This window comes from Demequina sp. NBRC 110055, assembly GCF_002090135.1.
Taxonomy (GTDB): domain Bacteria; phylum Actinomycetota; class Actinomycetes; order Actinomycetales; family Demequinaceae; genus Demequina.
The window spans coordinates 395,686-511,028 of sequence record NZ_BBRL01000004.1 but is presented as its reverse complement, the minus strand read 5'-3'; the positions used below and the strand labels follow the sequence as shown (position 1 = coordinate 511,028).

Annotated in this window: 92 protein-coding genes and 2 tRNA genes (1 of these 94 running past the window's edge); 50 read left to right on the top strand and 44 right to left on the bottom strand. The window is 68.0% G+C overall.

The genetic code is table 11. The annotated features are described in order from the left end of the window. The 5 genes in view from B7K24_RS02415 to B7K24_RS02395 are tightly spaced (each overlapping or abutting the next) and all read left to right on the top strand, a layout consistent with a single transcriptional unit that may run on beyond the window. On the top strand, positions 1 to 830 hold the 3' portion of the coding sequence (locus B7K24_RS02415; RefSeq protein WP_234986521.1) for a squalene/phytoene synthase family protein. The gene continues 79 nt to the left of window position 1, outside the view; 830 of the gene's 909 nt are visible here — the last part of the coding sequence; the start codon falls outside the window, past its left edge; the stop codon is at positions 828 to 830. Continuing rightward, positions 827 to 2,458 carry a phytoene desaturase family protein gene (gene crtI, locus B7K24_RS02410; RefSeq protein ID WP_084128456.1) on the top strand — a complete coding sequence of 544 codons (1,632 nt, stop codon included), beginning with the start codon at positions 827 to 829 and terminating at the stop codon, positions 2,456 to 2,458. Before B7K24_RS02415 ends, crtI begins: the two co-directional genes overlap by 4 nt. Continuing rightward, the gene (locus B7K24_RS02405) at positions 2,455 to 2,772 is read left to right on the top strand and encodes a lycopene cyclase domain-containing protein (protein ID WP_234986520.1); all 318 of its coding nucleotides are present in this window, start codon (positions 2,455 to 2,457) and stop codon (positions 2,770 to 2,772) included. The genes crtI and B7K24_RS02405 overlap by 4 nt, the downstream gene beginning before the upstream one ends. Continuing rightward, positions 2,769 to 3,065, top strand: a complete 297-nt coding sequence (locus B7K24_RS02400) for a lycopene cyclase domain-containing protein (protein WP_084128454.1) — start codon at positions 2,769 to 2,771, stop codon at positions 3,063 to 3,065. The genes B7K24_RS02405 and B7K24_RS02400 overlap by 4 nt, the downstream gene beginning before the upstream one ends. After that, positions 3,065 to 3,940, top strand: coding sequence for a prenyltransferase (locus tag B7K24_RS02395; protein ID WP_084129218.1), 876 nt, complete (start codon positions 3,065 to 3,067; stop codon positions 3,938 to 3,940). Before B7K24_RS02400 ends, B7K24_RS02395 begins: the two co-directional genes overlap by 1 nt. 8 nt (positions 3,941 to 3,948) lie before the next feature. Here B7K24_RS02395 and B7K24_RS02390 read toward each other — a convergent pair whose 3' ends face one another. Genes B7K24_RS02390 through B7K24_RS02385 form a run of 3 tightly spaced genes read right to left on the bottom strand, consistent with a single transcriptional unit; the run spans position 3,949 to position 5,554 of the window. After that, positions 3,949 to 4,575 carry an aminodeoxychorismate/anthranilate synthase component II gene (locus B7K24_RS02390; RefSeq protein ID WP_084128453.1) on the bottom strand — a complete coding sequence of 209 codons (627 nt, stop codon included), beginning with the start codon at positions 4,573 to 4,575 and terminating at the stop codon, positions 3,949 to 3,951. Next, on the bottom strand, positions 4,572 to 4,742 hold the full coding sequence (locus B7K24_RS13375) for a hypothetical protein (RefSeq protein ID WP_159449116.1): 171 nt from the start codon (positions 4,740 to 4,742) through the stop codon (positions 4,572 to 4,574). Before B7K24_RS13375 ends, B7K24_RS02390 begins: the two co-directional genes overlap by 4 nt. Continuing rightward, positions 4,739 to 5,554: a class E sortase gene (locus B7K24_RS02385; protein ID WP_084128451.1), complete on the bottom strand. Its 816-nt coding sequence runs from the start codon at positions 5,552 to 5,554 to the stop codon at positions 4,739 to 4,741. Before B7K24_RS02385 ends, B7K24_RS13375 begins: the two co-directional genes overlap by 4 nt. Positions 5,555 to 5,674: 120 nt before the next feature. Here B7K24_RS02385 and B7K24_RS02380 point away from each other — a divergent pair, with 120 nt between their 5' ends. Continuing rightward, positions 5,675 to 5,920 carry a cell division protein CrgA gene (locus B7K24_RS02380; protein ID WP_084128449.1) on the top strand — a complete coding sequence of 82 codons (246 nt, stop codon included), beginning with the start codon at positions 5,675 to 5,677 and terminating at the stop codon, positions 5,918 to 5,920. Positions 5,921 to 6,200: 280 nt separating this feature from the next. On the opposite strand, the gene B7K24_RS02375 is transcribed toward B7K24_RS02380, so the two are convergent. Both B7K24_RS02375 and B7K24_RS02370 read right to left on the bottom strand, forming a co-directional pair. Then, entirely contained in the window at positions 6,201 to 6,791 is a 591-nt protein-coding gene (locus tag B7K24_RS02375; RefSeq protein ID WP_234986519.1) for a rhomboid family intramembrane serine protease, read from the bottom strand. Between the two features lie 178 nt (positions 6,792 to 6,969). Further along, a complete protein-coding gene (locus tag B7K24_RS02370; protein ID WP_084129217.1) occupies positions 6,970 to 7,509 on the bottom strand; it encodes a peptidylprolyl isomerase in 540 nt (179 codons plus the stop codon). Positions 7,510 to 7,595: 86 nt separating this feature from the next. On the opposite strand from B7K24_RS02370, the gene B7K24_RS02365 reads away from it, so the two are divergent. Continuing rightward, positions 7,596 to 8,489 carry a hypothetical protein gene (locus B7K24_RS02365; RefSeq protein WP_084128446.1) on the top strand — a complete coding sequence of 298 codons (894 nt, stop codon included), beginning with the start codon at positions 7,596 to 7,598 and terminating at the stop codon, positions 8,487 to 8,489. Positions 8,490 to 8,552: 63 nt separating this feature from the next. Here B7K24_RS02365 and B7K24_RS02360 read toward each other — a convergent pair whose 3' ends face one another. The 3 genes from B7K24_RS02360 to B7K24_RS02350 all read right to left on the bottom strand — a co-directional run bounded on the left by B7K24_RS02360 (position 8,553) and on the right by B7K24_RS02350 (position 15,187). Beyond that, positions 8,553 to 9,140 carry a DUF5317 domain-containing protein gene (locus B7K24_RS02360; protein ID WP_084128445.1) on the bottom strand — a complete coding sequence of 196 codons (588 nt, stop codon included), beginning with the start codon at positions 9,138 to 9,140 and terminating at the stop codon, positions 8,553 to 8,555. A 2-nt stretch (positions 9,141 to 9,142) separates the two neighbouring features. After that, on the bottom strand, positions 9,143 to 11,023 hold the full coding sequence (locus tag B7K24_RS02355) for a bifunctional diguanylate cyclase/phosphodiesterase (RefSeq protein WP_159449115.1): 1,881 nt from the start codon (positions 11,021 to 11,023) through the stop codon (positions 9,143 to 9,145). 474 nt (positions 11,024 to 11,497) lie between these two features. Then, positions 11,498 to 15,187, bottom strand: a complete 3,690-nt coding sequence (locus tag B7K24_RS02350) for a metallophosphoesterase (RefSeq protein WP_084128442.1) — start codon at positions 15,185 to 15,187, stop codon at positions 11,498 to 11,500. Positions 15,188 to 15,389: 202 nt separating this feature from the next. On the opposite strand from B7K24_RS02350, the gene B7K24_RS02345 reads away from it, so the two are divergent. After that, a complete protein-coding gene (locus B7K24_RS02345; protein WP_084128440.1) occupies positions 15,390 to 16,064 on the top strand; it encodes a hypothetical protein in 675 nt (224 codons plus the stop codon). On the opposite strand, the gene B7K24_RS02340 is transcribed toward B7K24_RS02345, so the two are convergent. Next, a complete protein-coding gene (locus B7K24_RS02340) occupies positions 16,061 to 16,612 on the bottom strand; it encodes a helix-turn-helix domain-containing protein (RefSeq protein WP_200808262.1) in 552 nt (183 codons plus the stop codon). The two genes, B7K24_RS02345 and B7K24_RS02340, sit on opposite strands and share 4 nt — an antisense overlap. Positions 16,613 to 16,669: 57 nt before the next feature. On the opposite strand from B7K24_RS02340, the gene B7K24_RS02335 reads away from it, so the two are divergent. Continuing rightward, the gene (locus B7K24_RS02335) at positions 16,670 to 17,896 is read left to right on the top strand and encodes a benzoate/H(+) symporter BenE family transporter (RefSeq protein WP_084128439.1); all 1,227 of its coding nucleotides are present in this window, start codon (positions 16,670 to 16,672) and stop codon (positions 17,894 to 17,896) included. Here the strand turns inward: B7K24_RS02335 and B7K24_RS02330 are convergent. From B7K24_RS02330 to B7K24_RS02310, 5 genes are all read right to left on the bottom strand, one after another. After that, a tRNA-Ala gene (locus B7K24_RS02330) sits at positions 17,884 to 17,959 on the bottom strand. The two genes, B7K24_RS02335 and B7K24_RS02330, sit on opposite strands and share 13 nt — an antisense overlap. A gap of 146 nt (positions 17,960 to 18,105) precedes the next feature. Then, positions 18,106 to 18,179: transfer RNA gene (locus B7K24_RS02325), tRNA-Ile, on the bottom strand. 86 nt (positions 18,180 to 18,265) lie between these two features. Beyond that, entirely contained in the window at positions 18,266 to 19,171 is a 906-nt protein-coding gene (locus B7K24_RS13610; RefSeq protein WP_084128437.1) for a DUF3566 domain-containing protein, read from the bottom strand. A 165-nt stretch (positions 19,172 to 19,336) separates the two neighbouring features. Further along, the gene (locus B7K24_RS02315; RefSeq protein ID WP_084128436.1) at positions 19,337 to 20,851 is read right to left on the bottom strand and encodes a catalase; all 1,515 of its coding nucleotides are present in this window, start codon (positions 20,849 to 20,851) and stop codon (positions 19,337 to 19,339) included. Positions 20,852 to 20,874: 23 nt separating this feature from the next. Continuing rightward, positions 20,875 to 21,330 (bottom strand): Fur family transcriptional regulator, encoded by a 456-nt coding sequence (locus B7K24_RS02310; RefSeq protein ID WP_373994157.1) that lies wholly within the window; start codon positions 21,328 to 21,330, stop codon positions 20,875 to 20,877. A 174-nt stretch (positions 21,331 to 21,504) separates the two neighbouring features. On the opposite strand from B7K24_RS02310, the gene B7K24_RS02305 reads away from it, so the two are divergent. Further along, the gene (locus B7K24_RS02305; RefSeq protein WP_084128433.1) at positions 21,505 to 24,000 is read left to right on the top strand and encodes an FAD-dependent oxidoreductase; all 2,496 of its coding nucleotides are present in this window, start codon (positions 21,505 to 21,507) and stop codon (positions 23,998 to 24,000) included. Positions 24,001 to 24,036: 36 nt separating this feature from the next. Here the strand turns inward: B7K24_RS02305 and B7K24_RS02300 are convergent, their stop codons facing one another. Next, positions 24,037 to 24,801 carry a glycerophosphodiester phosphodiesterase family protein gene (locus B7K24_RS02300; RefSeq protein WP_084128431.1) on the bottom strand — a complete coding sequence of 255 codons (765 nt, stop codon included), beginning with the start codon at positions 24,799 to 24,801 and terminating at the stop codon, positions 24,037 to 24,039. After that, the gene (locus B7K24_RS02295; protein ID WP_084128430.1) at positions 24,798 to 25,766 is read right to left on the bottom strand and encodes an alpha/beta hydrolase; all 969 of its coding nucleotides are present in this window, start codon (positions 25,764 to 25,766) and stop codon (positions 24,798 to 24,800) included. The genes B7K24_RS02300 and B7K24_RS02295 overlap by 4 nt, the downstream gene beginning before the upstream one ends. A gap of 74 nt (positions 25,767 to 25,840) precedes the next feature. On the opposite strand from B7K24_RS02295, the gene B7K24_RS02290 reads away from it, so the two are divergent. Beyond that, complete coding sequence (locus tag B7K24_RS02290; RefSeq protein ID WP_084128428.1) at positions 25,841 to 27,217, top strand: MFS transporter; 1,377 nt, start codon at positions 25,841 to 25,843, stop codon at positions 27,215 to 27,217. Positions 27,218 to 27,387: 170 nt separating this feature from the next. Here B7K24_RS02290 and gyrA read toward each other — a convergent pair whose 3' ends face one another. The 6 genes from gyrA to dnaA form a co-directional block, all read right to left on the bottom strand. Continuing rightward, a complete protein-coding gene (gene gyrA, locus B7K24_RS02285; protein WP_084129215.1) occupies positions 27,388 to 29,955 on the bottom strand; it encodes a DNA gyrase subunit A in 2,568 nt (855 codons plus the stop codon). A gap of 46 nt (positions 29,956 to 30,001) precedes the next feature. After that, a complete protein-coding gene (gyrB, locus tag B7K24_RS02280; RefSeq protein ID WP_084128426.1) occupies positions 30,002 to 32,014 on the bottom strand; it encodes a DNA topoisomerase (ATP-hydrolyzing) subunit B in 2,013 nt (670 codons plus the stop codon). 138 nt (positions 32,015 to 32,152) lie between these two features. After that, a complete protein-coding gene (locus B7K24_RS02275) occupies positions 32,153 to 32,701 on the bottom strand; it encodes a DUF721 domain-containing protein (protein ID WP_084128425.1) in 549 nt (182 codons plus the stop codon). Next, positions 32,694 to 33,833, bottom strand: coding sequence for a DNA replication/repair protein RecF (recF, locus tag B7K24_RS02270; RefSeq protein WP_084128423.1), 1,140 nt, complete (start codon positions 33,831 to 33,833; stop codon positions 32,694 to 32,696). Before recF ends, B7K24_RS02275 begins: the two co-directional genes overlap by 8 nt. A gap of 7 nt (positions 33,834 to 33,840) precedes the next feature. Then, positions 33,841 to 34,968 (bottom strand): DNA polymerase III subunit beta, encoded by a 1,128-nt coding sequence (gene dnaN / locus B7K24_RS02265; RefSeq protein WP_084128422.1) that lies wholly within the window; start codon positions 34,966 to 34,968, stop codon positions 33,841 to 33,843. 529 nt (positions 34,969 to 35,497) lie between these two features. Continuing rightward, positions 35,498 to 36,907: a chromosomal replication initiator protein DnaA gene (gene dnaA / locus B7K24_RS02260; RefSeq protein ID WP_084128421.1), complete on the bottom strand. Its 1,410-nt coding sequence runs from the start codon at positions 36,905 to 36,907 to the stop codon at positions 35,498 to 35,500. Between the two features lie 236 nt (positions 36,908 to 37,143). Here dnaA and rpmH point away from each other — a divergent pair, with 236 nt between their 5' ends. The 8 genes from rpmH to B7K24_RS02220 all read left to right on the top strand — a co-directional run bounded on the left by rpmH (position 37,144) and on the right by B7K24_RS02220 (position 42,705). Next, entirely contained in the window at positions 37,144 to 37,281 is a 138-nt protein-coding gene (gene rpmH / locus B7K24_RS02255; RefSeq protein WP_084079500.1) for a 50S ribosomal protein L34, read from the top strand. A 3-nt stretch (positions 37,282 to 37,284) separates the two neighbouring features. Next, positions 37,285 to 37,632 (top strand): ribonuclease P protein component, encoded by a 348-nt coding sequence (gene rnpA, locus B7K24_RS02250; RefSeq protein WP_084128420.1) that lies wholly within the window; start codon positions 37,285 to 37,287, stop codon positions 37,630 to 37,632. A 26-nt stretch (positions 37,633 to 37,658) separates the two neighbouring features. After that, on the top strand, positions 37,659 to 37,949 hold the full coding sequence (gene yidD / locus B7K24_RS02245) for a membrane protein insertion efficiency factor YidD (RefSeq protein WP_084129214.1): 291 nt from the start codon (positions 37,659 to 37,661) through the stop codon (positions 37,947 to 37,949). A gap of 11 nt (positions 37,950 to 37,960) precedes the next feature. After that, positions 37,961 to 39,016: a membrane protein insertase YidC gene (gene yidC, locus B7K24_RS02240; RefSeq protein ID WP_084128419.1), complete on the top strand. Its 1,056-nt coding sequence runs from the start codon at positions 37,961 to 37,963 to the stop codon at positions 39,014 to 39,016. Next, positions 39,009 to 39,497 (top strand): R3H domain-containing nucleic acid-binding protein, encoded by a 489-nt coding sequence (locus B7K24_RS02235; RefSeq protein ID WP_084099913.1) that lies wholly within the window; start codon positions 39,009 to 39,011, stop codon positions 39,495 to 39,497. Before yidC ends, B7K24_RS02235 begins: the two co-directional genes overlap by 8 nt. Positions 39,498 to 39,532: 35 nt before the next feature. After that, a complete protein-coding gene (gene rsmG / locus B7K24_RS02230; RefSeq protein WP_084128417.1) occupies positions 39,533 to 40,207 on the top strand; it encodes a 16S rRNA (guanine(527)-N(7))-methyltransferase RsmG in 675 nt (224 codons plus the stop codon). Between the two features lie 483 nt (positions 40,208 to 40,690). Next, positions 40,691 to 41,689 carry a ParA family protein gene (locus B7K24_RS02225; protein WP_234986517.1) on the top strand — a complete coding sequence of 333 codons (999 nt, stop codon included), beginning with the start codon at positions 40,691 to 40,693 and terminating at the stop codon, positions 41,687 to 41,689. Then, complete coding sequence (locus B7K24_RS02220) at positions 41,686 to 42,705, top strand: ParB/RepB/Spo0J family partition protein (RefSeq protein ID WP_084128416.1); 1,020 nt, start codon at positions 41,686 to 41,688, stop codon at positions 42,703 to 42,705. Before B7K24_RS02225 ends, B7K24_RS02220 begins: the two co-directional genes overlap by 4 nt. Before the next feature lie 33 nt (positions 42,706 to 42,738). On the opposite strand, the gene B7K24_RS02215 is transcribed toward B7K24_RS02220, so the two are convergent. The 7 genes from B7K24_RS02215 to B7K24_RS02180 form a co-directional block, all read right to left on the bottom strand. Further along, complete coding sequence (locus B7K24_RS02215) at positions 42,739 to 43,674, bottom strand: D-alanine--D-alanine ligase (protein ID WP_084128414.1); 936 nt, start codon at positions 43,672 to 43,674, stop codon at positions 42,739 to 42,741. Between the two features lie 37 nt (positions 43,675 to 43,711). After that, positions 43,712 to 45,022 (bottom strand): PLP-dependent aminotransferase family protein, encoded by a 1,311-nt coding sequence (locus B7K24_RS02210; RefSeq protein ID WP_084128412.1) that lies wholly within the window; start codon positions 45,020 to 45,022, stop codon positions 43,712 to 43,714. Positions 45,023 to 45,102: 80 nt separating this feature from the next. Beyond that, entirely contained in the window at positions 45,103 to 46,422 is a 1,320-nt protein-coding gene (gene trxB / locus B7K24_RS02205; RefSeq protein ID WP_084128410.1) for a thioredoxin-disulfide reductase, read from the bottom strand. A gap of 106 nt (positions 46,423 to 46,528) precedes the next feature. Then, the gene (locus tag B7K24_RS02200; protein ID WP_084128409.1) at positions 46,529 to 47,827 is read right to left on the bottom strand and encodes a hypothetical protein; all 1,299 of its coding nucleotides are present in this window, start codon (positions 47,825 to 47,827) and stop codon (positions 46,529 to 46,531) included. Positions 47,828 to 47,908: 81 nt separating this feature from the next. Continuing rightward, on the bottom strand, positions 47,909 to 49,630 hold the full coding sequence (murJ, locus tag B7K24_RS02195) for a murein biosynthesis integral membrane protein MurJ (protein ID WP_159449114.1): 1,722 nt from the start codon (positions 49,628 to 49,630) through the stop codon (positions 47,909 to 47,911). Beyond that, on the bottom strand, positions 49,623 to 51,707 hold the full coding sequence (locus tag B7K24_RS13195; protein WP_144268071.1) for a DUF6049 family protein: 2,085 nt from the start codon (positions 51,705 to 51,707) through the stop codon (positions 49,623 to 49,625). The genes murJ and B7K24_RS13195 overlap by 8 nt, the downstream gene beginning before the upstream one ends. Next, complete coding sequence (locus B7K24_RS02180) at positions 51,704 to 52,249, bottom strand: NUDIX hydrolase (RefSeq protein WP_084128401.1); 546 nt, start codon at positions 52,247 to 52,249, stop codon at positions 51,704 to 51,706. The genes B7K24_RS13195 and B7K24_RS02180 overlap by 4 nt, the downstream gene beginning before the upstream one ends. 89 nt (positions 52,250 to 52,338) lie before the next feature. Between B7K24_RS02180 and B7K24_RS02175 the strand changes: the two genes are divergently transcribed. Together B7K24_RS02175 and B7K24_RS02170 are read left to right on the top strand one after the other, a co-directional pair. Then, a complete protein-coding gene (locus tag B7K24_RS02175) occupies positions 52,339 to 53,787 on the top strand; it encodes a CCA tRNA nucleotidyltransferase (protein ID WP_234986516.1) in 1,449 nt (482 codons plus the stop codon). A 107-nt stretch (positions 53,788 to 53,894) separates the two neighbouring features. Next, positions 53,895 to 54,413 (top strand): hypothetical protein, encoded by a 519-nt coding sequence (locus B7K24_RS02170; protein WP_084128399.1) that lies wholly within the window; start codon positions 53,895 to 53,897, stop codon positions 54,411 to 54,413. Here the strand turns inward: B7K24_RS02170 and B7K24_RS02165 are convergent. Then, positions 54,389 to 55,684, bottom strand: a complete 1,296-nt coding sequence (locus B7K24_RS02165; protein ID WP_084128398.1) for an MFS transporter — start codon at positions 55,682 to 55,684, stop codon at positions 54,389 to 54,391. The genes B7K24_RS02170 and B7K24_RS02165 overlap by 25 nt on opposite strands. A gap of 100 nt (positions 55,685 to 55,784) precedes the next feature. Here B7K24_RS02165 and B7K24_RS02160 point away from each other — a divergent pair, with 100 nt between their 5' ends. Continuing rightward, a complete protein-coding gene (locus tag B7K24_RS02160) occupies positions 55,785 to 56,267 on the top strand; it encodes a DUF805 domain-containing protein (protein WP_159449113.1) in 483 nt (160 codons plus the stop codon). A 90-nt stretch (positions 56,268 to 56,357) separates the two neighbouring features. Beyond that, entirely contained in the window at positions 56,358 to 57,029 is a 672-nt protein-coding gene (locus B7K24_RS02155) for an SDR family oxidoreductase (protein WP_084128394.1), read from the top strand. Positions 57,030 to 57,147: 118 nt separating this feature from the next. On the opposite strand, the gene B7K24_RS02150 is transcribed toward B7K24_RS02155, so the two are convergent. Together B7K24_RS02150 and B7K24_RS02145 are read right to left on the bottom strand one after the other, a co-directional pair. Next, on the bottom strand, positions 57,148 to 58,239 hold the full coding sequence (locus B7K24_RS02150) for an inositol-3-phosphate synthase (RefSeq protein ID WP_084128392.1): 1,092 nt from the start codon (positions 58,237 to 58,239) through the stop codon (positions 57,148 to 57,150). Between the two features lie 13 nt (positions 58,240 to 58,252). Next, positions 58,253 to 58,834: a PadR family transcriptional regulator gene (locus B7K24_RS02145; RefSeq protein ID WP_084128390.1), complete on the bottom strand. Its 582-nt coding sequence runs from the start codon at positions 58,832 to 58,834 to the stop codon at positions 58,253 to 58,255. Between the two features lie 240 nt (positions 58,835 to 59,074). Between B7K24_RS02145 and B7K24_RS02140 the strand changes: the two genes are divergently transcribed. Next, a complete protein-coding gene (locus B7K24_RS02140) occupies positions 59,075 to 61,519 on the top strand; it encodes a transglycosylase domain-containing protein (protein WP_159449112.1) in 2,445 nt (814 codons plus the stop codon). On the opposite strand, the gene B7K24_RS02135 is transcribed toward B7K24_RS02140, so the two are convergent. Further along, a complete protein-coding gene (locus B7K24_RS02135) occupies positions 61,516 to 62,814 on the bottom strand; it encodes a carboxylate--amine ligase (protein ID WP_234986515.1) in 1,299 nt (432 codons plus the stop codon). The two genes, B7K24_RS02140 and B7K24_RS02135, sit on opposite strands and share 4 nt — an antisense overlap. Before the next feature lie 2 nt (positions 62,815 to 62,816). Next, positions 62,817 to 64,109 (bottom strand): hypothetical protein, encoded by a 1,293-nt coding sequence (locus B7K24_RS02130; protein WP_084128387.1) that lies wholly within the window; start codon positions 64,107 to 64,109, stop codon positions 62,817 to 62,819. Between the two features lie 329 nt (positions 64,110 to 64,438). On the opposite strand from B7K24_RS02130, the gene rpsF reads away from it, so the two are divergent. The 5 genes from rpsF to dnaB all read left to right on the top strand — a co-directional run bounded on the left by rpsF (position 64,439) and on the right by dnaB (position 67,826). Continuing rightward, the gene (gene rpsF, locus B7K24_RS02125) at positions 64,439 to 64,729 is read left to right on the top strand and encodes a 30S ribosomal protein S6 (RefSeq protein WP_084079592.1); all 291 of its coding nucleotides are present in this window, start codon (positions 64,439 to 64,441) and stop codon (positions 64,727 to 64,729) included. A 51-nt stretch (positions 64,730 to 64,780) separates the two neighbouring features. Beyond that, a complete protein-coding gene (locus tag B7K24_RS02120; protein WP_084128385.1) occupies positions 64,781 to 65,290 on the top strand; it encodes a single-stranded DNA-binding protein in 510 nt (169 codons plus the stop codon). 32 nt (positions 65,291 to 65,322) lie between these two features. Next, positions 65,323 to 65,559, top strand: coding sequence for a 30S ribosomal protein S18 (gene rpsR, locus B7K24_RS02115; protein ID WP_084079523.1), 237 nt, complete (start codon positions 65,323 to 65,325; stop codon positions 65,557 to 65,559). Positions 65,560 to 65,573: 14 nt separating this feature from the next. Then, a complete protein-coding gene (gene rplI / locus B7K24_RS02110; RefSeq protein ID WP_084099945.1) occupies positions 65,574 to 66,020 on the top strand; it encodes a 50S ribosomal protein L9 in 447 nt (148 codons plus the stop codon). A gap of 438 nt (positions 66,021 to 66,458) precedes the next feature. After that, positions 66,459 to 67,826 (top strand): replicative DNA helicase, encoded by a 1,368-nt coding sequence (gene dnaB, locus B7K24_RS02105; protein WP_084128383.1) that lies wholly within the window; start codon positions 66,459 to 66,461, stop codon positions 67,824 to 67,826. 89 nt (positions 67,827 to 67,915) lie between these two features. On the opposite strand, the gene B7K24_RS02100 is transcribed toward dnaB, so the two are convergent. Next, a complete protein-coding gene (locus B7K24_RS02100; RefSeq protein WP_084128381.1) occupies positions 67,916 to 68,947 on the bottom strand; it encodes a LacI family DNA-binding transcriptional regulator in 1,032 nt (343 codons plus the stop codon). Positions 68,948 to 69,247: 300 nt separating this feature from the next. On the opposite strand from B7K24_RS02100, the gene B7K24_RS02095 reads away from it, so the two are divergent. From B7K24_RS02095 to B7K24_RS02060, 8 genes are all read left to right on the top strand, one after another. Continuing rightward, positions 69,248 to 70,576, top strand: a complete 1,329-nt coding sequence (locus B7K24_RS02095) for an ABC transporter substrate-binding protein (RefSeq protein ID WP_084129210.1) — start codon at positions 69,248 to 69,250, stop codon at positions 70,574 to 70,576. Positions 70,577 to 70,647: 71 nt separating this feature from the next. Beyond that, the gene (locus B7K24_RS02090; RefSeq protein WP_234986575.1) at positions 70,648 to 71,604 is read left to right on the top strand and encodes a carbohydrate ABC transporter permease; all 957 of its coding nucleotides are present in this window, start codon (positions 70,648 to 70,650) and stop codon (positions 71,602 to 71,604) included. Next, the gene (locus B7K24_RS02085) at positions 71,597 to 72,448 is read left to right on the top strand and encodes a carbohydrate ABC transporter permease (protein ID WP_234985676.1); all 852 of its coding nucleotides are present in this window, start codon (positions 71,597 to 71,599) and stop codon (positions 72,446 to 72,448) included. Before B7K24_RS02090 ends, B7K24_RS02085 begins: the two co-directional genes overlap by 8 nt. Next, a complete protein-coding gene (locus tag B7K24_RS02080; RefSeq protein WP_084128379.1) occupies positions 72,445 to 75,453 on the top strand; it encodes a glycoside hydrolase family 2 TIM barrel-domain containing protein in 3,009 nt (1,002 codons plus the stop codon). Before B7K24_RS02085 ends, B7K24_RS02080 begins: the two co-directional genes overlap by 4 nt. Positions 75,454 to 75,494: 41 nt before the next feature. Further along, positions 75,495 to 77,597 (top strand): alpha-galactosidase, encoded by a 2,103-nt coding sequence (locus tag B7K24_RS02075; protein ID WP_234986514.1) that lies wholly within the window; start codon positions 75,495 to 75,497, stop codon positions 77,595 to 77,597. 12 nt (positions 77,598 to 77,609) lie between these two features. Next, entirely contained in the window at positions 77,610 to 78,596 is a 987-nt protein-coding gene (locus tag B7K24_RS02070; RefSeq protein WP_084128377.1) for a phosphotransferase family protein, read from the top strand. Between the two features lie 5 nt (positions 78,597 to 78,601). After that, positions 78,602 to 79,951 carry an MATE family efflux transporter gene (locus tag B7K24_RS02065; protein ID WP_084128375.1) on the top strand — a complete coding sequence of 450 codons (1,350 nt, stop codon included), beginning with the start codon at positions 78,602 to 78,604 and terminating at the stop codon, positions 79,949 to 79,951. A gap of 105 nt (positions 79,952 to 80,056) precedes the next feature. After that, entirely contained in the window at positions 80,057 to 81,397 is a 1,341-nt protein-coding gene (locus B7K24_RS02060; protein ID WP_084128373.1) for a hypothetical protein, read from the top strand. A 74-nt stretch (positions 81,398 to 81,471) separates the two neighbouring features. Here B7K24_RS02060 and B7K24_RS02055 read toward each other — a convergent pair whose 3' ends face one another. From B7K24_RS02055 to B7K24_RS02045, 3 genes are read right to left on the bottom strand one after another with little or no spacing between them, the layout of a single operon-like run. Next, positions 81,472 to 82,422 carry a galactose mutarotase gene (locus B7K24_RS02055; RefSeq protein WP_159449111.1) on the bottom strand — a complete coding sequence of 317 codons (951 nt, stop codon included), beginning with the start codon at positions 82,420 to 82,422 and terminating at the stop codon, positions 81,472 to 81,474. Position 82,423: 1 nt separating this feature from the next. Continuing rightward, complete coding sequence (locus tag B7K24_RS02050) at positions 82,424 to 85,333, bottom strand: DUF5107 domain-containing protein (protein WP_159449110.1); 2,910 nt, start codon at positions 85,331 to 85,333, stop codon at positions 82,424 to 82,426. Next, the gene (locus tag B7K24_RS02045) at positions 85,330 to 87,681 is read right to left on the bottom strand and encodes a beta-galactosidase (protein WP_084128367.1); all 2,352 of its coding nucleotides are present in this window, start codon (positions 87,679 to 87,681) and stop codon (positions 85,330 to 85,332) included. Before B7K24_RS02045 ends, B7K24_RS02050 begins: the two co-directional genes overlap by 4 nt. Before the next feature lie 90 nt (positions 87,682 to 87,771). Between B7K24_RS02045 and B7K24_RS02040 the strand changes: the two genes are divergently transcribed. Genes B7K24_RS02040 through B7K24_RS02030 form a run of 3 tightly spaced genes read left to right on the top strand, consistent with a single transcriptional unit; the run spans position 87,772 to position 90,413 of the window. Beyond that, the gene (locus B7K24_RS02040; protein WP_144268070.1) at positions 87,772 to 88,635 is read left to right on the top strand and encodes an AraC family transcriptional regulator; all 864 of its coding nucleotides are present in this window, start codon (positions 87,772 to 87,774) and stop codon (positions 88,633 to 88,635) included. Positions 88,636 to 88,688: 53 nt separating this feature from the next. Continuing rightward, entirely contained in the window at positions 88,689 to 89,588 is a 900-nt protein-coding gene (locus B7K24_RS02035; RefSeq protein ID WP_084128364.1) for an aldose 1-epimerase family protein, read from the top strand. A gap of 3 nt (positions 89,589 to 89,591) precedes the next feature. Beyond that, on the top strand, positions 89,592 to 90,413 hold the full coding sequence (locus B7K24_RS02030; protein WP_234986513.1) for a hypothetical protein: 822 nt from the start codon (positions 89,592 to 89,594) through the stop codon (positions 90,411 to 90,413). 42 nt (positions 90,414 to 90,455) lie between these two features. Here the strand turns inward: B7K24_RS02030 and uxaC are convergent, their stop codons facing one another. From uxaC to B7K24_RS02015, 3 genes are read right to left on the bottom strand one after another with little or no spacing between them, the layout of a single operon-like run. Then, on the bottom strand, positions 90,456 to 91,874 hold the full coding sequence (uxaC, locus tag B7K24_RS02025; RefSeq protein ID WP_084128362.1) for a glucuronate isomerase: 1,419 nt from the start codon (positions 91,872 to 91,874) through the stop codon (positions 90,456 to 90,458). Then, positions 91,871 to 95,479 carry a glycosyl hydrolase 115 family protein gene (locus tag B7K24_RS02020; protein ID WP_159449109.1) on the bottom strand — a complete coding sequence of 1,203 codons (3,609 nt, stop codon included), beginning with the start codon at positions 95,477 to 95,479 and terminating at the stop codon, positions 91,871 to 91,873. Before B7K24_RS02020 ends, uxaC begins: the two co-directional genes overlap by 4 nt. Before the next feature lie 28 nt (positions 95,480 to 95,507). After that, positions 95,508 to 96,548, bottom strand: a complete 1,041-nt coding sequence (locus B7K24_RS02015) for a LacI family DNA-binding transcriptional regulator (RefSeq protein ID WP_144268069.1) — start codon at positions 96,546 to 96,548, stop codon at positions 95,508 to 95,510. 325 nt (positions 96,549 to 96,873) lie between these two features. Here B7K24_RS02015 and B7K24_RS02010 point away from each other — a divergent pair, with 325 nt between their 5' ends. The 9 genes from B7K24_RS02010 (at position 96,874) to B7K24_RS01970 (ending at position 110,875) form a co-directional block, all read left to right on the top strand. Further along, on the top strand, positions 96,874 to 97,818 hold the full coding sequence (locus B7K24_RS02010; protein WP_084128356.1) for a carbohydrate ABC transporter permease: 945 nt from the start codon (positions 96,874 to 96,876) through the stop codon (positions 97,816 to 97,818). Beyond that, on the top strand, positions 97,811 to 98,722 hold the full coding sequence (locus tag B7K24_RS02005) for a carbohydrate ABC transporter permease (protein WP_084128355.1): 912 nt from the start codon (positions 97,811 to 97,813) through the stop codon (positions 98,720 to 98,722). Before B7K24_RS02010 ends, B7K24_RS02005 begins: the two co-directional genes overlap by 8 nt. Positions 98,723 to 98,798: 76 nt before the next feature. Beyond that, entirely contained in the window at positions 98,799 to 100,127 is a 1,329-nt protein-coding gene (locus B7K24_RS02000; RefSeq protein ID WP_084128353.1) for an ABC transporter substrate-binding protein, read from the top strand. 71 nt (positions 100,128 to 100,198) lie between these two features. Next, positions 100,199 to 101,425: a mannonate dehydratase gene (uxuA, locus tag B7K24_RS01995; protein ID WP_084128351.1), complete on the top strand. Its 1,227-nt coding sequence runs from the start codon at positions 100,199 to 100,201 to the stop codon at positions 101,423 to 101,425. Further along, a complete protein-coding gene (manD, locus tag B7K24_RS01990; protein ID WP_084128349.1) occupies positions 101,422 to 102,630 on the top strand; it encodes a D-mannonate dehydratase ManD in 1,209 nt (402 codons plus the stop codon). Before uxuA ends, manD begins: the two co-directional genes overlap by 4 nt. Positions 102,631 to 102,659: 29 nt before the next feature. Then, positions 102,660 to 104,000 (top strand): mannitol dehydrogenase family protein, encoded by a 1,341-nt coding sequence (locus tag B7K24_RS01985; RefSeq protein ID WP_084129206.1) that lies wholly within the window; start codon positions 102,660 to 102,662, stop codon positions 103,998 to 104,000. Further along, positions 103,997 to 104,626 carry a bifunctional 4-hydroxy-2-oxoglutarate aldolase/2-dehydro-3-deoxy-phosphogluconate aldolase gene (gene eda, locus B7K24_RS01980; protein ID WP_084128347.1) on the top strand — a complete coding sequence of 210 codons (630 nt, stop codon included), beginning with the start codon at positions 103,997 to 103,999 and terminating at the stop codon, positions 104,624 to 104,626. Before B7K24_RS01985 ends, eda begins: the two co-directional genes overlap by 4 nt. Further along, the gene (locus B7K24_RS01975) at positions 104,627 to 105,730 is read left to right on the top strand and encodes a sugar kinase (protein WP_084128345.1); all 1,104 of its coding nucleotides are present in this window, start codon (positions 104,627 to 104,629) and stop codon (positions 105,728 to 105,730) included. It begins immediately after the preceding gene. Between the two features lie 123 nt (positions 105,731 to 105,853). Next, positions 105,854 to 110,875: a cadherin-like beta sandwich domain-containing protein gene (locus B7K24_RS01970; RefSeq protein ID WP_084128343.1), complete on the top strand. Its 5,022-nt coding sequence runs from the start codon at positions 105,854 to 105,856 to the stop codon at positions 110,873 to 110,875. A gap of 65 nt (positions 110,876 to 110,940) precedes the next feature. On the opposite strand, the gene B7K24_RS01965 is transcribed toward B7K24_RS01970, so the two are convergent. Next, a complete protein-coding gene (locus B7K24_RS01965) occupies positions 110,941 to 111,504 on the bottom strand; it encodes a GNAT family N-acetyltransferase (RefSeq protein ID WP_234986512.1) in 564 nt (187 codons plus the stop codon). A gap of 106 nt (positions 111,505 to 111,610) precedes the next feature. On the opposite strand from B7K24_RS01965, the gene B7K24_RS01960 reads away from it, so the two are divergent. After that, positions 111,611 to 111,862: a hypothetical protein gene (locus tag B7K24_RS01960; RefSeq protein ID WP_144268068.1), complete on the top strand. Its 252-nt coding sequence runs from the start codon at positions 111,611 to 111,613 to the stop codon at positions 111,860 to 111,862. Positions 111,863 to 112,003: 141 nt separating this feature from the next. On the opposite strand, the gene B7K24_RS01955 is transcribed toward B7K24_RS01960, so the two are convergent. Together B7K24_RS01955 and B7K24_RS01950 are read right to left on the bottom strand one after the other, a co-directional pair. Beyond that, positions 112,004 to 114,484, bottom strand: a complete 2,481-nt coding sequence (locus tag B7K24_RS01955; RefSeq protein ID WP_084128339.1) for a lysylphosphatidylglycerol synthase transmembrane domain-containing protein — start codon at positions 114,482 to 114,484, stop codon at positions 112,004 to 112,006. Between the two features lie 30 nt (positions 114,485 to 114,514). Further along, positions 114,515 to 115,336 carry a CPBP family intramembrane glutamic endopeptidase gene (locus B7K24_RS01950; RefSeq protein ID WP_084128338.1) on the bottom strand — a complete coding sequence of 274 codons (822 nt, stop codon included), beginning with the start codon at positions 115,334 to 115,336 and terminating at the stop codon, positions 114,515 to 114,517. Positions 115,337 to 115,343: the final 7 nt, after the last annotated feature.

The window sequence follows — 115,343 nt, the reverse complement described above, 5'->3', positions numbered from 1 at the left end:
CGGCCCAGGTCATCTCGCGCTACTCCACGAGCTTCGGGCTCGGTGCCCGGCTGCTGCCGCGCGCCATGCGCTCCGCCATCGCGTCGATCTACGCGATGGTCCGGATTGCGGACGAGATCGTCGACACGTACCGGGGCGACGACGCGGGCGTGGTCCTCGATGACTTCGAACGCCAGGTCCACCGCGCCATGGCGGGTCGGTTCTCCGCCGATGTCGTCGCGCACGCGTTCGGCGTGACCGCCCGTGCGGTGGGAATCGGCCGCGACCTCACCGACCCGTTCTTCGCGTCGATGCGCATGGACCTCACGCGCACGGAGCACGATGACGCCTCGTTTGCGACCTATGTCCATGGCTCGGCCGAGGTCGTCGGCGAGATGTGCCTGGCCGTCTTCATGAACATCACCACGGGGCCCGCTCCTGTGGACGACGTTCTGCGCGCCGGCGCGCGCCGCCTGGGGGCGGCGTACCAGAAGGTCAACTTCCTGCGCGATCTGGCCTCCGACGCCGACGAGCGCGGACGCATCTACTTTCCCGGCCTCACGCTCGACACCCTGACCGACGCGCAGGTCGCCGCCCTCGTCGCTGACTGCCGCGCCGACCTCGCAGCGGCGCGGGTGACCATGCCCCGGCTCCCCCGCGGAGCGAGGCGAGCCGTCGAGACCACCGCTGACATCTACGACGACCTGCTGACGCGCATCGAACAGACGCCGGCGACCCGCCTGACCACCACCCGGGTACGGGTTCCCGGCCCACGGAAGGCACAGATCGCGCTGCGTCGCCTGACAGGACATGCCGGCTCGGCGACACCCGCCGCCGAGGAGACCCCATGAGCGGCCACGTCGTCGTCATCGGCGGCGGTGTCGCCGGCCTCGCGACCGCGGCGCTGCTCGCCCGCGGCGGCGCGGAGGTCACGCTTCTCGAGCGCCACGACCAGGTCGGAGGGCGCGCCGGTCGTCTCGAGATCGACGGCTTCACCTTCGACACGGGCCCGTCGTGGTACCTGATGCAGGAGGCCTTCGAGCACTACTTCGCGCTCCTGGGGCGAAATGTCGACGAGGAGCTCGATCTCATCGACCTCGACCCTCGCTATCGCGTCTACTTCGACAACGGCGCCGGGCCCGCCCGCCGCCTGGACGTCACCGCGGACCCCGAGGCGAACTGGGCTGCGTTCAACGCCATGAGCGCCGGTGACGGCGACGCGATCCGCGACTACGCCGCCACGGCAGGGGACCGCTACCGCCTGGCGCTCGACCGCTTCCTCTACACGACCTATGAGCGCCCCGACCGCGCCATCGACGCCGCGACCCTGAAGCGTCTGCCTGAGCTCGCTGGCCTGCTGACGAGGTCGCTGGGATCCGCGATCGGATCCAAGGTGGCAGACCAACGCCTACGCCAGCTGCTGGGGTTCCATGCGGTATTTCTCGGCTCGGCCCCCGACCGGCTGCCGTCACTGTTTTCCCTGATGAGCCACCTGGACCTCGTGGAGGGCGTGCGCTACCCCCGGGGCGGCCTCTACGCCGTCATCCAGGCCCTCGCGGGCGCCGCGGAGGCCGAGGGTGTGCGCATCCGTACCCACACCGACGTCACCCGCATCATGGTGGAGCGCGGCCGCGCCACCGGGGTAGTGCTCGCGACGGGGGAGACGATCCTGGCCGATGCCGTCGTCTCCGGCGCGGACATGCACCACACCGAGACACGCCTCCTCGAGCGGCCGTTCCAGAGTCGCCCGGAGTCCTCCTGGAAGCGCATGCGGCCGGGGGTCAGCGCGTTGTTGGTGTTGGCCGGCGTCGAGGGCGACCTGCCGGAGCTCGAGCATCACACGCTGTTGTTCACGCGAGACTGGGACGCCAACTTCCGGGCCATCATGGATGACCTCACGGTGCCGCATCCCGCATCCATCTACGTCTCGCGCACGTCGGCCACCGACCCCTCGACCGCCCCCGACGGTCACGAGAACCTCGTCATGCTCGTGCCGTTCCCCGCAGATCCTGCGCTTGGCGCGTCCGCGGCCTCCCGCGCGGCTCTCGACGGCCATGTCGACCGCTACCTCGACCAGGTCGGGACGTGGGCCTCGATCCCTGACCTGCGCCAACGCACCTCTGTCAAGAAGGTCCTCACCCCGCACCACTTCGCGACCGAGCTGCACGCGTGGCGCGGCGGTGCGCTGGGCCTCGAGCACTCGCTGACCCAATCCGCGATGTTCCGCCCCTCCAACATCTCCGGCAAGGTCGAGAACCTGTTGTATGCGGGCGCCTCGACCGCGCCGGGCATCGGCGTGCCCATCTGCCTCATCTCTGCCGAGCTGGTCGCCAAGCGGCTGCTGGGCGACACCGGCGTCGCCCCGCTGCCCGCGCCACTGCCCGCGGGCTACCTGTCACGCTCGCGCAGGGCCGATGCGCTGGGGCGCCTCTCCCGATCCCTCGCCTCCGCCCCCGCGCACCAGGAGCGCGCGCGGTGACCTCTTGGCTGTACCTCACGGCGCTGCTCATCAGTATCGGGGGGCTCGCGACGCTGGACTGGCGCTACCGTCTGGCGCTGTTTGTCGAGACCCGACGCACCGTCCTCACGCTCGCCATCGCGGTCGCCTTCTTCCTCGTATGGGACCTCATCGGCACCGGCCTGGGGATCTTCTTCATCGGCGACGGGCCGTACCAGTCCGGCCTCGTCATCGCGCCCGAGGTGCCGCTTGAGGAGGTCTTCTTCCTGATCCTCCTCGCCTATCAGACGTTGCTGTTGTGGCGCGCCTTCTCGCGGCGTAGGGCGGTCGCATGACCTACGTGATCCTGTCCGTCGCCGTGCTCGCGGTCCTCGCGGTCGCGTGCCTGCCCGTGCTCAGGCGACTGCCGCATCGGCCGTTGTTTCTCACGGCCGTCGTCCTGATGGCGCTCACGGTGGTCTTCGACAACGTCATCGTGGGGCTGGAGATTGTCGGCTACGACGAGGATCTCATCTCCGGCGTGCGGATGCCCATCGCTCCCGTTGAGGACCTCGCCTACGCCATCGGCGCCGTCCTGCTGGTCCCCACGCTGTGGGAACTGTTGGGACGCAGGGGAGGCGCCTCGTGATCGGCGCCATCGTGCGGGCCTCGCGCCCCATCAGCTGGATCAACACCGCGTACCCCTTCGCGGCGGGCTATCTCATGGCCACGCGCGAGATCGATGCCGTCCTCATCGTCGGCACCCTGTTCTTCCTGGTCCCCTACAACCTGCTGATGTATGGGATCAACGACGTCTTCGACTACGAGTCCGACCTCGCCAACCCTCGCAAGGGAGGCGTGGAGGGAGACGTGGTGCGCGACCGCGCGCAGGCCGCGCGAGTTCACCGTGCCATCCTGTGGGCCTGCGTCATCACGGTCGTCCCGTTCATGGCATTGCTGCTCTGGGTGGGCGACGGCTGGGCGGCCCTCACCCTCATCCTGGTCGTCTTCGGCGTGATTGCGTACTCCGCTCCGGGACTGCGCTTCAAGGAGCGGCCGTTCCTGGATTCGCTCACGTCGGCGCTGCACTTCGCCGGGCCGCTGCTCTATGCGCTCGTCCTCGCCGATGTCCCGCTCACCGGTGCGACGGTGTGGCCCGTCTGGCTCGCGTTCGTGCTGTGGGGTATGGCGAGCCACGCGTTCGGAGCGGTGCAGGACGTGCGCGCCGACCGCGAGGGCGGCATCGGCTCCGTCGCCACCGTCATCGGCGCACGGGCAACGGTGCGCCTCGCGGTCGCCCTGTACGCCGCCGCCGCCGTGCTGCTGCTGTTCCTGCCCTGGCCCTCGCTGCTCGCCGCCGCTTTGCCGTTGGCCTACGTGGCCTCGACCGCACGCTTCTGGAACGTCACCGATGCCGCGTGCGAGGACGCCAACCGCGGGTGGCGCACGTTCCTGTGGCTCAATCAGCCCGTGGGATTCTTCGTGACCGTGCTGCTGATCGTCGCCTGGAACGGCTGGTCATAGTCATTCCGCTACTTATTAACGAGCGGTGACAGGCCCGCCGAGCGTGCCTCGGCGTCGGGTAGCCCGCAGACCTCGAGCCAGTTCGCGAGCAGGCGGTGGCCGCCCTCGGTCAGCACCGACTCGGGGTGAAACTGCACGCCGTGCAGCGGCAGGTCACGGTGCTTAAGGCCCATGATGATGCCGTTGTCGGTGCGGGCGGTGACCTCGAGCTCGCCGGGCACCGTGTCCACCTCGACCGCCAACGAGTGATAGCGCGTCGCCGTGAAGGGCGACGGCAGTCCCACCAAGACGGACTCACCCGCGTGAGTCACCGCGGAGGTCTTGCCGTGCATCAGTTCCGGCGCGTGGCTCACCACGCCCCCGTAAACCTCAGCGAGCGCCTGATGGCCCAGGCAGATGCCGAGCATCGGCGTGCCCGTGCGCGCGCAGTCGCGGATCACGTCATTCGAGGCGCCGGCCTCGGCCGGGGTGCCAGGACCGGGGGAGACGAGGACGCCGTCGTACTCCTCCAAGGGACCGGCATCGGCCACCGCATCGTTGCGCACCACGACGGTCTCGGCGCCCATCTGACGCAGGTAACCCACGATCGTGTACACAAACGAGTCGTAGTTGTCGACCACCAAAATACGAGTCATGAGCCACCGTCCCCTACGGTCGGATCCTGGACCGGAATCATCGTCGACACCCACGGGAAGACCCACTCGAACAGGACGAGGACAACGGCGACAAGGACCAGCGCGACCAGGATGGCTTTCAGGAAGGCGGGTCCAGGGATGCGATCCCATACCCATGTCGAGATCATGCGGGCACCTCCGTCAACTCGCTGGGAATGCCGTGTCCCGTCGGCGCCCAGTACTTGAGCTCGCTGTAGACGATCCACCGCTCAGCCGCCGAATACAGCGGGTGACATGTAGTCAGCGTCATGAACCGCCCCGTGGCGCCCGCCCCCGGCTGGTTCGGCGTCGGAGCCACCACCTCGACGGCGCTGGGGTCGACGATCTCCCAACCCGTCACCTCATAGACCGCCCAGATGCCCTCGGTCTGGACGACGAGCGCGTCGCCCTCCTGCAACTCGTCCACCCTCTTGAAGGGCTTCCCGTATGTGGTGCGGTGACCCGAGATGGCGAAGTTGCCCAGCTCGCCCGGGAGCGCCGTGTCCGGGTAGTGGCCGATACCCAAGGGATCGAGCACGTCCCGGCGGCTATCGCCCTCGGAGATCGGTCGCACGTAATCATCGCCCCACCGAGGGACCATCATTGTCGCGAAGGTCTCGGTGTACGACGGATACGCCATCTCGGGCGGATCCTCGTCGGTGACCTTGAGGTCGTCGGGAATGGTCTCGATGTCCGTCGTGACGACGTCCCCCTCGACGACATCTGGCTCCGCCCACGCGAGTTCCTCGACGATCTCCCGCTGCGCACGGTCCCCCTGGACGTCGGTGTAGAACAACTCCCACACGACATAGAGGCCCAGCAACGCCCCGGCAAGGATCAGCAACTCCCCCAGAACCCCGACAACGGAAAGGCCACGGCGCGGCGCGGCATGCGCGGGCGAGGGCCCAGGCTGGCCCGAGGGCGTTGACTCGTCGGATGCGACTCCGGGTGGTGCGCTCATGATGAGCCCAGACTACGGGACGTGCCCGTGGGCCCAGAAGGGGTAAGAGCCAGGCGCTGGGTACCCTAGTGGTCAGCACCGCCCGGGTAGCCGGGCTCACACGACTAACGGAGAACCAGCGTGGCCGTCTCGAAGAAGCGCGACAAGAACGTCTATAAGGCTCCCAGGAACCTGGGCAAGGCCGAGGGCGAGAACCCCAAGTGGCTCATCCCCACCGCGGTCACCCTGCTGGTCCTCGGCCCCGCCTGGATCGTTGTCTACTACATCACGCGTGCGAACTACCCGTTGCCCATCGGCGACTGGAACCTGGTGGTGGGCTTCGCCTTCATGGCCGCCGCAATGGCGCTGTTCACACGCTGGAAGTGACGCCTGCCAGGAGAACTACACCGGTGTAGTTCTCCCCAGATGGGGACAACGGTGGGGATAACTACACGGTTGTTATTCACATCTCCACAGAGTTATCCACACCTCGCGGTGCACACTGTCCCCAGTTGTCCACCGCTTCTCTCCACAGGCGGTGCGCATGTGACGGAAGTGACAGATGTGAAAGGACTCAGGGTGACAACTGTCCACAGAGTTCACATCTGTGGGCTCAACCGTCGTCCTGGGGACAGGCGCAACCGCCGGGGATAACCCGGGGCGAGCGCTACGAGCGGGCGCCGCGCGCCGCAGCCTCCCGGCGATCAACGCCGCGGAACATGGCGAGCATGGTGAGTGCGCCCACGATGGCGCCACCCAGGTGCCCCTGCCACGAGACGCCGGGCAGCAGGCCGATGAAGGGGCCTCCGATGAAGATGGCGGCGATCACCACCACCTGCGTGTACGGCAGGTTCAGTCGCTTGAGCACGATTCCGTACGCGGCGATGAGGCCGAAAATTGCCCCGGAGGCGCCGATTGCGGCCGAGCCTAGGATCACCACGGACAGTGACCCGCCCAGAAGCGACAATCCGTAAAGCGCGAGGAATCGGTACCGTCCCAGCGCGGGCTCGAGGACCGAGCCGAGCTGGAACAACGCGAGCATGTTGAAGCCGATATGCCACAGGCTGCCGTGCGCGAATCCCGAGAGGATCCAATCCTCCCAGCCGCTACCCGGGTAGACCGCCCAGGCGTTGCGCCATGCTCCAGCACTGCCGTAGAGCACGGGGCCGAGTACATAGGCGACCACATTAAGCCCGATCAGCACATAGGTCGCGAGTGGCGGTCCCGCCGTCATGGTGAATCCCAGGCGAGACCTCACGGGCCGCGCCTGGGCGCGGGCCTCGTTGAGGCAGTCGACACAGAGCACGCCCACGGGCGCCGGGCGCTGACATTCCGGGCATGCCGGCCTGTCGCACCGTTGGCATCGCACGTAGGCGACGCGGTCGGGGTGGCGAGGGCAGGTCGGCGCACCGGCGCCCGCGGGTGTGCTCAACGAGTTACTCGGAGATCGTCACCGAGGTGATCGTGACGTCGTCGAGCGGACGGTCACGACCGTCGGTGGGCGTCGTGGCGATGGCGTCGACCACAGCCTTCGACTCGTCGTCTGCCACCTTGCCGAAGATCGTGTGGCCCTGGTTCAGGTGAGGCGTGGCGCCGACCGTGATGAAGAACTGCGAGCCGTTGGTGCCGGCCGGCTGGCCGGTGATGGGGTTGAGGCGCTTGCCGGCGTTGGCCATGGCGAGCATGTACGGCTCGGAGAACTGGTTGTTGGGGTGGATCTCGTCGTCGAACGTGAAGCCCGGGCCGCCGGTGCCGGTGCCGAGCGGGCAGCCGCCCTGGATCATGAAGCCCTCGATGACGCGGTGGAAGACGATGCCGTTGTAGAAGGGCTCGTTGCTCTTCTCGCCCGTCTTGGGGTTGGTCCACTCCTTCTCGCCGGTGGCGAGGCCGACGAAGTTCTTCACGGTGGCCGGGGCGTCATTCGGCATCAATTCGATGCGGATAGCGCCGGCCGTGGTCTCGATAGTTGCGATCATGCGGAACATTCTTCCACGGCTCTCGCGTTGGCACTGGGTAGATGCAAAGATGAGAGATCAGGACAGCCTGCACACGGACGAAAGGCATGACAGTGGGACGCAAGAAGCACACGGCCAAGGACGTCGAGAAGTACCGCGCACAGGCCGAGAAGGCCGCCGCTAAGGCGAAGGACGCTGCTGACCAGGCCACCGCATCGGCCAAGGACGCTGCCAAGCGGGCCCAGGACTGGGCCGCTCCGCAGGTGAAGAAGGCTCAGGAATGGGCCGGCCCTCAGGTGGGCAAGGCCGTCGCCTGGGGTGCCCCCAAGGCCGAGCACGCCTATCACTCGGGCGCTCGCAAGGCCTCTCCCTACGTCCGCCGTGCCGGCGATAAGGCGACCGAGTGGACCGACATCGCTCACGCCGCCATCGTCGGCGCCGCGATCCCGGCCGTCATCAGTGCCGTCGAGGCGGCCGCCGTGGAGCCGAAGGCGAAGAAGAGCGGCGGCCTGGGCAAGGTCGTCATCGCGGGCGCGCTGGTCGCCGCAGGCACCGCTGCCCTCGTCGTGTGGGCGCGTCGCGACCCCGGCCGCGACGAGTGGGCCGGCGACGACGAGTGGCAGTTCGACACCGACGGCGACCTCAAGCAGCAGCTGCGCGACAATGTGAACAAGGCCGTCGACCAGGTGGCCGCAGCCGCGAAGAAGGGCGCCGACGCCGCGACCGCCGCCGGCAAGGACGCCTATGACAAGGCGGGCCCGACCATCGACAAGGTGACCGGGCAGGCACAGGACGCCTACGACAAGGCCAAGTCCCAGGCGGAAGAGACGCTCGAAAAGGTGAAGTCGACCGCGACGTCGGAGGCCGAGAAGGTCAAGTCCGAGTTTGACGAAGCTCGTTCCCGTGCGACGTCCGCTGCTGTCGACGCCATCGACGACGCCGAAGATGTGTGGGAGGACGAGGGCGCCACCGGCGAGACCCCCACGACGTCCGACAAGTAACGCGCTGTCACGACGAGGGCCGCGACCACCAGGTCGCGGCCCTCGTCGTCTGCGTGGACGGAATTAACGGCCCTCGGGCGAGTCCGATACTTCACGGGCCTGGTCAGTCGGCTCGCCGGCCGCTTCGGTCACCGGGGCGCCGATGCGTCGCGATCCGCTCCACGCCGCGATGGCGACACCCGCGACGATGAGGATGTCTCCCACCGAGAACGTGTTCGCCAGGGGCAGCGGCTCGGGCCACGCGAACACGTCACCCAGCCACGGCAGCACCGCGTCGTCGACGACCGCGGAATTGGCAAAGTCGTCGCCAGCATCAATGCCGGCCGCCTCGACAGCGGCGGCGCGGGCCGGGAGGGTGCCGCCGTTCAGCGCGATCGCGACGCCGTTCATCAGCGCACCCGCACCCACGACGAGCGCGCCGCGCACCTCACGGTTGAGCCACAGGAACAGCAGGGCGGCGACGTAGGTGAGGATGTGTAGCACGGGAGCGAGGTCGTGGAGCGCATCGAACTCGATGATCACGATCTGGGCCGCGAGCGCGCCCCAGATCAGCAGCGGCCAACGAAAGCGGTGCAGCAGCAGTCCTGCGGGCCAGCGCCCAGCGACGAGGGGGGACGCGACAGCGATGATGCCGAGCGCAAGAATCAACATTTTCAGTCGCCTCGTGCAGTGTGATGGGCAAAGGTGAGAAGGGCGTCAATCTGCTCTGCGGGCACCGGGTGGCCCAGGTGGTAGCCCTGGCCGATCACTGCACCGAACGTTGCCAGCGCCTGCGCGGTGCGCTCGTCCTCGACGCCCTCGGCCACCACTCTGAGTCCGAGCGCCAGGGCCAACTCGATCGTCGAGCGCACAATGATCAGGTCGTGGTTGTCGGCATTGATGTTGGACACGAACGTGCGGTCCACCTTGAGCTCGTCAATCTCGAGTCGACGCAGATAGGTCAGGGACGCGTTGCCTGTGCCGTAGTCGTCGATCGCGACCGCGACTCCTAGTTCGCGCAGCGCCTTGATGACCAGGTCGGCGCGCACCGCATCGGCCATAATCCCCGTCTCCGTGACCTCCAAGACGAGGGCCTCGGGGGGTACGCCGTGGCGCTCCAGAACCTCGGACACCTGGTGGGGGAGGCCGAGGTCCGAGAGGTGGCGTGCGGAGAGATTCACCGCGACGCGCACGTCATGGCCGCCGTCACGCCAGCGCGCCACGTGCGAGATCGCCGAGTCAAGCACAAAGGACGTCACGGTGAAGATGAGGCCGGAATTCTCTGCCACCGGGATGAACTCCTCGGGCGATACGTTCCCGCGGCGCGGGTGGTTCCACCGCACCAGTGCCTCGAGCGCCACCACGCGGCCAGACTGCAGGTCGACCTGAGGCTGGTAGACCACGTGCAGGTCGCCAGCGCCGAGGGCGCTACGCAGGTCGGCGAGCAGCTGAAGCCGCTCCACCGTGTTGACATCGAACTCGGGGGAGTAGACGCTCACCCGGTCGCGCTCGACCTTGGCGTGATACAGCGCGATGTCGGCATGCTTCATGAGCGATTCCGAATCGGAGCCGTGGAACGGTGCGACGGCGATGCCGATGCTCGCGCGCACCAAGAGTTCAAGGCCGTCAACCTTGACCGGGTCCTCGAGCGCTTCGAGCAGCGCGGCGGCGGCCGCGCGCGAGCGCGAGTGGTCACCCTCGACGATGATCGCGAACTCGTCGCCGCCGAGGCGGTGCACGGAAGCGTCCTCGGGGGCGGCCTTCACGATGCGCGCGCCCACCTCGCGCAAGATGATGTCGCCCACCGGGTGGCCCAGCGTGTCGTTGACGTCCTTGAAGTGGTCGAGGTCGATCAGCACCAGACCGGGACCATCCGCTCCTCGGTTGCGGGCGTCGGCAAGTGTCTGCGCCAGCCGGTGGTTCGCTGAGCCGCGGTTGCCCAGTCCGGTCAACATGTCGTGCGAGGCTTCGTGCGCGTGGCGCGCGCCGCTGGCCGCAAACAGATGCGCCGCGATCACGGGTCCGGCCAGGAGAGCGATAACCCAGACACCGTCTGACGCGACATCGGCCGCGATCGCACCCACGCTCAGAAGCACGAGATGGGTGATGATGAGAAACTGCGCGTCCGTGCGCAGGACCCACAAGAACTTCTCGCGCGACGCTAGCGTCACAACGATGGCAACCAGGATCCAGTTGACGACCACCATGGTGATGCCGGCGAGGAGTAGCGGGCCGAGGGCCGCATCATGAGAGTCCGTAGGTGCACTCAGCAGGGGCGTGCTCGTCAGGCTGGTATAGACCAACCCGCCCGCGAGGACACTGACCGAATACTGTGCGACGTTGAACAGCGACTTCGTCACTTGCCGACGTTGAAGCACGTCGTCTGTCAAGCTCGCGAGAACCTGAACCAGGACTGCGACGCCCACCCCCGCAACGGGAATCAACGCGAGCACGAACGGTGATGATGTCGAGAGCGTGCGTGACTCGGAGTCGCCAAGCACCAGCTGGATCGGCTTGGCCTCTCCGATAATGGCGGCGATCGCCAGAAAGATCACCGGACCAACCATGAGGTCCGACATCACGTCTGGCCAAGGCGAGAAGCCGAGGACAAACAGAACTGCAAGTGCGCCGACAGCGGTCACAGCCGTCACATAGGCGCGGAGCGCGAAAGACGGCACCGACGGCTGAGAGGTGCCGGTGCCGCCTTCCGCTTCGTTGGGACTTAGCTCCACTTGAAGCCGGCGCCGACGATGACGGCAACGGCGACGATGGTGCTCGCGCTAGCAGTCGCGCGAACGACCGTGGAGTTGTTGAGAACGTTCCACTTCTTCATAACTGTCTCCCCTGCTTGGCCACGGACGATGCGCGTAGCTTGCGCCACTCGTGCGGTGCCGCAGGGGCCGGACGTGCCCGGCTCCCGTGACGGTGCCATCGCCCACGGAAGTGGTGACCGCCGGTCGACGGCCGCGTTCATCTTCTCGCATCTTTGCGATTCTGGGAAGGTGGCCGCGCCACCCTCACCAGGCATTTCAGGAAGCAAACCCCGATAAACGCGGCGCGATCGTCGGCGCCACTGCCCCCAGTGCCGTGAGGTAGGCGGCAGGAGCGCGCGACTCCAGCACGTCGGTCACCACCGTCCCGCCGTACGGGTCCGTCGCCGTCACGAACCAGCCCACGCCCGGGCTGGTGGGTTCCCACGAGGCGCTCACGGCCTCACCTGCAGGCACGTCCGTGTAGGAAGCAATGGTGTCTCCCATGAGGGCGTCCACCCGCACGGCGTCGGTGCGTAGGCACGCCTGCTCGGCGACGATGCCCGCCTGGGCGTAGGGGATCGTGAATTCCTGGTGCTCGTCGTCCAGCGCCTTGTGGACGGCGTCGTAGTCGTACTGGTAGTCCGAATATGTCCTTACCTGGATCTGCTGTGACTCGTTGTCGAAGTGCAGCAGGCGCAGGTACCCGTCGCCTCCGTGGGGGAGGTCCTGGTAGTCGAACAGCATGGACGTCACGGTGCGGTCGTCGCTGCCGTCACCGTCGTCGTCGAAGGAGTCGAGGCGCGTATAGGCGTCGTGATAGTGGCCCGACAGGACGAAGCGGACGTTGGGGTTAATCGCCACCACCTCATCGTGGATGCGTTGGGGGAGCGGACCCAGGCCACCGGTCGTGAGCATGTACTCGTGGAGGTTCACGAAGGCGAGGCGTTCCGGATACGCGGCGAGCACCTCGTTCATCCAGTCGATCTGCTCATTCTCGGCGCCCCAGCCCATGTACACGAACAGGAAGTCGATGCCCCCGGCGCTGAGCAGGTCGTAGTGTCCACGATTGTCGAGGTGGTCCCCTCCCCACCAGGGGTTCTGCTCGTAGCGCTCGGCGCCGAACCACTGGGAGAACTGTGTGTAGTCGTTCGTCGTCTGGTTGACGTCGTGGTTGCCCGCGAGCAGCCCATACGGCAATCCGGCCTCGTCGAGCTCGGCGTAGGCGGGGTCGGCTCGCAGCCACTGCTCGGGCTGGCCGGACCAGTCGACCACGTCGCCTGTGTGAATCAGGTACTTCAGGTTGAGCTCGTCGCGCCGCGCGAGAAGATAGTCGTGGATGGACGTCTGCCGGTCGTAGATCTCTGGCTGGGCGTTGTAGTACTGCGTGTCGGACTCCCACGCGAGCGTGAAGTCGTAGTCGGCACGCTCGGTGTCGTCAGGGTGGTGCTGGTCGACGGCCGATGCCCGGGTGGTCAGGTCCGGTCCCGCCCAGCCGATGCCGTGCTGCACCACCGCGGTTAGCGTCCCGTCGGCGTCGGCCAGCCCAGCGTCGACCACTGCCTCGAGCTCGACCGTTCCGTCGTCCTCGCGTGTCACCAGTGAGTCGACCTCGACCCAGCGGTCCTCGCGTGGGTCGTGGGCGCTGAGCGTCAGTCGCGCGTCTGCCTCGGCGCCGCCCGACCACACCACCCGTACCTGCTCGGCTCCCGGGGGAACGTCGGCCTCGAGCACCACATATGGAAGACCGCTGTCGGCTGTGGTGACCACCGCGTCGCCATCGGCCGCCGCGAGTAGCCTCAGGTCGCCGGGCGAGACGGGGGTGGCGTCGGCGCGGTCGGTCGTCGCGGCATCGGCCACCGTTCCGCTCGCCACGGTCACGTCTGTGCCGAGGTCGAGTCGGCGTCCCTCGGCGAAGGCGACGTCGAGAAGGTCGCCGGAGGCGTCATCGAGTGTCGCGGTGAGGACAGTGGCCTGGCCCGCCGAAGCGCCGGACGCGCTCGCTGAGGTGAGCACCGGCCGCTCGCGTGGAATCGTGAACGGTACGGTCGTTGTCGCGGTGTTGCCCTCACGATCCGTGGCCACCATCTGCGCGACGTGATCCCCCGGATCATCGGTGAGAGACGAGAGGGCGTGAGGAAGGCGAACGCTCCGGCCGTCCAGCGTCGCGGTCACCTCCGCGACACCGGAGCCCGCGTCCTGGGCATCCACGTCCAGCGTGACGTCGCCGCGCACCTCCGCACCGGCTCCGATACTCGGCACCAGCGCGGGTGCCGTGTTGTCCGCCCTCAGTTCGAGGGAGGCGGTCTGGGACCCGTCGCGCGCCTCGAAGGTGTGCCGTCCGTCCGTCGCCGTGGTGGTGTCCCACGTGTAGCCGAGGGCCGTGAAGGCGTCGTCGGGGACGTCGAACGTCACCTCGAGGTAGTCGATCGAACCCGCGTTGTCACCGATGTCGATCCACCGCTCGGGATCTGTGATCTCCCGCGGGCGCAGCATCCGGCCATCGGGCAGCCCCAGGCGAACGTTGCGGGCGACGAAGTCATCGTTCACCTCATTGGGGTCGATGGCGGGAGCGGCCTTGGTGCCAGAGTAGATGCGGGCGACGACGGGCTCACCCGGGTTGACCTCGTCGAGCGGCAGCGCCACCTCGACCGTCTCCGTATCGCCGAGGAAGCCCTCGTCGAAGACGGTGAGGACGTCGCCGTCGACGATGACGCCGTTGCGGAAGTAGGGGTCGGTCAGGGTGGCCTCGAACGCGAGCAGTGGCTCATGTTCAAGCTCCGGCTCACCGGGCACCTCCACGCCATCCATCAGCAAGGTGTGGGTGGGCGGGTAGGCGTCGCCACCCACCACGAGGCGCTGCTCGCCGGACACGTACGCCCCGGTACCCCGGGTCAGGGGCACCTGAACCGTCGGGACCACCAGGTCCGCGCCGAGCGGCTCGCCCCGGTGGCCCCCACCGATGCGCAGCGCGGCCGGTTCACCCGCGGCGGTGACGGTGGTCTGCGGGCCCTCGAGCACGTGGTCGCCGGCCTTCACGACGAAGCGATACCTCACCCATGCGCGCCCGACGGTGTCCGCGCCACCCAGATGCATCACGAACTTTCCGATCGCGTCGCGCGTCAGAGCGACGGTGCGCGGCTCGTCCAGGTCCGTCTCGACCTCGACGTTCACCGAGTGAAGCAGACCGTCGTCGTTGGCCCACGCCTCGATATTTAAGGGCATTCCGGGAGAGAACTGGGAGCGGGTTTCGTCGCGAAGGCGGGGCTCACGTCCCGGCGGCGCGGTGGCGATGGCGCTCCAGTCGCCCTGGGCGGACGTGTCGCCAGGCGAGGCGGCAGCGACCGTGAGCCGGGGTTGGATCTCGTCGGCATCGGCCACCACCCCGTAGTGGACGCCACCCTTGACTTCGGCATCGGCGTCACCGGGGCGGTTGTAGTAGGCGCGTGAGAGTTGAATGCCCGCGTCGGTCAGCACCTCGATGCCGCGCAGGACGGAGTTCGAGAGCCCACCGCCATCCACCATGGCGAGCGTCTCACCCTCGACGAGGTCGCTCCCGTAGGCGCTGTTGAAGTCGGCGGCGGTGAGCCCAGCCGTCGCCTCCGATCGGATCCACAGCACGAGGGTCTCGCCGGGCTGGACGATGGCCCCCGTCGTGGTGGTGGGCCATTCCACCGTCGAGACGGGGTTGAGGTCCGCGATCGGATAGATGTAGCGGATGCGGAAGTCGTCCCATGCCAGCGGCCCGTCGGACACGTTGAGCACCTCGACGTACTCGAACGCATCCGTACCGTCGTGATTGGGCGAGTTTGCGACGATCTCGGTGATCTGGAACACGGGGTCGTAGCGTTCGGGCTCCGGGGGCGGCCACACGACGCCCGGAAGGCGGGCGGCCGATGCCGGGGTTGCGACGGCGACCAGGGTGGCGGCCGCGAGGGTGGCGGCCAGGAGGCGGGGAAGAGCGCTCACGTGCGGCAGTCAACCGACCCGACACCTCGGGGGCAACGCGATGGGGCACCGGTCGTCGAATCTTTACCGGTGCGTCAGTCAATGGTCATAACCGTCACCACTTGGCCACCCGCGAGGTCCGCGAAGAGCCGTGGACGCCGGTGCCGTGTTGCTGAGCGCGCTCGCTGTCGGGGTAATGTCGTCGCGATCCCAAGGAGGTGTGATGCGCACGGCTCACCTGCTGGTGACCGCTACCCTCGCCGGTGCGGTCCTCACCGGCTGCACCACGCCTGGAGCGGCGACGCCACCCACCCCAGCGATCACCGTGACCCGGACCGCGACGCCCGCACCGTCGACGTCCCAGGCTCCCGTAGCCGCACCGTTCACGGCGCCCGGCACCGAGCTCGGCAGCGACGAGACGCTGGTGGTCCCCGTCGTCGCGCGCGACGACAGCGGAGCCACCATCGAAGTGGCCGTGGAGCTCGGCATCGTTGATGCCACCGTGGGCACCATTGAGGACATGGCGGACGTCCTCACCCCAGCCGAGGTCGACGAGCTGTGGTACCAGTACCCCGTCTTCGTGCATTACCGCGCTACCGTCAGCGGCCCACCCGTGCCCACGGGCTTCACCATCTCCGAGCCCGTGAGTGTCACCGGCGTCACATCGACGGGTGGTCAGGCGGCACCGACGACTGCCGACGAGTCACCCGCCCTTTGTCCTCCCCTGGATGTGGCCGCACTCGCCCAGGAGGGCCAGGCCGACGGTTGCTGGACGCTGGTCGCGCGCTACGACTCCGAGCTGACCAGCGTCGAGTACCGGGGTGGCTTCGTCGGCACGGCAGCGGACTACACCTCACAGCCCGTGCGGTGGGACCTGCCGGAGTCCTCGACGCCCTAGCGCGGCGTCCGAATCACGTTGATCGCGTGGGCCGCCCCGCCCACCGCCTCATAGGCGTGGGGGCCATCCGCGGCGAAAGTCGCGACATCGCCCGGCCCGACCTCCTGCGCTGCCCCGACGGCCCCGACCCGCAGGCGGCCGCCCGTCACGAGAACCTGCTCGCTCACGCCAGCGCCGTGCGCGGCCGAGCGGTGCTCGGCCCCGGGCGCGAGCGAGAGGTGGAAGACCTCAACCGTGAATCCGGGCTCCTCCCGCACGTCGAGGAGGCGGGCCACGATGCCAGGCGAGGCGACCTCGGCCCCGGTCGTCTCGGCCAGCAGCGTGGACAGCGGCGTCGCAAGCGCATGCGCGAGGGCATAGAGCGTGGACAGGGTGGGGTTGCGCGTCCCGTGCTCGATCTCGGACAGCGATCCCTTGCCGATGCCCGCCGCGGCGGCGACGGCGCTAAGACTCAGCCCACGCGCCTCGCGCGCCGCTCGCACGCGCGCGGCGACCATCGGCGGCAGGCCTGCCGCGCCGTGGGCGCCGGAGGTCGGTGCGGTGTCCATCCCGTCAATCTAGCAACACCGTTCCATGAACAGAACACATGCGCTACCGTTCTGTTCATGGAACGTCATCTCGCGCAGGCGGCTGCCACCGGCGTCGTCACCGCCCTCGTGGGATTCGGTAGCTCCTTCGCCGTGGTCCTGGCCGGACTGAGCGCGGTCGGCGCGACGTCCACCGAGGCGGCATCCGGCCTCATGGCGCTGTGCGTCACCCAGGCCCTCGCCATGCTCTACCTGTCGTGGCGCCACCGCATACCGCTCACCATCGCGTGGTCGACCCCCGGTGCGGCGCTTCTCGCCACCCAGGGCTACGTGGATGGCGGCTGGCCCGCGGCCGTCGGCGCATTTCTCGTCACCGGGACCCTCATCATGGCCATCGGCGTCATCGCACCGCTCGCGCGCCTGGTCGCCGCCATTCCCGCCGCGCTTGCCCAGGCGATGCTCGCCGGGATCTTGCTACCTCTGTGCCTCGCACCCTTCCTCGCCCTGGGGGACTCCCCGTGGCTCATGGGGTGCCTCATCGTCACCTGGGTCCTGCTCGAGCGCTTCGCCAGGCGCTGGGCCACCCCGGCGACGTTCGCACTCGCCCTCGGGGCGATGGTCGTGATCGCCGGTGGCGTCGATCTGGTCCCCGTCACTTTCGCTTTGACCGCGCCCACTCTCACCTGGCAGGCCGTCATCGGCCTAGCGGTGCCGCTGACCATCGTCACCATGGCATCACAGAACGTGCCGGGAGTCGCCGTCCTCAGCGCCCACGGCTACACCGTGCCCTGGCGCAGCGCGATGCTCGCGACGGGCCTCGGCACCCTCATCGGCGCGCCCGCGGGTGGACACGCGATCAACCTCGCGGCGATCACGGCCGCCCTTCCCGCATCGGAGCAGGCCCACCCCGACCCGCGCCGGCGCTGGGTCGCCACCGTCTTCGCGGGCGTCGCCTACCTCGTGCTCGCCACCAGCGTCGGCACGCTCACCGCGCTCATCGACGCGGGTCCCGACGGACTCATCGGGGCCGTCGCGGGCCTCGCGCTGCTCGGCACCCTCGCCAACGCGGTCGCCGGCGCCATGGCGGCAACCGAGGACCGCATCCCCGCGGCTCTCACGCTCCTGATCGCGGCCTCAGGCATAGCGATCGTGGGGATCGGCTCGGCCTTCTGGGCGCTGCTCGTGGGCCTCACGGTGCGCTGGCTCTGGCGCACCGGGGGTGAGGCGGCTACGCGGCCCCGCCGCGGCATCGGCCCCACACAAGAAAAAGCCCCTCCGCGAGGAGGGGCTGGTGGTGGAGCCTAGGGGACTCGAACCCCTAACCCCCTGCTTGCAAAGCAGGTGCGCTACCAATTGCGCCAAGGCCCCGAGCGACCGCGAGCGATCACCAGGCGTGGTGGACATCATCCCAGATGTCGCGGCGTGAGTCACGCGCGAGGGCTGCGTAAGCGATAGCCGCGCCGACTGTGGCGGCGGCCGCCAGGATGATGATTGATCTCATTCGTCCACCTCGGTGGGCCCAGGAGGACTTGAACCTCCGACCTCTTCGTTATCAGCGAAGCGCTCTAACCGCCTGAGCTATGGGCCCTTTCGCGGCGACTGCCGCGGCGACCAACCATACCCTAAGCGATGCCGCTTCTCCAAAACGGCGGGGAGGGTGGCCGATGCGGTGGCTTAGTCGTCCGTGAGGGTCACGTAGACGCCGCCCACCACGGACGACACCGCGTTGTACAGGAACGCGGCGATCGCGCTGAGGGCGGTCAGCAGCACGACGTTGACGACCGCCAGCAGGATCGCGGCGCTCATCCACTTGTTGAGCTCGAAGAACTGCATGAGGTTGATGTCCTGCGGCTCCGTGAACAGCTGCAGGATCCAGTCATTGGCGAGAATGAACAGGCCCTGGCCGTCCAGGACGTGCCAGATCACGTAGGTGGCCACCACCGTCATGATGCCGATCGCGATGGACAGCAGGAAGCCGATCTTCAGCACCGACCACGGGTCGACGCGCGACACCAAGACGCGCGCGCGGCGCGGGGCACCCTTGCCAGGGTGGGCGGGCATGTCGTTGCCCTCGGTGATGGAACGCTTGGCCTTGTCGCCGTACTCCTTGAGCTTGCCCATGCCGCCACCGAGGACGGCGGCGAATGAGTGCTCGGCGCCCTGCGACGCGTCGGTGGAATCCGTGGCCGAGGTTGCGGCGGGCGCGGACGCCGACGAGGCGGCCGATGCCGACCCGGCGGTCGCGGGAACCGCGGGCGTGGCCGCGGGAGTGGCGGTGCGTGCCTCGGCGCGGGTCTGCAGGGGCTGCGTGGTCGACACCGGCGCGAACGGGCGCTGCGGGGCCGTGGGCTGCTGTCCCGATGCGGGCTGCGCAGCGGACCCCGACTGCGGCGCGGGCGTCACGGGGCTCTGACCACTGACCGGCTGCTGGCCGGTGGTGGGGCGCAGCGACGAGCGCGTGGGCTGCTGTCCCGTGGTCGGTGCCGAGGCGCTTCCCACCGGAACCTCGTCCGTCGTCGGCTCGAGAGCCGGCGGGGTAAAGGTCTGCCCGGAGCGGGGGGCGCGGTCGTCCGCGGTCATGAATTCTCCTCGTCGTGCCGCGCGCGGCGCGCGGCATCAGTCTCCCAGGGTACTTCAGGGCGCTCTCAGGCTGAAGCAGGGCGCCGGCGTGGGCGGCCACCGGCAGCCGGAGAGCACGAAGGCCGGGTCCCCTTGGAGACCCGGCCTTCGTCGGGAGATCACCGTTTAGACGGTGGCAGGCTCCCAGCCGGTGCCGGGCTCGCCGCCCTCGGCAGGGACCTCGCCCGCGAGGTTCGCGCGCAGCTTGGCACCCAGGTCGGCGTCCACGTTGGTCCAGTACTGGATGGCACGCTCGCGAATGTCGTCCGAGACGACGGCGCCCACGTGGCCCGTGATCTGCTCGAGGATGTGCGCCTTCTGCTGGTCGTTGAACACGTCGCGGTAGAGCGTTCCGGCCTGCCCGAAGTCGTCGTCCTCGGCGTGGAGGGTCGCGGCGGCGCGCACCATCTCGCCGTCCGACTCCCAGTTGCCCGCGTCGCCCGCACGCTCGGCGTCGGCGTGAGCCCCGCCCTTGCTGTTGGGGGCGTACACGGGCGTCGAGGCCGAGGAGAACGAGTAGCGCATGGCGCCGTCCTTCGAATACGAGTGACCACCCTCCTGCGCGGCGTGCGGGGCGTTGACCGGAAGGTCGGCGTGGTTGGTGCCGACGCGGTAGCGGTGAGCGTCCGCGTAGGAGAAGATGCGGGCCATCAGCATCTTGTCGGGGCTCGCACCGATGCCGGGCACGAAGTTCGACGGCGCGAAGGCCGCCTGCTCGATCTGCGCGAAGTAGTTCTCGGGGTTCTTGTTGAGCTCCATCACACCCACGGGGATCAGCGGGTAATCGCCGTGCGGCCACACCTTGGTGAGGTCGAACGGGTTGAAGCGGTAGTCCTTGGCGTCCTCGTACGGCATGACCTGGACGTACAGGTCCCACTTCGGGAAGTCGCCGGCCTCGATGTGCTCGTAGAGGTCGCGAATGTGGTGGTCGGCGTCCGAACCCGCGAGCTGGGCGGCCTCGTCGATGGTGAGGCCGTGCACGCCCTGCTGGCTCTTGAAGTGGTACTTCACCCAGAAGCGCTCACCCTCAGCGTTGATCCACTGGTAGGTGTGCGAGCCGTAGCCCTGCATCTCGCGCCACGAACGGGGCAGGCCGCGCTCGCCCATGAGCCACGTGACCTGGTGGGCGGACTCGGGCTGCAGGGTCCAGAAGTCCCACTGCATGTCGTTGTCGCGCAGGTGCGAGCCGGGAAGGCGCTTCTGCGAGCGGATGAAGTCGGGGAACTTGATGCCGTCGCGGATGAAGAAGACGGGGGTGTTGTTGCCGACCAGGTCGTAGTTGCCCTCGGTCGTGTAGAACTTCAGCGCGAAGCCGCGGGGGTCGCGCCACGTGTCGGGCGAACCCGACTCGCCGGCAACCGAGGAGAAGCGCGCGAGCATCTCGGTCTGCACGCCATCCTGGAACAGAGCCGCACGCGTGTACTTCGCGATGTCCGGGTTGGTCGTGGTGAAGGTACCGAAGGCGCCGCCACCCTTGGCGTGCACCACGCGCTCCGGCACGCGCTCACGGTTGAACTGGGCGAGCTTCTCGACCAGGTAGTGGTCGGTCAGCGTCGTCACACCGTCGTTGCCGACGGTCTGCGAGTGCTGGTCCGACGCGACGGGGGCACCGGCGTTGGTGGTGGTGAACTTCTCGCTCACGGCATTCTCCTTCGTAGGTGGGTTCACGGGGCCGATGCTCCGGCCGGCTCGGCCTGGGCGGCCTTGCAGGTGGAGCACACGCCCCAAAAGGTGACCTCGGCCTCGGTGAGGTCGAAGCCGCTGGTCGTGCTCGGCGTCAGGCAGGGCGCGTGCCCCGTGACGCAGTCGACGTCGGCGACCGCACCACAGTGCTGACACACGATGTGGTGGTGGTTGTCGCCCACGCGAAGCTCGTACAGCCCGGGCTGGCCCGCGGGCTCAATACGCCGGGCGATGCCGGCATGGGTGAGGTCGGTCAGGACGTTGTGGATCGCCTGGCGCGACGTCTGCGGAAGGGTGCGGGAGACCGCACTCATGACGGCGTCCACACCAGAGTGGGGAAGGTCGCCGAGGGCCGAGATGACCGCGACCCTGGTGTCCGTGACGCGCAGGCCCGCCTCGCGCAGAAGCGCGATGGGGTCGTTGGCGCGGCTCGTCATCATGGCGACGAGTATGACACCTTCTTTTGACTTGGTCAAAAGAAACGGTCGGATGTCGAGTGGCACACCCGGACAACGATCGGCCGTCGCGTCCACGCCGTGACCTTGGACCCACGCGGGGCCGCTCATCGATGCCTACGGTGGAGAAAGACCATATACCCCGGGAGGTATCTGATGAAGCTCGTTGTCGTCGGCGGAGTCGCCGCCGGAGCATCCACCGCCGCACGCGCCCGTCGCCTCGACGAGAGCGCCGAGATCGTGGTCCTCGAGCGCGGGCACCACGTGTCCTTCGCCAACTGCGGACTGCCGTATCACGTGGGGGAGGTGATCTCCGAGCGCTCGCGCCTGATCCTCCAGACTCCCGAGAGCCTGCAGGAGTCGCTGGGCCTCGACGTGCGCCTGGGCAAGGAGGTCGTCAGCATCGACCGCGAGGCGCGCACCGTCGCGATCCGCGACGTCGACACCGGCAAGGAGACCACCGAGTCCTACGACAGCCTCGCACTGTGCATGGGCGCCGAGCCCGTCCGCCCGCCACTTCCCGGCATCGAGCACCCCGCCGTCCAGGTGCTGCGCCGCATCGGCGACATGGACCTCATCAAGGCCAGGCTCGACGAGGCGCTGGCCGCCCAGAAGGCCGGGCGCCGCGGCACGGTGACTGCCGTCGTCGTGGGAGCCGGGTACATCGGCCTCGAGATGGCCGAGAACCTCCACCACCGCGGCGTCAAGGTCGACGTGGTCGAGATGGCCGACCAGATCCTGCCGCCCGTCGACAAGGAGATCGCGGCGCCGGTGCAACAGCACCTCACCGCGCGGGGGATCGGCCTGCACCTGAAGACCGCGGCTGCCGCCTTCCGCCCCCTTGCCGACGGTGACGGTGACGACCGCGTGAGCGTCGAACTCAACGACGGCACCGTCGTGGCGGCGGACCTCGTCATCCTCAGTGCCGGCGTGCGCCCCGCGACCGCGCTCGCCGAAGCTGCTGGGCTCGCCCTCGGTCCGCGCGGCGGCATTGCCGTGGATACCCATATGCGCACCTCCGACCCGCACATCTGGGCCGCAGGCGACGCCGTCGAGACGGCCCACCCGGTCCTCCCCGGCACGTACCTCAACCCGCTCGCGGGGCCCGCCAACCGTCAGGCCCGCGTGGCCGCGGAGAACATCTGCGGGCGCGACACCGAGTACCGCTCGACCCAGGGCACCAGCATCGTCAAGGTCTTCGACATGGTCGCCGGCGGCACGGGCGCCACCGCCCGTCAGCTCGACGCCGCCGAGGTCCCCTACCGGGTGGTCCACCTGCACCCCTCGGGCCACGCCGGCTACTACCCCGGCACCGCGACCATGCACCTCAAGGTGCTGTTCTCGCCCACCGACGGCGCCGTGCTCGGCGCGCAGGCCTGCGGCTTCGACGGCGTCGACAAGCGCCTCGACCTGTTCGCTATGGCGATCCGCGCCGGGCTCACGGTGTACGACCTCGAGGAGCAAGAGCTGGCCTACGCGCCGCCCTTCGGCTCCGCGAAGGACCCCATCAACATGGCCGGATTCGTCGCCTCCAACGTGCTGCGCGGCGACCTCACCCTCTGGTACTCCGAGGAATACCCCCAGCAGACCGCTGGCACCCGCATCGTCGACGTGCGCACGCCCGAGGAGTACGACCTGTGGCACATCCCCGGCGCCGAGTCGGTGCCGCTGGCCACCTTCCGCTCCGCGATCGCCGGCTGGGATCGCGCGCAGCCCGTGCGCCTCTACTGCGCCGTGGGCTTCCGCTCATACCTGGCCCACCGCATCCTGGTGCAGTCCGGCTTCGAGGACGTCCGCACCCTGTCGGGCGGCTCCACCACCTTCAAGCACGTGCACGGCACCGAGGCCGAGCCTCAGCCCCTCCCCCCGGTGGAGAACTACGCCGAGAAGGTGAGCGTCGCATCGGCCGTCGCCGCCGCGACAGGCAAACACACCGACCTCGACTGCACGGGCCTCGCGTGCCCCGGCCCCATCATGCGGCTTGCCACCGCGATGAAGGCGGCCGATGCCGGCGACGAGATTCGCGTCACCGTCTCCGACCCCGGATTCGCCTTAGACGGGCCGGCCTGGGCGTCGAAGAACGGCCACACCGTGGTGTCGATAGACCCGCAAGGCGCCGGCTACGTCGCCGTGTTCCGCAAGGGCGGGGTGGCGCCGGTGGTCGGCTCAAGCGTGCCGGCCGCCCCGAAGACGTCGATCGTGGTGTTCTCTGGCGACCTCGACAAGGTGCTCGCGGCGTTCATCATCGCCAACGGGGCGCTAGCCATGGGCCAAGAGGTATCGATGTTCTTCACGTTCTGGGGCCTCAACTCGCTGCGCCGCCTGGACCCGCCCGCTCGCGACCGCTCCACGATGGAGAAGATGTTGGGCGCGATGATGCCCGGCGGCGCCGACGACCTCAAGCTGTCCCAGATGCACATGGGTGGCGCGGGTACCGCCATGATCAAGAAGGTCATGAAAGACCACGACGTGCAGTCGCTGCCCGAGCTCATCGCGGCCGCGCAGGCCGGCGGCGCGAGGCTCATTGGCTGCACCATGACGATGGACCTCCTGGGCATCGCTCAGTCCGACCTTCTGGACGGCGTCGAGCTGGGCGGCGTCGCGACCTTCCTGGGCGAGGCTCAGGAGTCCGGCACGAGCCTGTTCATCTGACGCCCCCGCGCGGGCGGTGGGCCCGCGGTCGTCCCGCTAGGCCCACTGCCCGCGCGCGAGCAGCACCTCCTTGAGGAGGTCGGCACGGTCGGAGACGATGCCGTCGACGCCCATTTCAAGCAGGCGATTCATGTGGTCGACCCGGTTCACCGTCCAGATGTAGACCTGCTTGCCGGCCGCATGTGCCTTGGCGATGTGGCCGGGAAAGATGATGGGCACATTCTTTTGACGCCAGGGGATCTGTAGCGCGTCGACGTCGCCCAGGGTCTTCTGGGTGTCCGCACCTACGAAGCTGCCGATCCACCACGCGACCGCCTCGCGCTGCGCGGCCGGCGTCGCGACGGGGCGACTCAGGAGCTTGAGAGTCTCTCGGCGACGCTCCGCCGAGAACGAGCCGAGGCAGACGCGGTCGTGAGATTTGGTGCGCTCGATGGCCTTTGCCACGGGGGCGATGCCCGAGTTTCCCTTGACGTCGATGTTCACCTTCACGTCCGGCCAGGTTGCGAGGACGTCCTCGAGCATAGGCACGGGTTCGATGCCGCCGATGCGCGCCGCCTTCACGGACGACCACTGACGTTCGTCCACGCGGCCGGTGGCGTCGGTGGTGCGGTCCAGCGTCTCGTCGTGGAGGGCGACGGCGACGCCATCGGCCGTGCCGTGGGCGTCCGTTTCCAGATAGCGGTAGCCGAGGTCCACCGCGGCCTGGAACGCCTTCATCGAATTCTCGAGGCCGTCCAGCGAGAAGCCACGGTGGGCGAGGGCGGCCGGGCGACCGCCGTTGTCGAAGTACGGGTGGCTCATTCCACGACTCTATCCACGAAGGCCCTCACCGCGTCGAGGTAGCGCACCCTCGGTTCGTCGCCGCTGAGCGCCAGGTCGTGGATGGCGCCGTCGACGACGAGGCGCTCCACGTCCGTGCCCAGACCCGCGGCAACTCGGTCGATTGCTCCCACGTCGACGACCGTGTCCTGGCTCCCGTGGCGGGGGTTGTCGAGGCGGTCGGGTCCGGTTGAGTCGGCCGAGGCAACCAGCACCGGCACCTCGATGTGCAGTCCTGCGGCGACACGGGTGCGCGCCGCGAGGGTGGCCGCGAGCCAGCCCGCCGTCGCCCCCACGCCCTGGGGGCGCTTCCAGTCGGTGTCGAAGTCCCATCCGCGTTGCTGTAGCCCGGTGGTGTAGGGCGATGGCGCCGGCACCACGATGCGGCGCGGCTGGTAACGGGCCAGGGCGGGGACGATGCGCATGGCGGCGCTCTGCCACGCCGTGAGCGGCAACCCGAACAGGGGGCCGTCGAGGATCAGGCCGGCGAGCGCAGGGTCGGGTCGATCGTTCGCCCAGATGGTCGCGGCGAGTGCCCCCGTCGAGTGCGCGTGCACCACGAGGGGCAGGTCGCCGAGGCCCCTAGCCGCGGCATCGGCCACCGCAGCATCGGCGGCGTCCGCGATGTCCTCACCCAACTCGTCGATGTGGCCGATGTGGTGGGCCTGGTTCTGCGGCCTCAGCGACCGTCCGGCGCGGCGCATGTCGACGGCATAGACGGCGCAGCCTGCCCCTGCCAGGGCATCGGCCAGATGCGTCGCGAAGAAGTAGTCGTTGTAGCCGTGCACGATGAGAGCCGCGGCGCGCGGGTGGTGCGGCGTCGCGACGCGGCGGATGAGCGTGCGGGTGAGGGGCCCGTCGTCCTGGCCGGGGGCGGGCGCGGGGGCGCCGAGATCGGCGGCCTCGTAGCCGTGCAGGATGTCGTCTGTCCACTCCAGCGTGCTCATGCCTCCGAGCCTATCCGCGCCGTGCGCCGCGTGGCCGTCACCCGCGATTCACCTGGCACGGGCACACTGACCCCATGAGCGACCACGACGATGTGCTGCCCTCGATGGCCGATGCCCCCGGCCTCCCGGACGCGGACCGCGTGCCCCGGCGCCAGGTGTGGGCGTGGGCCCTGTGGGACTGGGCGACGCAGCCGTTCAACTCGGTCATCATCACCTTCGTCTTCACCGCGTTGTACCTGACCTCGGACAGCTTCATCGATCCCGACATCGTCGCGCTCGGTGAAGACGCGGCCGAGTACAAGGCAGCCTCCGCCGCGCTCGACGCGAATTTGGGCTGGGGCATCACGGCCGCGGGCATCCTCGTGGCACTCCTGGCCCCGGTGCTCGGACAGCGCGCCGATGCCACGGGGAGGCGCAAGTCGTGGCTGGGGTGGATGACCCTCCTGCTCGTGGCCTGTATCGGCGGCCTGTACTTCGTCGAGGCGACACCCGATGCATTCTGGCTGGGTGCAGGGCTCATCGCGCTCGGGTCGATCGTCGCGGAGATCGCGAACGTGAACTACTACGCGATGATGACGCAGGTCTCGACGCCGTCCACCATGGGGCGTGTCTCCGGCCTCGGCTGGGGACTGGGATACATGGGCGGCATCGTCGCACTCGTCGTCGTGGTGCTGCTCGATACGTTCTCGTGGTTCGGCATGGATACCTCGAATGGGATGGCATACCGACTGATCGCTGTGGGCTGTGCCGTGTGGACCCTGGCGTTTGCGTGGCCGCTGTTCGTTTACGTCCCCGAGACGAAGGTGCATCGCCGTCCCACCGTGAACTTCCTGCGCGGCTACGCGGTGCTCGTTGCGGACCTCAGGCGCCTGTGGCGGGAGGCACGTTCCACCCTGTGGTTCCTGCTGGCCGCCGCGGTTTACCGTGACGGCTTGGCCGGAGTCTTCACCTTCGGCGCCATCATCGCCGCGAAGGCTTTCGGGTTCTCCGACCAGCAGGTGATCATCTTCGGCATCGCTGCCAACCTCGTCGCGGGTGTCTCCACCATGATCTTTGGCCGCTACGACGACCGCTGGGGACCGCGTCGGGTGATCGTGCTCGCGCTGTCCGTGATCGTGGGGGCGGGCCTGGTCATCGTGGCTCTCCACGCGGTGGGTGCGATCGTGTTCTGGATCTGCGGCCTGCTGCTGTCCGGCATGGTGGGCCCGGCACAGGCGGCATCGAGGTCGCTGCTGTCGCGGGTCTCGCCCCCTGGACGTGAGGCCGAGATGTTCGGGCTCTATGCGACCACCGGTCGCGCAGCATCGTTCATGGCACCCGCGATGTGGTCGCTGTCAATCACCATCTTCGGCGCGACCATCTGGGGAACGCTCGGCGTCATCGCCGTCGTGGCGCTGGGCCTCGCGCTGCTGTTGCTCATGAAGACGCCGCAGCCGGGCACCGCGCAGTAGCGTTCACCGGCTGCCAGTCTCCTGTGGGACCACCGCCGTCGCTCTCCGCACATTCGTGAGCCGTGTGGGACGCTCACCGTTCAGTTGATCGGTGAGCGTCCCACAGGAGACGAAGATTCGCGCTGAGCGACGGTCACTGTCCCATGGGGAACGTGGTCGCGGCCGCGCCGCTACTCGGCGGCCGGCGTTTCCGGCGTCTGCGCTGACGGGGCGTCGGCCTCCTCGGCGTCGACCTCGTCCTCGACCTTGCGCTCGACGTTGCGGGCGATGCCGATGACCTTGTCGCCCTTGCCGGGCTTGGCGAAGATGACGCCCATCGTGTTGCGGCCCTTGGCGGGGACCTCGACCACGTTGGAGCGCACCACCTTGCCGGACTCCATGATGACCAGCACCTCGTCGGTCTCGTCCACGAGCAGGGCGCCCACCAGGTCGCCGCGCTCGTCGGTGAGTTTGCCCACCTTCACGCCGAGGCCACCGCGGTGCTTGGCGTCCCACGCGGAGGCTGCCGTGCGCTTGGCGTAGCCCAACTCGGTCACCACGAACGAGTACGGGCCGTCAGAGACCTCGACCTCGTCACCCTCGGCATCGGTCACGGTGCCGTCGTCAGCGGTGCCCTCGGGGACATCTGCCCCGATGACGTCCAGGGCGAGCAGCTCGTCGTCGTCGCGGAAGCTCATGCCCTTGACGCCGGACGTCGCGCGGCCGGTCGCACGAATCTCCTCGTCCGTGGCGTGGAAACGCACCGACTGACCCTTGCGGGAGACGAGCATGAGGTCGTCCTCGGGACCGGCCAAGCGTGCAGAGACGAGCTCGTCGGGACGCAACTCGCCGTCCTCGCCCTCGACGTCGCGCAGGTTGATCGCGATGAGGCCACCGGAGCGGTTCGAGTCGTATGCCGTGAGGTCGGTCTTCTTGACCAGTCCGCGCTTGGTGGCGAGCACCAGGTACGGCTTGTCCTCGTACGAGGCGATGTCTAGGACCTGAGCGATCTCCTCACCCGGCTGGAAGGCCAGCAGGTTCGCGACGTGCTGGCCCTTCGAGTCGCGGCCGCCCTCGGGAAGCTCGTAACCCTTGGCGCGGTACACGCGGCCAAAGTTCGTGAAGAACAGCAGCCAGCGGTGAGTGGTCGTGACGAAGAAGTGCTCGACCATGTCGTCGCTGCGCAGGGTCGCGCCACGCACGCCCTTGCCGCCACGCTTCTGCGCCCGGTACTGATCCGAGCGGGTGCGCTTGGCGTAGCCGCCGCGGGTGATCGTGACGACGACCTCCTCCTCGGCGATGAGGTCCTCGATGTCCACGGAGCCGTCGAAGGGGGAGATCTCGGTGCGGCGCTCGTCGCCGTACTTGCGCACGATCTCCGCGAGCTCCTCGGACACGATGGTGCGCTGACGCTCCTCGGACGCGAGGATTGCCTTGAGGTCCTCGATCTCCGCCATCAGCCTGGCGTAGTCCTCTTCGATCTTCTGGCGCTCGAGGGCCGCGAGGCGGCGCAGCTGGAGGTTGAGGATCGCGTTGGCCTGAACCTCGTCGACGTCCAGCAGCTCCATCAGGCCGCTGCGGGCCTCGTCGGCCGAGGGCGAGCGACGGATGAGCGCGATGACCTCGTCGAGCTGGTCGAGGGCCTTCACGTAGCCGCGCAGAATGTGAGCTTCGCGCTCGGCCTCACGCAAGCGGTAGGCGGTGCGACGCTGGATGACCTCGATCTGGTGAGTGATCCAGTGGCGCACAAAGGAGTCGAGCGGAAGCGTGCGCGGCACGCCGTCCACGAGCGCAACCATGTTCGCGCCGAAGGTCTCCTGCAGCTGCGTGTGCTTGTACAGGTTGTTGAGGACCACCTTGGCCACGGCGTCGCGCTTGAGCACGATGACCAGGCGCTGGCCGGTGCGGCCCGAGGTCTCGTCGCGGATGTCCGCGATGCCGGCGAGCTTGCCGTCCTTGACCAGCTCGGCGATCTTCAGCGCGAGGTTGTCGGGGTTGACCTGGTACGGCAGCGCCGTGACCACCAGGCACTGGCGCCCCTGGAGTTCCTCGACGTTGACGACGGCGCGCATCGTGATGGAGCCGCGTCCCGTGCGGTACGCCTCGTCGATGCCCCGCTTGCCGAGGATGAGCGCTCCGGTGGGGAAGTCCGGACCCTGGATGCGCTGGATCAGCGCCTCGAGCAGTTCCTCGCGCGACGCCTGCGGGTGGTCGAGCGCCCACTGGACGCCATCGGCCACCTCGCGCAGGTTGTGCGGCGGGATGTTGGTGGCCATACCGACGGCGATACCGGCGGAGCCGTTGACCAGGAGGTTCGGGAAGCGCGCGGGGAGCACCTTGGGCTCCTGCGTCTTGCCGTCGTAGTTGTCCTGGAAATCGACGGTTTCCTTGTCGATGTCCCTGACCATCTCCATGGCGATGGGCGCCATGCGAGCCTCGGTGTAACGGTGCGCGGCGGCCGGGTCGTTACCGGGCGAGCCGAAGTTACCCTGGCCCGCGGCCAGCGGGTAGCGCAGCGACCAGTCCTGCACCATGCGCACCAAGGTGTCGTACACCGCGGAGTCACCGTGCGGGTGATAGTTACCCATCACCTCGCCGATGATGCGGGTGCACTTCGAGAACGAGCGGTCGGGACGGTAGCCGCCGTCGTACATCGCGTAGACGACGCGACGGTGGACGGGCTTCAGGCCGTCGCGCACATCGGGCAGGGCACGCCCGACGATGACCGACATGGCGTAGTCGAGGTACGACTGCTGCATCTCGACATTGAGATCGACCTGGTCGATCCGGCCGTGGTTGTGAACCTCAGATGTCAAGGAACCTCACGTCCTTCGCGTTGCGCTGGATGAAGTTACGGCGCGACTCGACGTCGTCGCCCATCAGGATCGAGAAGGTTTCGTCGGCCAGCGCCGCGTCCTCCATGGTCACCTGAAGAAGGGTGCGGGTCTCGGGGTCCATGGTGGTCTCCCACAGCTCCGAGTAGTCCATCTCACCGAGACCCTTGTAGCGCTGGATGCCGCTCTCCTTGGGGATCTTCTTGCCGTTGGCGAGGCCGTCCTTCAAGACGGCGTCACGCTCACGGTCGGTGAAGACGTAGTCGTGGTCGGCGTTGGACCACTTGATCTTGTACAGCGGCGGCTGGGCCAGGTACACGTAGCCAGCCTCGATGAGCGGACGCATGTACCGGAACAGGACCGTCAGCAGCAGGGTACGGATGTGCTGGCCGTCCACATCGGCATCGGCCATCAGCACGATCTTGTGATAGCGGGCCTTGTCCAGGTCGAACTCGTCGCCGATGCCCGATCCGAACGCGGTGAACAGCGCCTGGATCTCGGCGTTGCCGAGCGCACGGTCAAGGCGGGCACGCTCGACGTTGAGGACCTTTCCGCGCAGCGGCAGGATCGCCTGGGTCGCGGGGTTGCGCCCGCGCACGGCGGAGCCACCGGCGGAGTCACCCTCCACGAGGAAGATCTCCGAGATGCTCGGGTCCTTGGATGAGCAGTCACGCAGCTTGCCGGGCATGCCACCCGACTCAAGTAGGCCCTTGCGGCGGGTCGCCTCGCGCGCCTTGCGTGCGGCCAGTCGCGCCTGCGAGGCCTGCAGCGCCTTGCGGATGATCTCCTTGGCCTCGTTGGGGTGGGCGTCGAACCAGTCACCCATCCGCTCGCCGACCATCTTCTGCACGAACGTCTTGGCCTCGGTGTTGCCCAGCTTGGTCTTGGTCTGGCCCTCGAACTGCGGCTCGCCCAGCTTGACCGAGATGACGCAGGTGAGGCCCTCGCGGACGTCGTCACCGGTGAGGTTGTCGTCCTTGTCCTTGAGCAGACCCTTCTCGCGCGCGTAACGGTTGACGAGCGTCGTCAGCGCTGCGCGGAAGCCCTCCTCGTGCGTGCCACCTTCGGTGGTCGCAATCGTGTTCGCGTACGTGAACACCGACTCCGAGTACGAGGTAGTCCACTGCATCGCCATCTCGAGCGAGATCGCCTTGTCGGTGTCCTCGGCCTCGATGTCGATGACGTCGGCGTGCACCAGCTCGGACTTCTTCAACTCGTTGAGGTGCGTGACGTAGTCGATCAGGCCGCCGTCGTACTTGTAGATCACGGTGCGCGACGTGGGGGCGTCGTCGTCACCCTCGGCCTCGACGTCGTCCGATGCGGTGACGTGCTCGGGGCGCTCATCCGTCAGCTGGATGGACAGGCCCTTGTTCAGGAACGCCATCTGCTGGAAGCGGGCGCGCAACGTCTCGAAGTCGTACTCGGTGGTCTCGAAGATCTCCGGATCGGCCCAGAACGTCTGCTGCGTTCCGGTCGCATCGGTGTCCTCGCCCTTGACGAGCGTGCCCTGCGGCTTGCCGCCGTCCGCGAAGGACTGGCGCCACACCGAGCCCTGGCGACGCACCTCGGTCTCAACCTTGTAGCTCAGCGCGTTCACGACGGAGATACCCACGCCGTGGAGACCGCCCGATACCGCGTAGCCGCCGCCGCCGAACTTTCCGCCCGCGTGCAGGATGGTCATGACGACCTCGACGGTGGGCTTGCCCTCCGTGGGGTGCATGTCGACGGGGATGCCGCGACCGTTGTCCGTGACTCGTACTCCTCCATCTGCCAGGAGCGTCACGGTGATAGTGTCGCAATAGCCCGCGAGGGCCTCGTCGACGGAGTTGTCGACCACCTCATAAACCAGGTGGTGCAAACCTCGCTCACCGGTGGAGCCGATGTACATACCCGGTCGCTTGCGGACGGCCTCGAGGCCCTCCAGAACGGTGATGTTCTCGGCGCCGTAGGCAGGCTGAGCGGGCGACGCGTCGTTCTCGGCCACAGATTTTCGCCTTTCACGGGACTGACGCGGGCTGAGACAGCACGCGATGTACTCCGTGTCATTCTAGCCCGTTCTAGGGCCAATCAACGCGCGTACGTGGCCGTTTGTGGACAATGGGACGGTGAGGTGAAGAATGGCCTACCCGTAGGTGTCCCTTGGACCCCGCCCGGGGACGCGCCGCTGGCCCCGCGACCACGTCCTCGCTGTAGGTCCCAGTACCTTGAGTTCGCGCACGATGTCGCGCCCAAACTCCTCGTTGATGCGGTGGCGAATCTGGCCGGACATGATGTGGAGCTGGGTTGCCCACGCCGTCGACGACGCCTTCACCGTCAGCACTCCCTCATCGAAGGCCAGCGGCTCGCAGTGATCCGCAATCTGGTCGCCCACGATCTCGCGCCAGCGGGCCATCACCCCCGAGACCTCGATCTGCTCGGTCCAGCCCATCCGCCGCAGTAGCGCCTCGACCGCCTCCGACATGGGTTGGGGGTCGCGTCCGGGGGAGTAGGGCTGCGAGTCGCGTCGCTTCTCCTGCTTGCGTCGCTTCGCGGCCGCAGGTGACGTGCGGTACGCGCCGCGTTGACGCGCCGACTCGCGCGCGCGTTCCATCGCCTCTCGTGCGAGGTCGGCGGCGCTCGCTCGGGGTGGCTCGGGTTCGGGTGTGGCCGATGCGTCTTGCTCGTCAGTCATCCGCCGTCACCTTCCCTGTGGTGACGGTGAGGACCTCGCCGCGTAGCGCCTCGGGGACATCCTCGGCGACGGCTGCGGTGATGAGCACCTGGGACGCCTCGGACAGACGCTCGGCCAAGGCAGTACGCCGGCCCGAGTCGAGCTCGGCGAAGACGTCGTCGAGGATCAGCACCGGTTCGCCATCCTCGTCAGCGTCGGGACCGTCGTCGGCAGTGAGCAGGTCATACGATCCCAGCCTGAGCGCGAGCGCGCACGACCAGCTTTCGCCGTGACTCGCATAGCCCTTGGCCGGGAGGTCACCGAGCGCGATGTCGAGATCGTCACGGTGTGGACCGGCGAGGGTGACGCCGCGCTCGATCTCCTTGGGACGAAGCTCACCCAGCCGCTCGAGAAGGCGAGCCGCGATGGTGGCCGCACTCGCATCGGCGGCCAAAGCCTCCGGAGTATCGAGCGACGTCGCATACGACACTCGGCAATCCCCGCCGTCAGGCGCCACCGCCGCATACGCCGACTTGACATAAGGCGCAAGCGCGCCGATCGCGGCACGGCGCGCCGCCACGATGCGACCACCGATTTCCGCGAGTTTTTCGTCCCAGATGTCGAGCATGGTGAGGTCACCGCGGGCGTTCTTGGCGGTCTTGAGCATGCTCGAGCGTTGGCGCAGCACTCGCTCGTAGTCGGACAGGTCTCCCGCGAGTCTCGGGTGCAGCGCAACGATGAGTTCGTCCATGAACTGGCGCCGCCCGGCCGGATCCCCCTTGACGAGCGCGAGGTCCTCGGGAGCAAACACGACCGTGCGCAGCGTCCCCAGCAGGTCGCGAGGTTTGGCGGCCGCGCGTCCAATGCGCACCGTGTTGGCCTTGCCGGGGTTCAGCGTGACCTCGAGCGCGAGCGATCGACCGGCCTTTTCCACCCGGGCCCTCACCACCGCGCGAGCCGCGCCGGCCCGGATCAGCGGGGCATCGGCCGCGACCCGGTGAGACGACAGCGTCGAGAGGTAGCGCACCGCCTCCACGACGTTGGTCTTGCCTTGACCGTTGCGGCCCACCAGCGTCGTGACTCGCGGGCCAAACTCGATGTCCACCGACTCGTACGAGCGGAACTCGGTCAGGCTCAGATGCGTGACACGCATCGCCGGCTCATGACTGGATGCGGATGGGCACCAGGAGGTAGCGGAACTCGGAGGCGAGGTCGCCGCCGGGCTCGGCAAGTCCGACGAACTCGACGGGCTTGGTCTCCTGCGTGAAGCCCAGCTGCACGTACTCCGTGCCGAGCGCGCCCAGGCCATCGAGCAGGTACTGGGGGTTGAACGCGACCGTGATGGCGTCTCCCTCGAGCGTGCACTCGAGCGCCTCCGACGCCTGGGCGTCGTCGGTCTGACCCGCGTCCAGCGTGACCTCGCCCTCGGCGAAGGCCAGGCGTACCGCGGAGTTGCGCTCCGCCACCAGCGACACGCGACGCGTCGCCTCGATCAGTTCAGTCGTCTTCACGACCGCCTTGATCGGGGTGTCATCGGGGAACAAGCGACGCACCTGGGGATAGTCACCGTCCATGAGCAGCGACGTGGTGACGAGGCCGCCTGCCTCGAAGCCGATGAGGTCCACGCCCTGGCCTGAGCTGAGCGCGACCGTGACGTCGCCAGCACCCAGCGCCTTGGCGGTGTCGGTCAGGGTTTTCGCACGCACCAGCGCGACGGACGAGATGTCCGACTTCGATGGCTTCCAGGTGAGCTCGCGCAGCGCGAGGCGGTAGCGGTCGGTCGCAAGCAGCGAAATGTGCGAGCCCTCGATCTCCATCCGCACGCCGGTGAGGATGGGCAGGGTCTCATCGCGCGACGCGGCGGAGGACACCTGGCTCACGGCCTGCTGCAACTGCGAACCGTCGATGGTGCCCGAGTGCTCGGGGAGCTCGGGCAGCGCGGGGTACTGGTCCACCGGCATGGTCGCGAGCGTGAAACGCGACGCGCCACACGTCACGGAAACCTTCGAGCCCTCGAGGGTGAAGTCCACGGGCTTGTGCGGAAGAGCGTTCGCGATCTCGCGCAACAGGCGACCGGAGACGAGCACCTCGCCGGACTGCTCGACGTCCGCGGCGAACTCGCCACGTGCGGAGACCTCGTAGTCGAAGCTCGCCAGGCGGACGGTGCCCGCGGCATCGGCATCAATGCGCACACCCGCAAGCACGGGAACGGGCGGTCGGGCCGGCACGGCGCGCGAGGTCCAGGCGACGGCGTCGGCCAACACGTCACGGTCGACGGTGAACTTCATGGGATCTCCTTCAGTCTGGCGCACAGACTACGCCACAGCGGTGACGTGACAAGTGACATCTCGCGCGGCGGCGGGCATTGGGGCGCGGGGCCAATGAAGGCCTGGTTGTGCATAGTGGAAGAACAAAAGGTGAGTCGTAGTCATAGGGTCCGTGGAATCTGGGGAGAACCACAAAAATCCCTGGCATCTGGCGTGATTCGGTTGTGAACGATCCGTGGACGGATCGCCGAACGAGTTCTTGTCATCCGTGGATGACGTTCCCAGAATCACAGAAGTTGTCATTCCGTCCACATGGAGTACACATCGTGTCAGACGGCCTATCCACGGGATTCCACAGATTTATCCACATGTGTGAAATTCGGGCCCGAGAGCCCTTGACGCGGCATGGAGACGCCCGATAACGGGCCTAGGAGGGCATGGCGAAGCCGCGACGGGTGGGATCGCCTCCCGGGGAGTCCGTCGCCCACGTGACATTCGTGCGAAGGCGCGCCACGGCATCGGCCGCAGACACGGCCACATCAGGGGCGAGTTAGCCGCGTGCCTGCTGCTTGATCCGCGCGTGGATCTCGTTGACCTGGTTGTACATCTGGCGGCGCTGCGCGATCTGGTCCTCGACCTTCTTGACCGCGTACATCACCGTGGTGTGGTCCTTGCCGCCAAAACTCTCGCCGATCTTGGGCAGGGACAGGTCAGTGAGTTGCCGGCATAGGTACATGGCGATCTGGCGAGCCGTGACGTAGACGCGCGAGCGCGAGGTACCCGTGAGCTCGTCCATCGAGATGCCGAAGTAATCGGCGGTGGTGCCGATGATCGAGGACGCGGTGATCTCCGAGTCGTCGTCGGAGATGAGGTCTTTCAGCACCACCTGCGCCAGCGACAGGTCGACGGGCTGCTTGTTGAGCGCCGCGAAGGCCGTGACGCGGATGAGCGCGCCCTCGAGCTCGCGAATGTTGCTGGTGATGTTCGAGCCGATGTACTCGAGCACGTCTCCCGGCGCCGCGACGTCGTCGGCCGCTGCCTTCTTGCGGAGGATCGCGATGCGGGTCTCGAGGTCAGGGGGCTGAACATCGGTCATGAGGCCCCACTCGAAGCGGGTACGCATGCGCTCCTCGATACCCGACAGATTGCGCGGGCTCACATCCGAGGTGATGACCACGTGCTTGCCGGCGTTGTGCAGGGCATTGAACGTGTGGAAGAACTCCTCGAGCGTCTGTTCCTTGCCCTGCAGGAACTGGATGTCGTCGATGAGGAGCACGTCGACCTCGCGGTACGTGCGCTTGAACGTGAGCGAGCGGTCGTCGCGAATCGAGTTGATGAAGTCATTGGTGAACTCCTCCGAGTTCACATAGCGCACGCGGGTTTGCGGCTTGAGGTGGCGCGTGTAGTGACCGATCGCGTGCAGCAGGTGTGTCTTGCCCAGCCCCGAGTCGCCATAGATGAACAGCGGGTTGTACGTCTTGCCCGGGCTTTCGGCCACGGCGAGCGCCGCGGCGTGCGCAAAACGGTTCGACGATCCGATGACGAACGTGTCGAACGTGTAGCGCGGGTTGAGGTGCGGGTCCTCGAACGACGGCGCCGCCGGTTGTTCTCGGACGGCCGATGCCGGGGCGGGGTGGGCGACCGGCTCATCGTCTTCGACCGGCGGGGGCGGGGGCTCGACCGACGAGTCGACGGTCACAGCGATGCGCACCTCGCGCCCCAGCAGGTCGGACAGCGCACGAGTGATGGGTTCGCGCAGCGTCCCCTCGACATAGTTCTTGGTGAAGTCCTGGGCGACCGCGAGGAAGACGTTGTCCTCGACCACGGCGAGCGGCTTGATGAGCCTGAGGAACGACCGGTTCTGCGCGGACAGCGCGTCGTCATCGGCCAGGTGCTGCCAGGTGCGGCTCCACAGGGAGTCGATGGACTCCACGTTGCCGGCGTCCTGATCCGCGGCCATCGGCCCTCCTTGCAGCGTGTGTCCACATAGTTGTACACAGGGGTTGAGGGGTTGTCACGCAACCGTTACCCCCGGCACGGCGTGTCGCTCCCCAGCGTGCGGGAGCGTGTGGTGGAGCCTATCTTGTTCACGGCTCGCGACCAATGTGGGAGCTGTGATTTGACCTGCCTCACGCGGGCGCGTAACGTTAGTGCGCTGATTTGACCATCACCACAACAACCGTCATGGAGTGACCCGTGAGCAAGCGGACCTACCAGCCGAACAACCGCAAGCGCGCCAAGACGCACGGCTTCCGCCTGCGCATGCGCACCCGCGCCGGACGCTCGATTCTCGCGTCGCGTCGCCGTAAGGGCCGCGGCAAGCTGTCGGCGTAAGAGGTGTTGCCGGCTCGCTCGCGCATGTCGGCGTCGGCGGACTTCCAGTCCGTCATGCGTCGAGGTGCCAAGAGCGGCCGCGCCACCGTCATCGTCTACCTCAGGCAAACCGGCTATGCGGAGAGCATCGCCGGTTTCGCTGTATCCAGAGCCGTGGGAGGTGCCGTGATGCGTAACCGCGTGAAGCGGCGCCTGCGCGCGATCATGGCCGACGCCTTGCCGACCCTTCCCCCCGGTTCTGGGGTAGTGATCCGTGCCTTGCCGCGCTCGGCCGACGTTGATTATGTCAAGTTGAGGCGGGATGTGCTCGACGCGCTCTCGACGGCGCAGCGCAAGGCGGCACTGGCATGAGCGCCGCTACTGGCGCTCGCGCCGCCATGCGTGTGCCCGCGCTGGCGCTCGCAGGACTCATTCGGCTCTACCAGCTGGTGATCTCCCCACTGACGGGACCCACCTGCAAGTACTATCCGAGTTGTTCCCACTATGGGTTGACTGCGGTGCGGCGCCACGGTGCCGTGCGGGGTGGGGCACTCGCTGTATGGCGGGTGTTGCGCTGCAATCCCTGGAGCAACGGAGGAGTGGACGACGTACCCGCCAAGGGTGAGCCACTCTTCAGACGCACGACCATGACCAGGCCGGAGGCAACCGCCTCCGCGACCGCAAACTAAGGACTGCACAGTTGGGCTTCCTCGACACGATCCTCTGGCCGCTCGAATGGGCCGTGGCCAACATCATGGTGCTGTGGCACTGGCTGTTCACCACCCTCGGCATGGACTCGGCGGGCGGCTGGGCGTGGTCGCTGTCGATCGTGGGCCTCGTGGTCACGATCCGCGTGATGCTGATCCCCCTGTTCGTGAAGCAGATCAAGGCATCCCGGGCGATGCAGATGATCGCTCCTGAGCTGCGCGCCATCCAGAACAAGTACAAGAACAAGAAGGACCAGGCATCTCGCGAGGCCATGAGCCGCGAGACCATGGAGCTGTACTCCAAGCACAAGACGAACCCGTTCTCGTCGTGCTTGCCGATGCTGATCCAGGCACCCATCTTCTTTGCGCTGTTCCGCGTGCTCAACTACCGCATTGAGGGCGTGGATGAGGCGCGCCCCATCGGCATGCTCACCACGGAACTGGCCGCCCAGGCGCACGATGCGACCATTTTCGGTGCTCAGCTGTCGGACACGTTCATCGGCTCCACTGACATCTCGACCAAGATCGTGTCCGCGGTGCTCATCGTCATGATGGTCGCGACGACGTTCACGACGCAGCGTCAGTTGACCCAGAAGAACATGCCGGCCTCGGCCCTCGAGGGCCCCATGGCGCAGCAGCAGAAGATCCTCATGTACGCGCTGCCCTTCATCTTCGTCATCACCGGCCCCAACTTCCCCGTTGGTGTCCTCATCTACTGGACCACGACCAACCTGTGGACCATGGGCCAGCAGTTCTACGTGATCCGCAACAACCCGACTCCAGGCTCCGAGGCCGAGCGCCAGCTCAAGGCTCGCAAGGAGGCGAAGGCCCGCAAGAAGGGCATCGTGATCGAGGGCACGTCCGAGGACACGACCACCAAGACCATCGAGGCGCAGCCGGTGAACCGCCAGCGTCAGCAGCCCAAGAAGGGCGGCTCGCGCGCCCAGCGCAAGAAGCAGGTGCCGGGTCAGAGCGCTAGCTCCCCGGCCTCCGATGATTCCGCCGACACCGACGGTGCCGGCTCCGACAAGAAGGACTCCGATGACTGACGACAGCAAGACCAGCCGCCTCGAGTCCGAGGGCGACATCGCCGCGGACTTCCTCGAGGAGCTGCTTGACATCCTCGACATGGACGGCGACATCGACATCTCCGTCGAGGCTGGCCGTGCGAAGGTGGCGATCGTCGCCGACGGTCCCAGCCAGGACCTCAAGCGACTGGTCGGTCCCGAGGGAGAGGTACTGGACGCTCTCCAGGACCTTGCACGGCTCGCTGTGCAGTCGGAGACCGGCGACCTGTCTCGCCTCATGCTCGACATTGCCGACTTCCGCGCGGGACGCCGTGAGCGTCTGGCGGAGCAGGCCCGCGAGGCGATCGCGCGTGTGCGCGAGAGCGGCCAGCGCGAAAGCCTTCCCGCGATGAACGCGTTCGAGCGCAAGGTCGTGCACGACGTGGTCCTCGAGGCGGGGCTGGCTTCGGAGTCCGAGGGTGAGGACCCGCAGCGTTACGTCGTGGTGCTGCCGGCGTCCTAACGCCTGTTTCACGTGAAACATGGGACGGAGGCGGCATGACTGAGGCAGACGGCACAGACGTCCCGGCCGAACTGCGCACTCTTGCGAACGATCCGCTCAACGGCGATGCGCGGCTAGCGGAGTACCTGGGGGACTCGTTCCCTCGAGTGCAAGCCTTCGCCGAGTTGCTCGCCGACCAAGGCGTTTTGCGCGGACTCATTGGGCCGCGGGAACTCACCCGGGTCTGGGAGCGCCACATCCTGAACTCAGCGGCGGTCGTGCCGTTCCTCGGAGAGGGAACGATCGTCGATGTTGGCTCGGGGGCCGGGCTGCCCGGAATGGTGATCGCTGCCATGTTGCCCGAGCGCCAGGTGGTCCTCGTGGAGCCGATGGAACGGCGCACGGCATGGCTCTTCGAGGCCGCCGAGCGATGTGGGATCGACAACGCGATTGTCGTGCGTGGCCGCGCGGAGGAAGTGCGGGAGAGCGTCGAGGCCGATGTGGTGACGGCGCGCGCGGTCGCCTCCATCGACAAGTTGGTGAAGTGGTGCGCTCCCCTACTCAGTGACACGGGATCGATGGCATTGCTCAAGGGGCGCACGGCCCCGGACGAACTCGAGCGCGCCAAGTACGTCTTGCGTAAGGCGAAGCTTGCGGGTCAGGTACACCAGGCCGCCACCATCGACGGAGTGGAACCGACTACTGTCGTGGCGCTGACCCGCTCCGCGTAATCCTCCCGTCGACTCCGCGCCGTTTCACGTGAAACCGTGACTGGTCGCTCCCACGGTCGCCTCCCGAACTTGCCGATCGCCCGCCATTGTTTCACGTGAAACAGAAGAGAAGGCGCGTCGCGACACCGGCTGATCCTGGGACAGGACGGCCAATGTTTCACGTGAAACTCCCCAGGCCGGTGCGGATTGGGCGCGACTCGCCGACCTCGCTTCGCACCCAGCGCACGGCGTTCATGTCGCGTTTCCCCACCTTTGTCCACACGTCATTTGTGCGGGAAATTGCAGTTCCCCACATTGTTATCCACAGTCGCAAATGATCTGCCACCGGGCCCCCGGCACATGCTCTGAGGGCTCTGGAGGCACCGCCAAGGCCGTCACATTCTGCGATGAGTCTCAGCCAAATAGGGGTAGAGTCATGACCCTACCGACACCCCGCGCGGGTGTTGTTTCACGTGAAACCCCACGAGCTCTGAAGGAGAGTGTGTGAGCCACGAGGTGAACGCGGCGACGCAGCCGGGAGCGGCAGCGACAGCCGAGGAGACCGAGGTTTCACGTGAAACAGGGGACGCCTTCAGCGCCTTCGACGAGGGGGACGACAGTCCTCTTGCGCGCGAGATGATCGCGACCGAGCGTCAGCGGCAGGCACTCCACGATGCCGAGTTCCCGCGCCCGTCACAGACGAGGGTGGTGGTGGTGTCCAATCAGAAGGGCGGGGTGGGGAAGACCACTACCTCCGTGAACGTTGCTGCCGCGCTGGCCCAGAAGGGCGCCAACGTGCTCGTGATCGATGCCGATCCACAAGGCAACGCGTCAACGGCGTTGGGCGTCGACCACCACGCAGGTACCCCAAGCATCTACGATGTGTTGCTCGACGACGTACCGATCCACAAGGTCGCTCAACGATGCCCCGATATCGACACCCTGTGGTGCGTGCCGGCAACGATCGATCTGGCGGGCGCGGACATCGAACTCGTCTCGGTGGTGAGCCGCGAGTACCGACTGCAACGCGCGGTCGCTGATCTTCTCGACGGCCCCGGCAAGAATCTCGACTACATCTTCATCGACTGCCCGCCCAGCCTGGGACTGCTCACGCTGAACGCGATGGTCGTGGCACAAGAGGTGCTCATCCCGATCCAGTGCGAGTACTACGCGCTCGAGGGGCTGACGCAGCTCATCAACACGGTGGAAATGGTGCGCAAGCACCTCAACAAGGACCTCCACCTGTCGACCATCGTCCTCACGATGTTCGACGGGCGTACCAACCTCGCCAGGGAAGTGGCGCACGAGGTGCGCACGCACTTCCCACGTCAAACACTCGAGCAGACCGTACCGCGATCGGTACGGGTCTCCGAGGCACCGAGTTTCGCCCGCACGGTGATCACCCACGATCCGCATTCGAGCGGTGCGGTGGCGTACATGAGCGTGGCGAAGGAGATTGCCGAGCGCGGCCGGCAACGTGACAACGAAAGGGGACAGGCATGAGCGGCACCAGGAGGGGTCTGGGACGAGGCCTCGGAGCCCTGATTCCCGAGCAGCCCGCACCGGGTTCGGCGCCCGCTAAGGAGCGCCCTCACGATGTCTTCTTTGCCTCGAGTGCCGCGGCACCCGAAGCGACCACCGCCGACACCCAAGACGACGGCCTCCTGCCCGTACCAGGAGCCACCTTTGCGCACCTCGACCCGCGTGAGGTAACGCCGAACCCGCGTCAGCCCCGCGCGGTCTTCGATGAGGACGCGCTGGCTGAGTTGGTGGGGTCGATCAAAGAGATCGGCGTCCTGCAGCCCATCGTGGTCCGACGTAAGCCCGAAGGCGGCTATGAGCTCATTATGGGTGAGCGTCGCCTGCGCGCCTCGAAGGAGGCGGGCATCGACGCGATCCCCGCCATCGTGCGCGACACGGAAGACGTCGACATGCTGCGCGACGCCCTGGTCGAGAACCTCCACCGCTCACAGCTCAACCCGCTCGAGGAGGCAGCCGCCTACCAGCAGCTCCTCGAGGACTTCGGTATTACCCACGAGCAACTCGCGAGCAAGATCTCACGGTCGCGCCCGCAGATCTCCAACACCCTGCGCCTGCTGCGCCTCCCCCCGGTGGTGCAGCGCCGTGTGGCCGCGGGAGTCCTGTCCGCTGGCCACGCGCGTGCGCTGCTCGCCTTGGAGGATCCGGCTGCGATGGAGGCACTCGCTCAGCGCATCGTGGCCGAGGGGCTGTCCGTCCGTGCCACCGAAGAAGCCGTGACGCTTGGCGTCGACAAGCCCCGTGCGAAGCGCGGCACCGTGCGCTCCGGAGGACGCACGGAGGCGCTGGACGACCTCGCCTCGCGCCTCGGGGACCGCTTCGACACCAGGGTCAAGGTGGCTTTGGGCAAGTCGAAGGGACGCATCACCATCGAGTTTGCGACGGTGGACGACCTCAATCGCATCATTCACGAACTCTCGCCGGAGGACCCCGGAGTGCTCGCCTCTGCCGCCGCCACCGGGCCGGACGCTACAGCGTAGGCGCAATCTCAGGTATCAACCCTGGTAAATAGCCTACTCGCGGTCGTAGGCCGCTGCTGCGATCGACCGATAGACCTCCGTCAACGACCGACCCGACGCCTCGACCGACTGAGGCAGGAGCGACGTCTCGGTCAGCCCCGGCGTGACGTTGACATCGATGACCTGTGCAATGCCCTGGTCGTCGAGGATGATGTCGACGCGGGAGAGGTCCCTGAGGCTCAGGTTGCGGTGCACGGCCAGCGCCGTCCGGGCGACCGTGGCTGCATCGTCAGGGGTGAGCCGCGCGGGCACGAAGTACTCCACGCGGCCAGGGTTGTACCGGGCATCGTAGTCGTAGGCACCCTCGGCCTGGATTTCGACGGCGGGGAGCGCCTCGGCGTCATCGCCCGTGCCGAGAATCGAGACAGCCACCTCCGTGCCCGTCACCGCGGCCTCGATGAGTGCTGTGTCGCCGTAGGCAAAGCAGTGCACTAGGGCCCGTGAGAGCTGGTCCCGCTCCGTGACGAGCGAGACGCCCAGGGCGGAGCCGCCGCGTGCGGGCTTCACCACGACTGGGAGTCCCATGCGGTCCACGATCGCGTCGATGACGTGCTCGGCGCCCACCTCGCGGAAGAGCGACTGCGGCAGGGTCACGTACTCGGGGGTGGCGATGCCGTCGCGGGCGAAGATGGCCTTCGCGACGGATTTCACCCACGCCACGCGGGCCTCGCGCGCGCGAGTGCCCACGTACGGGACCCCGAGTAGTTCAAGCAGTCCCTGCAGGGAGCCATCCTCGCCCGAAGCCCCGTGGAGCATCGGCCAGACGACTACGTCCTCGCGGCCTCGCAGCAAGGGAATCAAGGACGAGTCAACATCGTGCAAAGAAACCTTGACGCCCGCGTCACGGAGTTCCTCCTGAACGCGCCGCCCTGACCTCATCGAGACGTCGCGTTCGTGCGACAGTCCACCGGCCAGCACCATCACGTCCATGTCAACACTCCTTCGTAGCGGTCGCAAAGCGGTCAATTCAGGCGAGATCGGGGGAGGGGAAGTCCACGGAGTCGCTCGGCGGTTCCCCGCCCGTCCCGAAGATCCGCACGGTCTCCATCTCGGCGTCGATCACGGTGGCGAGCCGGCGCACGCCCTCGCGGATGCGCTCCGGGGTGGGGTAGCAGAACGACAGCCGCATGTAATCGCGGCCTTGGCCGTCGGCATAGAAGGCGGTACCGGCGACGTACGCCACCCGTGCGGTGACCGCGCGCGGCAGCATGGACTTCGCGTCGAGTCCCTCGGGCAGCTTGACCCACACGTAGAAGCCGCCGTCGGGGACGTTCCATGAGGCCTCGGGGATGTGTTCCTCGAGCGCGGAGATCATCGCGTCTCGGCGATCCCGGTACTGCTCGCGGAACTTCTTGATCTGGCCTTGCCAGTCGAAGTGCTCCAGATAGGCCCTGATGGCGAGCTGAGAGGCGTTGGACGGAGACAAAATCGCGGCCTCGGAGGCGAGCACCAACTTCTCGCGCACCGCGTGCGGCGCCACGGCCCACCCCACCCGATAGCCGGGCGCAAAGGTCTTCGAGAAAGACCCCAGGTAGATCACGCCGTCCTCGCTTAGCGACCGCATGGCGGGTAGCGGCTCCGAGTCGAAACCGAGCAGTCCGTACGGGTTGTCTTCAAGGATCAGCACGCCGTGGCGCTGGCAGATCTCGACCACCTGGGGGCGGCGCTCCATGGTGAGGGTGACACCGCCGGGGTTGTGGAAGTTCGGCACCGTGTAGAGGAACTTCACGCGCCGTCCCGCGGAGGCCAGCTCGCCCAGGGTGCGATCCAAGGCCTCCGGGATGAGACCATCGGCGTCCATCGGCACGTGCACCACGTCGGCCTCGTGCGCGCGGAAGACGCCGAGCGCGCCCACGTACGAGGGCGCCTCCGCCACCACCACGTCGCCGGGGTCGAGGAAGATCGTCGACACCAGGTCGAGTGCCTGCTGTGAGCCGGTGGTGACCACGACATCGTCCGGGTGCGCCGAGATGCCCTCGAGCGCCATCACCTGCGTGATCTGCTCGCGCAGGCCCTCGTCGCCCTGGCCCGAGCCGTACTGCAATGCCACCTCGCCCTGCTCCACGATGAGGCGCTGCGCCATGGCACCCAGTTCCTCGAGCGGAAGGCCGCCGATGTAGGGCATACCGCCGGCGAGCGAGACCACCTCGGGTCGGCTCGCGACGGAGAAGAGAGCTCGGATCTCGGACGCGCGCATTCGGTGTGCGCGCGCGGCGTAGGAATCGAACCAGGGGTCGAGTCGCGTGCCGGGAGTGTCCGAGGTGCTCATGGGGGTCATCTTTCCATGCCCGGCAGGGGCCGGAATGCGTGAAGCCGGGGCCAACTGGCCCCGGCTTCACGGTCCGGATGGCCGATGCGTTACGCGAGGGCCTCGTCGAACAGTTCCGTGAGCGCGGGCTTGGGCCGGGCACCCACGACGGACTTCACGACCTCGCCGTTCTTGAAGAACGCCATGGTCGGAATGGACGTCACGCCGTACGCCATGGCGAGCGACGGGTTCGCGTCGGTGTCCACCTTGACCACCTTGAGGCGTCCGGCGTACTCCTCGGCCAACTCGTCCAGCAGGGGCGCGACGGCGCGGCACGGGCCGCACCAGGCGGCCCAGAAGTCCACGACCACCGGAACCGACGACTCCAGCACCTCGGCCTTGAACGAGTCCTCGGTGGCCGCGACGGGCTCGGCGGGCAGCGCGGCGGCGGGTGCCTCCTTGGGCGCCGCGACCTCGGCGACCTCCGTGGCCTCGGCATCGGCCAACGAGTCGAGGTAGTGCTGCGCGTCGAGCGCGGCGGAGCAGCCCGATCCTGCGGCCGTGATGGCCTGGCGGTAGCGGTTGTCGACCAGGTCGCCGCAGGCGAAGACGCCCTCGACGTTGGTCGCGGTGGTGCGGCCAACGACCTGCACGTAACCCTCGGCGTCGGTGTCGACGACGCCGGTGACGAGCTCGGAGCGCGGGATGTGGCCGATCGCGACGAACATGCCGGTGGCGGGGATGGTCGACTCGACGCCCGTAACGTTATCGCGCACGTGAACGCCGGAAAGCTTCGCGTCGCCCTCGAGGCCGATCACGTCCGCGTTCCACACGAACTCGATCTTGGGGTCGTTCTTGGCGCGGTCGGCCATGATCTTCGAGGCGCGCAGCTCGTCGCGACGGTGCACGATCGTGACCTTCGAGGCGAAGCGGGTCAGGAACGTCGCCTCCTCCATCGCGGAGTCGCCGCCGCCAATGACGACGACCTCCTGGTCACGGAAGAAGAAACCGTCGCATGTGGCGCACCAGGAGACGCCCTGGCCCGAGAGGCGCTTCTCGTCCTCGAGCCCCAGCTCGCGGTAGGCGGAACCGGTGGCGAGGATGACGGCCTTGCCGGAGAAGGTCTGACCCAGGCCGGTCGTGACGGTCTTGACGGGCCCCTCGAGGCTCATCTCCGTGACGTCGTCGAAGAGAATCTCGGCGCCGAAGCGCTCGGCCTGGCCCTGCAGCGTCTCCATCAGCTCGGGGCCCTGGATACCCTCCACGAAGCCGGGGAAGTTCTCGACCTCGGTGGTGTTCATGAGCGCACCGCCGGCGGTCACGGAGCCGGCAACCACGAGGGGGTTCAGGCCCGCGCGGGCGGCGTAGATGGCGGCGGTGTAACCGGCGGGGCCGGATCCAACAATGATCACGTTGCGAGTGTCGCTCACGGGGGTTCCTTCAGAAGGGTTTCAGATGCGGGTGAGTACCCGGGTGCGTAACAGATCGTAGGGGCCGGTTGTTCCGCGCTTCAACACGCGACCGCGGCCCCCGGCATCACCCCTCGTCCGAAGCCGACGGCGAGGGCTCGGGCGAGAAGGTGAACTCGGGGTAGGCCGGAGATGGCGAGGACGGCACGTAGCCCTCGGGCGCGGTGATGGTGGTGAGCGTGCTGAAGGCGACGATCGCGATGACGATGATCGCGACGACGGCGAGGCCCAGGATGAGAGGGCCTGCGTTGAACGGTGCAGGTTGGTTGGCCCGTTCGCGAGCCCGTTCGAGCGCTGAGGTCACCGACTGCGAGCGCGGGAACCACCCGTGCAGCCGGGACAGCAGGATCTGCCACACGCCGCCCGCCCGGCGGGCGTGCTGATCCGCGACGATCTCGTCGAGCATCTCGAGCGGCGCATCCTTGGGATGGGGCTCGATGCGCTCCTCGGCCGGTGCGTGGCCGGGAGCCGATGCCGTGGCCGGCTCGGGGGACGCCGTCGCCGGGGCTGCGGCTTCGGTCGAGGGCGCCGTGGCAGGTGCGGAGGGAGAAGCGGCGCTCGGCGGGGTCGGTGCCGACACGGGAGTGGGAACGGATGGTGGCGTCGCGGGCGACGGTGTGGTGGGCGACGGCGCCGAGGCGCGCTGACCCGAGGCTGCGGCACGCAGCGCGCGGGCATCGGCCGTTCCCATCGTGCGAGAGATCTCCGCCAGGGTGGTCGGAGGATCGCCCGCAATGACAGCCAGCACGAGCGAGGTGCCCGCGGAACCGAGACCCTCGGGGACATCCGCGGCCGTCAACGTCGCGGCATCGGCCCCCGTGACAGCGCGCGCGTAGATCGCCGCGAGGGCCGCCGCGTCGCCGGCCTCGGTGGGCGCCGCGGACGTGTCACGCCCGATGACGCCATCGACGCCGAGCCCCGTGACGAGCACGCGGCCGCTGGGCGTGACCATCAAGGCGGCGGGACGGAGGTGACCGTGGTGCACGCCCTCCAGTGCGGCGACCTCCAGTGCTCGGGCGGCCTCACCCACGAGGGTCGCGGCGGCAGCAGGGGTCAAAGGATCGGCGCCTACGAGGGTCGATGCCTGCGTACCGCGCGGCCGCTCCGTCACGATATAGGTGGCGTTGCCGTCGTCGTCGCGGTGGATGCCTGAGGACAACACACGGGGGAAGCGGGCGTCGCGCACCTTCGCGATCGACGCGGCCGCATTGCGGGCGGCATCGGCCCGCGCACTCGTCAGGATGTCGAGATTCACGCGCTGCGCCAGCCGAGTGTCGTCCGCCACCCAGCGCTCGATCCCTGCCAGGTCGTGGCGAACCGGGTGGAGCAACGTGAAACGGCGACCGATCGTCGTCCCGGCAAGCACCGTGCTAACCCCCTGAGTGTCGCGAGTGAAGAAACCTCATCCTACGTGGGGCCCGCGACATTGACGGCCTGCTATTCGGCGTCAGCGGCGCGAACCGCCCGGCAGGCGCCGCAGCGCGGGCGCGAGCACGGCGTCGAGTTCGCTCACGCGCAGGACGCGCATCACGCCGATGTAGACCGCGAGCATGGCCACGCCCGCCAGCACGACCCACACCGCCGCGGTGAAGAACCCGCCCCATCCCGAGAGGTCGGCGACATCGGGCGCGAGGCGCATGACAAGCCAGCCGATCGCTCCCGCGACGAGAGCGCCCAGCAGTGCCTTCGCATGCAAGGTCAGGACGCGGCGCCCGTCCAGACCGCCCAGTCGGCGGCGCAGGCCACCCGCCCGCAGGATCATCCCGGTGTAGTTCGAGACTGCGAGGCCGAGCCCCACGCCCACCGTCCACCAGCGCGGATCGGCAAACGCCTGGACCAGGTAGGCGGTGCCGATCCAGGCGATCGTCATCGGGATCTGCATGACGAAGATTGCGCGGGCGTCCTCGAGGGCGAAGTACAGGCGCTTGAACAGGACCGTGGCACCCAAGGGGACGAGCCCCAGGGTCATCGCGATCATGATTGCCGAGATCGACTGCACCTCGGCGACGGTCGCAGTGGGGAGCGCCATCCGCACCAGGTACTGCGACACTACGATCATCGCGACGGTCGCGAACACGGTGAACGCACCGGCCGACCGCAGGCCCTGCGAGAGGTCACGACGAAGCCCATCGATGTCGCGCACCGCGGCGTGACGCGCCATCGCGGTGTACATGGCGGTCACCAGCGAAATCGTCACCAAGGAGTGGGGCACGATGTACAGGGACAAAGCCTGGAAGTAGGCCATGTTTCCCGCGATGGTCGGGTCGATGCCGCCGTCGGGAAGGACCTGCGCCGCCGCCGACACCTGGGTCACCAGCGCGACGCCTACCTGCTCGAGCACGACGGCGCCGAGCGACCAGGCGGCGATGGTGCCGATGCCGGAGAGCTCGCCCCGGGGGCCGCGCCACTGCCACCGCCAGTGGTAGCCGCCGCGCACGAGCGGGATGAACAGGATCAGGGCCTGAGCGGCGATGCCCAGGGTGGCGACCCCGGCGAGCAAGGCGATGCGATCGGGCGTCCACAGGGCGCTGACCTCGGTGAGGCTCTCGCCCGCGGGTCCCGGCTCGACGTACTCGCCGAAGATCACCAGGAATGCGACCAGTCCCGCGATCGACACGATGTTATTGAGGACGGGTGCCCACATGAACGGGCCGAACTGTTCGCGGGCGTTGAGCACCTGGCCCAGCAGCGTGTACAGGCAATAGAAGAACAGTTGAGGGATGCACCAGTATGAGAAGGCGACGGCGAGCGCGGTCAGCTGCGGCGGCCAGTCGTCGGTGTAGAGCTCGACCCACACCGGCGCGAGCAGGGTCGCGGCCACGGTGACCGCGAGGGAGATGACCGTGCCGATCGTGAGGATGCGGTCCACCGTGCGCTTGCCGCCCTCGCGCTGAAAGGCGCGCACGATTTGCGGCACCAGCACGGCATTGAGCACGCCGGCCGCGAGAATCGCGAACATGGCGTTGGGGAGGCGGTTGGCGATGTCGTAGGCATTCGCGGCGGCCGCGTTGACCCCGATGACCGCCACCAACAGCGCGTTGCGGACGAAGCCCAGGAGCCTGGAGACGGCGGTGCCGGACGCCATGATCGCCGTGTTGCGGGTGATCGAACGCCGCGGCTTGCCCCCCAGTGTGCGGCCGTCGTCGGCCGGCGAGACCTCGTCACTCACGGCGGGTGTCCTCACCCTGGTCGGGGGACGCGGAAGCGTCGTCAGCTGCGGCATCGGCCACCGTCAGGTCGTCTCCGTCGGGCTCGGTCTCGGGCGCCACAAGCGGGACCTCGGAGGGGCCGAGCCTGGTGTCCTTGCGGCCGCGGCGGATGGTGCGGATGACGCCGGCGGCCATCAGCAGAACCAAGAGCACAGTGAAGACGGCTGCGCCGGCCGTGCCCCAATCCGCGCGGACGCGGATGTCGAAGGTCTGGAGGGGAGACAGGAGGTCGCCGCCGGGGCTCTCGACCCCCACCACGACGGTCACGTTGGCGGTCGACACGGCGGAGACGGGCACCAGCGCGGTGGCCTCGAGCCCGGCGCCCACGGTGATGGTCGGCGACGACTCCACGATCAGGTTGGGCGAATTGCTGTCCATGTTGACGGTCACCGTGACGTCGCGGTCGAGGGCGTTCATCACCGTGATGGGCACGTCGCCCGAATCGGCGAGCAGGTTGAGGTCCGAACCCTCGGCGATGGTGACGGCGCCGAGGGTCGCCTGTGCCCCCGCGAGGGCCGTATTGAACGAGCCCTCACGCAGGGCCGATGCTGTCCTCGCCTCGGTCGTGACGCCCGCGACGAGCCCCGCGCCCCATGCGTCGAGCGCATCGGCGGGACGCTCGACGGTGGACGAGAACGTGGTGAGGTCGGCCAGGGCGTCGACCAGCGCGGTGACGTCCTCGGCGGCGAGGTCACCGTCCGTGCCCGCCGTCGCCGGAAGCTCGGCCGGCGCGGGGTCGGCGGACGTGGCCAGGTCGGCGATCGTGGACGGCGTCACCCACGGTGCGTCGAGCAGGGTCTCGACAAGGCGGCTCGTCCTGGGCGTGATGGCACCCTCGCTGCCCACGCTGACGATCACCTGCGACTGACCGAGCGCCGACGCGGCGAGCAGGACGCCGGGGACTGCCGGGTCCGCGGCGGCAGTCGACACAATCTCGGTCAGCACGCGGTCGGGGACGATGAGGGGGGCCGAGGCGCCGTCGACCGCATTCACGGTGGACTCGAGGGAATCGAGCCCCACCGTGCCGGGCCCGGCCAACGCGGCCAGGGCCCCGGCCTCGCTAGCGAGGGTCACGGAGGAGGTGTCCGCCACCGGCATCGGGGCGAGCAGGGGCATCGCCGACAGGGGCAGCACGCTCGCGCCGCTGGGGCGCTGCGCCGCGAACTCGTACAGCGCTGCGCCGTCGCCGTGGGCGAGTGAGGTGACGTCCGGGTCGCCGGCGGGAAGACGGAGGACCTCGCGGGTGAGCAGGCCGTTGTCGAAGACCATCGCGTTGGTGAGCTGGGTGGGATCGACGGCGATCGCGACGCCGTCCAGGTCGGTGTCGGCGAGCGACGAGGAAACCTCAAGGGGCGATCCCTGGGCCACGGCGAGGACAGCGACATCGACCCCGGGCACCTCGGCATCGGCCCACGTCACCGCACCCGCGCTCACGACGACCTCGCCGTCCGGGGTCTCGAGGGTGACCGCGACGCCATAGACACCCCACTCGTCCGCGGGCAGGTCGAGCGCCTCGGCGTCGGCCTCCGCGGTGAGGATGGTGGCGGCGCCGGGCTCGATGGTGGCGCCGGGCAGCGGGTCCGTGTCGGCCGCGCCGTCGGCCGCGGTCGTGTCGTCAGTGGAGTCGTCGGTAGCGTCCTGATCGGTCGCGTCGGGGTCAGCGGCGTCGGGATCCTCGACCACCTCTGGGGCACGCACAACCTCGGTGGTCGCCACCACTGCGGGGTCGTCGAGGAAGGTGGCGAGCGCGTCAGTCGACTCAAGCGGGGCATCGGTGAGCGACACCACCACCTGCACGCCCTCAAGCGGATCGGTGCCCCCATTACGCGCGGTCACCGATGCGGTGAGGGCGTCCCCGTCACGTAGCACCGCTGGCGACACGGAACGTAGTTGGCCTTCGAGGGCCGCGACATCGGTCGCGAGGGGAAGGGCCGATGCCGCGGCTGGCTCGGTCGCCTCGGTCGCGCCTGCGGCGGGCGCCACCGCCAGGCCACACGCCGCGAGCGTCAGCGCGGCCGCGGCAAAGCTGCGGATCACGGCTCGATCGCGAGCAGGTCGACGGCCACCTGGGCCATCTTGCGCTCGTTGGGGAACGCGAGGCGCTGGCACAGGTCGGATACCGCGATCCATTCGGCCACCTCCGCCTCGTGATCCGGGTCGTTCTCCGTCGTGATGCGTCCGCCCTTCGCCTCGAGGAGGTAGTGGTGCACCACCTTGTGCACACGACGGTCATCGCCGGTAAACCAGTAGTCGATCACGCCGATGGGGCGGATGATCTCCGCATCGATCCCGGTCTCCTCGGCGACTTCGCGGATGGCGGCCTCCTGCGGAGTCTCTTGACCCTCGATGTGGCCCTTGGGCAGGCACCATTCGAGCTTGCCGGCCCGGTTGCGCCGGCCGATGCAGGCGGCGAAGGCGACGCCGTCGACCACCATGATCGCGATCCCGCCCGCGGAGGTCTCGTTCGACACCGGGAGCTGCGCCGCCCGGTGTGCCGCGTTCTCACGTCGGCGCCGCAGCGCCGAGCCGCCGGGTGGCGGCGGCGCCGGGATGGGGCGCGGAACGGGCGGACGGGACATGCGCCAACTCTAACGAGCCGGGCCGCACCCGCGGCGCACCGGCACCCCACGGCGGGGCACCCGCGGGCGGATCTGGGACCATAGATGCTGTGACGACCCCCCAGCTTCCCTCCCTCGACGTGTTGCGCCAGCGCGCCGGACTTCTCTGGGACGCGTTGCCACCGGAAATTCTGGACCTCGCCGCTCGCTTCGAGGCGGCCGGGCATGAGATCGCCCTGGTGGGAGGACCGGTCCGCGACGCCTTCCTGGGACGCTCGAGCTCCGACATGGACCTGACCACCTCGGCGCGGCCCGAGCAGACCGAGCGGATCCTGAAGAGCTGGACCTCGACGACGTGGGACGTGGGACGCGACTTCGGGACCATCGGGGGTCGGCGCGGGGATCTCATGGTCGAGATCACCACCTACCGTGCCGACGAGTACGACGGCCAGACCCGCAAGCCCGTGGTCGCGTTCGGCGATGCGCTCGAGGGTGACCTCGCGCGACGCGATTTCACGATCAACGCGATGGCCGTGCGGCTGCCCGCGAAGGAGTTGGTCGACCTGCACGGCGGCCTCGAGGATCTCGCGGGTGGGCTGCTGCGCACCCCCATCGAGCCCGACGTGTCCTTTGCGGACGACCCGCTACGCATGATGCGCGCCGCACGATTCGCCTCGCAGCTGGGCTTCGAGATCGAGCCCGCGACGTTTGCGGCGATGGCGCGTTTGGCCGACAGGATCACGATCGTCTCGGCAGAGCGGGTGCGCGACGAGTTGTGCAAGCTCCTGGTGGGCGCGGACCCGCGCGCGGGCCTCGCCGCCCTCGTCGACGCTGGCCTCGCCACTCACGTGCTGCCCGAACTTCCCGCACTCAAGCTCGAGGTCGACGAGCACCACCACCACAAGGACGTCTACGAGCACACCCTCACGGTGGTCGACCAGGCCATCGCGCTCGAGACAGGACCCGACGGCGCCGTGCCGGGGCCTGATCTCACGTTGCGGCTCGCGGCGCTCCTGCACGACATCGGCAAGCCGCCGACGAAGCGCAACGAACCCGGTGGCGGCGTCTCGTTTCATCACCACGAGGTGGTGGGCGCGAAGATGTCACGCAAGCGCTTGAAGGAGCTGCGCTTCGACAAGGACACGGTGAAGGCGGTCACCCACCTGGTCGAGATGCACCTGAGATTCCACGGCTATGCCGACGCGCGGTGGTCCGACTCGGCGGTGCGTCGCTATGTCACCGACGCAGGCGAGCAGTTGGAACGGCTTCACCGCCTCACGCGCGCCGACGTGACGACGCGCAACAAGCGCAAGGCCGAGCGACTGTCGTTTGCGTATGACGACCTCGAGCACCGCATCGCCGAGTTGCGCGAGCAGGAAGAGATCGACGCGATCCGGCCCGACCTGGACGGCAACCAGATCCAGGAGATCCTTGGCATCGGTCCGGGGCGCGAGATTGGCATGGCGTACACGTTCCTCCTCGAATTGCGCATGGAGCACGGGCCGCTGGGCGAGGAACGCGCGGCCGACGAACTACGCGCCTGGTGGGCCTCCCGCTAGCCCCTCTCCTGCCGCAAATGTGGACATTTGCGGCACGAAACTCGATGTGGAGCCGCATTCTCGGCCACCAGGGCGCATGCCGGGGCGCCGTCGCCTAGCGTGGGCTCATGCTGACCCTTGCCCTGGGGATTCCGATGCTCGCCGCGCTTGCCGCTTCGGTGTGCCTGGTCCTCGTCGTGCGAGGCGGTCGACGGGCCGATGCCGTGGTGCGGCGCTATCCGCTCGTGCTTGTCACGTGGCTCATCGCCGGCCCTTTCGCGGCGGCGGCACTCTTCGGCATCCTCGTGGTGGGCCAGTTCGATGATGGCGCCACCTCCGACGACGTGTCCTTCCTGCTGATTTTGGGGATCCTCGCCGCGCTGTGCGTCGCGGTGATCGTGTGGGCCCATGTGCTCGGCCGTGGGCGGGGGCGACGCCCGTGGCTCCTCATCGCGATCGCCTCGCCAGGCATCGTCGCCGTGCTCTACGTCATGGTGCTCACGGTCACGGCGACACAGGTGCTGTGGAGCCTCGCCCTCGTCGTGATCGCGGCAGGTGCCATCGCGAACGGCATCCTCGCGGTGCGCGTGCACCGGGCTAGGATCGCTCGACCCGGCGTGCCTCAGGCGCCGATCGACGCCGCCTGACGTGGGGCCCGCGCGTACACCAACGCCACCGCGCCGTAGGCGAGCGCGACGACGAGCATGAGCGTGCGCGAGTATCCGTCGTCGGGCAGGGTGAGTCCGGCGATGACCGCCGCACCCACGAACGCCACGTTGTAGACCATGTCGTACAGCGTGAAGGCCCGCCCGCGGTACTCGTCGACGGTGTCGCGTTGCACGATGGTGTCGACCGCGATCTTGCCGCCCTGGACGGCACATGACACGATGACTGCGGCGGCCAGCAGCGCCCACGGCGCGCTCGAGATCGCCAGCAGCACCTGGCCGGCGGCGCCCACGCCCAGGCACCACAGGATCCAGGTTTGGCGCTCGACCCGCGCGCCCAGCATCGGAGTGAGGACCGCCGCGAGGCCAAAGCCGACCGCGGCAAATCCCACCACCAGGCTGAAGGCACCGAGCGCCTGCTCGGGCCGGTCGGGGTCGCCGAGGACGGAGCGAGAAATGAGGATCGACGCCACGAACATGAGCCCGTACAGCAGGCGCTGCGCGGACATGACCCCCAACGCGTGGAAGGGCGTGCGCCGGCGATAGAGATACCCGATCCCGTCGCCCAGCTCACGCACCAGGGCGCGCAGCCGCTCACCCACCTCGCCACTCGCAAGGGGATGTGCGGGGCCGAGCTCGTCGCGGCCCAGCAGCGTGGCGGCCCAGGACGCGCCGCCGAACGCAATTCCCGCCCCCACCAGCGCCGCAAAGGCGAGTCCGGCATCGGACACCTGTGGTGCCACGAAGGTGACCACGCCACCCACAGCCCCGCCGACGGCCGCCGCGATGGTGCCAAGGGTGGGCAGCACGGCATTGGCCGTCAAGAGTTCGTCGGTGGGGACCACGCGCGGCAGGCCGGCGGTCATGGACGCGAGCAAAAAGCGGTTGACGGACAGCGCGAGCAGCGCGAGCACGTACAGCGACCACAGGGGGCCGTCCGCGAGCAGCGCGGCCACAATTGCTCCCACCATCACGAGGCGCACCAGGTTGCCGAACAGCAAGATGCGCTGCCGCTTCCAGCGGTCGATGAGCGGACCCACGAAGGGGCCCACGACGGTAAAGGGCGCGAGGAGCACGGCGAAGCCGGTGGCGATCGCCTCGGGACTGGTCGCCGTCGTGGGGTCGAAGAAGAACGCGGCCGCGATGCCCACCTGGAACATCCCGTCGCCACCCTGAGACAGCAGCCGCTGGTACGTCAGGCGCCGAAAGCCCGCGAGATGCCACAGTGCGCGGACGTCGGAGGCGAGGGACACGCGGCAAGCCTAGGGGTAGACCCCGCGAATGCGGCGGCTCCTCGGTACTGTGACTCACGGTGCGCCGGCGCACCACCACGCATTCCACCAGGGGGTCTCCATGGGTTTCGCCGATGCCGTCCGCTCGGCCTTCGCCAACTTTTCTCGTTTCGAGGGCCGCGCACGGCGCTCCGAGTTCTGGTGGTTCTATCTCTTTATGATGCTCGCGGCGTTCGGCGGCGGACTCATCGTGATGGTCGTCGCCCTCCTCACGATCGTTCCTGGCTCGAGCGACGGTCAGGACCCCTCGGGCATCGCGATCGGCATCTATCTGGTGACCATCGGGCTGTGGCTCATCGGCATGCTGGTGCTGTACATCCCGTACCTCGCGGTGTGGGCGCGACGCCTGCACGACATGGGCCAGACGGGCCACTGGCTGTGGCTCGTGCTCGCAGGCGTCGGCATCGTGCCGCTCATCATGGCGTCCTTCGACTCCGAGGCCGGAGCGAACCGGTGGGGCCCGGACCCCAAGGCGCACCTGCGGTCGGCCCCGCCCTCGTGGGGTGAGCAGGCTCCTCCCGCCGGTTCCGTGCCGCCCGCCTGACCCGGCGACGCCCGTCCCGGAGCGCATTCCCGGTTTGGCGCCCGGCGAACGCCGCGTGCAATCGCGCCACGGGCGCGGCATGGTGGAGGGATGACTACACCTCAGCGCATTGCCATCGTCGGCGGCCACGGCAAGGTGGCCCTTCAACTCATCCCGATCCTCGTGGGGCGCGGGAAGCACGTGGTCCCGCTCGCCCGCAGCGAGGAGCAGCTCCTCGAGCTCGCCGCGCTGGGCACGCACCCTCGACGGCTCGACATCGAGAGCTCCACCGCCGAGGACTTCGCAGCCGCGTTCGAGGGCTGCGACGCGGTCGTCTTCGCGGCCGGCGGTGGTCCCGACGGCAATATTGAGCGTAAGCGCACCGTCGACTTGGAGGGCTCGACCAAGTCGATCGAGGGCGCCAAGCTGGCGGGCATTTCGCGCTTCGTGCAGGTCAGCGCGATCGGAGTCGACGCGCCCTTGCCCGACGACGCGGAAGACGTGTGGGCCGCCTATGTCGCGGCCAAGCGCGACGCGGATGCGGCCCTGCGCGACTCCGGACTCGACTGGACGATTCTTCGCCCCGGCGGCCTCACCGACGACGCCCCCACGGGCCTCGTCGAGTTGGCCAGCGAGGTCGAGCGCGCATACGTCCCACGAGCCGATGTCGCCCACGTGATCGCGGACAGCCTCGACCACGACGAGAGCATCGGCCAGCAGTGGGAACTCATCAGCGGTGACACCCCCGTGGTGCGCGCGCTCCAGGCGGCCACGGAGCGCTAGGGCGCGCCACCCGCAGACACCACGAGGCCCGGGCCACCCCCACACTGGGTGACCCGGGCCTCGCGTGCTGAGCGGACCGTGTCGAGCGATCCGCCCCGGGGACTAGCCGATGAAAGGCTTAACGCTCGACCTCGCCGGCGATGAAGGCCTCGAGCTGGGCACGGCCCTTCGAGTCCTCCATCTGGACGGGCGGGGACTTCATGAAGTAGGTCGCGGCCGACAGGATGGGGCCGCCGATGCCGCGGTCCTTGGCGATCTTCGCCGCACGGATCGCGTCGATGATGATGCCCGCCGAGTTGGGCGAGTCCCACACCTCAAGCTTGTACTCGAGGTTCAGGGGAACCTCACCGAAGGCCGAACCCTCGAGGCGCACGTACGCCCACTTGCGGTCGTCGAGCCAGGCGACGTAGTCGGAGGGGCCGATGTGCACGTCGCGGCCGTCCTTAATGCCGCCCAGCGGGCCGGTCAGGTTGGAGGTCACGGCCTGCGTCTTCGAGACCTTCTTGGACTCCAGGCGCTCGCGCTCGAGCATGTTCTTGAAGTCCATGTTGCCGCCGACGTTCAGCTGGTACGTGCGGTCGAGGCGCACGCCGCGGTCCTCGAACAGCTTCGCCATCACGCGGTGCGTGATGGTGGCGCCCACCTGCGACTTGATGTCGTCGCCGACGATCGGCACACCGGCGTCCTCGAACTTCTTGGCCCACTCGGGGTCGGACGCGATGAACACGGGCAGGGCGTTGACGAACGCGACGCCGGCGTCGATCGCGCACTGCGCGTAGTACTTGGCGGCCTCCTCGGAGCCCACGGGGAGGTAGCACACGAGGACATCGGCCTCGGTGTCCTTGAGGACCTGGACCACGTCGACGGGGGCCTCGTCCGACTCGACGATGGTCTGGCGGTAGTACTTGCCCAGGCCGTCGAGGGTGACGCCGCGCTGCACCTGGATGTCCGTCTTGGGCACGTCGCAGATCTGGATGGTGTTGTTCTCGGAGGCCATGGTGGCCTCGACGAGTTCCTTGCCGACCTTGAGCGAGTCCACGTCGAACGCGGCCACGAACTCGATGTCCGAGATGTGGTAGTCGCCGAACTGGACGTGCATGAGGCCGGGAACGGTCTCGCCGGCGGGCGTGTTCTTGTAGAACTCGACGCCCTGAATCAGCGAGGTCGCGCAGTTACCCACGCCGACGATCGCGACACGCAGTGAAGACATGCTTGATCTCTCCTTAGTTGTCATCCGCGGATGCGGTGTGCTTTTCTCCGCGGGATGCGGATCGTTCGTTTTCGATGAGCTTGTCGAGCCACTCGACCTCGCGCTCCACCCGCTCGAGGCCGTGACGCTGGAGCTCGGCGGTGTAGGCGTCGTGGCGGTCGCGCACGCGCGCCAGTCCCTGCGAGATCTCCTCGATGCGCTCCGACATGCGCGAGCGGCGGCCCTCGAGAATCCTGAGGCGCGTCGCGGAATCGGTCTTGGTGAACAGCGCGAAACGCACGTCGAAGGTGTCGTCGTCCCAGGCCGATGCCGTGGAGGAAGCCAGCTCGTCGTTCAGTCGCGCCTTGCCCGAGTCCGTGAGTCGGTACGCGATGCGTGAGCGGCGCGAGCCGGTCGCGCGCGCGCCGTCCTCGGCATCACCGACGATGAGCCCGGCCGCGACCATGCGCTTGAGACACGGGTACAGGCTGCCGTAGCTGAGGGCTCGGAACGGGCCCAGCTCACCCCCCAGACGCTTGCGGATCTGGTACCCGTGCAACGGCTGCTCCGCGAGCATGCCGAGGATCGCTAGCGACAAGACGTCCGTCTTGGCCATGCGTTCCTCCTTCGCTGTACGGGGGGCCGATGCTCCGGCTGGGTGACGTGGCCTACCGTCGGTAGGCGACGACCCACCATAGCAACGCGTTGTATCGCAACGATACATCGCGGTGCGTGTCGACGTGAAAGATCGACGGTCACGAAACGGCGTGCTCGTGCGTTGGATCGGATGATTGCTGCCGCGCGTCCCCGCGCGGACGCCCCGAGTTCTTGCCGCCTACTGCCTAGGGTTGACCCTGTGACCGACTCCTCGAAGAACCCCCAGCGCCGTTCGACGCGTCCGAGCACCGGCGCGCAGCCGCAGCGCGCCACCACGGGCGTCCAGCGCACCTCCGGCGGCAAGACCGCTAACGGCCTGCCGCAGTGGAGTGCCACAGGTGTCCACGCGACCACGGGAGCCAAGGGTGCCAAGACGGCCACGGCATCGGCCGCCCGTCAGCCCGCGACACAGACCGCCGGCGGCAAGGGCGGCTCCGGGGGCGGCAAGGGCGGAGCGGGGGGCAAGGAACCCCTGGGCTGGAAGGGGTGGCTCAAGCGCATCGGGCTGTGGCTCCTGCTCGCGATTCTCGCGGTGACCATCGCGGGCATCGTCGCCCTCGTCATCGCGTACATGCGGCTCGAGATTCCGGAGCCCGATGACTTCGCGCAGGCGCAGTCGTCGGTGTTCTACTACGCGGACGGCGAGACGGAGCTGGGCCGCCTCGGCGTCGCGGACCGTGAGTCCGTGGGCATCGACACGCTCCCCGAGTACGTGCCCCACGCCTTCGTCGCGGCGGAGGACCGCACGTTCTACACGAACCCCGGCATCAACATCCCCGGCATGGTCAAGGCTCTGTGGGACACCATCGTGCTGAACGAGCCGCGCGGAGGATCGTCGATCACGCAGCAGTACGTTGAGCGTTACTACGTGGGTGAGACCACCACCTCGATCCCCGGCAAGATCAACGAGACCCTCATGGCGCTCAAGATCGACCAGGAGCAGAGCAAGGACGAGGTCCTCGAGAATTACCTCAACACCATCTACCTCGGCCGCGGCGCCTACGGCATCGAGGCGGCCTCGCGCGAGTTCTACGACAAGCACGCGGCCGACCTCACGCTTGCCGAGGCCGCGATGCTCGCGGGCATCGTGCCCGCTCCCAGCGCATGGGACCCCAAGGAGGACCACGACAAGGCCGAGCAGCGCTGGAACTACGTGCTCGACGGCATGGTCGATGCCGAGTTCCTCGCGCAGGACGAGCGTGACGCGGAGACGGTCTTCCCCGAGCCCATCGAGTACTCGAACCAGGACATCTTCGCCGGGCCCGAGGGGTACCTGTTGCAGACCGCACTCGACGAGGTCGAGGCGAAGACGGGCATCTCTCGCGACGACGTCGAGTCGCAGGGCTACCGGATCATCACCACGATCGTTCGTTCGCACCAGGAGGCGGCCGAGGCGGCCGTCGCGGACATGCCCGACGACCACGCCGACAACCTCGAGGTGGGGGCTCTCACGATCGACGCCGACACGGGAGCGATCACGTCCATGTACGGAGGCGAGGACTACCTCGCCCGTCAGCGTAATGCGGTCACGCAGGACGTCGCCCAGGCCGGCTCGACCTTCAAGCCCTTCGCCCTCGTGGCGGGGCTGGAGCGCGGCATCGGCCTCGAGAGCCGCTACGAGGGCAATAGCGGCATAGAGTTCCCCGGCTTCGACGCGCCGGTGCGCAACTTCAACGACCGCGACTACGGCTGGGTCGACCTCATTGAGGCCACCCAGAACTCGATCAACACCGCGTACGTGGGCCTGAACGAGGACGTCACGCCGCAGGCCACTATGGAGACCGCGATCCGTGCAGGACTGCCCGAGGACACCCTCGGCCTCGAGGCGAACCTGTCCAACGTGCTCGGTTCCGCGTCGCCCCACGCGATCGACATGGCGTCGGCATACGCCACGTTCGCCTCGGGCGGCATCCGCACCACCCCGCACATCGTCGCCGAACTGCGCGACGCCGAGGGGCAGACCGCGTACGAGGCGGATCCCGAGTCCGAGCGCGTCTTCAGCGAGGACGTCATGGCGGACACCACCTACGCGATGCAACAGGTCGTCGAGGGTGGCTCGGGCCGCACCGCGGCCTCGCTCGGGCGTCCACTCGCCGGCAAGACGGGCACCTCGAACGACAACCGCTCGGCCTGGTTCGTGGCCTTCTCGCCGCAGATCGTCGGCGCCGTCACGTTGTACCAGGTGGGCGAGGACGGTTCGGCCGAACGCATCGATCCCTTTGGTGGCTATTCGCAGATCACCGGTTCGACCGTCCCGGCCGATGTGTGGACCGCGATGATGGGCCCCATCCTCGAGGACTACGAGGTCGAGGAGTTCCCCGAGCGTGCCGACGTGGGCGAGACCCAAAACGCGTGGACGCCGGAGCCGGAGCCCGAGCCCAGCCAGACCGCGTCGCCGACGCCCACGCCGGAGCCGAGCGAGACCGCAACCACCGAGGCACCTGAGCCGGAGCCGACGGAGACGGAGACGACCGAGGCACCTGAGCCGGAGCCGACGGAGACGGAGACGACCGAGCCGCCCGCGCCGGAGCCCACCGAGACGGAAACCACCGAGGCGCCCGCGCCTGAGGAGACCGGGGACGCAGACTCCGACTCGGCGGGCGACGGGGGTGGTGCCGGCGCCGAAGAGCCGGTGCTGCCCTAGCGTGCCGCTGTGACCGCCTGCTCCCGCTCCGCCTGCTGGCGCGAGCGGGGGTACCACGTGCGGTACTTCTTGATCTGGTTGAGCTGGTGGGCGGCGACGTACGCCCACCGGCGCGGCTGACGCTCGGCGCGGTTCCACAGCGGGTTGCTGACGGCTCCTGCCTTCCGTGCGCGCGCCACGGCCGCCTTGACGTCCGCGTCGATGAGGTAGCGCCTCATGAGCGCGCGCGGCACGACAGTGAAGACGTGTTCGCGGGTGGCAGGGTCTGACGCCACCACGGCATCGGCCCCCAATACCCAATCCCTCACGTATGCGACCGCCGGGTTGAAGCCCGAACCCGTGACGTAGTAATTGGAGCGCGACAGGCGCGGGTTGAGCTCGAACAGCACGACCTCGCCCGTGCGAGGGTCCACCTTCATGTCGAAGCTGCCCGCGCCCACCCAGCCGATGCCCTCGAGCATCCGCTCGAGCCCGGCGACCGTGGCATCGTCCGTCGTCGTCAGCACCACGGAGGAGTTGCCGAGCGTGCTGGGCGTGTGCTCCTGGAGCAGCACGTGACCGAACACGGTGCGCCGCGCGCGACCCGCGCGATCCACGTAGGTGTTGGTGATGCGCAGCGCCGAGTCGTCGCCAGGGATGAGGTCCTGGATGATGAACGTGTCGCGGTAGCCCGCGTCGCGCACTCGCGTGAGGAGATCGGTCAGCGCCTCGGGGGTGTCGACCGTGTGCACCTTTTCCTTGCCCGCGAATTCCACGTGGTGGTACGCGGCCGTCGAGCCGGCCTTGGCGATCACGGGAAAGCGCAGGTCCCCGGTGTCGACGTGGACGCCATCGGCGAGGTCGGCGACCACCGTGTGCGGGTGCGCCAGGCCGTATTCGCGGCACAGGTCCTCGAAGCCGTGCTTCGACGTCACCAGGTCGAGGAGTTCGACCCCGACGTACGGGATGACGTAGGTGGGCTCGAGTTCGGCGCGGTGCTCGACGAGGGTGCGCACCAGCCAGTCCGCGCTCGCGATCGCGATGAGGTCCGCGCCGGGGTGCTTGGCGGCGATGGAGAGCATGGCCGCGACGCACGCGTCCGGGTCGTCCATGTCGGGATGAACCTCGTTGATGACGATGTCCGAGTCACGCACCACGCCGTTGAGCGTGGTCGACATCAGGATCGACCGGATGCCGTAGGCCTCGTGGAAGGCGCGGGCGAGGGAGTAGCCGCCGATGTCGCCGCCCAGGATGACGGGGACGAGCGTGCGGCCCTCGATCTCGTGGGCGTAGGGGGCCGATGCAACACTTGCCACGGTCAAAATCCCGTCTCGGTGGGGTGCGGGTAATACTGCTTGTACTTGCGCGCCAGGCGCAGGTCGAGCGCCGTCACGTAGAGGCGGCGCAGGAGCGACGCGTCGCCGCGATAGCGCAGCGGGTGGAACACGCCGTGGCGTCGGCGTGCCCGGTCCACCTTGTCGCGCAGTGCCGGATCCAGCAGGTAGCGGCGCAGCAGCCGCCATGGCACCACGGAATACAGGATCTCGTCCGTGGGGGTTGCCGGAAGCGTGGCGTCACCGTCGGGGTGGGCCGCCGCGAAATGCTCGGGCAGCAGGTCGCGTGCGACGGCGTCGACCACGTTCACGCCGGCGGACGTGACGTAGTGGTTGTTGCGGCCAATACGCGGGTTCATCTCGAAGAACACGTTCTCACCCGTGCCCGAGTGGACCTTGTAGTCGAAGTTCGCGAAGCCGTAGTAATCGGCGGCGTCGAGGAAGCGCGCCGCCGCAGCAAACGCATCCTCGTCGACCCCGGTAAGAATGGCCGCGGGGATGCCCATGGTGCCCGGGGTGTGCTCCTCGAGCAGCACCTGGCCGCCCGCCATGAGAGTCACCCGGCCGGCCTTGTCGCGGTACGCCGTCAGGGAACGCATGTGGGTCTCGTCTCCCGGCACGAACTCCTGGACCAGGAACTCGCTGGGGTAGCCGGCGGCCTCAAGGTGGCCCAGCACCTCGGTGAGCTCCGCCTCGGTCTCGAAGTGGTGGATCTTGCTCTTGCCAGGGAAGGCGACCTCGAACCAGTCCGCGCTCGCGGACGGCTTGCCAATCAGGGGGTAGGCGAGACCGCGCTCCTTGATCGCGGCGAGCACGTCGCCGCTGGCGACCACGGCATCGGCCCTCTGTCCCGCGAACACCACCGACAGGCTGCGCGGTGTGCGCACGCCCACGCTCTCGCAGACCTCCGCGAACGCATGCTTGGACGACACCTTGTCGAAGGTCGCGAGGTCGCAAAACGGCAGGTGCCAGCGCGGGTCCACCTCGTCGCGGTGCTGCGCGAGCGTGCGCACATGCCAATCGAGGTTGGTCATCAGGACGAGCTCGTGGTCGGGGTGGTCCGCGGCGATGTGGTTGAGCCGCGCGATGATGCGCGCTGGCTCGTGGATCCCGGGCTCGATCACCCACGGGGCCAGCGTCGAGTAGCGGAAGAACGTCGTGACGACCTTGGCGACGACCATGACGTCCCAGCCGTACTTGTCGCGTGCCGCGCGCTGGAACGCGTAGGTGCCGATGTCCCCGCCGAGCGTGACGAGCAGGACGGGCTTGGTGCTCACGTAGGTGCCTCCTCAGGTCCGGCGCCCAGTCTACGAGTGCCGCGTCCCGCCGCCCCGCGTCCACGCCCCCGTACCGCTCAACACACACCTGCGGCGGGCGGGCAGCATGTGACGGGTGTGCATTCCCTCTAGCCCCGCGCGCCCCAGAGGTCACTGCTGTGTGTTGAGCGGTACACGACGCAGATCCCGCCTGGCGCCCACGCGGGCGCACGGGGTATCCTTGAGGGCCGCTCGTGTGGGCATCACCCGGTGTCGACCGCGCGGCAGCATCAACCCTCCTGCCATGGAACGTCCATGGCCGCTTAAGTCCAGAGGAGGTGGGTTACTCGATGCGTCAGTACGAAATGATGGTCATCCTCGATCCCGAGGTGGACGAGCGCACGGTTGCACCGTCGCTCGAGAAGTACCTGAACGTGGTCACGACCGACAAGGGCACCGTCGACAACGTCGACGTCTGGGGCCGTCGTCGCCTGGCCTACCCGATCAAGAAGAAGAACGACGGCATCTACGTCGTCATCAACTTCACCGCGGAGTCCGCGACGGCCAAGGAGCTGGACCGCCAGCTGGGCCTGAACGAGACGATTCTGCGCACCAAGCTGCTGCGTCCCGACGCCAAGTAGCACTGATCCCGACCGCAACCAATTTCTTAGACGAGACCTAGGGGAACATTCATGGCAGGCGAGACTCCGATCACCATCGTGGGCAACCTCACCGGCGACCCGGAACTGCGATTCATCCAGTCCGGCGCGGCGGTGGCCAACTTCACGGTGGCGTCCACCCCCCGCACGTTCGACCGTCAGTCGAACGAGTGGAAGGACGGGGACACCCTGTTCATGCGCTGCTCCCTGTGGCGCGAGGCCGCGGAGAACGTGGCCGAGTCGCTCACCAAGGGCATGCGGGTCATCGTGACCGGCCGCCTGGTGCAGCGTTCGTTTGAGTCCAACGGCGAGAAGCGCTCGGTTGTCGAGCTGCAGGTCGATGAGGTCGGCCCCTCGCTGCGTTACGCCACCGCCAAGGTGAACCGTACGCAGCGTCAGGGTGGCGGCAACTTCGGCGGTGGCGGCAACAACAACGGCGGCGGCTTCGGCGGCGGTGGTTTTGGTGGCGGTTCGGCTCCGGCTGGTGGCTCGAACAACGACCCGTGGGCCTCGGCCCCGGCGTCCGACGAGCCCCCGTTCTAAACACTTCATTTCACTTTTCAGGAGCAACAAGAATGGCTAAGCACGACATCCGCAAGCCGCGGAAGAAGGTGAACCCGCTCAAGGCGGCCAAGGTCGACAAGATCGACTACAAGGACACCGCTCTTCTGCGTAAGTTCATCTCGGACCGCGGAAAGATCCGCTCGCGCCGCGTGACCGGCGTGTCCGTCCAGGAGCAGCGCGAGATCGCGCGCGCGATCAAGGTCGCCCGCGAGATGGCCCTTCTCCCCTACGCCGGCTCCGGCCGCTGATCGGGGGTAAGAAGATGGCCAAGCTCATCCTGACCCACGAGGTCGCAGGCCTCGGCATCGCCGGTGACGTCGTCGACGTCAAGGACGGCTACGCGCGCAACTACCTCGTTCCCCGCAAGCTGGCGACCCCTTGGTCGGCCGGCGCGGAGAAGCAGATCGAGGCGATGCGCAAGGCGCAGCGCGCCAAGGAGATCGCGTCCGTCGAGGAGGCCCAGGCCGCTCGCGACTCGCTGCAGTCCGCCCCCGTCAAGGTGGCCGTGACCGCTGGCAAGTCCGGTCGTCTCTTCGGCTCGGTCACGCCGGCGGACATCGCCGACGCGATCGGTGAGCGCGCGAAGGTCGACAAGCGTCGCGTCCACATCGGCCAGCCCATCAAGGCGCTGGGCGAGTACGCGGTGCAGATCTCGCTGCACGACGACATCTCCGCGACCGTCACCGTCCAGGTGGTCGCCGCGAAGTAAGCGTCATCGCGCACAGGGGCCCGGTTCCGCCTTCCGGCGGCACCGGGCCCCTGTGCGTGGTCGGGGAAAATCTGTGGACAACGGGCCGACGCGACACGCCGGCGGGCGACACGCCGAGGACTTTTCGCGGAGTTCTGTCCACAGCCGTGGAGGCAACAAAGGTGCTGGTAAGTGGTGTTTTGGTGAACAAAGGCAGGCACTATCCACATTGCTGTCCACAGTCGTTCTCGGGCGTTATGCACAGGTCTTCCACGTGTGGGAGCCACTTGTCCACCGGTCCGTCCACGGGCGGGATCGGCACGGGTTTGTGTCGCCTGGGCAGGGGCCTTATCTTGACGTGTCCCCTCGCGCCTGAGCCGACGATGTCACAGGGGCGAGGCAAGGTAGACAGCACGGCCCACCACGGGGCCAGACGGCCAAGAAGGGAGCGGCGAGCAGATGTCGATCGACGAGCTTGAGGCAAGTTACGGTGACGAGCCGCGCACGTTCGAGCGCCTGCCTCCGCAGAACCTCGAGGCCGAGCAGTCGGTGATCGGCTCCATGCTGCTGTCGAAGGACGCGATGGCAGACGTCATCGAGATGATCCGCTCGGACGACTTCTACAAGCCGGCGCACGAGAAGATCTTCGACGTCGCCGTGAAGCTGTACAACGGTGGCGACCCGGTCGATGCCCTCACCGTGGGCGCCGAGTTGCAGCGCACCGGCGAGCTGTCGCGCATCGGCGGCGCGGAGTACCTCCACACGCTCATCTCGGTCGTGCCGTCCGCGGCGTCCGCGGGCTACTACGCCAAGCTGGTGCGTGAACAGTCGATCCTGCGCCGCCTGGTCGAGGCGGGCACGCGCATCGCGGCGATGGGCTACGACGGCGATGGCGCCGAGATCGACCTGGTGGTCGACGGCGCTCAGGCCGAGATCTTCGCGGTCACGGAGCGGCGCAACTCCGCCGATTACCTGTCCATCGGCGACATCATGGAGGCCACGCTCGAACAGATCGACGCGTCGTCCTCACGCGACGGCTCCATGCTGGGAGTCCCGACCGGCTTCACCCAACTCGACGAGCTCACCGGTGGCCTACAGCCGGGCCAGATGGTCGTCATCGCGGCGCGTCCCGCCATCGGTAAGTCGACGCTGGGCCTCGACATCGCGCGCTCGGCCGCGATCCACCACAACAAGGCCTCCGTCATCTTCTCGCTCGAGATGAGCCGCGAGGAGATCACCAAGCGCATGCTTGCGGCAGAGGCCTCGGTGAAGCTGACGCGTCTCACGAAGGGGCCGATGGGGCCCAACGACTGGGAGCGTCTGGCGCAGACCGCGGCGCAGATCGCCAAGGCGCCGCTCTACATCGACGACTCCCCCAACATGACGCTCATGGAGATTCGCGCCAAGTGTCGTCGCCTGAAGCAGCAGCACGACCTTCAGCTGGTGGTCCTGGACTACCTGCAGCTGATGAGCTCGGGCCGCAAGGTCGAGTCGCGCCAGCAGGAGGTGTCCGAGTTCTCGCGTGCACTGAAGCTGCTCGCCAAGGAGATCGAGGTGCCGGTCATCGCGATCTCGCAGCTGAACCGTGGGTCCGAGCAGCGCGGCGACAAGAAGCCCATGCTCTCGGACATGCGTGAGTCCGGCGCCATCGAGCAGGACGCGGACATCGTGATCCTGCTGCACCGTGAGGACGCGTACGACCGCGACAACCGTCCGGGCGAGGCAGACTTCATCGTCGCCAAGCACCGTGCGGGTCCCACCGATTCCATCGCCGTGGCCTTCAAGAAGGACTACGCCCACTTCACGGACATGGCGCCGGATATGTAGGTGCGGTGCGCCCGTCGAGCCACGCAGTGTCCGGTTCGGGGGGCACTCCACGCCTCACGCGAAGCGGTGGGTGCGCCGACCGTGCCGGGTCAGTGCCGAGGCGGTGCGCTCGACTCCCGCTCGACGAGTTCGAGCGGCACGATGACGTCGGGGATCGCGTGCAGGTGGGTGCTGCCAATCTGGCTCAGCACCATGCGCACGAGCTCGCGCCCCATCTGAGGGAAGTCCTGGCGAATCGTGGTCAGCGGCGGCACCGAGTAGCGGCTGAGCGAGATGCCGTCGAAGCCCATCACCGAGATGTCGTCCGGCACGGTGCGTCCCGCGGCGTGCAGGGCCAGCATCACACCAAACGCCATTTCGTCATTCGCGCACATCACGGCGGTGACCGCGGAGTTTGCCGCGAGGGCGCGACCGGCGGCATAGCCGGACTCGGGGGTCCAGTCGCCGACGAGCGGTGCATGAATCTCCGCTCCCCTCTCGGCCAGCGCCGTGCGCCAGCCGGCGGTGCGCAGGCGGGCGGGCTCGGAGTCCGCAGGCCCTGCTACGAGGTGCACGGTCGGGTGCCCCAGGCTGAGGAGGTAGGCGGTAGCGCTGCGTGCGCCGTCGTACTCGTCGCTCACCACGCGCGGATACCGACCGTGCGCGCGTGAGTCGGAGACGACCACGGGCATGGTGGGCGGCAGCGCAAGCGGGTCACCCGCGCCACCCTCGGCGCGCATGACGATGATGCCGTCGACGGTCTGGTGCTGAAGGCGCCGGGCCGCGGGCTCCCATTCGTCAGAGGTGGTGTCGTGGGCGCTCAGCAGCGTCACCGAGTAGTCCTCCGCCTCCGCGGCGCGCAGGATGGCGTCGGTGGTGAGCGCCTCACCGGTGCGGTCAAAGCGCCGGGCGAGCAGCCCGATGGAACCGTAGCGCCCGTCGCGCAGCGCCCGGGCGGCGCGGTTGGGCGAATAGCCCAGCTGTTCCATGGCGCGCAGGACCTTGTCGCGCGTCTCGGGACGGACCACCTCTGCCCCGGTCGAGACCCGGGAAACGGTCTGCGCGGAGACCCCCGCGAGGCGCGCCACATCCCCGATCGACGGACCCCGTTTCACTCCGCCGCGTGCCTCGATGCGCGCCATGGAGGGATTGTAGGGGTATCGCGAAGATTCGCGCGATGTTCACGTTCCCATCGCGTCATGTGAACGTTCTAGATGCCTGGAATGCCTTTACCGGATCGTGATGTGGCGCGTGTTCCGTCGGAACTGTCACCGCGCTATGTTTACCTAAACAACCCCGTGGGGAGTGCAGCCGACAGCGATGTCGGCCCGCAGTGCCCGTCGCCGATGACGGCCCATCCGCTCGGGGAAGTTCGACCCGGTGGGCGTTCGACGTGGTGCGCTCGTTGTCCGGGCATGACCCGACCAGAAGGGTGGTCAATGATGACCAAGTTTCGTAAAGGACTCACTTTCGCCGCGGCCGCGACTCTCGCGTTCTCTCTGACCGCCTGCTCGAGCGACGACGGCTCGGAGGGTACGGAGGGCACCGACGGCGGCTCGGGAGAGGCCGCAGCGGCCGGCGACAACTCGCTGACCGTGTGGGCCTGGGACCCGGCGTTCAACATCTTCGCGATGGAGGAGGCGGAAAAGGTCTACCAGGAGGAGCACCCCGACTTCACCCTGGACATTCAGGAGGTGACGTGGGAGGACCTGCAGCCTCGCCTGACCACCCTCGCGCAGTCGCAGGAGTTCGGTGAGCTTCCCGACATCTTCCTCATGCAGAACAACGCGTTCCAGAAGAACGCACTGAACTACCCCGACCTCTTCACGCCCATCACCGACTCGGGTGTCGCGTTCGACGAGTTCCCCGCCGGCGTCACCGCCTACTCGACCATCGACGGCGAGAACTACGGCGTGCCCTTCGACGCCGGTACGGCGATCAGCGCGCTGCGTACGGACATCCTCGAGGAGGCCGGCCTCACGGTCGACGACTTCACCGACATCACCTGGGACGAGTACATCGCCCTGGGCGAGCAGGTGCTCGAGGCCACCGGCAAGCCCATGCTCTCGGGCATCGCGGGCGAGCCCGACACGATCCTGATGATGCTGCAGTCGGCGGGCCAGAGCCTCTTCGATGCCGAGGGCAACCCCACCATCACCGACAACGAGGCGCTGGCCTCCGCGATCGACCTGTACTCGCAGATGGTCGAGAAGGGCATCTACCTCGAGGTCAACTCGTGGGACGAGTACATCGGATCGCTCGTCAACGGCAACGTGGCAGGCACCATCAACGGCATCTGGATCTCGGGCTCGCTGCAGACCGCCGAGGACCAGGCCGGCAACTGGGGCGTGACGAACCTGCCCATCGTCGACGGCGTCGACGGCGCGACCCACTACTCCGCCAACGGCGGATCCTCGTGGGCCGTCAGCTCCAACGCCAACGTCGAGCTCGCCACGGACTTCCTGGCCTCGACCTTCGCCGGCTCGACCGAGCTGTACGACACCATCCTGCCCAGCGCGGGTGCGGTGGCGAACTGGCTGCCCGCCGGTGACTCGGACGTCTACTCCGAGCCCCAGGAGTTCTACGGTGGCCAGCCCATCTACGCCGACGTGATCTCGTTCGGCGCCGAGGTTCCGGCCAACAACACCGGCGCCTACTACTACGAGGCTCGTGACGCCGTGGGTGTGGCGATCACGCAGATCATGGGCGGCACCGCTCCCGCCGACGCGCTCGGCGAGGCTCAGTCCACCGTCGAATTCGCGATGAACTAACACCACCTCGGACAGGGAGGGGGTCGGTCTGCCGGCCCCCTCCCACACCCCCAAGGGAGTATCTCGTGTCAATGATGACGCCTGTGGTGCGGCCGGACCGCGCCACCACGACCCCCGCGAAGCGCGCGAAGGGTACCCCGCGGTATTCCTCGCCTGCCGCTCGCCGCCGCAGCCTTACCGGCTGGGCGTTCCTGATCCCCGCCGCCGCCCTCATCGGCATCATGATGTTCTGGCCGATGTTCCAGGCCCTCATCCTGTCCTTCCAGACCGGGCGCGGCAGCAACCTGGACTGGGCCGACCCGCTGACGTTCAACTACGACCGTATGTTGGACGACGACATCTTCCGCCTCACCCTCACCACGACGCTGCTGTACCTGGTGATCCAGGTGCCGATCATGCTGGTGACGGCGCTGGTGCTGGCGAACATCCTCAACAACCCGCGCCTCAAGTGGAAGGGCTTCTGGCGCACCGCCATCTTCGTCCCCGCGGCGATCTCGCTCGTGTCCTACTCGCTCGTGTTCCGCACCATCTTCGCGACCGACGGGTTGGTGAACGACGCGCTCATCTGGGTCGGGTTTATCGACAATCCCATCAACTGGTTGGGCGAGACCAACACCGCCCGCCTGGTCATCATCCTCGGCCTGCTGTGGCGCTGGACGGGGTTCAACGTCATCTTCTATCTCGCGGCGCTGCAGAACATCGACCCGACGACGCTCGAGGCCGCGAAGATGGACGGCGCCGGTCCCATCCGCACCTTCTTCTCCGTGACCATCCCGCAGATGAAGCCCATGATCCTGCTCACCGTGATCATGTCGACCAACGGCACCATCCAGATGTTCGACGAGTCCTACAACCTCACGCGAGGCGGGCCCGCGAACACCACGATGACCATGTCGCACTACCTGTTCGACGTGTCCTTCCAGAACAACCCCAACTTCGGCTACGGCGCCGCGCTGTCCTACGTGATCCTCATCATCGTGGCCGTGCTCGCCGCCATCCAGATGAAGGTCGGTGACAAGCGTGACTGACGTGGCAATGAAGCCTTCCAAGGCGCCCACTCGGACCACGGCCCGGTGGCGCGAGGTGCCCAAGTATGCGTTCCTCAGCATCGTCGCGTTGCTGTCGATCGGGCCGCTGTACTTCATGGTGGTCTCCGCGACCAACACCACGCAGGACGTGCTCGGCTCGAGCATGCTGCCCGGCACCAACCTCATCGCGAACTGGCAGTCCCTCACCGAGTTCCAGGACGTGGGCTCGGCGATGTACCACTCGATCATCAACGCCGTGGCGACGACGGTCCTCGCGCTCGTGGTCTGCTCGATCGCCGGCTACGGCTTCGAGGTCTATCACTCGCCCAACAAGGACCGCCTCATGTGGGTCCTCATGCTCGCGATGATGATCCCGTTCGCCGCGACGATGATCCCGCTGTTCCAGTTGTTCGCGGATGCCGGCCTGGTGAACTCCACGTGGGCGGTGGTGCTCCCCGCGATCGCCACCCCGCTGCTCATCCTGCTGTTTCGGCAGTCGGCGCGCAGCTTCCCGCACGAGATCATCGAGGCCGCGCGCATCGACGGCCTCAAGGAGGTCGCGATCTTCTGGCGCATGTTCGTGCCGACCATGAAGCCCACCTATGCGGCGGCGGCGGTCATCACGTTCATGACGGCGTGGAACAACTTCCTGTGGCCCAAGGTCATCCTGGTGAACCCGGATTACCAGACCATGCCCATGCTGATCTCGAACTTCACGGGCGGCTACGTGATCGACTACGGCGCGCTCATGCTCGCGGTGCTCATCACGTCCCTTCCCACCATCATCATCTTCTTCGTCCTGCAGCGCTCCTTCGTCGCAGGCTTCACTGGAGTCGTCAAGTGACCTTTGACATCGCCCGCATCACCGATCCCGAGTACGTCTGCGAGAACCGCCGGCCCGCTCACAGCGATCACCGCTGGTTCGCCTCTCACGAGGAGGCCGCCAGCGGCGCCAGTTCGTTCGAGCAGAGCCTGAACGGCCTGTGGAAGGTCCACCACGCCAAGAACCCGTCGATGGTGATCCCCGGCTGGGAGGCGCCCGGCTACGACGTGGACGGCTGGGACGACATCCCCGTGCCCGGCCACCTGCAGATGCATGGGTACGACCGCCCGCAGTACACCAACGTCCAGTACCCGTGGGATGGGCTGGAGGACCTCGAGCCCGGCCAGGTGCCCAGCCGCTGGAACCCTGTCGCCAGCTACGTGCGCCCCTTCACGCTCGAGCGCCCGCTGGCCGACGGCGAGCGCCTGAGCGTCACCTTCCATGGCGCCGAGTCCGGCATCGCGCTGTGGCTCAACGGCGCGTACATCGGGTGGGCGACCGACTCATTCACGCCGAGCGAGTTCGACCTCACCGACCACCTCGTGGACGGCGAGAACCGCCTGGCGGCCCAGGTGTTCCGGTGGACCGCCGCATCCTGGCTCGAGGATCAGGACTTCTTCCGCTTCCACGGCCTCTTCCGCGACGTCACCCTCTCCCGCCGCCCCGCGACGCACCTTGAGGACCTCAAGGTCTCGACCGAGGTGGCGGCGGACCGAGCCAACGCGACCATCGCCCTCGACACCCGTCTCGAAGGCGCCGGCACCGTTCGCGCCACCCTCGCGGGCGGCGAGGGATTCACGGCCGATGCGTCCGGTCGCCTCAGCGTGACCCTCACCGATCCACACCTGTGGAGCGCCGAGGACCCCTACCTGCACGTCGCCACCCTGGAGGTGCTCGACGAGCACGGCAAGGTGACCGAGGTGGTGACCCAGCGCATCGGCCTGCGACAGGTCGTCATCGAGGACGCGCTCATCAAGGTCAACGGCGAGCGCGTGGTGTTCTATGGCACCAACCGTCACGAGTTCGGGCCGCGCGGACGCGTCATGACGCGCGCCGAGATCGAGGCGGACCTGCTGCTGATGAAGCGCGCCAACATCAACGCGGTGCGCACCAGCCACTACCCCAACCAGTCGGCCTTCTATGAGCTGTGTGACGAGCTGGGCCTGTACGTCATCGACGAGATGAATCTCGAGACGCACGCCATGTGGGACAAGGTCGCCTACGGCGAGCTCACGATCGAGCAGGCGCTGCCGGGCGATCGTCCCGAGTGGCGCGCGGCCCTGCTCGATCGCGCCGCGAGCATGTACGAGCGCGACAAGAACCACGCGAGCATCGTCATCTGGTCGCTCGGCAACGAGTCCTTCGGCGGCTCCGTGCTCCTCGAGACGGGCGACTGGTTCCGCGCCACAGACCCCAGCCGTCCCGTGCATTACGAGGGCGTTCACTGGGACCCGCGCTACCCGCAAACCACGGACATCACGAGCCAGATGTACACGTTCGCCGAGGACGTCGAGAAGCACCTGGCCGAACACCGCGACAAGCCGTTCCTCCTGTGCGAGTACGCGCACTCGATGGGCAACTCGTTCGGCGCGGTCGACAAGTACATGGACCTCACCGAGTCCGAGCCGCTGTTCCAGGGCGCGTTCATCTGGGACTTCGTCGACCAGACCCTGCCGCTGACCGACCGCTACGGCGTCGACTTCCTGGGCTACGGCGGCGATCACGGCGAGGCCCCGCACGACGCGGAGTTCTCCGCCAACGGCATCGTCTTCGCCGACCGCACCCCCACGCCCGCGTACCAGGAGGTGCGCTACCTCTATCAGCCGCTGCGCACGGTGATCGGCGACCGCGACTTCCAGGTCCGCAGCCGCCGGCTCTTCACCGGCACCGGCGACCTTGAGGCGGTCGTCACGCTGGCCCGTGAGGGGGTGACGCTCAGCACCGCGACGGTCGACGTCGACGTTCCCGCGGGCGAGACCCGCACCTACCCGCTCCCGTTCGCGGTGCCCGCCGACGGCGAGCACACCGTCGAGGTGTCCTTCCGCCAGCGCGCCTCGACAGCGTGGGCTCCCGCCGGCTACGAGGTCGCCTGGGAGCAGGCGGTCGTGGGGGCTGTCGCTGCCAGGGTGACCACGGCATCGGCCCCCAGGGTGGTCGAGTCGACGCACAACATCGGCGTGCACGGGCCGCACTTCTCGGTGCTGTTCTCGCGCCTGCACGGCGGCCTCATCTCCTACCGCTACGGACGCACCACGGACGGCGGCCGCGAGCTGCTGCGCGACATGCCGCAGCCCAGCTTCTGGCACGCGCCCACGTCCAACGAGCGCGGCTGGAACATGCCCTTCCGTGACGGCCAGTGGCTGCTCGCAAGCCGCTACCGCCAGCGCCGCGAGGGCTGGGAGAAGCCGCGCGTCACGCACCACGACGACGGCGTCAGCATCACGTACGGCTTTGAGCTGCCCACCGTGCCCGTGAGCGAGGTCGACCTCACGTATCGCGTGGACGGCGACGGCCACGTCGCGGTCACCGTCGACCTGCGTCCGGGAGAGGGCCTGCCCGACGTGCCCGAACTGGCATTCCTCCTCACGGTGGATGCCGACCTCAGGAACCTCACCTGGTACGGCGAGGGACCCCACGAGAGCTACGTCGACCGCCGCGGCGCCGCCCGTCTGGGCGTGTACTCCGCGGACGTGCGCGAGCAGCTCACCCGGTACATGCGCCCGCAGGAATCGGGCAGCCACACGGGAGTGCGCTGGGCCGAGGTCGTGGACCGTGCCGGTTACGGCGTGCGCCTGGACGCGGATACCCCCATGGAGCTGTCGGCCCTGCCGTGGACGCCGTTCGAGATCGAGAACGCGCGTCACCCGAACGAGCTGCCGCCCATCCACCACACCGTGCTGCGACCCGCCCTCATGCGCCGCGGCGCGGGAGGCGACCAGTCGTGGGGCGCCATGACGCACCCCGAGTACCGCGTGCCGACGGGTGATCTCACGTTCACCTTCGGTTTCCAGGGAGTGCTGCGCTGACCGGCGCGGCCACGCACGGCGCCGTCCTCACCGACGGCGCCGTGCGCCTGTCCGCGACGGGCGTGGAACTGATTCTCGACCTCGCGGCGGGGTATCCCGTCGTCCTCCACTGGGGGCAGCCCCTCGGTGACCTGGCCGTGGCGGACCTGCGCGCGGCCACCACTCCCGCCGCCCCTGGCGCCGACCTCGACGACCCCGTCGACCCCGGCATGCTGCGCGAGACCGCGCGCGGCTACACGGGCCGGCCCGCCCTGCGCGGCCACCGCGGGACGCACGCGTTTTCGCCGCTATTTGCCGTCGAGGACGTCGCGGTGGACCGCGCCGGCGCGACCGTGCGGATGGCCGATGCCGCGGCCGGCTTGGCGCTGTCCCTCACCCTGACACTGACCGAGCACGGCGTGCTGCTCATCGACCAGGCGCTCACCAATGCGGGTGACGACGTCTACAGCCTGGACGAGCTGTCCACCTGCCTGCCCGTGCCCGACCGCGCCACCGAAACCCTCGACTTCTCCGGCCGCTGGCTACTCGAGCGCCAACCCCAGCGCCTGCCCTTCGCGCCCGGTCTGCGCCTGCGCGAGGGGCGCGAGGGCCGCTCCGGCCACGACCACACCATCGTGCAGTGCGCGCTGACCGCGGACGCGACTACCGAGCGCGGCGAGGTGTGGGCGCTCGGCGTGCTGTGGAGCGGCGGCATCCGCCACCTCGCCGAGCGCGACGTGCGCGGCCGCGGCGCCCTGGGCGCGGGCGAGCTGCTCGAGGCGGGCGAGGCGCAGCTCGCGCCGGGCGAGACCTATGCCGCCCCCACCGTCGCCGCCTTCTACTCGGGCGCGGGGCTCGACGGCATCTCGGCCGCCTCCCACGCGTGGCTACGCGCGCGGCCGGGACGACCGGCATCGGCCCGCCCCCTCACCCTGAATGTCTGGGAGGCCGTCTACTTCGACCACGACCTCGCGACCCTGACGGCGCTCGCGGACCGCGCCGCGACCGTGGGCGTGGAGCGCTTTGTGCTCGACGACGGCTGGTTCGGCGCGCGCCGCGACGACACGAGCGGCCTGGGCGACTGGGTCGTCTCGGCAGACGCATGGCCCACGGGCCTCGCGCCCCTCGTCGAGCACGTCCACGGGCTCGGCATGCAGTTCGGACTGTGGTTCGAGGGCGAGATGGTCAGCCCCGACTCCGACCTGTACCGCGCCCACCCCGACTGGATCCTCCAGGTGCCCGGCCGCGTCCCGCCCCCGGCCCGCTTCCAGCAGGTGCTCGACCTCGTGAACCCGGACGCTTATGCGCACGTGCTCGGCCAGGTCAGCGCCCTCATCTCCGAACACGGTATCGACTACCTCAAGTGGGACCACAACCGCTTCCTCACCGACGCGGGTCACGCGGGCACGCCCGCGCCGCGGCGTCAGACCCAGGCGATCTACCGGCTCTTCGACGAGCTCAAGCGCCGCCATCCCGGGCTCGAGATCGAGTCGTGCGCCTCGGGCGGCGGGCGCGTGGACCTCGGCATGGTGTTCCACGCCGACCGCTTCTGGACGTCGGACCAAAACGACCCGCTCGAGCGCCAGCAGATCCAGCGCTGGACGAGCCTCGTGATCCCGCCCGAGATGCTCGGCAGCCACATCGGCCCCACCACCTCGCACACCACCGGCCGCACGCACGGCGTGGGGCTGCGCGCTGCCACGGCGCTGTTCGGCCACGCCGGGCTGGAGTGGAACCTGCTCGAGGCCACCGAGGACGAACTCGCCGCGATCACGCGCTTTGCGGCGCTGTACCGCGAGCAGCGGGACCTGCTGCACTCGGGCCGCGTGGTGCGGGTCGAGCACCCGGATCCATCGGCCGTGGTCCACGGCGTGGTGGCGGCCGATGCGTCACGTGCCTTGTTCGCGTACGTCCAGCTGGCGACGTCGTCGGGGATCACACCAGCCGCGATGCGGCTGCCGGGTCTCACGCCCGACGCCCGCTATCGCGTCCGCGTGCGGGACGTGGTGACCGGCGAGGTGATCCAGAAGCGCGGGCCGGGCTGGATGGGCGGAGACGATGTGAGCGGCATCGCGCTCAGCGGCGCGGCGCTCGCTCAGGTGGGGCTGCGGCCCCCGATCCTGCGTCCCGAGCAGGCGATGCTCGTCGAGGCAGTGCGGATCTAGGAGGGAACGCTCATGGAGAGTGCGACCAAGAACAGGCAGTCCCTCGCCACGCTGAGGGCCGTGATCGAGCGCGCGTACGGAGCGGAGCAGGTGCCCGAGGGCGACGACTTCGCCACCGAGCTGTCATACGGCTGGTTCAACGCCCTGTACCGGCTGCGGCTGCGCGACGGCTCCCAGGCGGTGCTGAAGATCGCGCCGCCCGCTGACGTGCCGGTGATGACCCGTGAGCATGGGATGCTGCGCAACGAGATCGCGGCGATGGAGATCGTCGCCGAGCGGTCGGGCGTGCCGCTGCCACGCATCCATCACGTGGACCTCAGCGGCGACCTCATCGACGCCGACTACTTCCTCATGGAGTACGTCGACGCCCCGTGCTTTGGTATCGCGGCCGAGGCGGGCGAGATGACCGAGGTCCAGGTCGACGAGGGCTTTGTCCACCTGGGCGAGCTCAACCGCGAGCTGTGCGAGATTGCGGGCCCGCACTTTGGGCCGCTGAACGGGCCGGGTTTCGCGACCTGGCGCGAGGCCGCGACCGCGCTGTTCGAGGACACCTTGCTCGACGGGCAGCGCGCGGAGTTCGCGATGGCGTGGTCCTACGACGAGCTGCGCGAGACCTGGGCGAGTCACGCCCACGTGCTCGACGAGGTCGCCGAGCCCAGGTTCATCGAGGTGGACCTGTGGGCCAAGAACTCCATGATCCGCGACGGCCGCATTGTCGCGATCATCGACCACGAGCGCGCCCTGTGGGGCGACCCCCTCATGGAGGCGGGTCTCACGGGCCTCGACCTGCCCGCCTTCCCTGACCCCGCGCCGTTCATGCGGGGGTTCGGCGTCGCCGACCTCACCGAGTCGCAGCGCATCCGGCGGCGGCTCTACACGCTCCTCTTGGCGGTCACCATGGCGGTCGAGGGGCCCTACCGTGAGCAGGAGACCGCGCAGCGGGCCTGGGCGGCGGAGCAGCTCGACGTCGCCATGGATGGCCTGGGCCGCACGCGGTAACACCGATGGCCGCGCTCACGCCGCGCGTGGACCGCCTGGGCACCCGGCCCATCGGCCGCCTGCTGTGGGAGTCGTGCACCCACACCACCCTGTCCGTGGGTGTCTACGGCGTCTACGCGCTCACCAATGCGTGGTTCGTGGCGCGCGGCGTGGGCCCCACCGCGCTCGCGGCCGTCAACCTCGTCGCCCCGGTGCTGCTGCTCGTCGGCGCGGTGTCGACGACGGTGGGGGTGGGGGCGGCGTCGCTGGTGTCGCGCGCGCTCGGTGGCTCCGACCCGCAGCGAGCCGCGCGGGCCGCAGGCAACGCCATGGGCCTGTTCTGGGTGGCTGCCCTCGCGACCACGGCGCTGGGCCTGGCCTTCCTCGAGCCCCTCCTCACGGGGCTGGGCGCGACCGACGCCACGCGTGGGTATGCCCGCGACTACGCCGTCATCATCCTGGCGGGCGCCGTGGTCTCGACCGGGTTCTCGAGCCTGGTGCGCGCCGAGGGCAGGATGGCGTTCTCCACGCTCCTGTGGGGCCTGCCCGTTGCCGTCCAAATCACGCTCGATCCGCTGCTGATCTGGGGTCTCGACATGGGCGTGCGCGGAGCGGCGTTCGGCACCGTGGGCGGCCAGGCCGTCTCCGCGGTCCTCAGCGTCTGGTTCTTCTTTGCGCAGCGGCGCCGGCCATACCGGATTCGCGCGGCCGACCTGCGCCCCCACGGCGCGACCCTTGGCTCGCTGATCTCAATCGGGGCGCCCACGCTCCTCGCCGGCGCGGGCGCGACCGTCCTGGTGCTGCTGGTGAACCGCTCGCTCGCGGCGGGTGCGGGCGCCGCCGCGGCGCTTGCGGCCATTGCCGTCGCGTCGCGTATCCAGACCTTCGTCACCATGCCCCAGACCGGCATCAGCCAGGGAGCTCAACCGGTTATCGGGTACAACGCCGGCGCGGGCTTCGCGCCGCGCGTGCGGCGGGCGTTGCGCCTGTCGCTGACCGCGACCGTCGTCTACGGGGTGGCGATCGGCGCGGTGGTCGCCGCCGCCGCGCCGTGGCTCGTGGGGCTCTTCGCCGACGAACCCGCCGTTGTCGACGTCGCGGTGGCGGCGCTGCGCATCCTCGCCGTGGGATTTGCCGTCGCCGGCGTGACGCCTCTGGTATCGGCCTACTTCCAGGCCATCGGGCGACCCAGCTCCTCGTATGTCCTCTCCGTCGGGACGCTGGTCGCGATCAAGATCCCCCTCGTCGTCGCCGCGGGTTCTGGGGGCCCCACCGACATCTGGATCGCCCTCGCCGCAGGTGAGGCAGCGGCCGCGCTGGCCGCTCTGAGCGTGGTCGCGGCACACGCGCGACGCCGCACCTCGTGCGAACGATAACGGTTATCATTCTGTGGTAGCGTCCTGGGCGAGGCGATCGCGAGAGCGAGCCTCGGTCACACATCACACGTTCGAGAAAGGCCGGCGTTCGCGCCGATCCCCACCATGACTGACATCGACATCACCCGCGCAGTGAAGCGCCCGGCGCTGCTGGCTGGCGCAGGCGTCCTGATTCTCGGCCTCGCCGGCTGCGCGACCGCTGACGCAGGGAGCGACACCGAGCCCACGGCATCGGCCACGACCGAGTCCCACGACGACCACGATCACGCGGGCGAGGAGCACGACGAGCACGACCACGAGGAGGCCGCGGCTACTGAAAATGCCGCCGCGACCCCGCGCCTGGTGGCGACCTACGACGGCGGCATCGTCGTCCTCGACGCCTCCACGCTCGAGACGGTCGCCGACATCGAGCTCGCGGGCTTCAACCGCCTCAACAGCGCCGGCGACGGTCGGCACGTGGGCGTCTCGGCCACCGGTGGGTTCCAGATCCTGGACGCCGGAACGTGGTCCGAGGCTCACGGCGATCACGCCCACTACTTCACCTCCGCGCCCGCACTCACCGACCTCATGGTCGAGGCGGAGACACCCGGGCACCTCGTGAACCACGATGGCTACTCGGCGCTGTTCGACGACGGCACCGGCCACGTGGTGGTCGTCGACTCGGCCGAGTGGACCCACATGGTCGAGGAGGGACACCTCGACGTGGTGCGTGAGTACACCACCGACGACGCCCACCACGGCGTGGCCGTCGCGACCGCCGAGGGCAACCTGCTCGTGACCATCGGCGACGAGGAGTCGCGCTCCGGCGCCATGGTGCTGGATGAGAACGGCGAGGTCATCGTCTCCTCCGAGGACTGCGTGGGGGTTCATGGCGAGACCGCGTTCACCAACGCGTCCGGCGAGGAGATCCTCATGACCGGCTGCGAGGACGGCGCGCTCGTCTTCCACGGCGACCACGTCCACAAGCTCGACGGCGGCGCGGAGTACGCGCGCTCGGGCAACCTGTTCGCGGCCGACGGGTCCGACGTGGTGCTCGGCGACTACAAGACCGACCCCGAGGGCACTCTGACGCAGGTAGCGGTGATCGATACCGCCGCGGAGACCATCACGCCCGTTGACCCCTTCGACGGCTCGGGCGCCGAGTACACGTTCCGCAACCTGGCCCGCGGTGACGACGGCGAGTTGCTGGTGCTGGGCACGGACGGCACGCTGCGCGTGCTCGACGAGTCCGGTGCGCTGGTGCGCACCATCCAGGTGATCGAGCCGTGGGAGACGCCCGACGAGTGGCAGTCGCCCCAGCCCACGCTGATCACCCTCGACGGCATGGCCTACGTGACCGAGCCTGCCACCGGCGAGATCCACATTGTCGACTACGTCGGCGGCGAGGTGTGGAAGTCCGCCGAGGTCGGCGTCACGACCAACGAGATCGTGGGCGTGACGGGCTGACCCCCGCGCTCCACTCCTGAGCACGCGGCCGCCGTCCCCACGTGGGGTGGCGGCCGCTGCTGCGTCGCCGGGAACTAGCGGTCCGCGCGGATGGCCGCGATGGTGAAGGAGGCGCTCGCGGATTCTCCCGGCTCGAGCGTGAGCAGATCGGTGCCGGAGTGGAGCGCATCCGGTGGGCAGGTCATGGGTTCGAGCGCGAGGGCGGCACGGCGGTCGTTTCCCGCTGATTCGTCGGACGTGTAGGCCTGGAGCCAGCGGTAGCCCTTGCCCAGCGTCAAGGTGACGGTGTCTCCCGAGGGGCCCGTCAGGCTGGCATGGGCGTTGCCGTCGCGGTCACGCGCGAGTGCGGTGAAGGCGTGGTTGAGACGACGCGAGCCCAGCGCCGGCGCGGCGCGCAGATCGAGGTCGCCCTCCGCCGGCCGCACCGGCTCGGGGAGCAGGCGGTCGGGCGTCATCGTCATCACCCGTGCCGCGGGAATGGCGGCACGCCAGCCGTCCACGGCGCCGGGGCTCGCGTGCCCGGCCAGCAGATACGGATGCACGCCCCAGCCCACGGGCGCCGACTCCTCACCGCGATGGGTGACGCGGATGCGGTGCACCAGGCCGCTCGCGGTGAGCGACGCGATCACCTCGAACTCGAGCGCGCCGGGGTAGTCGATCGCGTCGTCAAGGGTGGCCGCGAGATGGACCGCGACGCTCGACGCCGCGCGCGGCACGAACACCTGTGACCACACCCGACCGTGGAGCGCCGTGCGGCGCCCCGGCTCGTCGATGCCCACGTCGTGCGGCGTGCCGTGCCAGGTGAAGCGTCCATCGGCCAGGCGGCCCGGCCACGGCGCCAGCACGGCGCCGCGGAAGTCGGGCGCTCGGTAGGGAGCGTCGTCACGGTCGGCCGACGCGACGGGCAGGATCAGGTCGCGGCCCAAGAACCGCAGCGACACCAGCGTGGCGCCGCGCGCGGCGACGTCCGCCTCGTAGCCGTGGGCCTCGAGGTGGAACACCTGGTCGCCGGGATCGTGCGGCACGCTACTCCCGCACGAATAGCAGGAGGTCGGGAAGGCTGGTCGCGAAGTAGTCGATGACGCCGTCGTCGCGCACCGGTGGGGGCGGGGCGTAGCGCGGCCGCGCCTCGCCGAGCGTGCGTGGGGGATCGACCACGCCATGCCCGAGCGCCGCATTGGCCTGGTCCCAGGCGGCCAGGGCCTTGCCCTCGCCGCCCTCCCACGGGTGGAATGCGCGCGCCTGCAGGATGGCGAGCGCCTCGTCGGCCCGCCCTGCCGCGGTGAGCAGGTCCACAAATTCGATCGTGAGGTCGTCGCGGGTCAGGACGAGGTCGCGCAGCGGCTGGAGCGCGGCGAGGCGGTCCGATGCCGGGTGTCCCAGTCGCGCTGCCAGTTGGTCGCGCTCGAAAAGGAGCCGCGCGTCGCCCGGGGCCTGAGCGACCGCCTCGCCGTAGCGCCGCCACGCGAGGGCGTCGTCGTGCGTCACGTTGTGGGCCGCAAGGCCCGCGTTGCGCAGCGTCAGGGGGTCGTCGAGCCCGAGGGCGATGGCCTCCTCCCACAGGGCGGCCGCCTCCACCCGCCTGCCGGCCCCGTACAGGAGCATGCCGAGCAGCGAGCGAGCGACCGCATCGGCGGGCTCCGCGGCGATGGCCGCTACCAGCGCGTCGTGCGCGTCGAGACCTGCAGGGAAACACAGACGTCGGTCACTCACGCGCGCCGCCTCACGACGCGCCGCCGCCTCCTCCGAGCGGCCCGCGCGCTCCAGCATCCACGCCGCGAGGTACTGCGCGATCGGGGTGACGTTGCCGGCGCCGGTGACGCCGACCGCGACCGCGGCGTCGACCTGCGCGAGAGCACCGTCGATGTCGCCCGCCCGAGCGAGGTCGAGCGCCACGTCCAGCCTCGTCGAGGGATCGGCGCGCAGCGCATGGCCCGCCAGGGCTCGCAGTGTCGCCTCGAGGACATCGGCCTCCAGAGCGTCGGAGAGCACGGCATCGGCCTCATCCCCCCGGCCCATCGCGCGCAGGACGACGGCCCGCACGGCGGCGCGCCGGGCGTCGTGGCCCACCACACCGTCGAGCGAGTCGAGGACACGCAGCGCCGCGCGATGGTGCGAGTGGCGTGCCAGCGAACGCGCCAACTCGAGCCCCGCCGCGGCCGTCCAGGTGCCGTCCCAGCCGGCCTTGCCCCAGGCGCGCTCCGCCTCGTCGTCGCGGCCGAGCCGGGCGTAGATCAGTCCGGCGAGGTAGAACGCCTCGGCATCGGCGGGGTTGGCGTTGCGCCTGGTGAGCCGGGCGAGGGCGCGCTCGACGCGGTCCCGTGCCTCCTCGTAGCGTCCGGCGCGGTACAGCCGGTCGGCGACCGCCACCAGGGTGGGTACGTGCCCGGGGTCACGCTCGAGGGCCTCGTCCCAGTAGGTTTCGGGCCGGCGCGTGGGGTGTCGGTATTGGGCCAGGTGGACACCGGTGAGATACAACTCGTCGACGCTCGGTGTGGCGGCAGGAGCGGGCGGTTCGGACGCCACCCATGGCTCCTCGTCGGCGACCACGGGTGCCTGCCAGCGCACCAGCAGGGAACCGGACGCATCACGGAGCTCGACGACGGCATCGGCGCGGCGGACCTCGGCCGCCAGGGTGACGACGTCGCCCGGGGAGAGGTCGACGACCTCCTCGTTCACCACGGTCGAGCCGCTGAGCACCCGCGCCCGGGCGCCGCGCTGGACGGCCGTGACGGCGAACGTCGCGTTTATCGTCTCCTCGCCGGAGACGTTGACCGCCGCGTCAGGGGTGGCCTGGTGTGCGGGGCCGATGCCCGGGATGGGGTACCAGTATTGGCTGAAGGTTTTCGTCTCGCCCGGCAGCAGCCACGAGAAGTCGGGCTGGTTGTCGGTGTAGACCCCGGCCATGAGTTCGACATAGGGGCCGTCGCCATCGGTCAGCTGGTCGTCCCATGCGTGCCCGAAGGGCGCGTTGCCCCAGGTCCATTGTTTTTTGCCGGGCGAGACGCGACGCTCGGCCCAGTGCACGAATCCCGCGCCGGCGGCGTGGTCATAGCCGCCGAAGAAGTCGTCGTGCGTGTCGACAATCATGTACGAGGTGGGAGCCGGGATGTTGCGGTAGAAGTCCAGACGATCCGCACCCGGTTGCTCTGCGGCGAGCGCCGGGTAGTCCACGTTGTAGTACGGCCGGTCCGCCTGGGGAAAGGCGGTGAGCGCGCGGCGCGCGTGGTCCGCGACGTAGCGCACGTCCTCGGGGAAGAACGACTGGTAGTCGTCGTGGACGCGGGCCGCGACGTTGGACCACCACAGGAACGTCTGGCGTTCGCTCGAGCGGTTGTGGGCCCGCACCGCGAGCTCGATCACCGAGCTGTCCGGCCGCAGTCGGATACCGTGCTGCGCGGACATGCGTGCGAACGGGTCGTGGTCGTAGCACCACACCGTGACCGAGCCGTCGGCATCGTGTTCGATCAGCGTCTCGACCGGGAGGTACGTCGCCGGGCGGTGGTGCTGCGGCCAGTTAAACTCCACGCCTCCGCTCACCCACGGCCCCGCCAGCCCCACGAGGGCGGGCTTGATGACGTTGTTGCGGTAGAAGAAGTCGTAGCCCGTGGTCTTGTCGTATCCGATGTGGATGCGTCCGCCCAGTTCCGGCAGGATCATGAGCCGCACGTACGCGTTCTCGAGGTGGACTGCCTGCCAGTCGCGGGCGACGGGGGTCTCCGCGACGGACTCGGTGAACGGTAGGGGATAGACCTTCCCGCTCGAGCCCTGGTAGACGCGTCGGTCCAGATACAGCGGGTACTCGCACGGTTCGCCCGCCTCGTAGGTGCGGATCGTCACCGGCTCCTCCCATGCGACGGCGCCGCCAGCCGCGAGTGCCTCGGCGTCCGCGCCGGCGGCCTCGGGAAGGACGATGCGCTCGGGTCCGGCGTTCATCGGGTCTCCTCGGTCAGCGTTACACGGCCGATGCGGTGGACGGCCAACGTATGGACACTCACCCCGTCGGGGACGGGCCTCACGCTGGGATCCACCCAGACGCCCGTCTCGCCCCGCCAGGGGAGGAGTTCGAGCGTGACGTCCGCGCCATCGGTGACGTCGATGTCCCAGGCGCGGCCGTGCCAGAAGTGGTCGCTGACGACCTCGCCGCCCTTGAGGGCCCGGCCGACGTCGCCGGTCCATTCGACGCACAGGAGCGCGCGGTCGGTACCTGCGACGGCGTCGGCGGGGACCGCGACGTCGACCCGCGCGGCCCCGGAGAAGTCGGTGGGCGCGCTGAGGCGGTTCATAGGCCCGCCGCGCACGGGAGCCGGTGCGGACGCCTTCAGTGGCCCGGGTGCATTCAGTGGAACCCGGCCCGCGCTGGAGGTGACGGTGAAGCGGGCCCAACCAGTCGCATCGGCCGCCTGGCGAGTGATCTCGCCGCCGGCGGCGGCGAGGCCGTCCGGTGCGGGCAGGATCGCGAGGTGTGCCTCGGGCTCGGTGGGGTGCACGACGAGGTCGCTGTCCGCGACTGTCACCGGCTGGTCGGAGAGGATGAGGCGCTCGCGGCCGAAGACGTCGAGGACGTAGGCGGTGTTCGCGGCGGCCTCGTCGAGGATCAGCAGGCTCGTGCCGGGGGTCTCGACGACGGTGGTGTCCGACGGTTCGGCGGTCAGAGTGGCGACGGTGTGGCCGCCTGCCGTCGTCACGTCGACGGGGCCGGAGACCTCGACCTCGCCGGTGAAGACAAGTTCGACGGGGACGCCGTCGGTGGCGGTGAGGACCACGAGCTCGCGGCCGTCCAGGTCGAGCCGTGTCAGCAACTGCGCCGTCGCGCTGCGGAGCGTGTGGCGCGCGAGAGGCAGGTTCAGTGGCCAGGCGACGTGGGCGCCGGCCGGCAGGTCGACCGGGGTGATCGGCACGGTGACGGTGTCGTCTCCCAGCGTGATCGCGAACTGGACGTCCGCGACCGCTGGGAGCGGTTGGCGAGCCGGCTGGTAGGTGGTGGCGAACACGTAGCCCCTTGTGGCATCGGCCCTGACGGCCCAGCGGAGGCCCTCGTCGCCGCCCACGGCGCTCGTCATCGCGGCGAGCCCGGCGCCGTCCGCGTGAAGCCACAGGTGCTGGCGGCGCAGCAGGTGGTGGTGCAGGCGCACCTGGCCGTGCTCGCCGAGCGGCGCGTGGAAGTCGTAGGTGCGGGTGGGCACGTCGTTGGGATAGCCGGTGGCGTGGCTTTCCTGCTGGGTGCCCTCCGCGCCGGTGCGTTGGGTGCCGCCCGCATACATGTAGTAGCCCTGCCAGATGGAGCCCGAGCCGATCTTGGCGTGGGCGAGGGCCGCGACGTCGCGCTCGGTAACCAGGGGGCGGCGGTGGTAGGCGACATGCATGCCTCCGCCGAGCTCGCAGGTCGCGAACGGGACGGCGTCGTCGTCCTTCAGTGCGACGCCGTCGGTGACCCTCACGCCGTCGATCGCCTCGCGGAGGTCAGCGCCCACCGTGAGGTCGTCTCGCACCGTGGAGTAGCGAAAGTGGACGGGGGCGAAGGCCGGCCAATCCGTGTGCTCGTCCTCCCAGAACCCGTCGACGTAGGCGCTATAGACGGGCAGCAGGGTGTCTGGCACCTGGGCGCCGCCCCAGCCGGTGGCAGTCCAGAGGGGCACGTCGAGCCCCGCCTGCTCGGCGATGCGGCGCAGCGTGGCGAGGTGGTCGGGCTGGTTGTACAGCTCGTTGTCCATCTGCGCGGCGATGACGGGCCCGCCCTGGGCGTGGGAGAGGCCGTCGAGTTGGTCGATGATCTCGCCGTAGAGGCGCCTGACGAGGTCCAAATAGGCGGGGTCGTTGGTGCGTGGCGTCACCGGAAGCTCGAGCAGCCAGTCGGGGAAGCCGCCGTGGCGGGCCTCGCCGTGCGCCCACGGCCCCATGCGGACCACCACGTCCAGGTCGTGGCGCGCCGCGAGCTGAACGAAGGCGCGCAGGTCGAGGTTGCCGTCCCAGCGGAAGTCGCCGGGCCTGGGCTCGTGGGCCTGCCACAGCACATAGGTGGCGATCGACGTGAGCCCGCCAGCCTTCGCGTGGCCGAGGGTGTCGTCCCATCGCTCACGTGGCAGGCGCGAGTAGTGAATCTCTCCGGTGATGGGGAACGTGGGGGCGCCGCCGCGCTCTACCGAGCGGCTGGTGACCTCGATGTGGTCCGGGGTGCCGGCGGGCTCGCCCTGGGCGAGGTGGCCGCGGCGCGGGGTCTCAGGGGTGGCGAGCGTCATGGTGCGGGCCGGCGCCATCGCCGGCCGTCGTGCGTCCGTAGCCATGGAACCAGGCTATGGAGATTGCGGGGTCGTTTCCATGGATGTTGAGCGGTAAAACATGGACAAAACCATGGCATGTGCCAGGCTTGGATGGTGTCCATCCCCGACGGGTTCGCGAGCGAGCGACTGTGCGTGGTGCCACGCCCCGAGGTGGCCGAGGCGCTTGCCCGCCCCGTGACGCGGCGCCTGGTGGTGACGGATGCCGGGATGTTCCCCGAGGCGCGCGGCCACGGACGGACCCGGGAGCATGGCGCCCGCGAGGCGATCGTGATGGTCTGTGCACGTGGCGCCGGCTGGGTGGACGTCGCCGGTCGTCGGCATGCCGTGGGCGCCGGCGAGGCCGTGGTGCTGCCCCCGGAGGTGCCCCACCGGTACGGCGCGTCGGCGACGGCTCCATGGACGCTGTGGTGGTGTCACCTGCGTGGCGCCGATGTGGCCGAGCTCCTCGCGGCGACCGGCGCCGGGGTGGACCGGCCGGTGATCGCGCTGAACCGGCCCGAGCGGGTCATCGGCCTCATGGACGCGGTGGTCGCGGCGCTCGAGGCGGGAGCGACCTCGGCACGGCTGCTCATGGCCTCGGGGGCCGCGTGGCGCATGCTCGCGCAGATCGCCGCCGACCGCCTCACTCCTGGCGCGGATAGCCCGCTCGAGCGCGCCATCGGCCATCTGGAGGACAACCCGGCACGGTCGGTCAGGGTGAGCGAGGTGGCGGCGCTCGTGGGCGTCTCGACCTCTCACCTGGGCGCGCTCTTTCGCCAGGCGACCGGCGGCGGGGTCCTCGCCTTCCAGACGTCGCTACGCATGGCCCGAGCCCGCAGCCTGCTGGACGGGACGGATCTCACCGTGGCCCAGGTCGCCGCGGCCGTGGGCTATGACGACGCGCTGTACTTCTCGAGGCGTTTCTCGCAGGCCCACGGGCTGAGCCCCTCCGCGTACCGCGCGCACCGCAAGGGATGATGAGGGGACCCTGGGCGCACGCGCCGCTCCTCACGGCGCGGTAGTTTCGCCCTATGAGCCTCACCGGACAGCAGACGACCCTCACCCACGGCGACCAGGTCGCCACCATTGCCAGCCTGGGCGCCGCGCTGCGCACCTACATCGTGGGCGGCCGCGACGTGGTCCTTCCCTACGGCGAAGACGAGTTCCCGCCTGCGTTCGCCGGCATGGTCCTCGCGCCCTGGCCCAACCGCCTGCGCGACGGCCAGTACACCTTCGGCGGCGAGGATCTTCAGGTCGCGGTGTCCGAGCCCGACCGTGGCACCGCGTTGCACGGTCTCGCGTCCTTTCAATACTGGACGGTGGCATCGGCCACCGACACCTCGGTGACCCTCACGTTCGACCTCGCGCCGAGCCCGGGATATCCCTTCTGTCTCGCGCTCGCGACCACGTACACGCTGTCCGATGAGGGGCTCACGATCACGACCGAGGCGCGTAACATCGGCTCCACCGCGCTTCCCTACGGGGTGGGCTTCCACCCCTGGTTCGCGCCCGGCGGCACCGCGCTCGACGAGTGCACGCTGCAACTCACCGCCGACCGGAACGTGACCGTCGACGAGCGGCTGCTGCCCACCGGTGCGGTCGATGTCGCGGGAGAGTTCGACATTCGTGAGCCGCGCTCGCTGTCCGGGGTCGGCTTCGACGACGCCTGGGTGGCGCCCACCCTCGACGACGACGGACGCTCGTGGGCGCGCCTGGGCTGGGCAGACGGCTCGACCGTCGAGATCTGGGCCGACTCCGAGGCCAAGGCCTGGCAGATCTGCACGGGTGACCAGGTGGACGCGATCCGCCGCGCGGGCGTCGCGATCGAGCCGATGTCCTGCATCGCCGATGCCTTCCGCACCGGGGACGACCTCATCACCCTCCAGCCCGGCGAGTCGCACGCGCTCAGCTGGGGTGTGCGGCTGGTCTAGGAGGTGCACGACCCCCAGGGCCTGCCCGCGCCGCGGCGCACGCTGCTGGTGGGCTGCGGGAAGCTGGGTCTACGCCTCGCGGAGCGGCTGCGGCGCGAGGGACGCGAGGTGGTGGCGCTCCGGCGTGACATCTCGGGCTTGCCGGCGTCGGTGAATCCGATCGCGGCGGATCTCAGGGCACCCGTGGAACGGGCGCTCCCGGAGGTCGATGCCATGGTGATCACCCTGCCGCCCTCCGTCGATCCCGACGGCTACCCGGCGGTACTTGAGCGGCTGCGCGCCGCTTTGCCGGCTAACCCAGCGCGCACGATCTTCGTGTCATCGACCGGCGTCTTCGAGGGCTGGGAGGGGCCACAGCCGATCATGGAGGTCGCTGTCCCCCAGCCTCACAGTGAGCGTGCCGTACGGATCCGCCAGGGCGAGCTTGCGGCGATCGACCTGTTCGGCGCCGTGGTCGTGCGCCCCGCGGGCATCTATGGGCCGGGGCGCGATTTCCTGGTGCGCACGGTGCGGGACGGCCGCCCCATCACCGCGGGGACGCGGACCAACCGCATTCACGAGACGGACCTGGTGCGCGCCCTCCACGCGCTCTTGGTCGACGAGCGTCCGCCCGCGGTGCTGCACGCCGTGGATGCCGCGCCTGCGCCGCTGGGAGACGTGACCGACTACATCGCGGGACTCATGGGGGTGGCCTCCCCGCCCGAGAGCGAGACGCCGGGGCGGCGGGGAAACATCTTCGACGGCGCGTACCTGCGCGAATACGTGGGCCACCTGGAGTACCCCAGTTACCGTGACGGCTATCGGGAGATGGTCTCAGCCCCGTAGCTGACGCCCGGGCCCGTCAGTCGCGCCTTTGCTCGCTCGTGACTACTTGCGTGCGTATGCCTGCTGAGGCAGCGTCACGGTCAGGTCGTATGCAACGGCGATCGCCTCGTCGAGCTCGAGCCTGTGTTCCGCCACCAAGCGAGCCAAATACCCGGCGTCTATTCGTCGTGAAAGATCGTGGCGAGCGGGAATCGAGAAGAACGCGCGGGTGTCATCGACGAATCCCGTGGTGTTGTAGAAGCCTGCCGTTTCGGTCACCGCCTCGCGGCCTCTGCGCATCGCGTCCGGCGCATCGAGGAACCACCACGGCGCGCCGAGCTTCACTGCGGGATACACGCCCGCCATTGGAGCGAGCTCGCGTGAGTAGGTGTCCTCGTCGAGGGTGAAAAGGATGAGCGTGAATCGAGGGTGGTGGCCGAACCGTGCAAGAAGGGGCTGCAGGGCTCGGGTGAACTCCATGGCGATGGGAATGTCGTAGCCCACATCGGCGCCGAAGGCGTCCCGCACCGCAGGATCGTGGCTGCGCAGGGCGCCCGAGTGCAACTGCATCACGAGACCGTCCTCCGTCGACATACGAGCCATCTCTGTCAGCATGTGCCCACAGAAGGCCGCCGCCTCTTGTGGCGTCACCGTGCTGGCGAGCGCCGCATCGAAGATGCGGCTCGCCTCGGCGTCCGACAACGGGGTCGTGTCGAGGTGCGTCACCCCGATGTCGACTGCGCTGGCGCCTGCGGCGATGAACGCTTCACGGCGCATCTCGAGGGCGCTGATGTATCCCGCGTAGGTCTCGACCGTTGTGCCGCAGGCCTCAGCGAGAGCGTGGATCTGAGTTCTCCACCCAGGGGCGTCGAGCACGAGGAAGGGATCGGGGCGGAACGTGGGGACAATGCGGCCTTCGCCGAGATCCTCCGCGATCCGATGGTGGTGTGCCAACGAGTCGGCCGCGCCGTCTGTCGTCGCCAGCTTCGTGATCCGAAACCGATCAAGGAGTGCCCGCGGGCGGAAGGCGTCCGTTTTCAACGCGTCGGAAATGAGGTCATACGCCGCATCGGCGGTCTCGCCGGACAGCCTCTCCTGCACACCGAATACCTCGACGAGCACGTGCTCCATCCACAGCTTGGTTGGGGTCCCGCGGAACAGGTGCCACCCCTCGGCGAACCGGCGAAAGATCTCGCGGGGATCTTGCTCCTTGGTGTTCGTCGCCCGGTCGAGTACGCCAAGGGACACCAGCGACTGTCCCTGAGAGACGAGCATGCGCGTCAGGTAGTGGTCGGGCGTCACCAGCACCTCGGCCGGGTTTCCAAACGCTTCGTCGCGCGCAAGGACCGTTACGTCGACGTGGCCGTGCATCGAACGGATCGGGAGGTCCGCGATCGTTGTGTAGATCTCCCGCGCGATCGGGCGCACCTCGGGATCCGACGGCAGAGCGCGATCGGCTCGAAGAGTCCAGGATGGCGTCATCGTGTTCCTTCGTCGTGAGGCGGCAATGTGACGTCGCCGGGCCAGTGCGCATCGTCCGGTGGAAATGCGTCGTCGAGCGTGAGGTAGAGGCGGTCGAGCCGCAGACCGGACTTGTGTGCGAGAACCGAGAGGACGTGCTCTCCGGCAGTGAGCGAGATACGGGTGACGTACACCCACACCCACACCTGCTGTGTACCGAAGGTGTAGAACGACCCCCCGGCGGGCTGGTGTGAGAGCGGCTGTACCTGGCCATCCACAGCGACGAAGCAGCCGTCGTCGTCGTAGGAGTCGTACTTGACGAGCGCCCAGACGTCGTGATCCCCGGGATTCGTGATGGCCAGGCGATAGTGAAGGCCGGGCGCGAGCGCGGGGTCGTCCCAGCGACGGCGGCGTGCATCGACGTGCATCGCGAGTCCCGCGCGGCCGTCGGTTTCCGATTGCGTGTGTCGCCAGCCGATCACTGGCGTGTCGAGGCTCATCGTGCTGTAGGCGTCGGCGTCGCTGACGAGCGCGCGCGCCGCGTCGATCGCGAGGGCGCCGGGGCGGTATTCGCAGGTAGTGCCACGGGCCAGGTGCGCGATCACGTCCTTACGTCCATCGGGGTCGTGCCACGACCGCGCCGGGGCGAGCACCGGTTGGTCGCGTGAGGGCGGGACCTTGAACGTCGTGTCCGTGGACCAGAAGTCTGCGGGTGCGTAGACGACCGGAGGAAGTGAGAGCCTCTCGTCGGCGTTGCGATACACGTCACGAGCGACGCGCGCCAAGCCGTCCAGATCGGCCGCATACGGCTCAGGGTCGGGCTCAGGCCGGGGGTCGTGAGGTCGCCGAGCGGGCAGTGGGCCGGTCGCGGACCGACGACGGTGGGCGTAAGAGAGCACCACCTGGGAGAGTGCCACGTGCTCGTCGATGCCGTAGATCCAGATGGTGTGTTCGCCGGGCATGAGGTAGGGGAGACGCACGGTCAGCTTCTCGACGTTCTCCACCACCGCGTCCCACCAGTTGCCGCGCTTTTCGTCGGTGGTGGGCGACTCCACAAGGATGGGAGGCGTGTCGTCGATGCCGATGGCGAGCCGGATGCGTCCTGTCGAGTCGAGCGTCGGGAATCGATGAACCTCGGCGATCGGCGCGCCGGGTGTCGTCGTGTGAACGTCGTACCCGATCCGAGCGCACTGTTCGATCTTTTGGTGATCGCCCTTGCCCGCGAGTTGCATCAGGGCGTTCATTTGGCGACCGGCGTTCGGCACTGTCTCCCACGAGGAGGTCGCGGTGGCGTGCCGATGATCGGGTTCGTCGGCCAGGATCGCGAGGACCCCGTCCGCTTCGATGCGAGACGTTGCTGACGCGGCCACGGGCGGATGCGCGGTGACGCTGACATCAATGGCTGTGCCCGCGGCACGCAGGCGGATCGTGCCTGTGCGGGCGAGCTGTGCGGACTCCTTGAGCCATACGTTGAGGCGTCGCTCATGGGTCACGGGACCGTCACAAGCATCGATACCGATCCACTCATCGGCCTCGATCGACACGTGCACCGGATCCGCACCAGTGGGGAAGACCTCGATCCACTTGGGCATCGCGTCGTGCGGAGACAGTTCGAGGCGCCGGTGAGCCGACGTCTCTTCATCGCCCCAGACGACGACGCCGAGCCGGGATGGTCCCGTGGAGAGTGCTGGTCTGCCTGCGGGGTGGAGCGCCGTGGTGGGCGGAGCGAAACTCTCTGGCGTAAGGATCCCGGACCATCGGCCTTCCGACATCACGGTGTTGTAGTGGTGAATCAGGCGTCGTCGGTGCTCTTCAAACGAACGCGACAGTTCCAGGTGACGGTCCGCCGCGAGCGCCTTTCCCTGGTCATATGCGAGGAGGCTACGGTCAGCGTGCGCGAACTGCGCGTGGGAGAGATAAGACGCGTGCACCTTCATCGCCATCAGTTGGAAGAACGCGTCGCGCTCGGGCTCCGGCAGCGAGAGCAGGACGGCAGTCACGCGATCGTAGAGATCGCGGAGCGTCCTGGAGCGGCGTCCAGCCTCGTCACCATCAACGCTCTGGTCGAACGCTCGCGAGGTCAAGTGTTCGACCTTGCGCACATTCGTGACCTGGGCATAGGTGCCGTAGATGTCGGCCACCTCAGCCCCGTGGTTTCCGGAGAACTGGGAGTCGATCCAGCTCTCTGTGAACCCTCGCACGTCCGCCGTGGTGGTCTCCTTGCCCACCTCCCACGCGTAGCGGAGGAAGAACTCGACGTCCTGCTCGAGGGGCTTGATCGCACCAACGTTGTCGACCCAGAGGGTGCGGATTCCGTGATCCCACGCCTTGCGCAGCTCGTTGCGCATATGAGCGAGGGGGATCGAGTTGATAAACAGGTAGCTGCGCGGCGGCTGCGACCAGTACGACGAGTGGTAGTAAAGCCCGCTACCGCCCGAGCGGTCACGTTCCGCCTCGGAGGGGTAGCGCCTCATGTAGCCAAAATTGTCATCCGCCCAGATGACTGTGACGTCGTCGGGGAGGTCGAGCCCCGAGTCGTAGAGCCCAAGCACCTCTTTGTACGGGACAAAGGTCGTCAACGGGCGTGAGCCCGCCTCGCACCCGAGCTCGTCGTCGAGCATCGCCATTTGGTCGGCGATCACCCTCGCGAGTAGTTCCCTCTTTGCGGTCGTCTTCTCCTCGGGCGATAGCGCTTCGTCGCGATCGATCGCCGCGGTCACGAAGCCGGAGTCGTGGATGCCGCGCATCCCAACAGTCCAGCCGATTTCATAGTTCTTGTTTTGTTGAATGCCGCCGCGCCAGTATTCGCGCAGCATGTCCCGATTGCGTCCCGGTAACGAGTAGTCGTACTCCACGTGCTCGTCCTGCTGGGCGAGCCAGGGCTCCCACTCGTTCTGGTTGGAGCGGGTCAGCATGTCGCAATGGGAGGTTCCGATCACGATGCCCATCGCCTCGGCCAACGCGCCATTACGCGGATCGCCATTGAAATGGTTGACGTGCATGGCGGGCCAGAGATGATTCGCGCCAAGGCGAAGCAGCAGTTCAAACACCCGTTCGTAGAGCTCGGGGCCGATAGTGCCGTCAACGGTGTGTGCTCGTGCCCACGCCTCAAGTTGTTCCTCGTCGTTGATGAACACGCCGCGGTACTTGACGGACGGCCATTCAAGCCGGAGGCGCCCTCGATCCACGCGGAGCTCTCGGGCTGTGCGGACGGGCACGTCCGCAAACCAGCGCCACGGTGAGACGCCGAAGGTGCGAGCGAGGTCGTACACGCCGTAAATGGCACCGCGCCGGTCCGAACCGACAACGTACAGCCGCTCCCCAAGGGTCTGGATGACGTAGGCCTCCCATCTGGGGGAGCCATCCTCGTCGAGACCCGAAAGGTCGAGGTCGTCATCCTGCACCGCCGCTCGAACGAGAGGGGAGTGAACGGTGCCGACGACGATGTGTGCGCAGTCGGCGGTCGGCGCAAGCGAGGTGTGCGCGCCGCAGACGTCCGCGATGTCATTCGCTAGGTTCGTGACTGCTCGTAGCAGAGCGGGGTCCTCGTTGTCCCAGACAGCGATCTGGGTGGGCGCCGAGTGGCGCGCGATCAGAAGTCCGCCAGTAGCGGCGAGGTACGTCACAGCACAGTCCTTGGGTGTTCGCCGGGTTTTATACGCGTGGGATCTCGGGCATAGCCGATGGTGAGGATGACAGTGGGGCGAGGCCCGTCGAGCCGCGCACCACGAGCATGGACGGCAGTTGCACGGGCCCGTCGGTGGAGGCCGTGATGTCGCCATTGGCCTCGTGTGCCTGCTTCATGAGTCGGAAGAGCAGATCGGTGGCGGTCTGTCCTAGGCGTTCCTTCTGGACGGCAACAGTTGTCAGATGAGGGCTGCACATGGACGCCATCGCGATGTCGTCGTGGCCCACGAGACTGATGTCGTCGGGAACCTTCACGCCGCGCGCGGTGAGCCTATTGAGGATGCCGATCGCGATGAGATCGTTAAACGCGATGACTGCAGTCGCGCCGGTTGTCAGAACCATGTCGGCCGCGAGGACGCCAGCGTGGAAGGTCGGCCCCGCTGCCGGCACCTGGACGACGTCGATTCCCAGGCTCTCCGCGGCGGCAAGTCCGGCGCTGCGGCGGTTTTCCGACCAGGATCCGGTAGGTCCATTGACGTATGCCACGCGGCGGTGCCCCACGGCCCCGAGGTGCTGCAATGCCTGCTCGATTCCTGCCGCCGCATCGCCCATGACGGCGGGAACTCCCTCCACCTGGCGATTGATGATCACCGTGGGGCCCTGGGCCGCGAGGGCGGCGATTTCGGCATCCGTACCCCGAGGAGAGCACAAGAGGAGTCCATCGGTGTTTGCGCGCAGCGACTCGATGGTCTCGTGCTCACGAGCGACATCCTCGTCGGTGTCACTGACAAAGATCGGGTAGCCGCCCATTTTTGCGCGGGCGGACGCGCCCTTGATGACGTCGGAGAAGTACGGGTTGCCCAGGTCGGGGACCAAGAGACCCAAGGCACCGGTGCGACCGGTGATGAGCTCCCGCGCGGCACGGTTGGGCTGGTAGCCAAGCTCGCGAGCAGCTCTCCGAACAGACTCGCGTGTGGCGCTATTGACGGGGCCGCCGCTCAGTGCGCGCGACACCGTCGACGGTGAGACCCCGACAGCTCGGGCCACGTCAGTAATGGTTGCGCCCACGGCAGCTCCTTCGATGTCCGGTTGACGATGCTCAGAGCATAGTGCCCGCGGCATCACATTGCAAAACGCTGCAAACCTTCCCATCGCGTCTATTTACGCCTACCGAGGGCATAGCTAACGTCGACGGCGTCCGAATTCTGCTCGTAGGTTTGACATGTATTGCAAACGATGCCATGGTTTCCACCAATAAGCGTGATCCCGGCGCGTCGTTGCGCCGGACACCTCGACGGAGAGGAGCCCCGATGGGCAACGAAGCCGGCCTGCCACACGTGGCGGTCAGGGCGTGCGCCGCGACCCGCCAATGTGCAGACGGAGGTTTGGTGCGATGAGCCTCAAGGAACTCAACGCTCTCGCGGCGAACCGATCCGCTCGTCGACGCTCGGGCGGCAAGGCGGATACCAGGGATAACCGGGCTGCCCTGGGCTTCCTGAGTCCATGGATGCTGGGAATCGTGGGCATCACCCTCGGCCCGTTGCTCTATTCGCTCTACCTGTCGTTCACGAACTACAACTTGCTCCAGTCGCCCTCGTGGGTGGGGCTCGACAATTACGAGCGCATGTTTGGCGACGAACGACTGCACCAGGCGCTGAAGGTCACGTTCACGTACGTCATCGTGTCGGTGCCGCTGCAACTCGCCGTCGCGTTGGGCCTCGCCCTCGCGCTCGATCGAGGAATGAGGGGACTGGCCTTCTATCGGTCGGCCTTCTATCTGCCGTCGTTGCTTGGCGGCTCGGTAGCGATCGCGGTGCTGTGGAGACTGGTATTCGGTGCTAGCGGGCTGTTCAATGTGATTCTCGGCCTTATCGGCATCGAGTCGTCACAAAGCTGGATATCCAATCCTGACACGGCGCTGTGGACGATCATCCTGCTCCATGTGTGGACGTTCGGATCACCGATGGTGATCTTCCTCGCGGGATTGCGGCAGATCCCTCGCGCGTACTACGAGGCAGCCGCGACGGACGGTGCCAACGTCTGGTGGCGCTTCCGTCACATCACCATGCCGCTGCTGACTCCGATCGTGTTCTTCAACGTCGTTCTGGCGATCATCAACTCGTTCTCCAACTTCACCCAGGCATATGTGGTCTCCGGAGGCACCGGGGGACCGGCAGACTCCACCCTCTTCTACACGCTGTATCTCTATCAGGAGGGGTTCGGAAACTTCCGCATGGGGTACGCGGCCGCCATGGCGTGGCTCCTGGTCCTCATCATCGGGGCCGTGACGGCGATCAATTTCTGGCTCTCCAAGCGATGGGTTCACTACGATGACTGACCTCGCGACGCGCTCGCAGAACGTATCCGCGACTCCCGTTCCCGGAGCGGCCGTCACACCCCGAGGCCGCTCGGGTTGGTCTCGCGCCAAGAGCGTGCTCCGGCACTCCGCCATGCTGGCGGTCGTGGGTATCACGCTCTACCCCATCCTGTGGATGATCGCGAGTTCGTTCCGCCCAGACGGGCAGATCTTCGGTACGGCGTCGATCATTCCCGAGCAGTGGGACGTCAGCAATTATGTCGACGGGTGGAATGCGTTGGGAGAGCCGTTCGGCGTTTACCTGATGAACTCCGCCATCATTGTGCTCGGCTCGATCATCGGCAATCTCGTGTCGTGTTCGATGGCCGCGTATGCCTTCGCTCGCTTGCGGTTCCGTTTCCAGGGCCCCGCTTTCGCTCTCATGCTTGTCACCATCATGGTGCCGATCCACGCTGTGATCGTCCCCCAGTACATCCTCTTTTCGAAGCTCGGCCTCGTGAACAGCTTCATTCCGCTGATCCTGCCGAAATTGCTCGCCACAGACGCGTTCTTCATCTTCTTGATGGTGCAGTTCATTCGCGGCCTTCCGCGAGAACTTGATGAGGCGGCTCGCATTGACGGTGCCGGCCACTTCCGCACGTTCTTCCAGATCTTGCTGCCCTTGATGAAGCCCGCGCTGGCGACCACCGCGATCTTCACATTCATCTGGACGTGGAACGACTTCTTCAGCCAACTGGTCTACCTCACCGACCCGGCCAAGTACACGGTGCCAGTCGCCCTGCGCAGCTTCATCGACGCGCAGTCCGGGTCGTCGTACGGCGCCCTTTTCGCCATGAGTGTCGTCTCGATCGTGCCGCTCATCCTTGCATTCGCGTTCGGTCAGAAGTACCTCGTGCGCGGCATCGCCACCACGGGTGGCAAGTAACCCGGACCCTCGCACATCGCGAGCGTCTCATCACCAACACCTATCCATTGACATTGCTTCAGAGAGGAAGTTCCCCATGGGTAAGTACCGCCCGGGCCGTCGCGCCCTCACCGGCGCCACTATCGTCGCCGCCGCCTCGCTTGGCCTTGCAGCCTGCTCGTCGTCGGGCTCCGACGACTCCCCGTCGGACGGCGCCAGCGCAGCCGGAGGTAGCGACGTTGAGCTGCGCCTCGCCTGGTGGGGCTCCGACTCGCGCCACAGCGCCACCCAGGAGGTTATCGATGCCTTCGAGGAGGCCAACTCCGGTATCACTGTGGTCGGCGAGTTCTCCGACTGGGGCGGCTACTGGGACAAGCTGGCAACCGCTACGGCCGGCGGCAACGCGCCCGACGTGATCCAGATGGACCAGCTCTATCTCGCGTCCTATGCCGAGCGTGAGGTCCTCAGCAACCTCGCGGACTACAGCGCACTCGACATGTCGCACCTGGGCGACAGTGTTCTGGGCATGGGGCAGGTCGACGGTGCTCAGTACGCCATGCCGATCTCCACCACCTCGTTCACGCTCCTCGTCAACCAGGACGTTCTGGACGAGCTGGGCCTGACGCTCCCCGACACCGACGCATGGACCTGGGACGAACTCGGCGAGTTTGCGTCGTCGGTCACCGAGGCGTCGAGCGGAGACGTCGTGGGCATTGGGCCAATGAACAACGAGTATTCGCTGCAGCTGTGGGCGCGTCAGCACGGCGAGGCGTTGTTCACCGATGGCAATGTGTCCATTTCCGAGGATGGGCTCGCCTCCTACTTCCAACTCGCTCTCGATTGGGCCCAGTCCGGAGCAGGCGCACCCGCTGACCAGTACTCGGAGCAGGCAGCGCTAACCCTCGACCAGTCCGACTTCGCGACTGGCAAGCAGGCGATGTCCTTTACCCAGTCGACCCAGATCGCCGCCTACACCACGGCGTCCAATGGTGCGAACCTGGTTCCGGTGAAGATCCCGACCGAGGACGCCAACGCCACGCCGTACGCCTATCTGAAGCCCGGCATGTACTGGTCGCTGTCCTCCCAGAGCAAGCACCCCGAGGAGGCGGCCCAGCTCATCGACTTCTTGGTGAACGACCCTGCGGCGACATCGATCATCGGTACCGAACGGGGCCTTCCCGCGAACCCGGACACGGTGGAGCAGCTGAGCGGCAACCTGTCGCCCGAGGAGACCAAGGCCGTGGAGTACACGGAGACGCTTGACCCGATCCTGGGTGACGCCCCCGAGATCGTGCCGAACGGCGCGTCGGACACCGACCCCCTCATCCAGCGCTACCTGCTTGAGGTGATGTTCGAGCAGAGCAGCCCGGCCGACGCGGCTGCGTCGTTCATTAGCGAGCTGCAGTCGTCGATCGACGCAGCCTAAGTGACGGAGGGGGTGGGGCCAAGTGGCCCCACCCCCTCCTCACCGCCCGAACGGTAAGGGAGTACACAACGATGGAGCACACTTGGCGGTGGTTCGGCCCCCACGACCCGATCTCGCTGCGACAGATCCGGCAGACGGGTGCGACAGGAGTGGTGACCGCGTTGCACGAAATCCCCAACGGACAGGTGTGGCCGGTCCACGAGATCGCTGCAAGGAAGCAGGCGATCGAGGAGGCTGGCCTCACGTGGTCAGTCGTCGAGTCGATCCCCGTCCACGAGGACATTAAGAGCGGGGAGCCAGGCTGCGAACGATGGATCGATGCGTGGGCGCAGACGGTGCGCAACCTCGGCGAGTGCGGCATTCACACCGTGTGCTACAACTTCATGCCGGTGCTCGATTGGACACGGACCGATCTTCGCTTCGCGTTGCCCGACGGAACCTGGGCGCTACGGTTTGATCATCGAGATCTCGCGGTCTTTGACCTCCACGTTTTGGGGCGCGCGGACGCTCTCGACGACTACTCGGAAGCGGACCGAGCGGACGCCGCCCGGCGCTATGAGGCGATGACGCAGAGCGAAGTCGACGCCCTCTCTGCCACGATCTTGGCCGGCCTCCCCGGTTCCGAAGAAAGCTCGACAGTCGAATCGCTGCGCGCGGACCTCCGTCGCTACGAGCGAGTCGATGAGGCAGCGATGCGCCGCCACCTGGCGACCTTTCTGGCGGGAGTTTTGCCGGCCGCCGAAGCTGCTGACGTGAGGCTCGCCATCCACCCAGACGATCCGCCGCGAAGCCTGCTAGGACTGCCGCGCATCGTGTCCACGGCCCACGATGCCCGCTGGATCTTGGCGCAATCGCCGTCGGCCGCGAACGGGCTCACGTTGTGCACCGGCTCTTATGGCGTACGCCCCGACAACGACGTCGTGGAGATGGCGCGGGAGTTCGCGTCGCGCATCCACTTTGTCCACCTCCGCTCCACCCAACGCGAGGGAGATGGTCGCAGCTTCCACGAGGCCCCTCACCTGGAGGGCGACGTCGACATGGTGGGCGTGATGTCGGCGCTGGTCGCGGAGGAGCGTCGGCGCGCCGCGCACGGTGGTGCGCGCTTGCCGATGCGGCCGGATCACGGCCATCAGATGCTCTATGACCAAGAACCCGGCCGCCGCGCAAACCCGGGCTACACCCTCATCGGCCGCCTCAAGGGCCTTGCCGAACTACGTGGGCTCGAGCGCGCGGTGAACGCACTCTTTGCCAACGTCGGACTCGCCGAGTCGCTCGGCTCCAGGGAGACATCCTCATGACTGTGATCACCCATGCCGAGGTCCTTGTGGCCAGCCCCGGCCGCAACTTTGTCACCCTGCGCGTCACGACCAGCGATGGCGTGACGGGATTGGGGGATGCCACGCTGAACGGTCGCGAGCTCGCGGTGGCGAGCTACTTGCGCGACCACCTCGTGCCGCTGCTGATCGGACGAGACCCCGCACGCATCGAGGACATGTGGCAGTACCTCTACCGCGGTGCGTATTGGCGACGGGGACCCGTGACCATGACGGCCATCGCCGCCGTCGACACCGCGCTGTGGGACATCAAAGGAAAGGTGGCCGGCCTGCCGGTCTACCAGCTGCTGGGCGGGCGTTCGCGCGAAGGCGTGATGGTCTACACCCACGCTTCTGGGCCAGACGTGCCGGCCTTGCTCGACGATGTGGCCCGCGCCAAGGAACTTGGCTACCGCGCGATCCGTGCTCAGACCGCGGTTCCCGGCGTGGCCGGTACCTACGGAGTCAAGAAAAACGGCCGGTACGAGCCTGCCAACGCCTCGTTGCCCGAGGAGCAGCCGTGGTCGACGGAGGACTATCTGCGCTTTGCCCCGAGCTACCTGGCTGCCGTGCGCGAGACGCACGGCTTTGACTTTCACCTTCTCCACGATGTTCACCACCGCCTGACTCCACTGGAGGCTGCCCGCTTTGGGCGTGCGGTCGAGGAGGTGGACCTGTTCTGGATGGAGGACCCCACCCCGGCCGAAAATCAGGAGGCCTTCCGGCTGATCCGCCAACACACGACGACGCCGGTGGCGGTGGGCGAGGCGCTCACGAGTATCTGGGACGTGCAGCACCTCATCACCGAGCAGCTGATCGACTATGTGCGGATGACGGTGGTGCATTCCGGTGGCATCACGCACCTGCGACGCATCTTCGACCTCGCGGCGCTCTACCAGGTCCGTTCTGGATCACATGGGGCATCCGACCTGTCACCAGTGAGCCAGGCTGCGGCGGTCCACCTTGACCTCGCCATCGCCAACTTCGGCATCCAGGAGCACATGGGCTATCCCGACGAGGTCGCGGACGTCTTTCACAGTCATGTTCAGTACGCGGATGGTGCGCTGGACGTGGGCGACGTACCCGGTCTGGGTGTGGAGTACGACGACGATGCTGCCGCTCGCTATCCGTACGAGCCCCGGTACTTGCCTGTCGCGCGCAGGCTCGACGGAAGCGTGCACGACTGGTGAGCGTGACGTCTGTCCCCACGCTGCCGCGCGTGGCTCGGGCCCGTGAGGCGGCGCCGGTGCGACTGCTGCACCTCGGCCTGGGGAACTTCTTCCGGGCGCATCAGGCGTGGTACACCGATCGTGCGAGCGACGCATCTGAATGGGGCTACGCCGCGTTCGATGGGCGCACTCCCGGTCGCGTGGGACTGCTTGCCCCACAATCAGGTGTCTACACCCTCGTCGTCAGGGATGACAACGGCGACCACCAGGAGCTGGTGCAGTCCCTGTCCGCCGTGCACGGAGCGCTCGATGCCGCCGCATGGCTCGCGTACTGGCGCGACCCGGCCGTCGCGATCGTGACGATGACAGTGACCGAGGCAGGCTATCGAGCCGATCCTCCCGGCGGCGAGCGCGAGGAGGTGGAAGCTTTTCTGCGAGACCCGGGCGCTCCGGTGTCTTCCCCCATAGGTCGTGTGGTGGCAGGGCTGCTCGCTCGTCGCGATGCGAATGCCGGTCCCGTGGTGCTGTTGCCGTGCGACAACCTCCCTGACAACGGACGTCAATTGCGCAATGCTGTTGAAGCCTTCGCGGCGGAAGTGGACCCCACGCTCAACGAGTGGATCGGGCACCACGTTGAATTTGGATCGACCATGGTGGACCGGATCACCCCCGCAACCACCCCCGAGCTCATCGACCTGGTGGCCGATTCGACGCGCAAGGATGACAGGTCCCCGGTAGCGACAGAGCCGTTCACCGAATGGGTGATCGCGGCACACTTTCCGCAAGGACGGCCCGCGTGGGACGCGACCTTCGTCAGCGATGTCCGCCCGTATGAGGAGCGCAAGCTCAGGCTGTTGAACGGTGCGCACTCCCTGCTCGCCTACTGCGGGGTGATGAGGGGGCACGCCACCGTCGTGCAGGCGATGAGTGATCCCACGCTCCGGATGTGGGTGGAGCGATGGTGGGACGAGGCCTCGACGGGACTCGTGATCGATGCCGGGTCGCTCCAGGAATATCGCGATGCCCTCACCCGCAGATTCCTGAACGGGCGCATCCGCCATGAACTGGCACAGATATCGGCCGACGGTAGCGAGAAACTCGTCGCGCGCATGATCCCCACGATCCGCGCGCTAGCAGCCGAGGGTGGGACGTCACTGGCGGGATGTGAAGCCATGGGCGCATGGGTCGCGTTCTTACGTCGCCCGCCCATACCGGTCAAGGACCCACGTGCGAGCGAGCTGCGCGAGAAGGCCTCGAGGGGCCGCGTGAGGGACGGCGTGAGCGCGGTCTTGGGCGCAATCGACCCCGCACTCGCGCAGGACACAGACGTGATGGAACACGTGACGGGGGCCACTGAGCGCTACCTCGGTCAGGAGAAGGGGGCGCTGTGAGCGACGTGCTGGCTCGCCTGGGCGAGCACCGTCTGGTGCCGGTGGTGGTGCTGGATGATGCCGCGCGGGCTGGGGGTTTGGCTGAGGCGTTGGTGGCGGGGGGGTTGCCGGTGGCGGAGGTGACGTTCCGGACGGCGGCTGCTGCGGAGTCGATTCGGGTGATGGCTGCTCGTGGTGACATGGTCGTGGGTGCTGGGACGGTGGTGACGGCCTCGCAGGTGGATGAGGCGGCTGATGCGGGGGCGTCGTATGTGGTCTCGCCTGGACTGAGCCGTGCGGTGGTGGAGCGGTGTGCCGAGCGGGGGGTGCTGGCTTTGCCGGGTGCGGTGACGGCGTCGGAGGTGATGGCTGCCCTGGAGTTGGGGGTGTCGACGGTGAAGTTTTTCCCGGCGGAAACCTCTGGCGGTGTGGCCGCGGTGAAGGCGTTGGCGGCCCCGTTCAAGGATGTGAGGTTTGTGCCCACCGGTGGGATCGGGCCGAAGAACCTGCACGAGTATTTGTCGATCCCGGCGGTGCATGCGGTGGGGGGTTCGTGGATGGTGCCCAGGGATCTGATTGCTGCCGGTGATGTTGATGAGGTGCAGCGCCTGACGGCTGAGGCCGTCGCGCTGGTGAAGGAGGCCTGAGTGTCTGTGCTGAACGTGAAGGCATCATCCGAGTGTCGTTTCGATGCGGTCTCCCTGGGTGAGGTGATGCTCCGCCTCGACCCGGGCGAGGGGCGTATTCGCACCGCCAGGTCCTTTACGGCCTGGGAGGGTGGGGGTGAGTACAACGTGTCGCGTGGTCTTGCCCGCGCGTTCGGGTATCGCACCGGCATTGTGACGGCGTTGGCCGATAACGAGGTCGGCCACTTGGTGGAGAACCTGATCCTCGCCGGCGGCGTCGACATCAGCAACGTCGTCTGGAAGGACTATGACGGGATCGGCCGGTCTGTGCGTAACGGCCTGAACTTCACCGAGCGTGGCTTCGGCGTCAGGGGCGCCGTCGGCGTCTCGGACCGTGGCCACACCGCCGCATCCCAGCTCACTGCAGATGACGTTGACTTCGATCACCTCTTCGGCGAGCTTGGTGTGCGCTGGCTTCACACCGGCGGCATCTTCGCGGCCCTGTCGGACACGGCCGCGGAGACCGTGATCGCGGCCGTGGAGGCCGCCCACGCCCACGGCACTGTCGTCTCTTATGACCTGAACTATCGGCCGAGTTTGTGGAAGTCGATTGGTGGCAAGGAGCGTGCCCAAGAAGTCAACCGCGCCATCGCACCCCATGTGGACGTGATGATCGGCAACGAGGAAGACTTCACAGCTTCTTTGGGCTTCGAGGTTCCCGGCGTCGACGAAGACCTGGCTGAACTGGATGTGGCCGGCTTTGAGCAGATGATCGGTGCCGCCGCTGAGGCGTTCCCGAACTTCTCCGTCATCGCCACCACCATGCGTGGCGTGCGATCCGCGACCGTGAACGACTGGGGCGCCCTGGCATGGTCGAAGGACTCTGGCGTGGTGCGTGCCACGCAACGTGACGGCCTCGAGATCCTCGACAGGGTCGGCGGCGGAGACTCCTTCGCGTCCGGGCTGATTCACGGCCTGCTCGAAGGCGACACCCTTGAGCGTGCCGTCAACCTCGGGGCCGCCCACGGCGCCCTGGCCATGACGACCCCTGGCGACACGACCATGGCCACCAAGGCCGAGGTGCACAAGTTGGCCGCCGGAGGAGGTGCTCGCGTCGACAGATAACGTCCCTCGCGGTGCCCCAGTGGCACCTCGTCCTCGCGCCCACCTCGGGTAGGGCATCGACGCGACGCCGCGTCACCAAGCAAGCATCTTTGATACTGCGGAACGACACGTAAGGAACCAGCAATGACGCTCGTCCTGACAAAAAGCCGCGCGGTTCTTGCCGCCGCCACCGTCCTCCTGACGCTCTTTCTCGCGACCGTTGTTACGGCGACGCCAGCAGTGGCCGCTGCCGGAAGCGGCTCCACCTACTACGTCGACGCCGACGGGGGCGATGACACCGCTGACGGCACCTCGCCGGCCACCGCATGGCGCAGCCTCGAGAAGGTCAACGCCACCACCTTCGCGCCGGGCGACGTCATCCGTCTCGAATCCGGCGACACCTGGACGGGTCAACTCTGGCCGCAAGGGTCAGGCACGTCCGACGACCCCATCACCATCGCCAGCTACGGCGACGGAGCCAAGCCCGCGCTGCGCGGTCAGGGAGAAGTGGGCGATGTGGTGCGCCTCTTTAACCAGCAACACTGGATCATCTCCGAGCTCGATGTGTCGAACGCGACGGTCTCAGGATCGCCGTCGGGTTCGGATCTTAAGGACCTGCGCGGTATTCACGTGTCGGGCGATAGCGGCACGACCCTCAGCGGCTTTGTCGTGCGTGACGTCGATGTTCACGACGTCACCGGTGAGGTGAACTGGATCAGCGGCGATGTGGCCAATAATGAACCCGGCGTCACGTTCAAGACAGGCTGGGATGGCTCCAAGAAGACCGGTGGCATCGTGTTCGACGCGGCGGTCGCGGACATCCAGGACCCGCAGGACACGCCCACGATCCTCAACGATGTGCTCATCGAGGGCTCGTCGGTGGTTAACACCTCCTTCGCCGGCATCGTGTTCAAGCAATACACGGGCGACGGAACCGATGGGAATGGCAACACGATCGCCACAGCCACCGGCTGGGGCACCCGAGCCAATGCGTCGGACCCCGCCTTCGCCCCTCACACCAACGTCGTCATTCGCGGCAACTACGTGTACCAAGACGGCACCGATTACGGCTGCAACGGCATGTACCTCACCAACATTCGGGGTGCCCTCGTCGAGCACAACGTGGTGGAGCGCGCCGGCACGTCGGGGATTGAGACCTATTACGCGGACGACGTCACCATCCAGTACAACGAGGTCTACGACACTCAACGCAAGGCCGGCGGAGCCGACTCGAACGGTATCGACCCAGACAAGGGCACCACGAACCAGGTGATTCAGTACAACTACCTGCACGGAAACGGTGACGGCGTCCTCATCTGCCAGTTCGTTTTCGGGGACGCGGTGATCCGCTACAACGTCATCACCGAGTCGAGCCGCTACCCGATCTATCTTCACTCGGACCGGGCCGCCGTCGCGCATGTCTACAACAACACGGTCTACAACACGACCTCGAACTACCTTGCCTACGGCTATGGCTCGTCGCTCAACGGGACCTATCACCTGTCGAACAACGTGTTCTACTCCTCGCGCGCGGGGGCAACGCTGACCACCAGCCCCACGATCACGTACGACAACAACCTCTACTCGTCCAACCTCACAGTGCCCGACTCGGACGCTGCTGCCTTGGTGGGTGATCCCCTGTTCAGTGACACCAACGTGACCGGCCCTTACGGTGATCTCGCCTCAGGTCCGCAGCTCGACCTCGCGCTCGGCTTCGCTCCCCTGTCGGGATCCAAGGCCGTCAACACGGCTGCATCTATCAACGGCAGCCCCGCCGTGGACTATGCCGGCGTTGCACTCCCGAACGGGCAGCCGGACGTCGGCGCCTTCGAGTACGCGACGCCAGTCGGCGCGACCACCGAGGCGGTGGCTGGCTTCGTCACCGACCCTTCGGGCCGGCGCCTGTCTGGTGCCACCGTCAGTGTGACGGGCGTCGCAGACACCGAGACCACCGACGCTCGGGGGTGGTTCCGGATGACAGGCGTGCCCCTGGGTGACATTGATATATCGGCGACCCGCACCGGCTATGAGGGGGAGGCTGTCTCCTCCTCCACGAGCACGGGTACCTCGGCCCTCGTGACCGTCGTACTCGAGTCCAACTCCACCGTGGGAACCGCGAGCGGCACCGTGCGAGACGTGACGGGCGCAGGGTTCGAGGGGGCCTCCGTGGAGATCTCAGGCGCGGAAGGCGTTGTGGCATCGGGCGTGTCCGATTCCTCAGGTGCGTTCGCCATCGAGACACCCATCGGGGACGGCTACACGATCCGCGCATCGGCACCAGACATGCGTCCGGCCGAGGTTCGCGGTATCACGATCGACCCGGCCGCCACCAGCCAGGCGGGCGCCCTGCTGCTACAGCCGATGGTTCCAGAGGTGATCTTCCAGGACACCGTCGACGACCGTCCCGTCGGCACCTTCGCCAACGCCACGGACGGGTACACGGTTTCTCAGTCGGGTGGGTCGGTCAGCGTGACGGAGGTCGAGGACGGTCGAGCGTTCACGCTTGCGCGGAACGCGAATAGCGGGACCACCGAGCTGACGCGTGCCTACTCGTCGCCGCTGACCGGCATCGTCACCGTTCAGGCGCGGGTGATGAAGGTCGCGGATACCGGCTCGAATAGTTGGTTCAGCGTCCCCTACATCTGGGATGACGGAGGGGCCGTCGGCACGGCCTTGGCGTTCAGCAAGGGAGACATCGTCGCGTACCAGGGCACGTCCTCGAGCAGCCTCATGCGCTACACGTTGGGACAGTGGTACACGCTGACTCAGGTGCTCGACACGGTGAACCAGACCTTCGATCTGATGATTGACGGCGTCACGGTCATCGAAGGTGCGGGGTTCCGCAACCCGATGGATGCGATTGGCAAGATTCAGTACTACGCCAATAGTTCGAACTACTCCACCGTGCGTATCGACAACGTTTTGATCCTGCAGGGGTCGCAGCCTGACACGGGCGACGGATCGCTGGCCTCGCTCTCGACGAGCGCAGGGGTGCCTGTCGCCGACACCGACGGGTATCGCCTCGATGTTCCCGCAGCTACCTCGACGCTCGATGTGTGGGCCATCCCCGGATCGGTCACGGCTCAGGGTGTCGAGATCGGTGGCGTTCGCGCGGAGGCGGGCGAGTCGGTCACTGTCCCGCTCGACGAGGGGCTGAACGACATCCCGATCAGCGTCATTGCCGAGAACGGCTCCTCGACGACGTACACCTTGCGCGTCACTCGAGGATTCCTCGCCGCCGATGCGACGCTCGCATCCCTGGGCGTCGAGGGAGGCACGTTGTCGCCCTCCTTCTCTCCTGACGTGGAGGAGTACGCGGTCGCGGTGCCCGTGGGTACGTCGAGCGTGGTCGTCACTCCCGTTGCCGTCGGGCCGTCCTCGGATGTCACCGTCAACGGTGACGAGGTGACGTCCGGAAGCGCGGTCGCCGTCACAGTCGAAGACGGCTCAAGGGTGGTCGTGGAGGTGGCATCGGCAGACGGAACGGCGGTGACCACGTACACGCTCACCATGGATGTGCAGAAGCCAAACTACCTCGCAGCGGTTGATTTCGAGTCGTTCGAAACCGGCCCCGCTGTCGACGTCGCTCCGCTCGTGGCGGAGGCCGGCGCCGGAGTCGTCACGGTGGTCGCAACCGATGGCAATCAGTATGGTCATCTCGAACGGGCCGATGCGGCGAGCGGCGCGTCCCCGACCGCGCTGACGTACACGGCAGCTGACCCGATTACCGGAGTCATCACCGTCCAGCAGCGGGTGCGCCGGCCCGAGGGTCAGCCCACCTCGGGAGCGACGTTCTTCGGCGCCCCGTACATCCGCAACGCCCAGGGCGAGGACCTGGTGAGCATCGGGTTCAGCGATGGCAACATCAGCGCACGCGATGGTGCCACCTATCTGTCCAGCGTCGGGACCTATGCGGAAGGCGAGTGGGTGCTGGTGACCGTGGTGATCGACACCACGACGCAGACCTACTCCCTGTCTCTCGACGGTGAGCGGGTTCTCGATCAAGCGTCTCTACGCAACCCCGTCCGTTCGGGAATCGCGGTGGTCACGACCTACGCGAATACGTCGAACAACGGCTCCGCGGACATCGACGATGTTCGTATTTGGTCGGGGGAGGGGTACGCGCCGTCCATGACCGCTCTTGCCCACCTCACCGCAGATCCGGGTGAACTGACCCGGGTATCCGACGGAGCGTACTCACTCGTGTTGGACGCCGGCACGGACGACGTCACTATTGCTGCCGAGCCGGTGAGCCCTTTCGCCTCTGTCGCGGTTGACGGCACGCGAACGGTTGATGGAACCGTGACCGTGCCGGTCAGCAGCGGGCCGTTTGACGTGACGGTGACGGCCGAAGATGGCTCAAGCGCCACGACGGTCATCGATGTAGTCATGCCGCCGGCCGTCCAGGACGACGTCGGCACTGTCGTGGCGGGGCAGTCCGTCGACATCGACGTCCTCGCGAACGACGGCACCTTCCCGCCGCTCGACGCCGCGAGCCTCACGCTTCTCGATGACGCGGGTGCCGAAGTCTCGAGCACCACAGTGGACGAAGGCACGTTCGTCGTCGGTGATGGGTTCGTGCGTTTCGCTGCCACCGCCGCGGCATCAGGTGAGGCGATCGTGACCTACCGCGTCACAAACGCGTCAGGGTTGAGCGGTGAGGCAACGGTCCGAGTCACGGTCCAGGCGGCTGCGCCCGCCTGGGACCGCGCGCAGCGGTATACCGCCGGTGACACCGTCCTCTACGACGGCGCGCTGTATCGGGCGCTGTGGAACACGAAGGGAGACGAGCCGGGCGGCAACGCGAACGGCGCGTGGGCCGAGGTCGGCGCCGCCGCCGAGTGCCACGACGCTCCGTGTCACGAGTGGACCTCCACTGCTGTGTACAACTCCGGTGACACCGTCGCGCATGACGACGGCGTGTGGGTCGCACTGTGGTGGAGCCGCGGCGAGAAGCCGGGGAGCCAGTTGTACGGAGCGTGGGCGCAAGCGGGCGCTCCCGTTGAGTGCACCGGGGAGGTCCGCGACTCGTGGACGTCGACCGGCGTCTATGTCGAAGGCGACGTCGTGGTCTTCGATGGCGCCGAGTGGACTGCCGGATACTGGACTCGGAACCAAGAGCCCGGTACCGCCGCCGTGTGGGCTCGTACGGGCACCTGCCGTTAGGGTCCGCCGCGGCTCGTCGTCCAACGAGGGGGAGACGAGCTGCGGCCGGACGCGGGCCGGCACGATCAGTCGCGCCGCAGCATCACGACGTCGGATTCGCGACTGCCGCCCACGACGAAGGTGCGTGTACCCACCTGCGTGAAGCCATGGCGACGGTAGAACGCCTGTGCCCGCAGGTTGGCATCGTTAGTGCCGAGCCACACCGGGCCCGGCCCGTGCGCCTCGCGTGTGGCTGCGACGGCGGCCTCCATCAGCGCGCCGGCGAGCCCGTTGCCCTGGGCCTCGGCGCACACGTAGATCTTGGACAGTTCGTGCACCGGGTCGGAGGCGACCCCCACACGGTCGAGTGCGACGGCCGCCTCGGGGTCCCCGCAGGGGCCGTACGTCGCCAAGGCGTAGCCGTCGAGCGTTCCGGCAACCACGGCATCGGCCACCACTACGGAATGGATGGGCGAGGAAACCCAGCCACCAATCACGTCAGCGTTGAGCTTGGCCGCGATATGCGCGTCCATCGCCTCGCGCGTGGTGGTGGGTGGGCACGCCAGCGGGAACGTGGCGGCGGCCAGGTCGACGAGGGCGGGGATGTCCGATGCGGTGGCAGGTCGGACTGTCGGTGGCGGGCCATTCACCTGGGCAGTTTTCCACATCGGCGCGGTATCGTGCCGCAAGCGAACCGACCGGGGGGTAGGGATGGACAAGCCGGCGAACCCATGGCATTTCTTGTGGGCTATGCCCGTGAGCACCGTGTGTGCGATGTACCTGTATGTCATTGCTCTGCTCACCACCGGCTGGGTTTTTGGTGGGACGCCGCACGACGGTCTCTCCGATCCTCTCGAGACGTTGATGTGGATCGCAGCCGGGTCTGCCGTCTGGATGTGCCCGGTGGCCCTCGTGCCATGGAATCGTGCGTGGAAGCCGCGGATTGTCGTGGCGTGTGTTCTCACGGTGGTGGTGACGGCGGGCGTCTTCGCGTCGCTCAGTGCGTAACAGGTGGCGAGCCCCAATCGTGCGGTCGCCCATGGAGAAGAACACCAGACCTGGTCGCTACATCCCGGCAATCGCCAGACTAGATCGACAACTTTGCTCAACTAGCGTCCTTTGCCAGAGCAGGGCGCCGACTGACAAGAGCTACATCTCACCCTTGCGCGTGAGCCACTGCATGGCCACGAAGCCCATGGGGATGCGGATCCAGTAGGTGATGAAGCGGTAGATCAGCACCACCGGCGTCGCGACGGGCAGCGGCACGCCCGCACCCGTGAGTCCCGCGATCAGCGAGGCTTCGACGGCGCCCAGGCCACCGGGCGTGGGGACCACCGCGCCGACCGCGTTCGACAGGAAGAACAGGATCGTCACGTCGATGATCGCGAGGTCCTGACCGAAGGCCTCGAGGGTGCAATAGAACGTGCCGACGAACGCCACCGTCTGGACCAGGTTGCCCGCGAGCCCCAGCGCCAGGCGCCACGGCTGACCCAGGATTTGGACCAGCCGGGGCCAGGTCTGACGCAGCGTCGGCATGATCTTCGCGAGCGTCCAGCGGCGCACTTTCGGCACCAGCATGAACGCGGTGATGACCACCGCCGCGACGCCAATGCCGATGAGGACCGCCGTCGACGGCAGCGCCGCGAGCGTCCCCTCGGAGCCGGTGAACAGCGTCAGGGCCAGCAGGCCGACGACCGTCACGACCACCGCGGACACCTGCACCAAGGCGACCGTCGCGACCGCGAGCGGTCCCGCCACGCGCCTGCGCGTCAACAGCCGCAGATTGAGGGCCGCGGGTCCCACGCCCGCAGGCACCGCGACGGCGATGTACCCGGCCGCCACCTGGGTGAAGAGCACGCGTCCCCAGGGCAGGCGCACCGGTGAGAAGGCGAGCATGGCCAAGGCCGCGCCCGCGTAGGTCAGCAGCGACCAGGCGAAGGCGCCGACGAGCCACGCGGGGTTGGCGCTCGACAGCGCCCCCAGGATCTCCTGAGTGTTGAACGTGGTGAGGATGACGGTGCCGATGAGGACGGCGGCGCCAAACAGGACGATGGTGCGCCATCCGAAGCGGGCGATGTTCTGCTGCTCGATCTCGGCATCGGGCACCCGCGCCACGATCGCCGCGCGGGTGTCCTTGAGGCGATCCCCATGTGCCTTGAGCGCCCTCTGGGTCGAGCGCGGCAGCACGATGGACTGCAGCAGCGGCGCGACCTGCTCCACGATGTCCTCGCCGAGCGCTCGGAACGCCGCGTCGACGGCGCGATCCGATCCGACGATGGCGGCGGTGGCCGCGAGCACCTGGACGTTGTCCAGGCGCCGGGCCAGCGTCGATGTCGCCACCTCGCCCATGTCCCAGCTGGTGATCCATACCAGCGGGGTGCCGGTGGCCTCGCCATCGCCCACCAGGATCGTGTCGGCGGAGACCTGACGGTGCGAGATGCCGGCCGCGTGCGCCTGGCCAAACTGCGACCAGATCGAGTCGAGCATGTCGTCGTCGACCTCGTCCGCGGTCATCTCGGACAGCGCCCGCATCGCGACGGGGCGCTGGTAGACCACCAGCATGGTGTCGCGCGCCTGGCTCATGCCCAGCACGCGCGCGGTCCGTACGCCCGCCGAGCGTGCGGCATGGGAGACGAGCGCCGTGGACTCGGCGGCGTGGCGCAGGCTCACCTCGGCCCTGGGGTCCAGGCCGCGGAAACGGATGGTCTGCCACCACTTGGAGATGAAGCCTGCGGCGTGCTGGTCGCCGTCGAGCGCGAGCACGATGAGCTGGTGGCCCTCGACGGTCGTCACCGAATAGATGCGTCCGGAGCGTGTGCGGCCAATCGCCGCGGCGACGTCGTCGTGCCCCTCGGGCTCGTACGCGTCGTGATGGTCGGCGCGGACGATCCTGCGCGGCTCAAACCCTGCTCGGCGGATGCCGTCGGCGAGCTGCGCGCCATACGCCCGATCGGCCGTCGAGCCCACCGCCCAGCGCAGTACCAGGCCCGAGGCGCGCCCGATCAACACCACGGTGATCGCCGCGGGCAGCGTCACGATGCCCGAGATGACGCCGACGGCGGCGGCGATCCACACGAACGGCCACGAGATCGACAGCACCCGGCGCGTGGTGCGCAGCCCGGCCGCGGTCAGCATGGCGGCGACAGCGGCGAGGTAGGCGGGCAGCTGCACCACCATCTCTCCCTCGGAGGTCCTCACCGACAGCGAGCGGACCAGCTCGTCGGCGCCGAACTCGAGCGTCGTGATCGCGGCGATCACGGTGACGATGAACGCGAGCACACCCGCGCCGATGACCTCGAGGATGCGCCGCGGTTCGCGCCTGAAGCCCAGGTCGATGATGACCGCGAGGGGCACGACGATGGTGACGATGCCGGAGAACAGGTTGACCGGAGCGACCAGGAGGCGCTGCAGCACGCGCGCGAAGCCCTGCACATCCTCGGTCAGGCCCTCGGTGGTGGCGGTGCCGTAGGCGCCGAGCAGCAGCACCAGAACGATGCCCAGTGTGGTGATAGAGGCCGCGATGATGTCCGTGACGCGGTGCACGCGCGTCTCAGGTGCGTCGACGACGGAGACGCCCCGCAGCGGATCGTCGCTCGCAGGGGCGTCCTGCGTCGCGTCGCGGTCGGCCATGGCCTCGAGTCTAGGAGGTGGAATGTCGGTTTACGCGACGCCGAGCGACTCGAGCCACGCGGCCGGCACCAGCTCGGGACCGATGAACGAGACTGCATCAAGAGTCCAGTGCGCCGCGATCAGCGGGCCGAGCCGCCCCGTGCGGTGGAACCAGTACGCGAACACGAGGCCCATGACCACGTTTCCCAGCGCCATCGGCCAGCCTTGGTAGAGGTGGTAGGCGCCCCTGAGCAGGGCCGATGCCGCAATAGCCGCATACGGCGCCCACGCCAGCTCCTTGAGCCGGGTCACGAGGTAGCCCACCGCGACGGTCTCTTCCAGCACCCCCGCGACGGCCGCCGAGAGCAGCAGGATGGTCGCGGCCCACCACGCATCGGGCAGCCCCGAGGTGTCGATCCGCACCGTCTGACCCATCGCCCGCGACACCGCGTAGAGCGCAAGCCCCGGCAGCCCGATGCACGCCGCCAGCGCGAGCCCACGCAGGGCATCGGCCCCCGCCGCCTTCCAGCCTCCGGTGAGCCCGAGGACCCGGTGCACGGAGCGCCCGCCCATCGACAGCAGATACATCACGAGCGCGACGGGCATCAACAGATACGCCTGGCGCACCACCTGCGACAGCAGGTCCAGGTAGTCGATCTGGGAGCGCGAGGGGTTGAGCGTCGTGGACTGCTGCCCGATTGCCGGCTCGGCGAGATAGCGCTCCACCAACGTGATCGCTGCCGAGATCGCGTAGTAGCCCAGCGATAGGCCGAGCACGATGACGATCTCGACCTTCAGTCGGCGCCGACTGGGCACAGCCGTCTGGGCGGCCGATGCCGTGGCTGGCCGGGCGGCGTCCGCTGACGTATCCATGGTCACG

What these genes read in the sequence shown, in the direction of transcription:
- crtI (WP_084128456.1), top strand. Translation starts at nt 827, where the DNA reads ATGAGCGGCCACGTCGTCGTCATCGGCGGCGGTGTCGCCGGCCTCGCG.
- B7K24_RS02400 (WP_084128454.1), top strand. Translation starts at nt 2,769, where the DNA reads ATGACCTACGTGATCCTGTCCGTCGCCGTGCTCGCGGTCCTCGCGGTC.
- B7K24_RS02390 (WP_084128453.1), bottom strand. Translation starts at nt 4,575, where the DNA reads ATGACTCGTATTTTGGTGGTCGACAACTACGACTCGTTTGTGTACACG.
- B7K24_RS13375 (WP_159449116.1), bottom strand. Translation starts at nt 4,742, where the DNA reads ATGATCTCGACATGGGTATGGGATCGCATCCCTGGACCCGCCTTCCTG.
- B7K24_RS02385 (WP_084128451.1), bottom strand. Translation starts at nt 5,554, where the DNA reads ATGAGCGCACCACCCGGAGTCGCATCCGACGAGTCAACGCCCTCGGGC.
- B7K24_RS02370 (WP_084129217.1), bottom strand. Translation starts at nt 7,509, where the DNA reads ATGATCGCAACTATCGAGACCACGGCCGGCGCTATCCGCATCGAATTG.
- B7K24_RS02365 (WP_084128446.1), top strand. Translation starts at nt 7,596, where the DNA reads ATGACAGTGGGACGCAAGAAGCACACGGCCAAGGACGTCGAGAAGTAC.
- B7K24_RS02360 (WP_084128445.1), bottom strand. Translation starts at nt 9,140, where the DNA reads ATGTTGATTCTTGCGCTCGGCATCATCGCTGTCGCGTCCCCCCTCGTC.
- B7K24_RS02345 (WP_084128440.1), top strand. Translation starts at nt 15,390, where the DNA reads ATGCGCACGGCTCACCTGCTGGTGACCGCTACCCTCGCCGGTGCGGTC.
- B7K24_RS02340 (WP_200808262.1), bottom strand. Translation starts at nt 16,612, where the DNA reads ATGGACACCGCACCGACCTCCGGCGCCCACGGCGCGGCAGGCCTGCCG.
- B7K24_RS02335 (WP_084128439.1), top strand. Translation starts at nt 16,670, where the DNA reads ATGGAACGTCATCTCGCGCAGGCGGCTGCCACCGGCGTCGTCACCGCC.
- B7K24_RS13610 (WP_084128437.1), bottom strand. Translation starts at nt 19,171, where the DNA reads ATGACCGCGGACGACCGCGCCCCCCGCTCCGGGCAGACCTTTACCCCG.
- B7K24_RS02310 (WP_373994157.1), bottom strand. Translation starts at nt 21,330, where the DNA reads ATGACGAGCCGCGCCAACGACCCCATCGCGCTTCTGCGCGAGGCGGGC.
- B7K24_RS02305 (WP_084128433.1), top strand. Translation starts at nt 21,505, where the DNA reads ATGAAGCTCGTTGTCGTCGGCGGAGTCGCCGCCGGAGCATCCACCGCC.
- B7K24_RS02300 (WP_084128431.1), bottom strand. Translation starts at nt 24,801, where the DNA reads ATGAGCCACCCGTACTTCGACAACGGCGGTCGCCCGGCCGCCCTCGCC.
- B7K24_RS02295 (WP_084128430.1), bottom strand. Translation starts at nt 25,766, where the DNA reads ATGAGCACGCTGGAGTGGACAGACGACATCCTGCACGGCTACGAGGCC.
- B7K24_RS02290 (WP_084128428.1), top strand. Translation starts at nt 25,841, where the DNA reads ATGAGCGACCACGACGATGTGCTGCCCTCGATGGCCGATGCCCCCGGC.
- gyrA (WP_084129215.1), bottom strand. Translation starts at nt 29,955, where the DNA reads ATGCAGCAGTCGTACCTCGACTACGCCATGTCGGTCATCGTCGGGCGT.
- B7K24_RS02275 (WP_084128425.1), bottom strand. Translation starts at nt 32,701, where the DNA reads ATGACTGACGAGCAAGACGCATCGGCCACACCCGAACCCGAGCCACCC.
- recF (WP_084128423.1), bottom strand. Translation starts at nt 33,833, where the DNA reads ATGCGTGTCACGCATCTGAGCCTGACCGAGTTCCGCTCGTACGAGTCG.
- dnaN (WP_084128422.1), bottom strand. Translation starts at nt 34,968, where the DNA reads ATGAAGTTCACCGTCGACCGTGACGTGTTGGCCGACGCCGTCGCCTGG.
- dnaA (WP_084128421.1), bottom strand. Translation starts at nt 36,907, where the DNA reads ATGGCCGCGGATCAGGACGCCGGCAACGTGGAGTCCATCGACTCCCTG.
- yidD (WP_084129214.1), top strand. Translation starts at nt 37,659, where the DNA reads ATGCGTGTGCCCGCGCTGGCGCTCGCAGGACTCATTCGGCTCTACCAG.
- B7K24_RS02235 (WP_084099913.1), top strand. Translation starts at nt 39,009, where the DNA reads ATGACTGACGACAGCAAGACCAGCCGCCTCGAGTCCGAGGGCGACATC.
- rsmG (WP_084128417.1), top strand. Translation starts at nt 39,533, where the DNA reads ATGACTGAGGCAGACGGCACAGACGTCCCGGCCGAACTGCGCACTCTT.
- B7K24_RS02220 (WP_084128416.1), top strand. Translation starts at nt 41,686, where the DNA reads ATGAGCGGCACCAGGAGGGGTCTGGGACGAGGCCTCGGAGCCCTGATT.
- B7K24_RS02215 (WP_084128414.1), bottom strand. Translation starts at nt 43,674, where the DNA reads ATGGACGTGATGGTGCTGGCCGGTGGACTGTCGCACGAACGCGACGTC.
- B7K24_RS02210 (WP_084128412.1), bottom strand. Translation starts at nt 45,022, where the DNA reads ATGACCCCCATGAGCACCTCGGACACTCCCGGCACGCGACTCGACCCC.
- B7K24_RS02180 (WP_084128401.1), bottom strand. Translation starts at nt 52,249, where the DNA reads ATGTCCCGTCCGCCCGTTCCGCGCCCCATCCCGGCGCCGCCGCCACCC.
- B7K24_RS02170 (WP_084128399.1), top strand. Translation starts at nt 53,895, where the DNA reads ATGCTGACCCTTGCCCTGGGGATTCCGATGCTCGCCGCGCTTGCCGCT.
- B7K24_RS02160 (WP_159449113.1), top strand. Translation starts at nt 55,785, where the DNA reads ATGGGTTTCGCCGATGCCGTCCGCTCGGCCTTCGCCAACTTTTCTCGT.
- B7K24_RS02155 (WP_084128394.1), top strand. Translation starts at nt 56,358, where the DNA reads ATGACTACACCTCAGCGCATTGCCATCGTCGGCGGCCACGGCAAGGTG.
- B7K24_RS02150 (WP_084128392.1), bottom strand. Translation starts at nt 58,239, where the DNA reads ATGTCTTCACTGCGTGTCGCGATCGTCGGCGTGGGTAACTGCGCGACC.
- B7K24_RS02145 (WP_084128390.1), bottom strand. Translation starts at nt 58,834, where the DNA reads ATGGCCAAGACGGACGTCTTGTCGCTAGCGATCCTCGGCATGCTCGCG.
- rpsF (WP_084079592.1), top strand. Translation starts at nt 64,439, where the DNA reads ATGCGTCAGTACGAAATGATGGTCATCCTCGATCCCGAGGTGGACGAG.
- B7K24_RS02120 (WP_084128385.1), top strand. Translation starts at nt 64,781, where the DNA reads ATGGCAGGCGAGACTCCGATCACCATCGTGGGCAACCTCACCGGCGAC.
- rpsR (WP_084079523.1), top strand. Translation starts at nt 65,323, where the DNA reads ATGGCTAAGCACGACATCCGCAAGCCGCGGAAGAAGGTGAACCCGCTC.
- rplI (WP_084099945.1), top strand. Translation starts at nt 65,574, where the DNA reads ATGGCCAAGCTCATCCTGACCCACGAGGTCGCAGGCCTCGGCATCGCC.
- dnaB (WP_084128383.1), top strand. Translation starts at nt 66,459, where the DNA reads ATGTCGATCGACGAGCTTGAGGCAAGTTACGGTGACGAGCCGCGCACG.
- B7K24_RS02100 (WP_084128381.1), bottom strand. Translation starts at nt 68,947, where the DNA reads ATGGCGCGCATCGAGGCACGCGGCGGAGTGAAACGGGGTCCGTCGATC.
- B7K24_RS02095 (WP_084129210.1), top strand. Translation starts at nt 69,248, where the DNA reads ATGACCAAGTTTCGTAAAGGACTCACTTTCGCCGCGGCCGCGACTCTC.
- B7K24_RS02090 (WP_234986575.1), top strand. Translation starts at nt 70,648, where the DNA reads ATGATGACGCCTGTGGTGCGGCCGGACCGCGCCACCACGACCCCCGCG.
- B7K24_RS02070 (WP_084128377.1), top strand. Translation starts at nt 77,610, where the DNA reads ATGGAGAGTGCGACCAAGAACAGGCAGTCCCTCGCCACGCTGAGGGCC.
- B7K24_RS02065 (WP_084128375.1), top strand. Translation starts at nt 78,602, where the DNA reads ATGGCCGCGCTCACGCCGCGCGTGGACCGCCTGGGCACCCGGCCCATC.
- B7K24_RS02060 (WP_084128373.1), top strand. Translation starts at nt 80,057, where the DNA reads ATGACTGACATCGACATCACCCGCGCAGTGAAGCGCCCGGCGCTGCTG.
- B7K24_RS02050 (WP_159449110.1), bottom strand. Translation starts at nt 85,333, where the DNA reads ATGAACGCCGGACCCGAGCGCATCGTCCTTCCCGAGGCCGCCGGCGCG.
- B7K24_RS02045 (WP_084128367.1), bottom strand. Translation starts at nt 87,681, where the DNA reads ATGGCTACGGACGCACGACGGCCGGCGATGGCGCCGGCCCGCACCATG.
- B7K24_RS02035 (WP_084128364.1), top strand. Translation starts at nt 88,689, where the DNA reads ATGAGCCTCACCGGACAGCAGACGACCCTCACCCACGGCGACCAGGTC.
- uxaC (WP_084128362.1), bottom strand. Translation starts at nt 91,874, where the DNA reads ATGACGCCATCCTGGACTCTTCGAGCCGATCGCGCTCTGCCGTCGGAT.
- B7K24_RS02010 (WP_084128356.1), top strand. Translation starts at nt 96,874, where the DNA reads ATGAGCCTCAAGGAACTCAACGCTCTCGCGGCGAACCGATCCGCTCGT.
- B7K24_RS02005 (WP_084128355.1), top strand. Translation starts at nt 97,811, where the DNA reads ATGACTGACCTCGCGACGCGCTCGCAGAACGTATCCGCGACTCCCGTT.
- B7K24_RS02000 (WP_084128353.1), top strand. Translation starts at nt 98,799, where the DNA reads ATGGGTAAGTACCGCCCGGGCCGTCGCGCCCTCACCGGCGCCACTATC.
- uxuA (WP_084128351.1), top strand. Translation starts at nt 100,199, where the DNA reads ATGGAGCACACTTGGCGGTGGTTCGGCCCCCACGACCCGATCTCGCTG.
- manD (WP_084128349.1), top strand. Translation starts at nt 101,422, where the DNA reads ATGACTGTGATCACCCATGCCGAGGTCCTTGTGGCCAGCCCCGGCCGC.
- B7K24_RS01970 (WP_084128343.1), top strand. Translation starts at nt 105,854, where the DNA reads ATGACGCTCGTCCTGACAAAAAGCCGCGCGGTTCTTGCCGCCGCCACC.
- B7K24_RS01955 (WP_084128339.1), bottom strand. Translation starts at nt 114,484, where the DNA reads ATGGCCGACCGCGACGCGACGCAGGACGCCCCTGCGAGCGACGATCCG.
- B7K24_RS01950 (WP_084128338.1), bottom strand. Translation starts at nt 115,336, where the DNA reads ATGGATACGTCAGCGGACGCCGCCCGGCCAGCCACGGCATCGGCCGCC.